The 113,853-nt window shown below is 64.9% G+C and carries 101 protein-coding genes and 1 riboswitch; of the genes, 44 read left to right on the plus strand and 57 right to left on the minus strand.

Annotation, left to right across the window (positions count from 1 at the left end):
* From ABS769_RS05235 to rlmM, 4 genes are all read left to right on the plus strand, one after another.
* Positions 1–287, plus strand: a 287-nt coding sequence (locus tag ABS769_RS05235; RefSeq protein WP_317062259.1) for a transposase, incomplete at its 5' end; no start/stop codon positions are given.
* A 106-nt stretch (positions 288–393) separates the two neighbouring features.
* Positions 394–810, plus strand: coding sequence for a hypothetical protein (locus tag ABS769_RS05240; protein ID WP_317063401.1), 417 nt, complete (start codon positions 394–396; stop codon positions 808–810).
* Positions 810–1,370 (plus strand): nucleoside deaminase, encoded by a 561-nt coding sequence (locus ABS769_RS05245; RefSeq protein WP_023902961.1) that lies wholly within the window; start codon positions 810–812, stop codon positions 1,368–1,370. The genes ABS769_RS05240 and ABS769_RS05245 overlap by 1 nt, the downstream gene beginning before the upstream one ends.
* A 36-nt stretch (positions 1,371–1,406) precedes the next feature.
* Complete coding sequence (gene rlmM, locus ABS769_RS05250; protein ID WP_317063404.1) at positions 1,407–2,450, plus strand: 23S rRNA (cytidine(2498)-2'-O)-methyltransferase RlmM; 1,044 nt, start codon at positions 1,407–1,409, stop codon at positions 2,448–2,450.
* Between the two features lie 281 nt (positions 2,451–2,731).
* On the opposite strand, the gene ABS769_RS05255 is transcribed toward rlmM, so the two are convergent.
* Entirely contained in the window at positions 2,732–3,841 is a 1,110-nt protein-coding gene (locus tag ABS769_RS05255; protein WP_317060695.1) for a Gfo/Idh/MocA family protein, read from the minus strand.
* Between the two features lie 263 nt (positions 3,842–4,104).
* Here ABS769_RS05255 and ABS769_RS05260 point away from each other — a divergent pair, with 263 nt between their 5' ends.
* The 7 genes from ABS769_RS05260 to ABS769_RS05290 all read left to right on the plus strand — a co-directional run bounded on the left by ABS769_RS05260 (position 4,105) and on the right by ABS769_RS05290 (position 11,412).
* A complete protein-coding gene (locus ABS769_RS05260) occupies positions 4,105–5,007 on the plus strand; it encodes an SMP-30/gluconolactonase/LRE family protein (RefSeq protein WP_350498118.1) in 903 nt (300 codons plus the stop codon).
* Between the two features lie 82 nt (positions 5,008–5,089).
* Entirely contained in the window at positions 5,090–5,812 is a 723-nt protein-coding gene (locus tag ABS769_RS05265; protein ID WP_317060692.1) for a hypothetical protein, read from the plus strand.
* 85 nt (positions 5,813–5,897) lie between these two features.
* The gene (locus ABS769_RS05270) at positions 5,898–6,290 is read left to right on the plus strand and encodes an EF-hand domain-containing protein (RefSeq protein ID WP_317060691.1); all 393 of its coding nucleotides are present in this window, start codon (positions 5,898–5,900) and stop codon (positions 6,288–6,290) included.
* Between the two features lie 608 nt (positions 6,291–6,898).
* Positions 6,899–7,372: a MarR family winged helix-turn-helix transcriptional regulator gene (locus ABS769_RS05275; RefSeq protein ID WP_006449019.1), complete on the plus strand. Its 474-nt coding sequence runs from the start codon at positions 6,899–6,901 to the stop codon at positions 7,370–7,372.
* Positions 7,373–7,406: 34 nt separating this feature from the next.
* Positions 7,407–8,234 (plus strand): p-hydroxycinnamoyl CoA hydratase/lyase, encoded by an 828-nt coding sequence (locus ABS769_RS05280; RefSeq protein WP_006449020.1) that lies wholly within the window; start codon positions 7,407–7,409, stop codon positions 8,232–8,234.
* 82 nt (positions 8,235–8,316) lie between these two features.
* Entirely contained in the window at positions 8,317–9,786 is a 1,470-nt protein-coding gene (locus tag ABS769_RS05285) for an aldehyde dehydrogenase (protein WP_317060690.1), read from the plus strand.
* Between the two features lie 147 nt (positions 9,787–9,933).
* Positions 9,934–11,412, plus strand: a complete 1,479-nt coding sequence (locus ABS769_RS05290; RefSeq protein ID WP_317060689.1) for an AMP-binding protein — start codon at positions 9,934–9,936, stop codon at positions 11,410–11,412.
* Positions 11,413–11,619: 207 nt separating this feature from the next.
* On the opposite strand, the gene ABS769_RS05295 is transcribed toward ABS769_RS05290, so the two are convergent.
* From ABS769_RS05295 to ABS769_RS05305, 3 genes are all read right to left on the minus strand, one after another.
* Complete coding sequence (locus tag ABS769_RS05295) at positions 11,620–12,621, minus strand: LysR substrate-binding domain-containing protein (protein ID WP_043888995.1); 1,002 nt, start codon at positions 12,619–12,621, stop codon at positions 11,620–11,622.
* 66 nt (positions 12,622–12,687) lie between these two features.
* On the minus strand, positions 12,688–13,047 hold the full coding sequence (locus ABS769_RS05300) for a protocatechuate 4,5-dioxygenase alpha chain (protein ID WP_023902950.1): 360 nt from the start codon (positions 13,045–13,047) through the stop codon (positions 12,688–12,690).
* Positions 13,048–13,057: 10 nt separating this feature from the next.
* On the minus strand, positions 13,058–13,954 hold the full coding sequence (locus tag ABS769_RS05305; RefSeq protein ID WP_317060687.1) for a gallate dioxygenase: 897 nt from the start codon (positions 13,952–13,954) through the stop codon (positions 13,058–13,060).
* Positions 13,955–14,187: 233 nt separating this feature from the next.
* On the opposite strand from ABS769_RS05305, the gene ABS769_RS05310 reads away from it, so the two are divergent.
* A complete protein-coding gene (locus ABS769_RS05310; RefSeq protein WP_023902948.1) occupies positions 14,188–14,862 on the plus strand; it encodes a GntR family transcriptional regulator in 675 nt (224 codons plus the stop codon).
* A gap of 175 nt (positions 14,863–15,037) precedes the next feature.
* Here ABS769_RS05310 and ABS769_RS05315 read toward each other — a convergent pair whose 3' ends face one another.
* The 5 genes from ABS769_RS05315 to ubiH all read right to left on the minus strand — a co-directional run bounded on the left by ABS769_RS05315 (position 15,038) and on the right by ubiH (position 19,940).
* Positions 15,038–16,066 (minus strand): SphA family protein, encoded by a 1,029-nt coding sequence (locus tag ABS769_RS05315; RefSeq protein WP_350498119.1) that lies wholly within the window; start codon positions 16,064–16,066, stop codon positions 15,038–15,040.
* A 119-nt stretch (positions 16,067–16,185) separates the two neighbouring features.
* Entirely contained in the window at positions 16,186–16,617 is a 432-nt protein-coding gene (locus ABS769_RS05320) for a nuclear transport factor 2 family protein (protein WP_317060685.1), read from the minus strand.
* 114 nt (positions 16,618–16,731) lie between these two features.
* Entirely contained in the window at positions 16,732–17,451 is a 720-nt protein-coding gene (locus ABS769_RS05325) for an alpha/beta fold hydrolase (protein ID WP_317060684.1), read from the minus strand.
* 102 nt (positions 17,452–17,553) lie between these two features.
* Entirely contained in the window at positions 17,554–18,735 is a 1,182-nt protein-coding gene (locus ABS769_RS05330; RefSeq protein WP_317060682.1) for a UbiH/UbiF family hydroxylase, read from the minus strand.
* Complete coding sequence (gene ubiH, locus ABS769_RS05335; RefSeq protein WP_317060681.1) at positions 18,732–19,940, minus strand: 2-octaprenyl-6-methoxyphenyl hydroxylase; 1,209 nt, start codon at positions 19,938–19,940, stop codon at positions 18,732–18,734. Before ubiH ends, ABS769_RS05330 begins: the two co-directional genes overlap by 4 nt.
* Before the next feature lie 129 nt (positions 19,941–20,069).
* Between ubiH and ABS769_RS05340 the strand changes: the two genes are divergently transcribed.
* The 9 genes from ABS769_RS05340 (at position 20,070) to ABS769_RS05380 (ending at position 30,469) form a co-directional block, all read left to right on the plus strand.
* Complete coding sequence (locus tag ABS769_RS05340) at positions 20,070–20,648, plus strand: hypothetical protein (protein ID WP_317060680.1); 579 nt, start codon at positions 20,070–20,072, stop codon at positions 20,646–20,648.
* A gap of 1 nt (position 20,649) precedes the next feature.
* Positions 20,650–21,207, plus strand: coding sequence for a cob(I)yrinic acid a,c-diamide adenosyltransferase (locus ABS769_RS05345; protein WP_317060679.1), 558 nt, complete (start codon positions 20,650–20,652; stop codon positions 21,205–21,207).
* A 37-nt stretch (positions 21,208–21,244) separates the two neighbouring features.
* The gene (locus ABS769_RS05350; protein WP_039515448.1) at positions 21,245–22,153 is read left to right on the plus strand and encodes a histone deacetylase family protein; all 909 of its coding nucleotides are present in this window, start codon (positions 21,245–21,247) and stop codon (positions 22,151–22,153) included.
* A 1,192-nt stretch (positions 22,154–23,345) separates the two neighbouring features.
* Complete coding sequence (lptD, locus tag ABS769_RS05355; protein WP_350498120.1) at positions 23,346–25,787, plus strand: LPS-assembly protein LptD; 2,442 nt, start codon at positions 23,346–23,348, stop codon at positions 25,785–25,787.
* A complete protein-coding gene (locus ABS769_RS05360) occupies positions 25,784–27,184 on the plus strand; it encodes a peptidylprolyl isomerase (protein WP_047124651.1) in 1,401 nt (466 codons plus the stop codon). The genes lptD and ABS769_RS05360 overlap by 4 nt, the downstream gene beginning before the upstream one ends.
* Before the next feature lie 4 nt (positions 27,185–27,188).
* Complete coding sequence (gene pdxA / locus ABS769_RS05365) at positions 27,189–28,157, plus strand: 4-hydroxythreonine-4-phosphate dehydrogenase PdxA (RefSeq protein WP_317060676.1); 969 nt, start codon at positions 27,189–27,191, stop codon at positions 28,155–28,157.
* A 115-nt stretch (positions 28,158–28,272) separates the two neighbouring features.
* Positions 28,273–29,061 (plus strand): 16S rRNA (adenine(1518)-N(6)/adenine(1519)-N(6))-dimethyltransferase RsmA, encoded by a 789-nt coding sequence (gene rsmA / locus ABS769_RS05370; protein ID WP_047125971.1) that lies wholly within the window; start codon positions 28,273–28,275, stop codon positions 29,059–29,061.
* A 36-nt stretch (positions 29,062–29,097) separates the two neighbouring features.
* Entirely contained in the window at positions 29,098–29,481 is a 384-nt protein-coding gene (gene apaG, locus ABS769_RS05375; protein ID WP_039523655.1) for a Co2+/Mg2+ efflux protein ApaG, read from the plus strand.
* A 28-nt stretch (positions 29,482–29,509) separates the two neighbouring features.
* The gene (locus tag ABS769_RS05380) at positions 29,510–30,469 is read left to right on the plus strand and encodes a symmetrical bis(5'-nucleosyl)-tetraphosphatase (protein WP_317060675.1); all 960 of its coding nucleotides are present in this window, start codon (positions 29,510–29,512) and stop codon (positions 30,467–30,469) included.
* Between the two features lie 352 nt (positions 30,470–30,821).
* Here ABS769_RS05380 and ABS769_RS05385 read toward each other — a convergent pair whose 3' ends face one another.
* The 7 genes from ABS769_RS05385 to ABS769_RS05415 all read right to left on the minus strand — a co-directional run bounded on the left by ABS769_RS05385 (position 30,822) and on the right by ABS769_RS05415 (position 36,192).
* A complete protein-coding gene (locus tag ABS769_RS05385) occupies positions 30,822–31,316 on the minus strand; it encodes a dihydrofolate reductase (protein ID WP_317060674.1) in 495 nt (164 codons plus the stop codon).
* 65 nt (positions 31,317–31,381) lie between these two features.
* The gene (locus ABS769_RS05390; protein ID WP_317060673.1) at positions 31,382–32,176 is read right to left on the minus strand and encodes a thymidylate synthase; all 795 of its coding nucleotides are present in this window, start codon (positions 32,174–32,176) and stop codon (positions 31,382–31,384) included.
* Entirely contained in the window at positions 32,173–33,063 is an 891-nt protein-coding gene (gene lgt, locus ABS769_RS05395; protein WP_317060672.1) for a prolipoprotein diacylglyceryl transferase, read from the minus strand. Before lgt ends, ABS769_RS05390 begins: the two co-directional genes overlap by 4 nt.
* 54 nt (positions 33,064–33,117) lie before the next feature.
* Positions 33,118–33,609 carry a TPM domain-containing protein gene (locus ABS769_RS05400; protein ID WP_317060671.1) on the minus strand — a complete coding sequence of 164 codons (492 nt, stop codon included), beginning with the start codon at positions 33,607–33,609 and terminating at the stop codon, positions 33,118–33,120.
* Complete coding sequence (locus ABS769_RS05405) at positions 33,609–34,508, minus strand: TPM domain-containing protein (RefSeq protein ID WP_317060670.1); 900 nt, start codon at positions 34,506–34,508, stop codon at positions 33,609–33,611. The genes ABS769_RS05400 and ABS769_RS05405 overlap by 1 nt, the downstream gene beginning before the upstream one ends.
* Before the next feature lie 300 nt (positions 34,509–34,808).
* Complete coding sequence (locus ABS769_RS05410; protein ID WP_350498121.1) at positions 34,809–35,477, minus strand: LemA family protein; 669 nt, start codon at positions 35,475–35,477, stop codon at positions 34,809–34,811.
* 334 nt (positions 35,478–35,811) lie between these two features.
* On the minus strand, positions 35,812–36,192 hold the full coding sequence (locus ABS769_RS05415) for a diacylglycerol kinase (RefSeq protein WP_317060668.1): 381 nt from the start codon (positions 36,190–36,192) through the stop codon (positions 35,812–35,814).
* A 319-nt stretch (positions 36,193–36,511) separates the two neighbouring features.
* Here ABS769_RS05415 and ABS769_RS05420 point away from each other — a divergent pair, with 319 nt between their 5' ends.
* A complete protein-coding gene (locus ABS769_RS05420; RefSeq protein WP_317060667.1) occupies positions 36,512–37,213 on the plus strand; it encodes an SGNH/GDSL hydrolase family protein in 702 nt (233 codons plus the stop codon).
* A 31-nt stretch (positions 37,214–37,244) separates the two neighbouring features.
* Here the strand turns inward: ABS769_RS05420 and ABS769_RS05425 are convergent, their stop codons facing one another.
* From ABS769_RS05425 to ABS769_RS05435, 3 genes are all read right to left on the minus strand, one after another.
* Positions 37,245–38,516, minus strand: coding sequence for a sensor histidine kinase (locus tag ABS769_RS05425; protein WP_176339600.1), 1,272 nt, complete (start codon positions 38,514–38,516; stop codon positions 37,245–37,247).
* Positions 38,517–38,657: 141 nt separating this feature from the next.
* A complete protein-coding gene (locus ABS769_RS05430) occupies positions 38,658–39,371 on the minus strand; it encodes a response regulator transcription factor (protein ID WP_002811889.1) in 714 nt (237 codons plus the stop codon).
* Between the two features lie 91 nt (positions 39,372–39,462).
* Positions 39,463–40,131, minus strand: coding sequence for an arylesterase (locus ABS769_RS05435; protein WP_023902759.1), 669 nt, complete (start codon positions 40,129–40,131; stop codon positions 39,463–39,465).
* A gap of 103 nt (positions 40,132–40,234) precedes the next feature.
* Here ABS769_RS05435 and ABS769_RS05440 point away from each other — a divergent pair, with 103 nt between their 5' ends.
* The 7 genes from ABS769_RS05440 (at position 40,235) to ABS769_RS05470 (ending at position 47,778) form a co-directional block, all read left to right on the plus strand.
* On the plus strand, positions 40,235–40,840 hold the full coding sequence (locus ABS769_RS05440) for an ABC transporter ATP-binding protein (protein ID WP_317060699.1): 606 nt from the start codon (positions 40,235–40,237) through the stop codon (positions 40,838–40,840).
* Positions 40,837–43,320 (plus strand): ABC transporter permease, encoded by a 2,484-nt coding sequence (locus ABS769_RS05445; RefSeq protein ID WP_317060666.1) that lies wholly within the window; start codon positions 40,837–40,839, stop codon positions 43,318–43,320. The genes ABS769_RS05440 and ABS769_RS05445 overlap by 4 nt, the downstream gene beginning before the upstream one ends.
* Positions 43,321–43,567: 247 nt before the next feature.
* Complete coding sequence (locus tag ABS769_RS05450) at positions 43,568–44,485, plus strand: TauD/TfdA dioxygenase family protein (protein ID WP_317060665.1); 918 nt, start codon at positions 43,568–43,570, stop codon at positions 44,483–44,485.
* Between the two features lie 84 nt (positions 44,486–44,569).
* Entirely contained in the window at positions 44,570–45,616 is a 1,047-nt protein-coding gene (locus ABS769_RS05455) for an ABC transporter substrate-binding protein (RefSeq protein WP_317060664.1), read from the plus strand.
* Positions 45,617–45,619: 3 nt separating this feature from the next.
* Complete coding sequence (locus ABS769_RS05460; protein ID WP_317060663.1) at positions 45,620–46,459, plus strand: ABC transporter ATP-binding protein; 840 nt, start codon at positions 45,620–45,622, stop codon at positions 46,457–46,459.
* Positions 46,456–47,340 (plus strand): ABC transporter permease, encoded by an 885-nt coding sequence (locus ABS769_RS05465; RefSeq protein ID WP_317060662.1) that lies wholly within the window; start codon positions 46,456–46,458, stop codon positions 47,338–47,340. The genes ABS769_RS05460 and ABS769_RS05465 overlap by 4 nt, the downstream gene beginning before the upstream one ends.
* An 84-nt stretch (positions 47,341–47,424) precedes the next feature.
* Positions 47,425–47,778 carry a DMT family protein gene (locus ABS769_RS05470; protein ID WP_023902752.1) on the plus strand — a complete coding sequence of 118 codons (354 nt, stop codon included), beginning with the start codon at positions 47,425–47,427 and terminating at the stop codon, positions 47,776–47,778.
* Positions 47,779–47,914: 136 nt separating this feature from the next.
* Here ABS769_RS05470 and ABS769_RS05475 read toward each other — a convergent pair whose 3' ends face one another.
* The 5 genes from ABS769_RS05475 to ABS769_RS05495 form a co-directional block, all read right to left on the minus strand.
* Positions 47,915–48,838, minus strand: coding sequence for a DUF6607 family protein (locus ABS769_RS05475; protein WP_317060661.1), 924 nt, complete (start codon positions 48,836–48,838; stop codon positions 47,915–47,917).
* A 29-nt stretch (positions 48,839–48,867) separates the two neighbouring features.
* Positions 48,868–49,500, minus strand: coding sequence for a Hemin transport protein (locus tag ABS769_RS05480; RefSeq protein WP_317060660.1), 633 nt, complete (start codon positions 49,498–49,500; stop codon positions 48,868–48,870).
* Between the two features lie 5 nt (positions 49,501–49,505).
* Positions 49,506–51,737 (minus strand): TonB-dependent hemoglobin/transferrin/lactoferrin family receptor, encoded by a 2,232-nt coding sequence (locus tag ABS769_RS05485; RefSeq protein ID WP_317060659.1) that lies wholly within the window; start codon positions 51,735–51,737, stop codon positions 49,506–49,508.
* Between the two features lie 279 nt (positions 51,738–52,016).
* Positions 52,017–52,256 carry a hemin uptake protein HemP gene (gene hemP, locus ABS769_RS05490; protein ID WP_023902748.1) on the minus strand — a complete coding sequence of 80 codons (240 nt, stop codon included), beginning with the start codon at positions 52,254–52,256 and terminating at the stop codon, positions 52,017–52,019.
* A gap of 190 nt (positions 52,257–52,446) precedes the next feature.
* Positions 52,447–53,415, minus strand: coding sequence for a potassium channel beta subunit family protein (locus ABS769_RS05495; RefSeq protein ID WP_317060658.1), 969 nt, complete (start codon positions 53,413–53,415; stop codon positions 52,447–52,449).
* A 755-nt stretch (positions 53,416–54,170) separates the two neighbouring features.
* On the opposite strand from ABS769_RS05495, the gene ABS769_RS05500 reads away from it, so the two are divergent.
* The 4 genes from ABS769_RS05500 (at position 54,171) to ABS769_RS05515 (ending at position 58,972) form a co-directional block, all read left to right on the plus strand.
* Positions 54,171–55,469 carry a NupC/NupG family nucleoside CNT transporter gene (locus tag ABS769_RS05500; RefSeq protein WP_317060657.1) on the plus strand — a complete coding sequence of 433 codons (1,299 nt, stop codon included), beginning with the start codon at positions 54,171–54,173 and terminating at the stop codon, positions 55,467–55,469.
* Positions 55,470–55,547: 78 nt separating this feature from the next.
* Positions 55,548–56,504, plus strand: a complete 957-nt coding sequence (locus ABS769_RS05505) for a ribokinase (RefSeq protein ID WP_317060656.1) — start codon at positions 55,548–55,550, stop codon at positions 56,502–56,504.
* A gap of 602 nt (positions 56,505–57,106) precedes the next feature.
* Complete coding sequence (dusB, locus tag ABS769_RS05510) at positions 57,107–58,105, plus strand: tRNA dihydrouridine synthase DusB (RefSeq protein WP_317060655.1); 999 nt, start codon at positions 57,107–57,109, stop codon at positions 58,103–58,105.
* Between the two features lie 39 nt (positions 58,106–58,144).
* Positions 58,145–58,972, plus strand: coding sequence for a methyltransferase domain-containing protein (locus ABS769_RS05515; protein WP_006448524.1), 828 nt, complete (start codon positions 58,145–58,147; stop codon positions 58,970–58,972).
* Positions 58,973–59,002: 30 nt separating this feature from the next.
* On the opposite strand, the gene ABS769_RS05520 is transcribed toward ABS769_RS05515, so the two are convergent.
* Positions 59,003–60,091 carry a metal-dependent hydrolase gene (locus tag ABS769_RS05520; RefSeq protein ID WP_317060654.1) on the minus strand — a complete coding sequence of 363 codons (1,089 nt, stop codon included), beginning with the start codon at positions 60,089–60,091 and terminating at the stop codon, positions 59,003–59,005.
* 234 nt (positions 60,092–60,325) lie between these two features.
* Here ABS769_RS05520 and metK point away from each other — a divergent pair, with 234 nt between their 5' ends.
* Positions 60,326–61,537, plus strand: coding sequence for a methionine adenosyltransferase (gene metK, locus ABS769_RS05525; RefSeq protein ID WP_006449196.1), 1,212 nt, complete (start codon positions 60,326–60,328; stop codon positions 61,535–61,537).
* A 911-nt stretch (positions 61,538–62,448) separates the two neighbouring features.
* Here the strand turns inward: metK and ABS769_RS05530 are convergent.
* The 7 genes from ABS769_RS05530 to ABS769_RS05560 form a co-directional block, all read right to left on the minus strand.
* Positions 62,449–63,828 (minus strand): histidine-type phosphatase, encoded by a 1,380-nt coding sequence (locus ABS769_RS05530; protein ID WP_317060653.1) that lies wholly within the window; start codon positions 63,826–63,828, stop codon positions 62,449–62,451.
* Between the two features lie 406 nt (positions 63,829–64,234).
* Entirely contained in the window at positions 64,235–65,437 is a 1,203-nt protein-coding gene (locus tag ABS769_RS05535; RefSeq protein WP_317060652.1) for an OmpA family protein, read from the minus strand.
* 636 nt (positions 65,438–66,073) lie between these two features.
* The gene (locus tag ABS769_RS05540; RefSeq protein ID WP_317060698.1) at positions 66,074–68,026 is read right to left on the minus strand and encodes an esterase/lipase family protein; all 1,953 of its coding nucleotides are present in this window, start codon (positions 68,024–68,026) and stop codon (positions 66,074–66,076) included.
* A gap of 77 nt (positions 68,027–68,103) precedes the next feature.
* Positions 68,104–69,141 carry a DUF4105 domain-containing protein gene (locus ABS769_RS05545; RefSeq protein WP_317060651.1) on the minus strand — a complete coding sequence of 346 codons (1,038 nt, stop codon included), beginning with the start codon at positions 69,139–69,141 and terminating at the stop codon, positions 68,104–68,106.
* On the minus strand, positions 69,138–69,710 hold the full coding sequence (locus tag ABS769_RS05550; RefSeq protein WP_317060650.1) for a TetR/AcrR family transcriptional regulator: 573 nt from the start codon (positions 69,708–69,710) through the stop codon (positions 69,138–69,140). The genes ABS769_RS05545 and ABS769_RS05550 overlap by 4 nt, the downstream gene beginning before the upstream one ends.
* Positions 69,711–69,855: 145 nt before the next feature.
* Complete coding sequence (ppc, locus tag ABS769_RS05555; RefSeq protein WP_317060649.1) at positions 69,856–72,570, minus strand: phosphoenolpyruvate carboxylase; 2,715 nt, start codon at positions 72,568–72,570, stop codon at positions 69,856–69,858.
* 265 nt (positions 72,571–72,835) lie between these two features.
* On the minus strand, positions 72,836–75,370 hold the full coding sequence (locus ABS769_RS05560) for a S9 family peptidase (protein ID WP_317060648.1): 2,535 nt from the start codon (positions 75,368–75,370) through the stop codon (positions 72,836–72,838).
* 123 nt (positions 75,371–75,493) lie between these two features.
* Positions 75,494–75,607: riboswitch (S-adenosyl-L-homocysteine riboswitch) on the plus strand.
* Between the two features lie 31 nt (positions 75,608–75,638).
* Here ABS769_RS05560 and ahcY point away from each other — a divergent pair.
* A complete protein-coding gene (ahcY, locus tag ABS769_RS05565; protein ID WP_317060647.1) occupies positions 75,639–77,081 on the plus strand; it encodes an adenosylhomocysteinase in 1,443 nt (480 codons plus the stop codon).
* A 117-nt stretch (positions 77,082–77,198) separates the two neighbouring features.
* On the opposite strand, the gene ABS769_RS05570 is transcribed toward ahcY, so the two are convergent.
* Positions 77,199–78,050, minus strand: coding sequence for a tetratricopeptide repeat protein (locus tag ABS769_RS05570; RefSeq protein ID WP_317060646.1), 852 nt, complete (start codon positions 78,048–78,050; stop codon positions 77,199–77,201).
* 358 nt (positions 78,051–78,408) lie between these two features.
* Here ABS769_RS05570 and ABS769_RS05575 point away from each other — a divergent pair, with 358 nt between their 5' ends.
* The 4 genes from ABS769_RS05575 (at position 78,409) to ABS769_RS05590 (ending at position 80,643) form a co-directional block, all read left to right on the plus strand.
* Positions 78,409–78,633, plus strand: coding sequence for a hypothetical protein (locus ABS769_RS05575; protein WP_317060645.1), 225 nt, complete (start codon positions 78,409–78,411; stop codon positions 78,631–78,633).
* On the plus strand, positions 78,633–79,115 hold the full coding sequence (locus tag ABS769_RS05580) for a hypothetical protein (protein ID WP_317060644.1): 483 nt from the start codon (positions 78,633–78,635) through the stop codon (positions 79,113–79,115). The genes ABS769_RS05575 and ABS769_RS05580 overlap by 1 nt, the downstream gene beginning before the upstream one ends.
* Positions 79,116–79,306: 191 nt before the next feature.
* Positions 79,307–79,627 (plus strand): hypothetical protein, encoded by a 321-nt coding sequence (locus ABS769_RS05585; RefSeq protein ID WP_317060643.1) that lies wholly within the window; start codon positions 79,307–79,309, stop codon positions 79,625–79,627.
* A gap of 422 nt (positions 79,628–80,049) precedes the next feature.
* Positions 80,050–80,643: a porin family protein gene (locus ABS769_RS05590; protein ID WP_317060642.1), complete on the plus strand. Its 594-nt coding sequence runs from the start codon at positions 80,050–80,052 to the stop codon at positions 80,641–80,643.
* A gap of 211 nt (positions 80,644–80,854) precedes the next feature.
* Here ABS769_RS05590 and ABS769_RS05595 read toward each other — a convergent pair whose 3' ends face one another.
* Positions 80,855–81,412, minus strand: coding sequence for a DUF3228 family protein (locus tag ABS769_RS05595; RefSeq protein WP_317060641.1), 558 nt, complete (start codon positions 81,410–81,412; stop codon positions 80,855–80,857).
* A 58-nt stretch (positions 81,413–81,470) separates the two neighbouring features.
* Positions 81,471–82,016 (minus strand): DUF2058 domain-containing protein, encoded by a 546-nt coding sequence (locus ABS769_RS05600; RefSeq protein WP_317060640.1) that lies wholly within the window; start codon positions 82,014–82,016, stop codon positions 81,471–81,473.
* 631 nt (positions 82,017–82,647) lie between these two features.
* Between ABS769_RS05600 and ABS769_RS05605 the strand changes: the two genes are divergently transcribed.
* Positions 82,648–84,318, plus strand: a complete 1,671-nt coding sequence (locus tag ABS769_RS05605) for a histidine phosphatase family protein (RefSeq protein WP_317060639.1) — start codon at positions 82,648–82,650, stop codon at positions 84,316–84,318.
* A 149-nt stretch (positions 84,319–84,467) separates the two neighbouring features.
* Here ABS769_RS05605 and ABS769_RS05610 read toward each other — a convergent pair whose 3' ends face one another.
* On the minus strand, positions 84,468–85,403 hold the full coding sequence (locus tag ABS769_RS05610; RefSeq protein WP_317060638.1) for a Gfo/Idh/MocA family protein: 936 nt from the start codon (positions 85,401–85,403) through the stop codon (positions 84,468–84,470).
* A gap of 410 nt (positions 85,404–85,813) precedes the next feature.
* Here ABS769_RS05610 and ABS769_RS05615 point away from each other — a divergent pair, with 410 nt between their 5' ends.
* Positions 85,814–86,212: a VOC family protein gene (locus ABS769_RS05615; protein ID WP_317060637.1), complete on the plus strand. Its 399-nt coding sequence runs from the start codon at positions 85,814–85,816 to the stop codon at positions 86,210–86,212.
* 172 nt (positions 86,213–86,384) lie between these two features.
* Here ABS769_RS05615 and ABS769_RS05620 read toward each other — a convergent pair whose 3' ends face one another.
* Together ABS769_RS05620 and ABS769_RS05625 are read right to left on the minus strand one after the other, a co-directional pair.
* Entirely contained in the window at positions 86,385–87,362 is a 978-nt protein-coding gene (locus ABS769_RS05620; RefSeq protein ID WP_317060636.1) for an NAD(P)H-quinone oxidoreductase, read from the minus strand.
* Between the two features lie 139 nt (positions 87,363–87,501).
* On the minus strand, positions 87,502–87,738 hold the full coding sequence (locus ABS769_RS05625) for a hypothetical protein (protein ID WP_023903043.1): 237 nt from the start codon (positions 87,736–87,738) through the stop codon (positions 87,502–87,504).
* Between the two features lie 213 nt (positions 87,739–87,951).
* On the opposite strand from ABS769_RS05625, the gene metF reads away from it, so the two are divergent.
* Together metF and ABS769_RS05635 are read left to right on the plus strand one after the other, a co-directional pair.
* Positions 87,952–88,779, plus strand: a complete 828-nt coding sequence (gene metF / locus ABS769_RS05630; protein ID WP_317060635.1) for a methylenetetrahydrofolate reductase [NAD(P)H] — start codon at positions 87,952–87,954, stop codon at positions 88,777–88,779.
* A gap of 201 nt (positions 88,780–88,980) precedes the next feature.
* A complete protein-coding gene (locus ABS769_RS05635) occupies positions 88,981–89,580 on the plus strand; it encodes a hypothetical protein (protein ID WP_316693733.1) in 600 nt (199 codons plus the stop codon).
* Positions 89,581–89,827: 247 nt separating this feature from the next.
* Here ABS769_RS05635 and ABS769_RS05640 read toward each other — a convergent pair whose 3' ends face one another.
* The 5 genes from ABS769_RS05640 to ABS769_RS05660 all read right to left on the minus strand — a co-directional run bounded on the left by ABS769_RS05640 (position 89,828) and on the right by ABS769_RS05660 (position 95,931).
* Positions 89,828–90,346, minus strand: a complete 519-nt coding sequence (locus tag ABS769_RS05640) for an AAA family ATPase (protein WP_317060634.1) — start codon at positions 90,344–90,346, stop codon at positions 89,828–89,830.
* Entirely contained in the window at positions 90,343–91,290 is a 948-nt protein-coding gene (locus ABS769_RS05645) for a Nudix family hydrolase (protein WP_317060633.1), read from the minus strand. The genes ABS769_RS05640 and ABS769_RS05645 overlap by 4 nt, the downstream gene beginning before the upstream one ends.
* Positions 91,291–91,420: 130 nt before the next feature.
* Positions 91,421–91,786: a VOC family protein gene (locus ABS769_RS05650; protein WP_023902735.1), complete on the minus strand. Its 366-nt coding sequence runs from the start codon at positions 91,784–91,786 to the stop codon at positions 91,421–91,423.
* Between the two features lie 306 nt (positions 91,787–92,092).
* Positions 92,093–94,831 (minus strand): preprotein translocase subunit SecA, encoded by a 2,739-nt coding sequence (secA, locus tag ABS769_RS05655; protein ID WP_317060632.1) that lies wholly within the window; start codon positions 94,829–94,831, stop codon positions 92,093–92,095.
* Between the two features lie 155 nt (positions 94,832–94,986).
* A complete protein-coding gene (locus tag ABS769_RS05660) occupies positions 94,987–95,931 on the minus strand; it encodes a peptidoglycan DD-metalloendopeptidase family protein (RefSeq protein ID WP_317060631.1) in 945 nt (314 codons plus the stop codon).
* On the opposite strand from ABS769_RS05660, the gene ABS769_RS05665 reads away from it, so the two are divergent.
* The gene (locus ABS769_RS05665) at positions 95,932–96,378 is read left to right on the plus strand and encodes a DUF721 domain-containing protein (protein WP_006448957.1); all 447 of its coding nucleotides are present in this window, start codon (positions 95,932–95,934) and stop codon (positions 96,376–96,378) included.
* Between the two features lie 186 nt (positions 96,379–96,564).
* Here ABS769_RS05665 and lpxC read toward each other — a convergent pair whose 3' ends face one another.
* The 14 genes from lpxC to rsmH form a co-directional block, all read right to left on the minus strand.
* Positions 96,565–97,476, minus strand: coding sequence for a UDP-3-O-acyl-N-acetylglucosamine deacetylase (lpxC, locus tag ABS769_RS05670; RefSeq protein WP_006448956.1), 912 nt, complete (start codon positions 97,474–97,476; stop codon positions 96,565–96,567).
* Positions 97,477–97,711: 235 nt separating this feature from the next.
* Entirely contained in the window at positions 97,712–98,950 is a 1,239-nt protein-coding gene (gene ftsZ / locus ABS769_RS05675; protein ID WP_317060629.1) for a cell division protein FtsZ, read from the minus strand.
* Positions 98,951–99,241: 291 nt separating this feature from the next.
* Positions 99,242–100,477 carry a cell division protein FtsA gene (gene ftsA / locus ABS769_RS05680; RefSeq protein ID WP_003485272.1) on the minus strand — a complete coding sequence of 412 codons (1,236 nt, stop codon included), beginning with the start codon at positions 100,475–100,477 and terminating at the stop codon, positions 99,242–99,244.
* Positions 100,474–101,310 carry a cell division protein FtsQ/DivIB gene (locus ABS769_RS05685; protein WP_268212737.1) on the minus strand — a complete coding sequence of 279 codons (837 nt, stop codon included), beginning with the start codon at positions 101,308–101,310 and terminating at the stop codon, positions 100,474–100,476. Before ABS769_RS05685 ends, ftsA begins: the two co-directional genes overlap by 4 nt.
* A 124-nt stretch (positions 101,311–101,434) precedes the next feature.
* Positions 101,435–102,391 carry a D-alanine--D-alanine ligase gene (locus tag ABS769_RS05690; protein ID WP_317060628.1) on the minus strand — a complete coding sequence of 319 codons (957 nt, stop codon included), beginning with the start codon at positions 102,389–102,391 and terminating at the stop codon, positions 101,435–101,437.
* A complete protein-coding gene (murC, locus tag ABS769_RS05695; protein WP_023902728.1) occupies positions 102,388–103,821 on the minus strand; it encodes a UDP-N-acetylmuramate--L-alanine ligase in 1,434 nt (477 codons plus the stop codon). The genes ABS769_RS05690 and murC overlap by 4 nt, the downstream gene beginning before the upstream one ends.
* A complete protein-coding gene (gene murG / locus ABS769_RS05700; RefSeq protein WP_317060627.1) occupies positions 103,818–105,089 on the minus strand; it encodes an undecaprenyldiphospho-muramoylpentapeptide beta-N-acetylglucosaminyltransferase in 1,272 nt (423 codons plus the stop codon). The genes murC and murG overlap by 4 nt, the downstream gene beginning before the upstream one ends.
* A complete protein-coding gene (ftsW, locus tag ABS769_RS05705) occupies positions 105,086–106,474 on the minus strand; it encodes a putative lipid II flippase FtsW (protein ID WP_317060626.1) in 1,389 nt (462 codons plus the stop codon). The genes murG and ftsW overlap by 4 nt, the downstream gene beginning before the upstream one ends.
* Positions 106,474–107,559 (minus strand): phospho-N-acetylmuramoyl-pentapeptide-transferase, encoded by a 1,086-nt coding sequence (gene mraY, locus ABS769_RS05710; RefSeq protein WP_023902725.1) that lies wholly within the window; start codon positions 107,557–107,559, stop codon positions 106,474–106,476. Before mraY ends, ftsW begins: the two co-directional genes overlap by 1 nt.
* Positions 107,549–109,042, minus strand: a complete 1,494-nt coding sequence (locus tag ABS769_RS05715) for a UDP-N-acetylmuramoyl-tripeptide--D-alanyl-D-alanine ligase (protein ID WP_317060625.1) — start codon at positions 109,040–109,042, stop codon at positions 107,549–107,551. Before ABS769_RS05715 ends, mraY begins: the two co-directional genes overlap by 11 nt.
* A complete protein-coding gene (locus ABS769_RS05720) occupies positions 109,039–110,514 on the minus strand; it encodes a UDP-N-acetylmuramoyl-L-alanyl-D-glutamate--2,6-diaminopimelate ligase (protein ID WP_317060697.1) in 1,476 nt (491 codons plus the stop codon). The genes ABS769_RS05715 and ABS769_RS05720 overlap by 4 nt, the downstream gene beginning before the upstream one ends.
* An 8-nt stretch (positions 110,515–110,522) precedes the next feature.
* Positions 110,523–112,391 (minus strand): peptidoglycan D,D-transpeptidase FtsI family protein, encoded by a 1,869-nt coding sequence (locus ABS769_RS05725; RefSeq protein WP_317060624.1) that lies wholly within the window; start codon positions 112,389–112,391, stop codon positions 110,523–110,525.
* Positions 112,392–112,530: 139 nt separating this feature from the next.
* Positions 112,531–112,794, minus strand: a complete 264-nt coding sequence (gene ftsL / locus ABS769_RS05730; RefSeq protein ID WP_005991913.1) for a cell division protein FtsL — start codon at positions 112,792–112,794, stop codon at positions 112,531–112,533.
* The gene (gene rsmH / locus ABS769_RS05735) at positions 112,791–113,849 is read right to left on the minus strand and encodes a 16S rRNA (cytosine(1402)-N(4))-methyltransferase RsmH (RefSeq protein WP_317060696.1); all 1,059 of its coding nucleotides are present in this window, start codon (positions 113,847–113,849) and stop codon (positions 112,791–112,793) included. Before rsmH ends, ftsL begins: the two co-directional genes overlap by 4 nt.
* Between the last annotated feature and the right edge of the window lie 4 nt (positions 113,850–113,853).

A 113,853-nucleotide genomic window follows, 5' to 3' on the forward strand; every position in this document is an offset into this window, starting at 1 on the left:
CAGTGGAGCGGCCGATTCATTTGTTGATGGACCGTGCTTACGAAGGCAACGAAACCCGCCAGTTAGCGCTCGATCTTGGCTTCGTGCCGGTGGTCCCGCCGAAATCCAATCGGGTCGAGCCTTGGGAGTACAACCGGGAGATGTACAAGCGGCGCAACGAAGTGGAGAGACTGTTCCGTCGCTTGAAAGGCTACCGCCGGATTTTCTCGCGCTTCGACAAGCTGGATGTCATGTTCCTTGGATTCCTCAGCTTCGTCCTAGTCGTTGATGGGCTTCGGATGTGTTAACAGGCCCTAGACCAGGCAAAGCAGCCGTCACTGACCCAAGTCTCGCCACGCTCCGCACATCAGGGGCTTACCATGGCAGCTCACATGTCCTGATCGGAGCGGCCGCATGTCCCGTCCTTTGTCCTGGTGCCTGAGCAGCCTGGTGTTGCTGGCCTGTCTTGTCTCGATCGGCTGCGTCGCCGCGCCACCAACCGATACAACCACGCCGCCTCCGGCCACCGGCTCGGCAAGCGGGCCGGCAGGCGGCAAACCAATCGTCGTCACCACCACCTGCCGCACCGATGCCGATTGCACGGTAAAGAACGTCGGCAACTGCTGTGGCGCATTTCCCGCCTGCGTCAACGTCGACAGCGCCACCGACCCCAAAGGCGTGATGGCGCAGTGCCAGGCCAGCGGCATGATGAGCGTGTGCGGATTCCGCGAGATCAGCGCCTGCCAGTGCGTGGCCGGGCAATGTGCCGCAAAGGACGCCCAGGCCGATACACTCCGCCCCGCTCCCCCCTCTACCGAAACGGTCCACTGATGCTTTACGCGCAAGTCCACCTCACGCTGCCCGACTGGATCCACGCGCATGTCGATGACAGCCGCGCCTATCCCAGCGACGCCGACAAGGTGGCGCTGGCGATCGAGCTGTCGCGGATGAACGTGCAGGAACGCAGCGGCGGCCCATTCGGTGCGGTCGTGTTCGGCCCGGATCACCGCATCATCGCTGCGGCAGTGAACCGCGTGGTGCCGCAGACCACCTCGCTGGCGCATGCCGAAAACATGGCTTACATGCTCGCGCAGCAGCGCCTGCAGACGCCGCGCCTGAACGATGTGCTGTCGCCGGTGACGCTGGCCACCTCTGCGCAGCCGTGCTGCCAGTGCTACGGCGCCACGGTGTGGGCCGGCATCGACCGTCTGCTGATCGGCGCACGCGCCGAAGACGTGATGGCATTGACCGAATTCGACGAAGGCCCGCTGCCCGCCGATTGGGTGGGCGAACTCACCCGCCGCGGCATCGAGGTGGTGCGCGACGTGCATCGCGACCAGGCCTGCGCCGTGCTGCGTAACTACGGCGAGGGCGGCGGTGACCATTATTGATCTGCCACGCCTCGATCAAGCACGCCAGGCACTGCGATGAGCGGCCTGCTGTGTTATTGCCGCCAAGGCTTCGAGCCGGAGCTGGCCGCCGAGTTGAGCGCGCGCGCCGCGTTTGTCGGCATCGCCGGCTATGCGCGCACGCAACGCAACGATGGCTATGTGCTGTTCGTCTGCGATGAAGCCGCACAGCTGGCAGCCAAGCTGCACTGGCGCGAGCTGATCTTCGCGCGGCAGAAGCTGGTGGTGATTGTCGAGCTGAAAGGCATCGACCCCAAGGACCGCATCACACCGATTCTTGCCGCACTGGAAGGGCAGCAGCGCTTCGGCGATCTATGGGTGGAACACCCGGATTCGGACGCCGGCAAGCCGCTGGCAGGGCTGGCACGCAGCTTCGGCAATGCGCTGCGTCCGGCCTTGCGCAAGGCCGGCCTGCTCACCGACAAACCGCAGCCGCGCCAGGCACGCCTGCACATCTGCTTTCTCGATGGCGACCATGCCTTGCTGGCAGTGGCCGACAGCGCAGACAGCGCACCGTGGCCTCTGGGCATTCCACGTTTGAAACTACTGCCAGAGGCGCCATCGCGCTCGGCGCTCAAACTCGACGAAGCACTGCTCACCCTGCTCACACCCGAAGAACGCGAAGCGCTGGTCAAGCCAGGCATGCGCGCGGCCGATCTCGGCGCGGCGCCTGGCGGCTGGACCTGGGTGCTCACGCGTCAGCATGTGCACGTCACCAGCGTCGACAACGGACCGTTACGCGAGCATGTCCTGGAAACCGGTCTGGTCGAGCATCTGCGCGCCGACGGGTTTCATTGGAAGCCTGCGCAGCCGCTGGACTGGATGGTCTGCGACATGGTCGAGCAACCGCGTCGCGTCGCCGAACGCATGGCCACCTGGATCCGCGAAGGCTGGTGCCGCAACACTATCTTCAACCTCAAGCTGCCGATGAAAAAGCGCTGGGACGAAACTCGCCTGTGCCTGGACCTGTTCGAGCAACAGGCCGAGAAATCGCTGATCGTGCGCGCCAAGCAGCTGTATCACGATCGTGAGGAGATCACGGTGCTGGCGATGCGGGATTAAGGAGCGGGGATTCGGGATTGGGGAATAGTTAGAGCTGGGATTCGGGATTCGTAGAAGCGGGAGATTGGCGACGGAATTGCTGTGGGCGCTGGCGCGCATTAACGTGCCTTGGTTGGCTTTCCACCCGCGCGTAGTTGGTATTTAGTCCGGCACGGTTGTAATGCAACGCTCGCTGGGGTCTGCAAGACCTGTTCGCATAGCATCGCTGCAGGCTTGTTTGCGCCAGCCTGCTCGCTTGCCTTAGGCCAAACCGCTGCGTCGATCGACGCAGCGGGACAAGCTCACAGCACGATCCGCTTGCTGCCCTCGCGTGCGGAGCGGTAGATCGCATCGACGATGCGGATGTCGCGCAGGCCTTCTTCGCCGGGCGCACGCAGCGGTGTGCCGTTGATGATCGCCAGCGCGTCTTCGTCCATCTGCAGCGCCTGCTGGTGCGGCACCTTGGCGTCGAACACGCGTCCATCGCTAGCCTTGCCGGTCACGCCCTGATAGCTCTGGAACGGCGACAGCTCGTACCAACCGTGCTCGCACTCGGCGCGCAGCACATTCATATTTTTCCCGAAGCTGGTCTTGCACTCGGCGCGCACTGAATTGGGAAATTCAAGCGTGAAGTCCATATGCTCGTCGACTTCGTCGAACAGGTCGGGACGATCGGTCCAGCGCTTGGCCGTCACTGCCAGGGGCTCGGTACCCACCGTGTAGCGCGCGGCATTGAGCGGATACACGCCCATGTCGTACATCGCACCGCCGCCGAATTGCGAACGCAACCGCCACGGACGGTCGGCCTTGGTCGCATCGCGATAACCGTTGTAACCGGCCTCGGCACGCACACGCTGCATCGCGCCGAACGGCTTTTCGCTGGCCATCGCAATCAGGCGACGCGTATTGGGCTCGTGCTGCATGCGGTAGCCGATCGTCAGCGCCACCTTGTTGCGTTTGCAGGCCTTGATCATGGCCTCGCATTCGCCGGCATGCATCGCCATCGGCTTTTCGCACCACACATGCTTGCCGGCCGCCGCGGCGCGCAGGGTGAGCGGCGCATGCAGATGGGTTGGCGTGACGATGTACACCACGTCGATGTCGTCGTTGTCGGCGATGCGATCGAAGTTCTCGTAGTTGTAGACGTTGCGATCGGCGATGCCGTACTTGGCCTGCCACTGCGGAATCTTCGATGGAGTGCCGGTGACGATGCCGGCCAGCTTGCAATGTTTGGTCAATGCCAGACCCGGCGCGAGTTGTTCGCTGGCATAACTGCCCAGGCCTGCCAACGCCACATTGAGCGGCTTGCCAGGCTTTTTCTTCGGCAGTGCCCAGCCAGGCGCGGCGAGCAGAATGCCTGCACCGCCGAAGGCAGCGAGCAAGCGGCGACGTGTGATCGATTCCACGGACATGCAAACCTCCTTCGCAAGATGAGAGCGGCTGACACAGCCAGCGCGCGCAATCGTCATCTGACGACGACGCACCCAAACCGGAGTGCCAGTGGTACATGCCGCACCGCGTCCCAAACGCGCCACCCGAAGGTGGGCGCCATCTCGAAACTGGTCGCTCGTCGGCCAATGCTGCCCGGGCACCTTACTTGATCGTGCGTGATCACCGCCATGGTCGCTGCGCACGTTCTGGCACACTGCCAACGATCCCATCTGGAGCATGCCGCATGATCGCTGTCGCACGCCGTCGTTTCCTGCCATTGGCGTTGCTATTGTCCAGCTCGCTGGCGGTTGCCGCCGATGCGCCCTTCGTTGCGCGCGACCTGATCGGCGATGGCGCCTTCACGCATAACGCCGAGGGTCCAGCAGCCGGGCCAGATGGCGCGCTCTATGCGGTGAATCTTGGCAAGGACGGCACCATCGCACGCATCGTCTTGCACGCCGATGGCAGCGCAAAAGCGGAGGTCTTTGTGACCTTGCCCGAAGGCAGTACCGGCAACGGCATCCGCTTCCGCGACGGCGCGATGTATGTGGCCGATTACACCGGCCACAAGATTCTGCGCGTGAACATGCAAACGCGCGCAGTGAGCACCTTCGCCGCGCTGCCCGATGCCGATGGCCCCAACGATCTGGCACTCGCACCCGATGGCAGTTTCTATGCAAGCGACCCGAACTGGAAGGACAACAGCGGGCGCCTGTGGCAGATCAGTCGCGAGGGCGTCGTGCAATTACTGGAAGCCGGCATGACCACGCCCAACGGGCTGGATGTCAGCCCCGACGGCAAGCATCTCTACGTCAACGAAAGCATGTCGCGCAAAGTGTGGGTGTACGACCGCGTCGACGGCACATTGCGCAACAAACGCCTGCTGATTCAATTCCCCGACTTCGGCATGGACGGCATGCGCTGCGATGCCGACGGCAATCTCTACATCGGCCGCTACGATGCCGGGCAGATTGCAGTGGTCTCGCCACAGGGCAAGTTGCTGCATACCGTCGCACTGAAAGGCCGCAAGGCCAGCAATGTCGCGTTCGGCGGCAAAGATGGCAAACAGGTGTTCGTCACCTTGCAGGATCGCGGCGCAGTTGAAACGTTCAGATCCGATCGTCCGGGGCGCGAAACCGGACGCTGAAACTGCTGCCCGCGTCGCATTGGTTCTCAGGTCGCGCAACAGCGTCCTGGCATCCTGCAGATCACATGTAGAGGACTCCCCCATGCAACTGATCGAACTCAAGGACGCAGCCGCCTTCGGCAACGAATTCCTGCGCCTGACCCTGCTGCAGGGTTTCCAGTCGCTGACCAAGCGCGATCTGGAATTGCTGATCTTCGTGCTGCTCGAACGCGACGGCGCCATCTCGCGCAACAGCTCCAACGCGATGGTCGCGCTGCACCTGCGGCTGACCTCGGCCAAGGTCAAGGCCTTGCGCCGCGACGGCTATGCGCGCTGGCGCTCGCTGGTGCCCGAAGAAGGCGACGCGGCGATGCAGCGCATCGTCGCCAACGTGCTCACCGAAGACAATCTGCGCTCTGGTGCCAAGCACGTCAGCGAACGCAGCCGCAAGGAAGGATTTCTGGCCGTGCGCATCGAACACCCGGATGATGCGCAGCAATTCGAGCAGGCCATTCTCGATGTCGGCGCCCTGCCGGTGTACGAACGTAATCGCGAAGTGGTTGCGGTGCGTTTCGACACGCTGCTGAAGATCGCCGAACGCTGGGGCTATCTGCAGCCGGATCCGCAGGCCACCGTGCGTGAACTGCAAAAGCTCACGCCCACCGCTGAAGAAGTGGGGGATCTGCTGAAGAAGGACATCGCGCAACTGCGGTGGGAAGACGTGCGGCGCGCACTCAACAGCCTAGGTGCCAAGGCCGTGGCCAGCACCGCCGAGGGCGGCTTGAAGGGATTGTTGAAGATCGTGTTTCCGTTCATTCCCGGCTGATCATTGCAGGCCGGGCTGTGGAACAGCTCGCAGCAAACACGCTTCGGCGCTAGGCTTGCGTGCTGTTCCACATCAGGGGGATCTGATGACACTCCGCACGACCGCCTTCAGCGCGCTACTGCTCATCGGCAGCACTGCATCCGCGCAACAAACGCCCACACCCGCCAGCAGCATGCCGCTGGTCGACGTTCCCAACGTCATTCGCACCCAGCCGCTATCCAGCGGCGACGTCACCCACCAGACTCAGTTGGAGCGCCCACGCGGCGAATCCAGCGTGATCGTGCGTTCGATTCAACCCAGCAGCGTGGTCGGCAGCTACCGCATCGACTTTCAGGCGATGGATACCGATGGCGACGGCAGCATCAGCCGCGCCGAAGCGCAGGCCAACCCCGCGCTGGCCGACGAATTCGATGCGCTAGACACGCGCCATAGCGGCCACCTGACCCGTGAACAGCTCGCTGGCTGGTTGATCCAGTAACCAAGAGAGATCAACAAAACCTGCCAAACGCCGTAGCGATAGCGGCAAGTGTTTGCGACACGCGCCTTCGTTGACGACTGGTGTGATGTCGAAAATGGAAGTGACATTCTTCGGATCGAAAGGAGCCGATCAGACCGCACCTCATCGAACGGCCGCAAAACGCACACTGCTCGCAACCACGCCCACCGACCATCTCCACTGGTCCTTGCCCGCCCACCGTCGCGGGACCTTACGCGGCATGGATGCCGCGTAAGAGCCTACACGGACGTACTTGCGGCGTGTCCCGCGATGGTGGGCGGGCAAGGACCCCGCAGCCAGCCTGCAGATCGACTGCTCTACACTTAACCAACACACCCGGAGCTACGCGAGCGCGCACCACGCTTCGTTTGTCATCGCATTTGCCTAGATGGACGTACCTGCAGCATGTCCCGCGATGCTGGGCGGGCAAGGACCCTGCAGCCAGCCTGCAGATCAGTCGCTCTACACGTGCCCAACACACCGGCGCTACGCCATCACGCACCGCGCTTCGTTTGTCGTCGCCTCTGCCTCTTGCAGCGCCCGCTTTGGTCGGCTAGATTGTATTTAACGGATACAATTTGGATGGATCGATGACCGCTCGCCTGGCACTTGCCGCAGACCTTGGCTACCAACTGCAACTGGCCGCATTGGCGTCCAGCCATGCCGCGCGCCAGGAGCTGGCCGAGCTGCAGCTCACTCCGGCGCGCGTCACCGCGTTGATCCATATCCGCGACCAGCCCGGCTGCGACCAGACCGAACTCGGTAACCGCCTGCTGGTCAATCGCGCCGCCGGTATGAAGATCGCCAACCTCCTGGCCGAGCAAGGCCTGATCGAACGCCTGGCCGGTCGCGATCGGCGCAGCAAGGGCCTGTATCTCACGCCATCGGGCGAACGCACGCTTGCCATGGCGCAGGCCTGCCTGGCGCGCGCGGTCGAGCGCACCTGCAGCGATCTGCAGGCCTCCGAGCGACAAACACTGCTGCGCCTGCTGTGCAAATTGAACGCCAGCGCCGCACTGGAACGGGCCGGCGTGGCAGACACCGCGCTGACCGAAGAACTCTGATCCCCGCACCATTACGACTCCAAGGAGACGCCGCTTGAACGAGCATGACGTGGTATCGGTCCGCATCGAAAACCGCATTGCCTGGGTGAAGTTTGCACGCCCCGACAAGCGCAATGCGATGAGCCCGGCGCTCAATCGCCGCATGATGGATGTGCTGGACGAGCTGGAATTCGACGACAACGTCGGCGTACTCGTGCTCGGTGGCGAAGGCACCGCCTGGTCGGCCGGCATGGATCTGAAGGAGTATTTCCGCGAAACCGAAGCCCAGGGCCTGCGTGGCGTACGCCGCTCGCAGCGCGAATCCTACGGCTGGTTCCGCCGCCTGCGCTGGTACCAGAAGCCGACCATCGCCATGGTCAACGGTTGGTGTTTCGGTGGTGGCTTTGGCCCGCTGTTCGCCTGCGATCTGGCGATTGCCGCCGATGAAGCGCAGTTTGGCCTCTCGGAAATCAACTGGGGCATCCTGCCCGGCGGCGGCGTCACCAAGGTCGCGGTGGAATTGCTGTCCATGCGCGATGCGATGTGGATGACGCTGACCGGCGAAATGGTGGACGGCAAGAAAGCTGCCGAATGGCGCCTGGTCAACGAAAGCGTACCGCTGGAACGGCTGGAAACGCGCACCCGCGAAGTGGCCGAGTTGCTGCTCAAGAAAAACCCCGTCGCACTGAAATACGCAAAAGATGCGGTGCGCCGCGTCGGCACCATGACCTACGACGAAGCCGAAGATTATCTGGTGCGCATGCAGGAAGCAGCCAATTCGTTCGACAACAACGCCCGCAAGGAAGGCATCCGTCAGTTCATCGACGAGAAGAGCTACAAGCCCGGCCTGGGCGAATACGACCTCACTAAAAACAGCGCCTGAGTAACGCCTACGGCGCCTGACGCGATGCGTGCACAACACGCATCGCTGGCGCTGCCAGTGGTTTTCGCACCGAGGAGGCAGTATGGAAGCCTTGTCCGCAACCCTGCGCGGGATCGCCGCGCGTGGGCCGTTGGGTCTGTTCATCGATGGTCAGTGGCGCGCCAGCACCGGCGATCGCAATGTCGATGTGATCGCGCCGCACACCGAAGAGCGCTTGCTGCGTTACACCGAACCCTCGGCCGTGGATACCGATGCGGCAGTCGCTGCTGCGCGTGCCGCGTTCGACAGCGGCCCCTGGCCACAGCTGTCGCCGCCCGAACGTGGCGTGGTGCTCAAGCGCATTGCCGAACACCTGCGTGCACGCATGCCGGAACTGGCCGAGGCCTGGACCGGCCAGGTCGGCGCCACCATCGGCTTCAGCCGCCGCGCCTCGCAGCAGGCGCCCGGCCTGTTCGATTACTACGGCGATCTGATCGCCACCCATCCGTTTGTAGAGCCGCGTACACGCGCCAACGGTGGCCGCGTGCACGTCGTGCAGGAACCGGTCGGCGTGGTCGCAGCGATCACGCCATGGAACGCCCCATTGGTGCTGCTCTGCTACAAGGTCGCCGCCGCATTGGCCGCCGGTTGCACGGTGGTGGCCAAGCCCTCGCCGGAAACGCCGATCGATGCCTACATTTTGGCCGAATGCATCAGCGCCGCCGGTGTCCCCGATGGCGTGTTCAATCTGTTGCCGGCCGGTCGCGAGGTCGGCGAACAACTGATCCGTCACCCGCAGGTGGACAAGGTGAGCTTTACCGGTTCCACCCAGGCGGGCCGAGCGATAGGCATTGCCTGTGCGCAGCGGTTGGCGCGGTGCGGACTGGAACTGGGCGGCAAATCCGCCGCGATCGTGCTTGATGACGCCGAGCTCTCCAAGGTGCTGCCCAGCCTGGTGCCCTACTCCATGCCGATCACCGGCCAGGTGTGCTTCGCGCTCACCCGCGTGCTGGTGCCGGCGCAGCGGCGCGAAGAGATCCTGCAAGCCTATTGCGCGGCATTGAGTGCGCTCAAGCTCGGCGACCCGTTCGCCGCCGATACCGGCATGGGCCCGTTGGCGCTTGGCCGCCAGCTCGAGCGCGTGCAGTCCTACATCGCGCAAGGCAGCGCCGAGGGTGCGCGCCTGGTCATGGGTGGCGGTCGTCCGGCGCACTTGCCGCGCGGTTTCTTTATCGAGCCAACGGTATTTGCCGAGGTGACACCGGACATGACCATCGCTCGCGAAGAGATCTTCGGCCCGGTGGTCAGCTTTATCGATTATCACGACGACGCCGACCTGATCGCCAAGGTCAATGCCAGTGACTTCGGTCTGCACGGCACGGTCTACAGCGAAGATCCCGAGCGCGCGTATCGCATCGCACGCCGTGTGCGCAGCGGCAGCCATTGCATCAATGGCATGTGGGTGGATATCGAGATGCCATTCGGTGGGTTCAAGAATTCCGGTATCGGCCGCGAAGGCGGTATCGAAGGCCTGCACGCATTTCTTGAAACCAGGACCATTTATCTCAGTTAGAGCGTCCATCGACACAGCGACGCGTCCGCTACATAAACGCTCGCTACGTTCTGTTGGCCACCTTTGTCAGCCACGTTCAACCTTCAGCTCTCAGCAGTCGCACTCACGCCAGTCACTCCCCAACTCCGCACTCCGGAAGACCGCGCCATGACCATGCCGACCGACTCGATCGCTTTCCACGCCCGTCTTGCGCCAAACACGCTCGCCGCACGCGACCTGTTGCTCGGCGCGCAATGGACCTACGCCGAACTCGATGCGTTGATCGGCCGCTTCGCCGCATTACTGCAAGCGCGCGGCTGTGTGGATGGCGAACGCGTGGCGGTGCTTGCACGCAATTCGGTCTGGCAGGTAGCGCTGCATTTTGCCTGCGGACGGGTCGGCGCGATCTATGTGCCGCTCAACTGGCGATTGAGTGCGGGCGAGCTGGATGCCTTGTTACAGCGTGCCGAGCCGAGGCTTTTTTTAGGCGATGACGTCGCCGCCGGGCGCGCCGATGTCGTGCCGCTGATCGACTTTATCGAAGAGGCCAACGCACGCGAACCCGCCGACACCGCGCCGATTCCGCCCGATCGCGTCAGCCTGATCCTGTTCACCTCCGGTACCTCGGGCCAGCCCAAAGGCGTGATGCTGAGCGAGCAGAATCTGCAGCAGGTGGCGCACAACTTCGGCGTCACCACCCGCGTGGATGCGACCAGCAGCTTTCTCTGCGAGGCGCCGATGTTCCATATCATCGGTCTGGTCACCAATGTGCGCCCCGTATTGGCCGTCGGCGGCTCGATCCAGGTGTCCAGCGGCTTCGAACCGAAACGCACCCTGGGCTGGTTGAGCGATCAATCACTGGGAATCACCCATTACGTCGGCGTCCCGCAGATGATGCAGGCCTTCCGCAGCCAGCCCGGTTTCGATGCCGCAGCACTGCGCCACCTGACCGCGCTGGTCAGCGGCGGCGCGCCACATGCCAGCGAGGATCTGCTCGGCTGGTTGGACGATGGCATCCCGATGGTGTGCGGTTTCGGCATGAGCGAGGCCGGCACGGTGTTCGGCATGTCGGTGGACTGCGCGGTGATCCGCAACAAGCTCGGCGCGGTCGGCATTTCGACACCGGCGGTGCAAACGCGCGTGGTCGATGGCGATGGCAACGACTGCCCGGCCGGCGTCCCCGGCGAGCTGTTGCTGCGCGGGCCCAATCTCAGCCCCGGCTATTGGCGCGACCCGCAGGCAAGCGCCGAAGCGCTCGATGAGCAGGGCTGGTTCCGCAGCGGCGACATCGTGCAACGCGATGCGGATGGTTTTTTCTGGGTCGTCGACCGCAAGAAAGACATGTTCATTTCCGGCGGCGAGAACGTCTATCCGGCAGAAATCGAAGCCGTGCTCGCCGAGCATCCGCAAGTGCGCGAATGCGCGGTGGTGGGCATCGCCGACCAGCAGTGGGGCGAAGTTGGTTACCTGGCAATCGTGCCCACCGATGAGGCACCGGATCTGGACCAGATCCGCGCCTATCTGGTCGAACGCCTGGCCAAGTACAAGGTGCCCAAACACCTGCGCGTCGTCGAGACGCTGCCACGCACCGCGACCGGCAAGTTGCAGAAGGCACGTTTGAAAGAGGCATTGGCGAATGAGGCGTGACGCACGTTGTGTAGGTTGGGCGCGCGCTGCGCCCAGCCATCTTCAAGCCATCAATTCAGCGGCCGGATGCGGACGACTTGGCCGCACACGACCTGGCCGCACACAACAAAACGGGCAGCCTGGGCTACCCGTTGTTCGCTTGCATCAGACCCACAGCGCAGTAATGGACAGCACGCATCAAGCCCTTACCACGGCACTTTCAGTCGATTACGCAGACGCGTCCAGCAGCATGTCGTCTTCGCCGATCTGCTCATCCACCCACACCGCACCCTGCTCGGCCATCACCCCCAACTGATGCTCCAGCTCGCGCATCAGCAAGCGCACGCCGGGCTTATGGATCGCTGCGCCATCGCGATAGATCACTCCGCCTGCGCGCGCCTGCGAGGGCTGCTGTAGCTGGAACGCGCGCAGCTCGCCGCGTGCGATATCGCCGGCCACCATCATGCTCGGCATCACCGCAATGCTGTCGGTGCCGAGCAAAATCTCGCGGGTGAAACTGGCCGAGCTGGAACGCAACTGATCGCGCGTGGCCAGGCCGTGTTCGCGCATCACCTGGGCCACGTCGCGCTCCACATGCTGGCTCAACGTTGGCAGCACCTGCCGGTAGGCCGCGGCTTCGGCAATGCGCACCGGGCCGTTGGCAAACAAGGGGTGATCGCTGCGCGCGACCAAGGCGATCGGATCCTGGTACAGCACCTTGCGGATCAGCGCATCGTAACGGGCCAGCGGATACAGCCGACCCACGACCAGGTCGATCTCGTTGCCGGCCAGCTTGGGCAGCAACTCGTCGGTACGGCCGTGCAGCAGGCGCACCCGCAACGTTGGCTCGGCGCGGTACAACGCGGCCAGCACGGCCGGCAACAATCCGCTTGCCGCCACCGGCAATGCGCCCACGGTGATGGTGAGCGCGTCGTCCTGCAGCAGACCCTCGAAGGTATCTTGCGCACGCCGTAGCTGACCAAGAACGACATGCGCGGTCTGTACCAGCACCTCGCCCATCGCATTGGGGCGCACGCCGCGCGAATGGCGCTCGAACAACGGCGCGCCGACGATCTCTTCGATCTCCTGCAGGGCGCGCGTCAATGCGGGCTGGGTGACGTTCAATACGCGTGAGGCGCGCAACAGGCTTTTTTGCCGGTCCAGCGCCTCGATGACACGTAGATGCCGGACCTTGATGCGGTGTTCGAAGAACACAGAGGACATGGTCATGGGGAGGACCTTACGTTTGGGAAGTCGGGTGAAGCCGCGCTGCGGCACAGGGCCGACGCGTGCAGATCAGCGTGCATCGGGCACACGCCGCGTCTGCATGAAGTCTTCGAAAGATTCGCCGCGCATGATGGCGTAAACCTGCAGATTGGTCATGCGTACCACGCGTGCAAATTTCTCGATCACAAAAAAATTGGCGCCATACTGCACCAGGCCGAGCCAGTCGCGCGCACGGATCAGCGCTTTTTCCTGTTCGGTGAGCTCGGCTTCCTGCATCAGCGTTTCGGCATCCTGCAAAAAACGATCGCGCCAAGGGGCGCGGATCATGTGCCAGAAAAAACGATTGATGCGCAGCGCGCGGTTGCTGGTGCGCAGATCGAACACATAGGTGCCGCCAATCTGCTCCATGCCCTGTACTTGCGGATTCATCGTCAGGTCCTCATGCCGCGTTCGCGATGTGTGCGAGCAACTCTGCCGAGCGCAGCGCGCCGGCGGCTTCTTCGCCAGGCTCATACAGCACCACGGTCATCGCAGTGGTGGTCATCAGGTAGTAGTTCTGATGCAGCTTGCGGATCGGCCCGTCCAGAGCACCACGCATCGCCAGCCACATGATCTGCTCCACGCTCTCGGCACCGCCCAGGCGCACGTAATCGGTGTGGGTCAACTCGGTCAGCGTTTCCGGCGCATGCTGGAAGCGATCAAGAAATTCCATGTCCCACTCGGTGTTGTTGAAGCCGGTGCGCTCGCCATGGATCTGGTGCGAGAGCCCGCCGGTGCCCACCACCACCACCTTGAGATCTTCCGGATAGGATTCGATCGCGCGGCGCACGGCCTGACCCAGGCGGTAGCAGCGGCGCGCGGTCGGCAGCGGGTACTGCAGCACGTTGATGGCGATCGGCACCACCGTGCCCGGCCAGTCCGGCACGTGCGGCCACAGCAGCGGCAATGGCGCCGCGCAGCCGTGGTCGATCGGCTTGTCCTGGAACACGGTCAGGTCGAATTCGTCGTTGACCAGGCATTCGGCGATATGCGCCTGCAGCTGCACATCACCGCGGATCGGCGGCAGATTGCGTAGCCCCGCACCTTCGTCGGCGACCGGAAAGCGCTCGCCGATGCCCAGTGCGAAGGTCGGGTACAGGTCGAAGAAGAAGGTCGTGCAATGGTCGTTGTAGAAGAACACCAGCACGTCAGCCTGTTGTTCGGCCAACCAGGCAGCCACCGGTGTGTAACCGTCGAACAGCGGCTTCCAGAGCGGATCCTGCTGTTTGCCCTTGTCGTAGGCCACCCCGATGGTGGGAACGTGCGAGGTTCCGATGCCGCCGATGATGCTTGCCATGTTGCACTCCTGCGACGCGGGCCGGCCGCTTTTGGGGCCAAACGCGCGTCATTGGTTGAGTCGGGATCAGCGACGCAATGGATCCCAAAGAAGGAAGGACACGACTCGGACCTCCAAAACGGTATCCTTGGGATCCAAATTGCCATCAAGCGTTCTCATCCGCAAGGTTTTTATACAAGTAATTGCAAGTTTCCCCGCTTGAAGGAACGTGCGCTGCGGTACGGCGCGAGAGAATGGAGCCAATGGCGAACAACCACCGATTGCAAGCGGTTCAGCAACTACGCGAATTGATCCTGTGCGGCACCTTTGCCCCGGGCGAACGCATCACCGAAGCGGCCTTGGCCGAGCGTCTGGCCATTTCCCGCACCCCCATCCGGCAGGCACTGCCGGCGCTGTGCCAGGAAGGCCTGCTGGTACAGACGGGCAACCGCGGTTATGCGGTGCGGCGTTTCAGCCAGCAGGAGAGCCTGGACGCGCTGGCGGTCCGGGCGTTGATGGAAGGTATGGCCGCACGCGCCGTGGCCGAACAAGGCGCCTCTGCCGACCTGCTCGCCGCCCTGCATGCCTGCCTGGACGAGGGTGACCGCATCCTGGCCAAGCGCACCCTGGATGCCAGCGACGAGCTGGCCTACGGCGACATGAACGCGCGGTTCCACCGCATGATCGTGATGGCGGCCGACAAACCGATCCTGATTGAAACGGTGGACCGCTGCACGCTGGTACCGTTTGTCAGCCCCACCAACGTGGTGTTCGGGCAACGCTCGCCGACGCTGGCCTACGACGATCTGTTCTACGGCCACCGCCAACATGGCGCGATTGTCACCGCCATCGAGCAACGCGACGGCGCGCGCGCCGAACTGTTGTTCCGCGAGCATGCCAACACGCAGCGGCACAGCATGGGAATGTAACTCTGCGGCTTGGTTGCGTTTTCAGCGCTGCAAAACCGCGAAGGCAGCAGACGTCAACACTCACGCGTGCCAGCTCCCTTGCGTTGCGCAAGCGCGCAGTGCGAGTCACGTCACTCCCGCGCTCCACGTCACGTGCATGCCGGCTTTGCGCCCGCATGCACGGCGTTGGGCCGCACTACAACGAATGCACGTACATCAGGTTCACGCTGTTACCGGCGACCGAATTCTCCACGTCCAGCGGGATGTAAAGATTGAGGTTGAACAGGTTCTTTGCATCCACGCGCCATGACAGCCCGGGCCCCAGATACAGCTGCATGCGCTTGCTGTCCGCCACGCGCGCGCCATTGGTCCGGTTGTCTTTGAGCTGCTGCAGGAAATAGCCGTTCACACCCACGCGCAGTTGCTCGCTCACTTTCACCGAGCTGGCAAAGTTGACCCAGACCGCGTCGCCGGCCTGGCCATTGCGAAACCGAAAGCCCGGGATCGGCGGCACGCCACCGGCACGGTCGGTGCGGAAATTGTAGAGATAGTTGATGCGCGCACTGATTTCCCAGTTGTCGGTGGGCTGCACCGTGAACGCCCAGTGCGGTGCGATCGACCAAAAGCCGGTGCCCTGGTTGATGGCAATGTCGCGATCGAACTTGCCGACCGGTGCGAACAGATCCAGCGCAAAGCGCTGAAAGAAGAACACACGCCCGTCCCGCATGACCGGCGGCATCTGCAGCGCCGGACCGAACGAAATATCGCCCATGCCAAACCCATTGCTGCTCAATCGCACCGGGCTGTCGGCTGCGAACGAGGTGTCGTAGTTCACCAGCGGGATGATGGTGTTGAAACTCAGCGAACCGCGCCCCAGCGAATACGGCGTCACGTAGATCAACTGGGTCAGTAAGGCGCTGATCCCGACCTGCGGGTCGCGAAACGCAGGCGAGTTATCCCCGCGCGCATTCTTGATTGTGTTCAAGTCGTAGTAACGCAGGTATTCCAGCACCGTCCAGCCCGGCGTGGTGGAGCCGAAGCCATCCATGAAACTGGTGCCGCCCAGGTTGATGCCCTGCGGCATGGCCACTGTGTCGGGCGCTGCCTGCGCGAGGACGACCGCCGGTGCCAGCGTGCCAAGCAAGAGGGCCAGCCTGCCTGCATGCTGGCGGCGCGACCGGGACGATGAAGGACGACGACCAACAGACAAGCGTGCGCGTTCCACTAGGCGATTCTCCGATAAGGATGGGCGATTGAGGCAACGCGACGGGGGGGGGGGAGGAGCAGTGGTGCGATGCCACCCGGGTTCGCCGGGAGGCACCGTTGAACAGCGGTGGTGGGTGTCTAGTGCGCTTCCACGCGCACCAGCAATGCGCCGAGGCGTTGTTTGAACAGCCAGTGGTCGTCCTGGCGCACCAGCACATCGTCGAACGTGCCAATCAATGCCGGCGCCTGTGCGGTCCACGGCGGCGGCGCGGTGGCCTGTGGTGCGCTGTACAGCACCACGTAGCTGTGTGCATGAGCCAATGCGTCTGAGTGCACGCTGACCAGGGTATTGAGCATGAGATGGCAGGTACTGCGCGGCGCCCGTGCACGGAATGCCTCGCGGATCGCCTCGCGCCCATGCACGGGCGCATCTGGTGCGCTAGGCCTTGCAAAGATGCCATCTGCGGTGAACAGCGCAGCCAGTGCGTCATGTTCATGGCGATCGTTGTGCAAGGCGAACCGGCGGATCAGCTGTTCGCAAGCAACGATGATCGAAGCGTCTGGGGACACGCGGTGGCCTCACTGGCAATGGGTGATACGAGAAAAAAAGTGGCGGGCGACGCTGACGTCAGCGAACGTGCATTCGCGAGCCGATGGGTGTGACGCCGCACGGGAAGACGGTGGTCATGCAGCCAGCCAATCGCGCAGCGCGGCACTGACCGCAGCAGGCGCTTCCACCGGCGTCATATGCCCGCTGTGCTCGAACACCACCAACTGCGCGTGCGGGATCTGCCGCGCCATGTCCTGATGACGTTCCAGCGGACTCCAGCTGTCTTGCCGGCCAACGCCAAGCAGCGTCGGGCAATGCACCTGCGCCAGCACGGGCGCGGCATCGGGCCGATGCAGTAGCGCGGTCACCTGGGCGGCATAGCTCTGCGGGGTCTGCCGCATGACCATGGCGACCAGTGCCTGCATCAGTTCGGCGTCGTCGTGGCGGTCGGGGTGCAGCATCGGCGGCAACCACCGGCGGGCCAGCGCCTGCATGCCGTCACGGCGCGCAAGCTCCACGAGCGCACCGCGCTGCGCATGCTCCTGCGCGTGCGCCGGATGCACGCCGGTGTCCAGCAGCGCCAGACGCTGCACGCGCTCCGGCGCCTGCCGCACGATCTCCAGCGCCACCCGGCCGCCCATCGAATGACCGGCCAGCGCAAACTGGTCAGGCGCCGCGGCCAATGCCTGTGCAGCCATCTGCTGCACGCTGTCGATGCCCGGGAAATCGAGAACGCGCACCTCGGCGATGTCTGCCAGCGCCGCACGTTGCGCGTCCCAGATGCTGGCGTCACACAGCAGCCCGCTCAGCAGGAGCAGCGGCGGGGTGAGTCGTGTGGAAACGGCGGAGGTCATGGCCCGACTGTAGCCAGCCCGGGCGCGTCCGTCGTATGGAAACTGCGGCCTTCGCTATTAACGCTGGAACATAGCGGCCAGCAGACCGTCAGCGCGGTGCGCTCACACGTTGCCGGACGCGCGCTTCCACAGCAGGTCCACCAACGGCGGGAGCTTGCCCGCCGCCCCCAGCACCGCGCCACGCAGCAGGGTCAGATGCATCTCGTCGTTGGAGAACACCGTGTTGATCGCGTCGAAGCCGTGCGCGGCAACGGTGTTTTCGCTGCGCCGCGTGCGTGCCCAACGCTGCAGGCGATGTGGGGCGGCCCAGTCGGCGCGCTTTGCGAGCGCGTTGCGCACCTCATCGCGCAACGCCGCCACATCGCGCAGGCCCAGGTTGACGCCCTGCCCGGCCAGCGGATGCACCACGTGTGCGGCGTCGCCCAAGGTCAACACGCGGCCGCTGACGTACTGCTCCACCAACTGCCGCTGCAGCGGAAATGCCGCGCGCGCAGACACCACGCGCACGTCGCCCAGTCGCGCGGCAAAGGCCTGGGTCAACTCGCGCGAGAAGTCGGCATCGTCGAGTGCCAATACGCGCTCGGCTTCGGCATCCGGCAAGGTCCACACGATCGAACTGCGGCCATCGGCGAACGGCAGAAATGCCAGCGGGCCGGTGGGCAAAAAGCGCTGCCAGGCGGTGGATTGATGCGGCTGATCGGTCTCCACGAACGCCACCACGCCGCGCTGTGCATAGGCATGCCGCGCCACCGGCAGGCCGGTCAACTCGCGCAACGTGGATGCCGCGCCATCGGCGGCAATCGCAATCGCCGCCTCCAGCCGGCTGCCGTCATCCAGGCGCAGGCGCACGCTGCTTGCGTCCTGCTCCAGCTCGGTCACGCGCGCCGGGCAATGCACTGCGATGCCTGCGGCATGCACGGCGGCCCACAGGCGATCGACCAGCAACGCGTGTTCGACGATCCAGCCAAGTTGTTCGCGGCCCAGCGTGTCGGCATCGAAACTCAATTCGCCGCCACCGCCTGCGTCCCAGACCCGCATGCGCCGGTACGGCTGCACGCGTGCGGCGCGCACGGCCTTCCACACGCCCAGGCTCTCCAGCAGCGCGGCATTGTCAGCGGCAAAGGCGTACACGCGCAGATCGGGTTGGTCCGCATGCCAACGCGCAGGCTCGCGACCTTCGACCAACGCGACGTTCAAACCGGCATCGGCCAGGGCCAGCGCGCAGGCGGCACCGACCACGCCACCGCCGACGATCAATGCATCGCGGGTGCCACGGCGGCTCATGCGATCCCCCGGCACAACTGCGGCACATCGCCACGGAAGCCCATCGCCCCGCCGACCAGCATCGATTGCAGCGGCGCCGCCTGCGAGGTGGCCAGCAGACCGAGGCTGCGCAACGGCCGCAGCAACGGCGCCGGATTGCCGGTGAGTCGTGCCAATCCGCTGGAAAACCCGATGGTCTGTTCGCGGTCCACGCGCCGACGCGCCAGATACTCGCTCAGAAGCGCGCCCGCACCAACATCGCTGCGATCGTGTTCGATCAATTCGGCCAGCGTCAGCGCATCGCGCAAGCCGAGGTTGAAGCCTTGCGCGCCGATCGGGTGCAGCGTCTGCGCCGCGTTGCCGATCAGCACCACCCGCTCGGCGACCAGGTTGGTCGCCAGCACCTGCACTAGCGGATACGCGCTGCGCTCACCACTGGCGATAAAGCGCCCGGCGCGCCAGCCGGCCGCACGCTGCAGACGGGCCAGCCAGCCGGCCTCGTCGAGCGCGGCCACCGCCTCGGCATCGGCACGCGCCACGCAATGGATTGCGCCGTAATGCCGGTCGCCGCGCGGCAGCAGTGCCGTCGGCCCGTGCTCGCCGAAGCGCTCCCACGCGGTGCCATCTGGCGGCTTGGATGCGCGCACCCGCGCGACGAACAGGGTCTGGAAAAAGTCGTGCGCGTCGCTTCCGATATGCAGCAGTTCGCGCACTGCGCTGTCGCGGCCATCGGCGCCGACCACCAGCCTGGCCCGCACAAGCTGCTCGCCTTCATCGGTGGACAGGCGCAGCGCGCGCAGGCCGTCCTGCACCGGTTCGACCCCGATGCAACGCGCCGGGCGATAACGGCGTAGATGGGTCAATTCGTCCAGGCGTGCCTGCAAGGCGTCACCGAAGTCGCGCGCCACCACCACCTGGCCGAAGCTGTCGCGCCCGTAGTCGGCGGCGTCCAGCTGCACCCGGCCAAAGTCGCCGGCGCGGCTGACATGGATGCGCCGGATCGGCCCCGGCGGGCTGCGCAGCTTGGCCATCACACCAAGTACGCCGAGCGCGTTGACGGTGGCGGCGGCAAAACTGAGGTTACGTTGGTCGAACACCGCTGGCGGAGTGCCGGCCGGGGTGGCTTCCACCAGCCCGACATCCAGGCCGATGCGGTCCAGCGCGATCGCCAGGCTGGAGCCGACCAGGCCGCCGCCAACGATCAGAACGTCATGTAGGTGTGTCATCCCCACATGATAAGCCTTCGCCCATGGCCTGTTGGCGTGATCGGGTGGGACAGCTTGACGCGCCAGGCGCGCGTGGCGCGGCGGGTTCCACGCTACACTCCCGAGCCTGTGATCCGGCTCCTTTCGCGCATGACTCCTCGCTCGCACGACACCCTGATTTTGAGCCTGCTCGCCGTCCTGATGGCGGCCACGCGGATCAACCACTTCGCGCCGGTCCCGGACGCCTCGTGGGCGGTGTTTTTTATTGGCGGATTCCATCTGGCCGCGCGCAGCAAACTGGCGTTCCCGCTGCTGATGCTGCTGGCGGTGGCGGTGGACTGGCTGGTGATCACCAACCAGGGCCTGAGCTTCTGGCAGCACTACTGCGTGTCGCCCGCTTACTGGTGCCTGATCCCGGCGTATTTCGCGCTGTGGGCCGGTGGTGTCTGGCTGCGCCGGCATTACCGCGGCGCCGAGTGGAGCGCGCTGGCCAGGCTGGTGCCTGCACTGCTGATCGCCGTGGCGCTGTGCCAGCTGATCGCCCAGGGCAGCTTCTACTGGATCAGCGCCAGCGTGGCCGAGCCGACCGCCGCCGGCTGGTTCAAGAACTACACCGACTGGCTGGGTCCTTACCTGCGCGGCGCCACGCTCTACGTTGCGGCGGCCGCGGTGATCCAGGTTGCCGCCGAGCGCCTGACCAGCGCGCACGGCCAGACCCAGGCCGGCTGAGATGGGCAACCGGCTCTCACGCATCTATACGCGTACCGGCGACGACGGCAGCACCGGTCTGGGCGACGGCAGCCGCACCGGCAAGGACGCGCTGCGCGTCACTGCCTACGGCACCGTGGACGAAGCCAATTCGGCCATCGGCGTATTGCTGGCCGCCCCGGGCGTGCCGGAGCCGATCGCCGCGCTGCTGACGACCATCCAGCACCAGATGTTCGATCTGGGCGGCGAGCTGTGCATCCCCGGGCATGCAACGATCGACGCCGCCGATATCGAGGCCCTGGAGCGTCAGCTCGACCACTTCAACGACACGCTTCCCCCGCTTCAGGAATTCATCCTGCCGGCCGGTGGCGAAGCGGCCGCACGCTGCCATCTGGCCCGCACCATCGTGCGCCGGGCCGAGCGCGAGACCGTTGCGCTATCGCGCCAGGAGACCGTGCGCAGCGAGGCGATCGGCTACCTGAACCGGCTGTCCGACCTGCTGTTCGTGCTGGCGCGCGTGCTGGCGCGCGCCGATGGCCAGCAGGAAGTGCTGTGGCGGCACGACCGCCGGCGCGGCTGACCTGCACATGGCACGGCGGACAGGCTAGATTTGCCCCATGTTGGTCTTTACCCACCCCGCCTGCCTCGGTCACGACGCCGGCCCCGAGCATCCCGAGAGCCCCGCCCGCCTGGAAGCAGTGGTGGGGGCCCTGCGCGACGCGTTCCCGGACCTGGACTGGCGCGAGGCACCGCTGGCCAAGCTGGGCGACCTGTGCCGGGTGCATGAGCGCGAACAGGTCGACGCGGTGCTGGAAACCGCCTTCGAAGGCCACCATCGGCTCGACGTGGACACCGTGATGTCTCCCGGCTCGCGCGCGGCAGCATTGCGCGCGGCAGGTGCCGGCATCGCCGCGGTGGACGCGGTGATGCAGGACGCCACCCGCACCGCCTTTTGCGCAGTGCGCCCACCCGGGCACCACGCCACCGCGCAGGTGTCGATGGGCTTTTGCCTGTTCAACAACATTGCCGTGGCCGCCGCGCACGCGCGCGACCGGCATGGGCTGGAACGCATCAGCATCGTGGATTTCGACGTCCACCACGGCAACGGCACGCAGGCGATCTTCGAACGCGACCCGAGCGTGCAGTATCTCAGCACCCACCAGTCCGGGCTCTATCCGCACTCGGGCAGCGTTTACGAGCGCGGCATCGGCAACATCCACAACCTGCTGCTGCAACCAGGCAGCGACGGGTTGCGCTTCCGCAACGTGTGGGAAGACGAGATGCTGCCGCTGGTGGATGCCTTCCGCCCGCAGCTGATCCTGATCTCGGCCGGCTTCGATGCGCATCTGCGCGATCCGCTGGCCGACCTGATGCTCGATGCCGACGATTTCGCCTGGCTGACCGGCGCGCTGCGCACCCTGGCCGAGCGGCATGCCCGTGGCCGGGTGGTATCCATGCTGGAAGGCGGCTACGACCTGCAGGCCTTGCGCGAAAGCAGCGTGGCGCACGTGGCCGCGCTGCGTTGAACCCCCGCCGGCGCGTTACTCGCGCCGTCCCCCCCCCCAAACCGCGATTAACCTCGCCCTCTCCGCGCCGGCCCTCTCCATTGCCCCTATGCAGGATATGGGGGCAAGCTAATGACCATTTTATTGGTTGAACCATGCGTTCGCCGAGCGGCCTTCATTCTAGAAGACAGCCCGATCTGCAGGCCCTAGCCAGCGCCTTATCGCTTCTGTTAAGGTCTGATGCAGTAAAAAAACTGCGCAATCATTGTTTATGGATTAACATGAAAACATTAAAGTTTTTACTTTGCATTTCGGCTTTATTGGCATTCACCCAAGCGGCTGCTGAAACCTTACGCCCTAAACTCCCAGGGCAACTTAACCAAGGGGACAGATTGGTACCCGAGGAAACCCTGACCTCCCCCGGAGGCGCGTATTCATTAAGATTTCTCGCAGATGGGTCATTGAGACTTTACAGAAATTCAGACAATTCAGAGACGTGGGTCGCCAAAAGCGGCGGGCGGATATCACAAGGAGATACATTTAGCTTTTTACCTGCAACGCCCTTACAACTTTCAAGATGTGCCGCCATGCAAAAAAACGGCGCATCCGGTCCGCCCCTATTTTGGACTTGCGCACCGTCGTCGGTAAGAGGCATGGTTCAAGATGGCTACCTCGCAGTTCAAGATGATGGAAATATAGTGATTTACGGCATAGCCTTGGCATGGAGGGCCACCGGAGACTTCCCTAACGGGCTAGACGGATTAGCATTTCCTGCAGGCACCGTATTTACAAAAGGGAGTAGCTTTCAAACCTCCGGCGGCAACGTAAGACTCACATTTACCGCAAGCGGAAACTTGGAGCTATACTCCGGAGGCTCTCTTAAATGGCAATCCGGGACATCTGGCGCCGGAGAAACGGCGACCATGCAGACTGATGGTAACTTTGTGATTTATAGCTCTGCGGGCAATCCGGTGTGGGCTTCAAACACCCAGGGAACAGATGCCTTCCTATCTTTAAGCGCAAACGGAGCCCTCGCGGTTTTAGCGAGGGCTGGAGGTAGAAGCGGGGTTTATTGGTCACTGAGATAAGAGAATTCGGCGCCCTCTATTGTTGGGGGGCGCCGAGCTAAAAAGATGAAGAATGTAGAATTATTCATTGCTCATGCACGAGTAATGGGGCAAGCTAGATCGTGTTTTTCTACAATGATCGTCGCGTGCACCTAGCTCTCCGCCTGCTGCCCCTGCCTTTGAGCATTGCCATCTGCCTTCCGGCCATGGCTGCCGACAAGCCGTTGAACTGGGGACTGTGCCCGGCCGTGGATCCCCTGCCAGGCTTTGACGGCGCGCCCGCCGCAGATGCCAAGGCCGCCGAAATGCGCCAGCAGTTGCCGACCGACATCGAAGGCGACCAGCTGTCCGGCACCAGCACCACCCCGCAGTACCAGGGCAATGTGGCGCTCAAGCGCGGCGACCAGTTCCTGGGCGCCGACAATCTGCGCATGGACACCGAGACCGGCAACTACATCGCCGAAGGCCATGTCCGCTACCAGGACACCTCCTTCCGCATGGTTGCCGACCGCGCCGAAGGCAACCAGGACACCGACGCCCATAAGGTCACCAACATCCAGTACCAGCTGGTGGACCGGCGTGGCAACGGCGCGGCCGAATCGGTGGACCTGCAGGGCCAGGTCGGGCAGATGCACCGCTCGACCTATACCACCTGTGATCCCTCGCAGCCGATCTGGCGCGTGCGCGCGCCGGAGATTGACGTCGACAACGAAGAAGGCTTCGGCACCGCCCGCAACGCGGTGCTGCAGATCGGCAAGGTGCCGGTGCTGTATTTCCCCTGGTTCAAGTTCCCGATCGATGACCGTCGCCAGACCGGCCTGCTGTTCCCGCAGTTCGGTCTGTCCGGCCGCAATGGCTTCGACTACCTGCAACCGATCTACCTGAACCTGGCGCCGAACTACGACGCGACCCTGTTGCCGCGCTACATGAGCAAGCGCGGTTTCATGTTCGGCACCGAGTTTCGCTACCTGTACGAAAACGGACGCGGCGAGATCACCGGTAACTATCTGCCCAACGATAAGTTGCGCGACAAAGACCGCGGCAGCGTCTTCTACAGCGGCTACCATGACATCAATAAATACTGGCAGGCGCGTAGCAGCATCTCCTGGGTCAGCGACACCCGCTATGTGGAAGACTTCACCAGCCGCCTGAACGGCATGGGTTCGGCCTCCAGCTTGCAGAGCACCGTGGGCATCTACGGCACCGGCGAGACCTGGACCGCAGGCCTGATGGCGGACCGCTGGCAGCTCACCGACTACACGCTGGACGAGCGGTCGCTGCCCTACAACCGGCAACCGCGCGCGTATTTCACTTGGGAAAAGCCGTTTGGCATTTTCGAGGCGGGCGTCTACGCCGAAGCCGTGCGTTTCACCCATGACGACTCCTACTTCGTCCAGCCTCCGAGCCCCAGCGCTCCAGGCGAAACAAACAACCGCGACGATAACGACGAGTACGTCCGCACCAACATCCGTAACCAGGAATATGGCAGCGGGTCGCGCCTTGACATCAAGCCCTACATCTCGATGCCGTTGTCCGGCGCCGCTTGGTTCTTCACTCCGACCGTGGCGTGGCGCTACACCACGTATCAGCTGGATTCGACGTTGGCCAACACCGCGCCGCTGACCGGTGATCGCTCCCCTTCGCGCAGCCTGCCGATCGCCTCGCTGGATGCCGGCCTGTACTTCGACCGCGAGACTTCGGTATTCGGCACCAACTATCTCAATACGTTGGAGCCGCGCCTGTACTATTTGTACGTGCCGTACCGCGACCAGGATGATCTGCCGGTCTTCGACACCCGCCCGTTCACCTTCAGCTATGGCCAATTGTTCCGCGACACGCGTTATACCGGTGCGGACCGCCAGAACGATGCCAACCAGCTGACCCTGGCGGTGACCTCGCGCTGGCTGCGCCAGGACGACGGCCGCGAGAAGCTGTCATTGAGTGCAGGCCAGATCCTGTATTTCAACGACTCGCTGGTCACCATCAACAACAGCACCAATTCGGCCGCCGGCAGCGAACAACCCATCGAACAGGGCAAGTCCGCCTGGGTGGCAGATGCCAACTACATGATCAACGACCGCTGGTCGATGGGCGCCACCTATCAATGGAACCCGAACTCGCGCAAGGAAGATCTGGCCAGCCTGCGTACGCGTTATCTGCTCAACGACGACGGCATCATCAATCTTGCGTATCGCTACCGCCGTAACCCGACCAACAATAGCGACCAGCTCGAGCAGGCAGATTTCTCCTTCCTGTACCCGATCAACCCCAGCTGGAGTGCGGTCGGCCGTTACTACTACTCGCTCCTGGATCGCAAACCACTGGAGATGATCGGTGGCGTGCAGTGGGACAGCTGCTGCCTGGCGGTGCGCGCGCTGGTGCGCCGGTTCGTGCGCAACCGCGATGGCGAAATGGACAACTCCATCCAGGTGGAGTTCGTGCTGAAGGGCCTGAGCTCGTTCGGGCAGAACACGGACCGCACTTTGCGCCGTGCTATTCTCGGCTATTACCGCGACGACCTGTACCTGGTCCCGCCCAGCAATACCACGACTAATCCGGACGATTACGATCCGAACTTGATTCCATGACCAAGCCTTTCTCTGTTGTTCTTGCCTCGCTGCTGGTACTCACCAGTACGCTCTCGCCGTTGGCCTCGGCACAGCAATCCCAGCCGCTGGATCGCATCGCCGCCATCGTCGACGAAGACGTGGTGCTGCAGAGCGAGCTCGATCGCGCCGTACGCAACGTCAAGTCGCAGTACGCCGGCCGGGAAAACCAGCTGCCGCCGGACGATGTCCTGCAGCGCCAGGTGCTGGAGCGTCTGGTCCTGGTCAAATTGCAGGTCGGTCGTGCCGATGGCAGCGGTATCCGCGTCAGCGACGAGGAACTCAACCGGGCCATTGCCAGCATCGCCCAGCAGAACGGCACCACTGTCGATGGCTTGCGCCAGAAGCTGGCCGCCGATGGCATGGGCTATGGCGACTTCCGTGCCTCGGTGCGCGACGAAATCATCGTGCAGCGCCTGCGCCAGAGCTTTGCGCAGAGCCGCATCAGCGTGAGCGAAGGTGAAGTGGACACTGCGCTGGCGCAGCAGGCCACCACCGGCAGCCAATACCACCTGGCGCACATTTTGGTTGGCCTACCGGAAGGTGCGACGGCCGACCAGATCGCCACTGGCCAGAAAAAGGTCGATGGCGTGAAGGCATTGATCGACAAAGGCGAGCTGGACTTCTCGGCAGCGGCAGTGCGGTATTCCGACAGCCCGAACGCGCTGGAAGGCGGCGATCTGGGCTGGCGCAGCCTGGACGAAATCCCCAACGCATTCGCTCAGCTGATCCGTGACATGCAGCCTGGCCAGGTCGCCGGTCCGCTGCGTGGTCCCAGCGGTTTCCAGTTGCTCAAGCTGGTGGAAATGCGCGACGCCAATGCCGGCGGCGAAAAGAAGCTGGTCACCGAATACAACGCACGCCACATCCTGGTGCGCATCAACGACAGCCAGACCGAGGCGCAGGCCAAGGCCAAGATCGACACACTGCGTGCCCGCATCACCGGCGGCGCCGACTTCCAGGCTACCGCGAAGGAGTCTTCCGAAGACACCAACAGCCGTGGCCAGGGTGGCGATCTGGGCTGGTTCCCGGCCGATGCGTTCGGCCCGGACTTCGGCAAGCAGGTCGAAGGCCTGGCCGATGGCGCGGTGTCCGAGCCGTTCCGCACCCAGGCGGGTTGGCACATCGTGCAGCGCGTGGGCAGCCGTCAGACCGACGTCAGTGCCGAAAGCCAGCGTGCGCAGATCCGTGAAACGATCGGCCGCCGCAAGCTGGAAGAAGAGTACAACCGCTATCTGCAGGAGCTGCGTGGCGAAGCGTATGTGAGCTTCCGCACCGGCGATCGCGCCGATGGCGATGCCACTGCCGCTCCAGCCAAGCCGGCCGACCCTGCGGCGCCTGCCGCACCGACGCCGCCGCCGGCGCAGCCGACGCGCTGATTCGATGCTCCCGTCGCTCGCGCTGGTGCCAGGCGAGCCGGCCGGGATCGGGCCGGAACTGTGCGTCCGGCTCGCCCAGCGGCCGCGCTCGGATGCCCACCTGATCGCCTACGCCGATCCGGACACCCTGCACAGCGCCGCAAAGGCGCTGTCTTTGTCTGTCCGGCTGCTCGATCCGGACCAGCGCGCCCGCGCGCCCGGCGACCTGCCGCTGCATCCGATCCGTCAGGCTGTGCCGACCCGTTTCGGCACCGCGGACCCCGCCAATGCGGCGGCGGTCATTGCCGGCCTGCGTGGCGCTGCCGGCGACTGCCTGTCCGGCAAGCTGCAGGGCATCGTGACCGGCCCGGTGCACAAGGCGGTGATCAATGCCGGCGGCATTCCCTACACCGGCACTACCGAGCTGCTGGCCGAGCAGGCGGGCTGCCCGGTAGTGATGATGCTGGCCAATGCCATTGTGCGCGTCGCCCTGGTGACTACCCATCTGCCGCTGCGCGCAGTGGCCGATGCAATCACTGCCGATGCGGTGGCGCGCTGCCTGCGCATCACCGACGCCGCAATGCGACGCGACTTCGGCCTGGAGCGCCCGCGCATCGCGGTGCTGGGCCTCAATCCGCATGCCGGCGAAGACGGGCACCTGGGCCGGGAGGAACTGGACGTCATCATCCCGGTACTGGAGCAGCTGCGCGGCGACGGCATGCAATTGATCGGCCCGCTGCCGGCCGATACCGCATTTTTGCCGCAGAAGCTCACCGGCTTCGATGCGGTGGTGGCGATGTATCACGACCAGGGCCTGCCGGTGCTCAAGTACAGCGGCTTCGAGCAGGCGGTCAATATCACGCTCGGCCTGCCCTATCCGCGCGTGGCGGTCGATCACGGCACCGCGCTGGAGCTGGCCGGGCGCGGTATCGCCGATCCGTCCAGCCTGATGGCGGCGACCGAGCTGTGCGCGCGCCTGGCCGCACGCGGCTAAGCGAGGGGCGATTGCCGGCCTTGGACGGGGCGCAGCGTGCACGCAGCCCGTCTGGCATGCCGGCGATGCGCAGAACCGGCACCGCGTGCAGGCGCTGCCACGTTAAACTGCGCACATGAATCATTCTTTCAGCGCACCGGCCAAGAAGTCGCTTGGCCAGCACTTTCTTGCCGACCGGTATTACATCGACCGCATCGTGCAGGCAGTGGACCCGCGCGCCGGCCAGCACCTGGTCGAAATCGGCCCTGGTCAGGGCGCGATCACCTTTCCGCTGCTGCGCAAGCACGGCGCACTGACCGTCATCGAATTCGACCGCGACCTGATCGCACCACTGACCGACGCGGCCGCACCGATCGGCGCGCTGAGCATCATCCATCGCGATGTGCTCAGTGTGGATTTCACTGCACTGGCTGATGGCACGCCGATCCGGCTGGTTGGCAACCTGCCCTACAACATCTCCTCGCCAATCCTGTTCCATGCGCTGGACCATGCCGCAGCGGTGGCCGACATGCACTTCATGCTGCAAAAGGAAGTGGTCGACCGCATGGCTGCCGGCCCAGGCAGCAAGGTGTACGGGCGCTTGAGCGTGATGCTGCAGGCGTATTGCGAGGTCACCGCACTGTTCGTGGTGCCGCCGGGCGCGTTCCGGCCGCCGCCGAAGGTGGACTCGGCGGTGGTACGGCTGGTGCCGCGCGATCCGGCCACAGTACAGATCAGGGATCGGCGTCGCTTTGCCGACGTGGTGCGCGCCGGCTTCGGCCAGCGTCGCAAGACCCTGCGCAATGCCTTGTCCAACGTCTGCGAGCCTGCCCATTTCGAGGCCGCGCAGGTGCGCCCGGATGCACGCGCCGAACAGCTCGAGGTCGCGGATTTCATCCGCCTGGCCAATGTCGAGCCGGCTTGAGCGCCGCTCCCACACGGTTTTATTTAGACTTTCCGCATGCACGATGATCCGCGCTACCGGGTCGAGGTCGAGGTGTCGCCCCGCTTCCTCGCCCACCAATCGACCCCCGACGAAGGGCGCTATGCCTTCGCCTACAGCATCCGCATCCAGAACGCGGGGGCCGTGCCTGCGCGCCTGATCGCGCGTCATTGGCAGATCACCGACGCCAACGGACGCACCGAACGGGTGGATGGCGAAGGCGTGGTCGGCGAACAGCCCTGGCTGCGTCCCGGCGAGGCGTTCAGTTACACCTCCGGCGTCCTGCTGGAGACCGAGCAGGGACAGATGCAAGGTCATTACGACATGGTGGCCGACGATGGCACCGAATTCACCGCCCCGATCGCCGCCTTCGTGCTGAGCGTACCCAGGACGCTGCACTGATGGATGCTGGACTGATGGAGCGCATGCGATGAGCGTCTGGGCAATTGGCGACCTGCAGGGGTGTTACGACATCACCCAGCGCCTGCTGGAAAAAATCAACTTCGACCCCGCGCAGGACACGCTGTGGTTCTGTGGCGACCTGGTCAACCGCGGCGGTCAATCGCTGGAAACGCTGCGCCTGGTGCATTCGCTGCGCGCGCATAGCGTGGTGGTGCTGGGCAACCATGACCTGTCGCTGCTGGCGATCGGCGCGCGTTCGGAAGAGGAACAACGCAAGGTCAACCCGGATCTGCTGCGCATCGTGCTGGCCGAAGACCGCGACGTGCTGCTCGACTGGCTGCGGATGCAGAAGCTGGCCCATGTGGACCGCGAACTGGGCTGGATGATGATCCATGCCGGGCTGGCGCCGAAGTGGACCACGCAGATGGCCGAGAAACATGCACGCGAGGTCGAGCAGCAACTGCAGGGCGGCGGCTATCGCAAACTGCTGCGCAATATGTACGGCGATCAGCCGGGCTGGTCGCCGGGCCTGAGCGGATATGACCGCAGCCGCGCAATCATCAACCTGTTCACGCGCATGCGCTATTGCACCCCGCGCGGGCGCATCGCCACCGACGACAAGGGCACGCCGGGTACCCAGGCGCAGGGCCTGTATCCGTGGTTCGAAGTGCCGGGCCGGGTCGAGCGCGATCTCAAGATCGTCTGTGGGCATTGGTCCGCACTCGGGCTGACCATCACCCAGGGCGTGCACGCCATCGATACCGGTGCGGTATGGGGCGGCAAACTTACCGCCTTGCAGCTGGATACCGACGAACTGCGCGTGGTGCAGGTGCCGGGAATCCCGATCACGCAGCCGCCGAAGACCGCACAGCGCAGCCGGCCACCGCGCCGCCGGCAACGCCAGCGTGGCGGTGGCGGAGACAATGCGAACGGGAGCGCCGGCTCGACCGCTCCCAGTGCTGCTCCGCCCGCTCCCGCTGCGGACTAGTTAACGGGCGTGATCGGCGCACTGGCTGCAGCACGCCGGGGGTAGTACCTCGCCGATTGCAAATTAGCCAGAGCATGCATCCGCTACGCGACTTGCACGTTTGCAGGTTCGACCTCCGGCGCGCGGACACGCGGGTCGCATTCACCGCCCTGGAACAGAGAGCTGCGTGCGCTAGACACGCACCATCGTGCACGCGCGGCGGGTCGCGTCAGGCGAGCTGCTGGTGAACAAGCGCATCGGATGATCGCGCGGCAGCTGCTTGAACGTGATCTACGCACCGTGCCAAACAGCGCGTGACCTGCGCGGGTTGCCGCACCGCTGAGCCAATGCCTCTTCAGCCGAAACGCAAGCCTCAGCGCCGCTGATAGTCCACGTAATCGAATGCAAAGGCATGTCGCGCATCGGGCGCATGCGACTCGCGCTGCACCGGCTCCCACACGGCCGGGTCGATCGGCGGAAAGTAGGTGTCGGCCCGTTCCACGGTGGTGTCCACTTCGGTGACGGCCAGCAGGTCCGCACGCTCCATGCTCAGGCGATAGACCTCACCGCCACCGATCACGCACAGCTCCTGTGCACCGGCCGCCTCGGCCTGCGCAATCGCCTCATCGAGCGACGCCACCGCCTGCATGTCCGCGAACGGCACCTGCCCCGAACGCGTCAGCACCAGGTTCACTCGCCCCGGCAAGGCACGCCCCAGCGACTGCGCGGTCTTGCGCCCCATCAGGATCGGCTTGCCCACGGTCAGCGCCTTGAAGCGCTTGAGATCGTCGGGCAACTTCCACGGCAATTCGTTGTCGCGGCCGATGGCATTGTTGCGGTCGAAGGCGACGATCAGGATAAGTTTCATGCAGCGGACGATATCCCTTCGAACATCAAATCAATGTGTGGCATCACTCGCCAGCCAAGCGATGCTCACACCGCCACCGGCGCCTTGATCGCCGGATGCGGGTCGTACCCCTCGATGGCGATGTCCTCGAAGCGGAACGCGAACAGGTCGGTCACCGCCGAGTTCAGGCGCAGGCGCGGCAGCGCGCGCGGTGTGCGGGTCAGTTGCTCGCGCGCCTGCGCGAAGTGATTCGAATACAGGTGCGCATCGCCAAGCGTATGCACGAAATCGCCCACGCCCAGGCCGGTGGCCTGCGCCACCATATGCGTCAGCAGTGCATAACTTGCGATATTGAATGGCACGCCGAGAAAGATGTCGCCGCTGCGCTGATAGAGCTGGCAGCTGAGCTTGCCGTTCACCACATAGAACTGAAACAGGCTGTGGCAGGGCATCAGCGCCATCTGCGGCAGCTCGCCCACGTTCCAGGCGCTGATCACCAGCCGGCGCGAATCCGGGTTGCGCTTGATCTCGTCCACCAGCCATTGCATCTGGTCGATCTCCACGCCGTCCGGGCCGGTCCAGCGTCGCCACTGCTTGCCGTAAACCGGGCCGAGATTGCCATCGGCGTCGGCCCATTCGTCCCAGATGCGGACCTGGTTGTCCTTGAGATAGCCGATGTTGGTGTCGCCCTGCAGAAACCACAGCAGCTCGTGGATGATCGAGCGCAGGTGCAGCTTCTTGGTGGTGACCAGCGGAAAGCCGTCGTTGAGGTCGAAGCGCATCTGCCAACCGAACACGCTGCGCGTGCCGGTGCCGGTGCGATCGGACTTCTCCGCGCCGTGTTCCAGCACATGCTGCAGCAGGTCCAGATATGGCTTCACTTGGCAGCTCCCGCCACGGCGGTGTCCACCACCACCGGCTGCAACACCGGCGCGCGGCGCGACATCGCCAGCAACACCAGGCCGCCGATGATCAACGGCAGGCTCAGGATCTGTCCCATCGTCAGCCAGTTGAAGGCCAGGTAGCCGAGCGGCGCATCCGGCACGCGCACGAATTCCACGATGAAGCGGAACACGCCATACAACAGCGCAAACATCCCCGACACCGCGTAACGCGCACGCGGCTTCAACGAGAACGCCCACAACACCACGAACATCACCACGCCTTCCAGCGCGGCTTCGTACAGCTGCGAGGGATGGCGCGCGAACTGATTCAACGCGCCGGTGGCGTACTGCGCCTGGATCTGGGCAGGCAACTGGCCGGCCAATTCCGGCGCAAGCGGGAAGATCACGCCCCATCCGGCCTGGGTGAACTTGCCCCACAACTCGCCGCCGACGAAATTGCCGAGCCTCCCGAAGCCCAGACCCAACGGCACCAGCGGCGCCACGAAGTCCATCACGTCGAAGAAGTGCAGCCGGTGCTTGCGCGCCCATAGCCCGCAGGCGATCAACACCCCCAGCAGGCCGCCGTGGAAGCTCATGCCGCCTTGCCACACCTTGAACAAAATCAGCGGGTTGGCCAGCAAGCTGTCGAACGCATAGAACAGCATGTAGCCGATGCGCCCGCCCAGCACCACACCGAGCATGCCGTAGAACAACAGGTCGGAAAATCCGTCCATGTCCACACCGGGCAGGCGGCCGCGCAGGATGCGCGAGCGGCCCAACGCCCAGGCGGAGAAGAACGCGGCCAGGTACATCAACCCGTACCAGTGCACCTGCACCGGGCCAAGCGAGAAGGCGATGGGGTCGATGGCGTGCAGATAGATCATGCGGACCGCGGATCACAAAAAAGCGAGGCGTCTATTCTGACATCTCGCACGCGCTCAGCCTAAGAGCTGGGGACGATCGGGCAGCTCGTCTTCATGCTGCGCGTTCGCAGCAGCCGGGAAATGCTCGCTCAACAGCTCGGTCACCGCCTCGATCCCGGCCAGCACCGCCGCCTCATGCTCGCCGTCGCGCAGGAATTCCTGCATGCGCCGACACACCTCCGCCCACTGCGCATCCGGCACCCGGCTGCGCAGGCCGCGGTCGGCGACCACTTCGATGGCGTGGTCGGCCAGCAGCAGATAGAGCAGCACCCCGTTGTTGGCGTCGGTGTCCCAGGTGCGCAATTGCGCGAAGGCCTGTTCGGCACGCTGGCGGGCGGTGTGCCCACGCCATAGCGCGCTCAGCGGCAGATCGGCTTCCACCGCCACCATGATCTGGCCGGTGTGGGTGCGCTCACTGGCTGCAACGGCTGCGGCAATCGCGTCCATGCAACTGGCCGGGAAACTACGCTGCGCCGAGGGCGCGAAGACATGCCTGAGCCAACGCATTACCAGCTCCCCGAGGCGCCACCGCCTCCCGATGACCCGCCACCACCACCCCAACCGCCGCCGCCGAACCCGCCACGGCCGCCGCCCCCAAATCCGCCGAACCCGCCGCCGCCCCAGCCACCACCGCCGACAAAGCGCCCCGGCGATCCGGATGCCAGCCCCGCCAGCAGCCCGATGACCGCAGCGCCAACGCTGGCGAACAATAATGAGGTGAAGAGCAGTGCGGCACCGCCCGCTGCGACGCCGGTCAGCAACGCGCGCAGCGGCCGTGGCAACGCGCCGAGAACGCCGCGCGCCACCATTGCGACCACAAAGCCGATGAATAACGCCATGATCCAGCCGCCGCCACCGCCCGAGCCATTGCCCAAGCCGCCATCGGCATGCCCGCTGACCGGAGCGGGCAAAGCCTCGCCCTCGATCAAACCGGCCAGCGTCGCAGTCGCAGCGCTGATGCCGCCGGCGTAGTCACCCTCACGGAAGCGCGGTGCCAGATACTCCTGGATGATGCGGTTGGCGGTGATGTCGGGGATCGCGCCTTCCAGGCCGTAACCGGGCTGGATGCGCACGCGGCGGTCGTCCTTGGCCACCAGCAGCAACACACCGTCGTCCACGCCCTTGCGGCCGATCTTCCACTGGTCGAACACACGTTGGGTGTATTGCTCGATCGCCTCCGGCTGGGTGGTCGGCACGATCAGGATCTGCAACTGCGCGCCCTTGCGCTGCTGCAAAGCCAGCGCCTGCTGCTCCAGCTGCTGGATCTGGGTGGCGTCCAATGTGCCGGTGACATCGACCACTGGCGAACGTAGCGGCGGAATGGGAGCAAGGTCCTGGGCCAGCAGCGAAGCCGGCAGCAGCAGTAGCGCCATCATCCACAACACCCACCTGTGCGTTTGCCGCATTAGCTAACTCCTACCTGATGAGCACTGAAACTCAGCTATTCCCTTCTCCCATCGGGAGAAGGTGTCCCGAAGGGGCGGATGAGGGTACGAGCGAAGCCTCGTGCAATTAGATGACACAGAGGCTTCGCCCCGTACCCTCACCCCAACCCCTCTCCCGCTGGAGAGGGGCTTGATGCCCAGCTTCTGAAAGTTGGTTGAGCAAGCGGACGATAGATAGATCGACATGGCTAACCTAACAATTGCCTCAACATGCCGTGCGGCCAACCCCGCAGTATTTGATGCTGCGCAAATCGCAATTACTTACTGCGCAGGCTGCGGCTGCTGCACAGGCTGCTGCTGCGGCACGGGCTGCTGCTGCGGCACGGGCTGCTGCTGCGGCGCCTGTTGGTTACCGAAGTCCACCTGCGGCGCACGCGAGATCTGCGCTTCGTTTTCCACAGTGAAATTCGGCTTGGGCTGGTAGCCGAAGATCTTGGCGGTGATCACCTGCGGGAACGAACGGATATAGGTGTTGTACTCCTGCACCGTCTGGATATAACGACCGCGCGCCACGGTGATGCGGTTTTCGGTGCCTTCCAGCTGTACCTGCAGATCGCGGAACGACTGGTCGGATTTCAGCTGCGGATAATTCTCGCTGACCACCAACAAGCGCGACAGCGCGCTGCCGAGTTCGCCCTGTGCTTGCTGGAAATTCTTGAGCGACGCTGCGTCGTCGGCATTGACCTGAATCTGCCCGACACGCGAGCGCGCATTGGTCACCTCGGTCAGCACCTGGCGCTCCTGCTGGGCGTAGCCCTGCACCGTGCGCACCAGATTGGGAATCAGATCGGCGCGGCGCTGATATTGATTCAGCACTTCCGACCAACCTGCCTTGACGCCTTCTTCCTTCTGCTGGATCGCGTTGTAACCGCAACCGGACAGCGAGACGGTCAGCATCAGCAACACCAGGGCGCGAATCAGGACAGGCATGCAGGCGAGTTCCGTTTAAGAAGAGCTGCAGCATGCCATGTAGCAAGTCAAGCCGGCATGCACAAGCGTACGACTGGCGGGTTGTTCCACTGGGCGATCAGTTCTCGAATTAAGAACAATGTCAGTTCGAACGCATCGGTGCGCGCACGGTCGCTAGGCGCGACAGAGGCTGACAACCGGTAGAAAGAGTCACTACGCGCAACACGAACGCCGGGCTCTTCCGCCGACACACCCACGCTCTGATGCGTCGCATCGCCATGTACGTCTCCACGCTTTCGCTAAGCAATCGCCTACAAGGGCCTGGCTGCCACGGCGCGCGCGTGACCAATCGCTCTCAGAACACCCGCGGCCACAAGATCAGCCCCCAACACAGCAGCACATTGATCAGCAGCAAGAACACCGCAGCCGAGCCCATATCCTTTGCGCGGCCGGCCAGCACATGGTGTTCCGGGCCGTAGCGCTCGATCACTGCCTCGATCGCCGAATTCAACAATTCGGCGGCCAGCACGATCAGCAATGGCGCAATCAGCGCGATGCGCTCCAGACCGGACTGACCGAGCCACAGCCCAAGCGGCGCCAGCACCACGGCCAGGCAGACCTCGAGCCGAAACGAAGATTCATGCAGCCATGCCGCGCGCAATCCCTGCCACGACCAGATTGCCGCCTTGAGCATGCGGCGCGGGCCGCGCGGCACGTGTCCCAGTTGATCGGCCACGCGTCAGCGCTTCCGGCCGCAAGGGCGTATCAGGGGACGGATCGAACGCATGGTGTGGTCGCTACTCAGGAAAGGCCGAATTTTGCACCGTGCCGCTGCGCACCGCCAGGGCGTGCCCACCCGTCCGAACAGCTGCCGTTGAGCCTACAAGGCAGTCGGATGCTGCCGCAAGGCGCACCATCTGCCGCATGGTCGGGTCAAGCCCGGCGAAGCGATCTGCGCGCAATGCGATGCCACGCCCTGAAAGCCAACGGGTTTGCCCTCCGCTTCCAGCCTGTCGCACCATGGCGGTCCGCTTCACTGCCGCAGGCTCTCTCGCATGATCAAGCATCCCTTGCGCACACTGCTGTGCGCCCTGGCGTTGTTGTCCGGCCACGTCCACGCGGACACCCCACACACCGCGCCGCAAGTCCCGGCGCAGGTCTCCAATGCCGCGTGGGAAAACGACATGCAGCGCTTTGCCGACAGCGACGCGCAGCAGCCGCCACCCAAGCACGGCATCGTATTCGTGGGCAGCTCGTCGATCCGTTTCTGGGACACCTTGGCGCAGGACTTTCCCGGCAAGCCGGTGATCAATCGCGGCTTCGGCGGCTCGGAAGTGCGCGACAGCACCTGGTACGCAGACCGCATCGTGCTCCCCTACGCGCCGCGCCAGATGGTGCTGTATGCCGGCGACAACGATCTCAACAGTGGCCGTACGCCGGAGCAGGTGCGCGACGATGTGCTGGCATTCGTAACGCGCATTCGGCGCGATCTGCCGAAGGCGCGCATCAGCTATCTGTCGATCAAACCCAGCCCGTCGCGCGCGCATTTGCTGCCGGCAATCGTGACTGCCAATCGCCTGATCAAGGACGCACTCGCGCCGCTGCCGCGCGTGGATTACGTGGACATCTACACGCCAATGCTGGATGCCAGCGGCAAGCCGCGCCCGGAGTTGTTTCGCGAGGACATGCTGCACATGACCGCCGACGGTTACGCGATCTGGCGCAAAGCGGTGGCACCGGTGTTGGAGCAGAAGTAAGACCAGGCAGATCAGCCAACAAAAGACGCCCTCAGGCCACCACCACCGCCACCGACGTCCCCACATCGGCCTCGCTGTGCAATTCGATCCGCCAACCAAAGCGGTCGCACAGCCGGCGCACGATCGACAGACCCAGGCCGGTGCCCTGCGGGCGTGTGGGATCGGCGCGGAAGAATGGCTCGAATGCACGTGCACGTGCTTCTTCGCTCATGCCGATGCCGGTGTCGCGCACGATGATGCGGTCCTGGGTCACTTCGACTTCGATACTGCCGGTGTCGGTGTAGGCACAGGCATTGCGCAACAGATTGCTCAGCACCACGCGCATCACCCGCGGCGGGGCGAACATCTGCAGGCTGCGGTCGCCGACCATCTGCAACGACACCGGCTTGTCGCCAAGCAGCTCACGCGCGCTGTCGACTTCTTCGCTGGCCAGTTCGGCGGCATCGAAGGTTTCGCTTTGCGGGTCGATTTCGGCCTCGCGCGCCAGGATCAGAAACGCATCGATCACCGCTTCCATATCGTGGCCGGCGCGCTGGATACGGCGCAGGCTGCGTTGCGTGCGCGGCGACAATTCGTCGTCGGCCAGGGCCATGTCGCTGGCCACGCGGATCACCGTCAGCGGAGTGCGCAATTCATGACTGGCATCGCGGGTGAAATTGCGTTCGCGCGCAACATGGTCGCTGACCCGTTGCCCCAGCGCATGTAACGCTGCGGCCAGCTGCCGTGTTTCGCCCTGCAGTTCGGCGGGCAATCGCTCCGGTGCCAACTCATCCACATCCGGATTGCGCGGGTCCCACTGCGAAACGCGCCGTGCGAGCCAGCTGATCGGCGACACCAGGCGTTTGGAGATGCGATAGGTAAACCACGACACGCCGTAGATCGACAGCAACACCACGATCGCCGGCACCACGCCGTACCACAAGGTCAGATGGGCAGCGCGCGAGCGCGAAAACACCAGATACAAGCGTCCTTCCGGACGTTGATCGACATACACCAGCGCGTCGGCAGCGGCCACTTCGCTGAAGCCTCGCGGCAACCGTTGCAATACCGGCGGTGCGCTGTCGCCGAGCTTGCCGGCAGGCGAGAAATAGCCCTGGATATTGCGTGTATTCGGCGGCGGGTTGTTCGGCGCACTCTTGTGCAGGCGCCAGAAATGCACCGCCTCGTCAGCGAGCACCGTGCGCACCAGGCTGTACTTGATCACGAAGGAGATCAGATAGCCGCCGAGCACGATCGCCAGACTCGCCAGTGCGACCTGCAACAAAAAGGCGAGACGTATTTTACGTGGGAGCCCGTGCGGCATTGCGGCATCCAGGGGAGAGCGCCGGATCATAGGCAACGCTTCCGTGAGCCCGTCGTGCAGCCAGCCGGCAGCACGCGGAAGCGAGCGGCGCGTGAGCGCCTGCAGGAAAGCCGGCCGCCATGCGGCGACCGGCCAGTGACATCAGGCCATCGGTTGGGCGATGTCGGCGATGCGATAGCCGGCGCTCTGCACTGTGTGCAGCAGCGGACGGTCGAACGGCTTGTCGATGATCTTGCGCAGGTTATACAGATGGCTGCGCAGGGTGTCCGAATCCGGCAACCCGTTGCCCCAGATCTCGCGCTCGATTTCCTGGCGGGTGACCACCCGCGGCGACTCGCGCATCAGGATGGTGAGCAGGCGCAGGCCGATCGGCGAGAGCTGCAGCTCGGTGCCGGCACGGGTGGCGCGCATGCTCACCGGATCGAGCACCAGATCGGCGACCTTGAGCACTTCCGAACCCACCTGGCGGCGCTCGCGGCGGATCAGGGCACGCAGGCGCGCTTCCAGTTCCTGAATCGCGAACGGCTTGGTCAGGTAGTCGTCGGCACCGAAACCCAGGCCAGTGAGCTTGTCGTCCAGCGTGTCGCGGGCGGTCAGCATCAGCACCGGGGTGGACTTGCGTGCATCGTTACGCAGGCGGCGACACACTTCGATGCCGTCCAGACGTGGCAGCATGAGATCCAGCACGACCACGTCGTAGCTGTTCTCGGCGGCCAGACGGTAGCCGTCCAGTCCGTCCTGCGCATAGTCGACCTCGAAGCCACGGCCTTCCAGGTACTCGCCGATCATTTCGGAGATATTGCGATTGTCTTCGACGACCAGCACGAGGCCGGACGTTTCCTTGGTCTGACGCATGGACTTTCCTCGGTCTTCAGCTTTGTGAAACATGCCGGATCGACGGTGGAAAGGGCGTGAAGGACCGGAGACGTTCTGTGACAGACGACGCCTAGCGACCGAGCAGTGGACGCAGCGCCGGCCAGACCGTTTCCAGCACCTTCGGCTGAGCTGCGGCGGTGGGATGCAAGCCGTCAGCCTGCATCAGCCCCGGCTGTAGCGCGACCTTTTCCAGGAAGAACGGCACCAGCGCGGTTTTGTACTGTCTGGACAGGTCGGCATAGGTCGCCTTCAGGCGTTCGCGGTAGGCAGGGCCGTAGTTCGGCGGCACATCGATACCGAGCAGCAGTACCTTTGCGCCGGCCTGCTGGCTGAGCTGGATCATCTTTTCCAGATTGCCCTTGAGCTGGGCCGGGGTCAGGCCACGCAACGCATCATTGCCGCCAAGTTCGATCACCACCACGCCGGGGTGGTGCTTTTCCAGCAGGCCGGGCAGTCGCGTCAATGCGCCGGAAGTGGTCTCGCCACTGATGCTGGCATTGACGACTGCCGGTGGCGTCGCCATGTCACGCTTCAGGCGTTGGTCCAGCAGAGTGACCCAGCCGGACTGCACCGGGATGTTGTGCGCAGCGCTCAAGCTGTCGCCCACGACCAGGATCGGTGCGGTTGCCACCGGACTTTTGGCAGAGGCAATTCCCGGCGCAAGCAGGGACAGTGTCAGCAGCCACAGGACCAGCGCGCCATATCGCAGTGTTCTTTCACGCATTCGGAGATTCCTCATCGACAGTCTGGCCCCCCGCTCCAGCACCCGCACCGCCATCGACGTCCGCGAGGTCGGCAAGTCCGTCAGCGGACCGGAGGGAACACTCCACATCCTCGACAACATCAGCTTGACGGTCAGTGAAGGCGACAGTATCGCCATCGTCGGCGCGTCCGGCTCGGGCAAGACCACCCTGCTCGGCCTGCTAGCCGGGCTGGACCTGCCCAGCCGCGGCAGCATCGCGCTCTCCGGCCAGCAGCTGGGCCAGTTGGACGAGGAGGCGCGCGCCGCCTTGCGCGCGCGCGAGGTCGGCTTCGTGTTCCAGAGCTTCCACCTGCTGCCGGCACTCACCGCCGAAGAAAACATCGCGCTGCCGCTGGAACTGGCGGGGCGCGAGGATCCGGCGCGGGTGCGCGAGGTGCTGGAGGCGGTGGGGCTGAGCGCGCGCGCGCGCCACTACCCGCGCCAGCTGTCCGGCGGCGAGCAGCAACGTGTGGCGCTGGCGCGCGCCTTCGTGGCCAAACCGCGCATCCTGTTTGCCGACGAGCCCACCGGCAGCCTGGACCAGGCCACCGGCGCGCAGATCAGTGACCTGCTGTTTGCGCTCAATGCCACCAGCGACACCACCCTGGTGCTGGTGACCCACGACATGACGCTGGCGCAGCGCTGCAACCACATCTACCGCATCGACAGCGGCCGCCTGCACGCCCAGCCCGGTTCGGGCGCATGAACGTGCTGCGCCAAGCCGCGCGCGCGGTACGCCGCGAATTCCTGGCCGGCGACCTGCTGACCGTGTTCGCCGCGCTGGTGCTGGGCGTGGCGGTGATGACGGCCGTGGGCACGCTGGTCGATCGGGTGACGTTGGCGCTGACCTCCAGCGCTGCGGAAGTGCTCGGCGGCGATCTGGGCGTGACCGGCCGCCAGGAGATTCCATCCGAGTTCGCTGCTGAAGCGCAGCGGCGCGGGCTGCAGAGCACGCGCATGGTCAGCTTCCCCAGCGTGTTGTTCCATGGCGAGTCCAGCCAGATGGCCAACATCCGCGGCGTCGGCGTTGGCTACCCGCTGCGGGGTCAGTTGCTGGTCTCCAAGGACAGCACTGGCACGGAAGGCAACGTCGCCAGCGCACCGCCGCCGGGGCAGGCCTATGCAGACCCGCGTCTGCTGGAGGCGCTGGGCCTGCGGGTGGGCGAGCAGCTGGAATTCGGCGCCGGCCATCTCACCATCGCCGGCGTGCTGCGTGCCGAACCGGATGCCTCCGGCGAGCTGATGCAGCTCTCGCCGCCGTTGTTGGTCAATCGCGCCGATATCGACGGCGCCGGATTGCTCGGCCCGGGCAGTCGCGCTTCGTACCGGCTGATGTTCTCCGGTGCGCCGGAGGCCATCGCCGAGCTGCGTGCCTGGTTGAAGCCACGCGCCAGCGAATATCGTCTGGTCGGCATCGAAGACACCCAGCGCGGCATGCGCGCGGCCTTCGATCGCGCCGGCCGCTTCCTGGCCTTGTCGGCGCTGCTGGCGGTGCTGTTGTCCGGCGTGGCCACCGCATTGGCGGCCAACCGGTTTGCGATGCGCCGCATCGACACCGTCGCCGTGTTGCGCTGCCTGGGCGCACGCCAGCGCGACATTCTGGCGATGCTGTCGCTGCAATTGCTGTTGACCGCGATTCCGGCCTGCCTGGTCGGGATCGGCCTGGGCATGCTGGCGCAGGAAGGCCTGGTGCAGGCGCTGGGCAGCCTGATTCCGAACCGGCTGCCGCTGCCGCAGGCTACCCCTGCCCTGGCGGGCGCAGGCATCGGCCTGGTGCTGTTGCTAGGCTTCGGCCTGCCGCCGCTGCTGCGGCTGCGCAACGTGCCGCCGATGCGCGTGCTCAACCGCAGCTTTGCCGCGGTGCCGCCGAGCTCGTTGCTTGTCTACGCCGCTGCGTTGGCGGCCACGCTGGCGCTGACCGTGTACGCGACCGGCAATCTGGTGCTCGCCGGTTGGGTGCTGGGCGGGCTGGCTGCGCTGGCGCTGGTGGCGATGGCCCTGGGGCTCGGGCTGCTCACGTTGTTGCGTCCGATCCAGCATCGCCTGCGTGGCGCCTGGAAGTTGGGTCTGGCCTCGCTGACGCGGCGGCGTGGGCTGAGCGTGGTGCAGTTGGTCGGGCTGTCGCTGTCGCTATGCGCGCTGTTGCTGCTGGCCGTGGTCGGCCCCGGATTGCTGGGGCAATGGCGCGACCGCCTGCCGGTGGATACGCCCAACTACTTCCTGATGAACATCCAGCCCGAACAGACCGCGCCGGTGCTGCAGACGCTGCGCGGCTTGGGCGTCAACGATGCGGCCGTGGAGCCGTTTTCGACCGGGCGCCTGGTGGCGATCAACGACAAACCGCCGGCGCGCGGCGACCGCGATCCACAGGACAATGGCGACGGCGACAACCGCCCGGTCAATTTCTCCTGGCGGCATGCCTTCCCCCCCGCAAATACGTTGCTGGAAGGCAAATTCTGGGCAGCCGACAGCACGGCACCGGAGGCATCGGTGGAAGAAGGCTGGGCGCAGCGGTATCAGCTCAAACTCGGCGACCGCATCACCTTGCTGCTGGGCGAGCAGCAGCGCAGCTTCACCGTTACCAGCATCCGCAAGGCCGACTGGGATTCGTTCCGGGTCAATTTCTTCTTGCTGCTCAATCAAGGTTCCGTCGGCGATGCGCCATACAACCTGATTTCCAGCTTCCACCTGCCACCTGGCAATGCGCCCAAGCTGGCGTCGTTGAGCCGCGACTATCCCAACATCTCGGTGCTGGATATCGACGCCATCCTCGGCCGCGTGCGCGAGGTGATCGACCAGGTGGCGCAGGCGGTGCAACTGGTGATGGGCTTCAGCCTGCTGGCCGGCGTGCTGGTGCTGCTGGCGGCCTTGCAGGCCACCGCAGGCGAGCGTCGCTACGACAGCGCGGTACTGCGCACGCTGGGAGCGCGGCGCGGGCAGCTGCGTGGCGCGGTGCTGGTGGAATTCGGCGCGCTCGGCTTGCTGGCGGCAACGCTGGCGGTGACCGCAGCGGCGGTGATCGGCGCGGTGGTTGGGCGCCAGGCGTTCGAAATTGCGTTGACGCCGGATTGGCCGCGTCTGCTGATCGGCGGCGCCTTCGGCCTGGCACTGAGTCTGTTGGCCGGTTGGTCGGGCACCCGGCGCATCCTGTCGACGCCGCCAGCGTTGGCGTTGCGGGCGGAGTAAGAGCGCATCACAAAGCGACTGCGCTGCCCCAGGCGGCGCTGCGTCGATATCTACTCATCGACGTAAAGACAGTTGAGCTCGAATCGGGCGTCGCCAAGCTGCGTCGCCCGTCATGCCGGGTCGCATATACCTGCAGCGCATAAGCACGTTGCCAATCGTACGTTCGCAGCGGCGGCACGACTGCCTAGAGTGGTCTGTCCGGTCGCCGGCCCAGGCGGCCTTTCGTTGCCGTCGAGGTGCCACCGTCATGGCCAGCGTCACTTCCGCCGCGCGTGCGCAGACCCAGCGCGATGCGGTTTCCACAGTGCAAGCTTCCGGTGTGCAGATCGTGCCGTTCGATGCCCCGCTGGGCGCCGAAGTGATCGGCCTGGATCTGTCGCAGCCGCTGGATGCGGACACCTTCGCGCGTATCCATCAAGCGCATCTGGACCACCACGTGCTGGTGTTCCGCGACCAACGCATCACCCCGGCGCAGCAGGTCGATTTCAGCCGGCGCTTCGGCCCGCTGCAGATCCATGTGCTGCGCAATTTCCAGTTGCGTGGGCATCCGGAAGTGCTGGTGGTGTCCAACATCAAGGAGAACGGCGAACCGATCGGTCTGGGCGATGCCGGGCATTACTGGCACTCCGACCTGTCGTACAAGGAAACGCCCAGTCTGGGCTCGCTGCTGCACGCGCAAGAGCTGCCCAGCGAGGGCGGCGACACCTTGTTCGCCAATCAGCATCTGGCCTGGCACACCTTGCCCGATGCGCTCAAGCGCACCGTGCAGGACCTGCGCGCCGAGCACAGCTACCTGGCCAAGTACGAAGAGCTGCGTGCGCGCAATCCGTGGCGCCCGGCGCTGACGGCAGAACAGATCGCCGAAGTGACACCGGTGCAGCATCCGATCGTGCGCACGCACCCGGAGACAGGCCAGAAAGCGCTGTTTGTCAGCGAACATTTCACCACTCGCATCGTCGGCTTGCCCGACGACGAAAGTGATGCGCTGCTGCAGGCCCTGTTCGAACACAGCACCCGCGAGGCATTGGTGTATCGGCACCGTTGGCAGCCGCACGACATGGTGTTCTGGGACAACCGCTCGGTGATGCATCTGGCCGCCGGCACGCCGGACCACCTGCGCCGTCGGCTCAACCGCACCACCATCGAAGGCGATGCGCCGTTCTAGAAACGCGCTGCCTCAAGCGCGTCTCACGGCACGTAACGCGTGGTGAGACACGCATCTTCCCTCCCCTCTCGACTGGAGCGCCGCATGCGTTTGACCGTCACTTCTCACGCACCTTCGCAGCGCCGTCGTTTCTCCCGGCGTGTCGCGGTGCTTCTTCTGGCAGCACTAGCGATGTTGCAAAGCGCGCACGCGCAGGCCGAAGGAAAACTGCGCGTCGCCAAACAGTTCGGCATCGTCTATCTGCTGCTGGACGTGGCGCAGGATCAAAAACTCATCGAACAGCAAGGCAAGGCCGCTGGCGTGGACATCGACGTGCAGTTCCTGCAGTTGTCCGGCGGCGCTGCGGTCAACGATGCCTTGCTGACCGGTTCGATCGATATCGCCGGTGCCGGTGTCGGGCCGTTGTTCACCATCTGGGACCGCACGCATGGCCGCCAGAACGTGCGCGGCGTGGCATCGCTGGGAAATTTTCCGTATTACCTGATCAGCAACAATCCGCGCATCAAGTCCATTGGCGATTTCACCCCGCAGGACCGGATTGCGGTGCCGGCCACCGGCGTGTCGGTGCAGTCGCGTTTTCTGCAGCACGCTTCGCAGCAACGCTGGGGCGACAAGGGCACCCATCAGCTGGATCCGCTGCAGGTCGCATTGCCGCATCCGGATGCGGCCGCCGCGATCATCCGCGGCCGCACCGAGATCACCGCGCACTTTGCCAGCCCGCCGTTCCAAGAGCAGGAACTGGCGCGTAACCCGGCCGCGCATATCGTGACCAGCTCCTACGAGATCGAAGGCGGCCCCTCGTCGGCGACGGTGCTGTATGCCACCGAAAAATTCCGCCGCGACAATCCCAAGACCTATCGTGCCTTCGTCGCTGCGCTGGATCAGGCGGCACGTTTTGTCACCGCGCATCCGGAACAGGCGGCGGATATCTTTCTGCGTCGCAATGGCTCGAGCATCGATCGCGCGCTGGTGTTGCAGATCCTCAAGGACCCGAAAGTGCAATTCACCGTGGCGCCGCAGAACACGCTGGGGCTGGGCAAGTTCATGCAGCACAGCGGCGCGATCAAGCAGGCGCCGAGCAAGCTGAGCGACTACTTCTTCGACGACCCGCTGATTGCGGGCGGGAGCTGAGCGATGCCCACGCCGACGCCATTGCTGCAAGTCGACCACGTCAGCCTGGAATACGCTTCCGCGCAGCGCGTGGTGCGTGCCACCCACCGCGTGCGTTTCGACGTGCATGAAGCCGATCGCTTCGTGCTGCTGGGGCCATCGGGGTGCGGTAAATCCACCTTGCTCAAGGCGGTGGCCGGCTTTGTGACCCCGCGCGAGGGGCAGATCCGTCTGGATGGCAACGCGGTCACCGGGCCGGGGCCGGACCGGGTGGTCGTCTTCCAGGAATTCGACCAGCTGGCGCCCTGGAAGACCGTGCGCGAGAACGTTGTGTTCGGCCTGCGCGCAGCCCGCAAGCTGTCGCGTGCCGAGGCGCGCGAACGTGCCGACGACAGCCTGGCGCAGGTCGGGCTGAGCGCGTTTGCCCAGGCCTACCCGCACACCTTGTCCGGCGGCATGAAGCAACGCGTGGCGATTGCGCGCGCGCTGGCGATGCGCCCACGCGTGTTGCTGATGGACGAGCCGTTCGCCGCACTCGATGCGCTGACGCGTTCGCGCATGCAGGAACAGGTGCTGGAGTTGTGGGAGCAATCGCGCTTCACCTTGTTGTTCGTCACCCATTCGATCGAGGAGGCGTTAGTGGTCGGCAATCGCGTGCTGCTGTTGTCGCCGCATCCGGGCCAGGTGCGCGCCGAGCTCAACGCGCATGCGTTCGGCCCGCACAGCGCCGGTAGCGTGGCGTTCCAGCAGACTGCGCAGCGCATTCATCGGCTGCTGTTCGACCTGCCCGACGATGCCCTGGATGATGCCAAGGTGGCGCCGCTGCGTCGCCCGGCCGAACGCCAACGCGAGGCGCTGCCATGAGCCGCAGTACCGCCATCGCGCTGCCGCCGCTTCCGCCGGTGCGGGCCGAGTACGAAGTCGCCCTGCAGCCGCTGGACCCGGCATTGGTTGCAGCCGCCGCGCCAACGCGCTGGCAGGCACCGCCGTGGCTGCGCAAGGCGCTGGTGCTGGTGGTGCTGGTCGCGGTGTGGGAGATCGCCGCACGCGTGGTTGGCGACGATCTGATGCTGCCCAGCGCGCTGCAGACCGCACGCGCGTTCTATGACGGGCTGCTGTCCGGCGAGTTGCTGCGCCGCGTGGGCGCTTCGCTGCGCGTGCTGGCGCAGGGCTATGCGCTCGGCGTGGTGCTGGCCTTCGTGCTGACCGCGCTGGCCGCTTCCACGCGCTGGGGCCGCGACGTGCTCGGCACGCTGACCGCCATGTTCAATCCGCTGCCGGCGATCGCGCTGCTGCCGCTGGCCTTGCTGTGGTTCGGCCTGGGTACCGGCAGCCTGGTGTTCGTGCTGGTGCATTCGGTGCTGTGGCCGCTGGCGCTGACCACCTACGCCGGTTTCCAGGCTGTGCCGGAGACCCTGCGCATGGCCGGGCGCAATTACGGACTGCGTGGGCCACGCTACGTGGCGCAGCTGCTGATTCCCGCCGCGCTGCCGGCGATCCTGTCCGGGCTGAAGATCGGCTGGGCCTTCGCCTGGCGCACCCTGATCGCCGCCGAGCTGGTGTTCGGCGCCACCTCCGGCCAAGGCGGCCTGGGCTGGTACATCTTCCAGAACCGCAACGAGCTGTATACGGATCGGGTGTTCGCCGGCCTGGCGATGGTGATCGTGCTGGGCCTGCTGGTGGAAGGGGTGGTATTCCAGGCGATCGAGCGGCTGACCGTGCGCCGCTGGGGCATGCAGCGCTAGGCGGCACCGGGCTCATCGGCACGGTCGCGTGCGCTTAACGGGGCTGGATTATGCTGCCGGCCCGCTCACACCCCGACCGCCGTCATGCCCACCGCGCCCTTCACTGCTTACGTCTACCCGATCCTGCTGTTGCTCGCCAGCAACGTGTTCATGACCTTCGCCTGGTACGGGCATCTGAAGTACAAGAGCACGCCGTTGATGATCGCGATCCTGGTCAGCTGGGGCATCGCGTTTTTTGAATACTGCCTGCAGGTGCCGGGCAACCGGCTCGGGAGCGCGGTTTATTCGGCCCCGCAGCTCAAGGGCATGCAGGAAGTGATCACGCTGCTGGTGTTCGCCGGCTTCTCCACGTTCTACCTGGGCCAGTCGTTGAAGTGGAATCACTGGGCCGCGTTCGGCCTGATTCTGGTGGCCGCGTTTTTGATGTTCAAGGAATAACGGCTCTTGAACGGCTAACCGCCATCTTGCTCGTAGGAGCGCACCAGGGCGCGACCTCGCAGGAGCTCCCGGGGCGCGATGGGCGTTCTCGGGAATGCCAAGTCGCGCCCTGGTGCGCTCCTACCGCATAGGGTGCCTAGTTCGCCGGTTCCACCCACTGCGCGAACACCGCATCGAGTTGCGCGTCCTTGACCCGCTTGCCCTTCTGCACGGTCTCGGCCTGCTGGAACATCGGCATGATCATCGCCATGCCGTCCGGCTTGGTCTTCAGATGCAGGCCGGGCGGCGTGTCCAGGAACTTGGCCCAGCGCGTGCGCACCTTGGTCCAATAACCCTGGGTGCCTTTCCAGTACGCATAGGCCGGGGCGAAATCGACCTCGGTGGTCTTGCGATAATCGTTGAAGCCGAACTCGCGCGCGATCGCTTCCTGGCTGCCATCCGGCTTGCGCAGCACCTTGGTGTTGAACTGTTCGTGGGTCCAGCCGTTGGGCGTGAGCGTGTGGCGATTGATCACCGACAGCGCGTTGTAGTCGCTGCGCTTGGTGTATTCGCGGCGCGGCAACGGGCGCCAGCTCAGATCGCTGGTCCAGGTGGGATGACCCTCGGCATAGTCCCAGCGACCGGTGCCGCAGTAGCGCGGTGCGTCGCTGACTTCATACACGCATTGCGTCCATGCGCCGGACGTGATGGCTGCCGGCAATGCATGCACCGTCCAGGTCTGCTCGGCAGTGAATTCGAAACGCTGTGGCGCCTCATAGATCCAGTCCTGCCGCCAGTGCTTGGTCACATGCTTGCTCTTTTCATCGACCAGCAAGTGCTGCAGCACCACTTTGCGCGGTGAATCTTCGACCACGATGACCACTTCGCTGGCGCCGCTGCGCATCGCAGAGGCACGTTCGTAACCGGGCTTGAGCAGCACGGTTTCGTCGAAGGCGAAGTCCACGGCGTATTCGCCCTGCATCGCCAGGATGCTCTGGCGATCGCGCTGGGCGTCGGCGGCGGCAATCAACGGCAACAGGCTCAGCGTCAGTGCGATACAGCGGGGAAACAGTGGGCTCATCGGAACTCTCGTTGGTGGTCTCAGGAACGTCAGCGGCGCAGGCGCACCAGCGACGTCGTCATGTCGGATGGGTTGTTGTTGCTGGATGTGGTGGAGGCCATGCGCAAGGCGGCAGCGCGCGCGCAGCAGCAATCATCCACCGCCACGCGTCCGTCGATGCCCTCCTCGCGCGCCAGGCGTGCGGCGACCTCCGCGCCCAGCGCCGACACGGTCGCCAGGCTGGCGACAAACGGCTGCTCGCGACTGGCCGCAGTCTGCAGCCGCAGCGCGCTCAATCGCCAAGCCTCACCACGCATGCGCCCGGCCAGACGACGCCACAGCCGTTCGCCGACGCCCAGCTCATGGGTTTCCATCGGTAACGGCGGCAGGCGCGAAATCAGGCGATCCCAGATCAAAAAATCGCTGTCGGGCAACAGGCAGATCCGCCAGCAGCAGTGTCCTTCGGCATCGAAGAACCAGATGCTTTCGCGCACGCCGTCGCTGTCGACCTGCCGGCACGCCGCCGCATCCACCGCGTGCTGCCAGCCATCCAGCTCATTGCCCAGCGCGGGCCGATACAGACATAGCACCGTGCCCAGAGCCGCCAGCTGCTGCGGACGCGGCAGCGCGGCGCGGATGGCACGTGCATGCGACAACTGCGGCAGTGGGCGGGCGCTGGTCATGGCCGCTACCAGCTCACGGCCAGGCTGACCGAGGCGGTGCGCCCGGCGCCGGTGAAGCGGTCGAGCACCGTGCTGCTGGCCAGTGTGCCGTTGGGCAGCGCGTTCCAGTCCACATAGCGGCGGTCGGCCAGATTGAAGATGCCGGCGGTGACCTTGGCACCGGGCGCGAACTCCCAATGTCCCATCAGATCCAGCGTGGCGTAGCCGGCCGGTGTGTAATAGCTATCCAGCTGCGGGCGGCGTTTACGCGCAACGACCGTGCCGATCAACTCTGCGCCCCAGGCATCGCTGTCGAAGGCCACCCCGAAGGTGCCGCGCAGCGGGTCGACCGAATTGAGCGGCGTGTCGTCGGTGAGATTGTCGCCTTCCGAATAGGCGACGGCGCTGTTGAGCGACCAGCCCTGCCAGCCCGCCAGCGCGCCCAGATCGACACCGGCACGTGCTTCGGCGCCCTTGATCACCACATCGTCCACGTTGCGCGACTGGAACAGCATCAGCCCTTCGGCATTGAAGCCGGCCGGCGCATACGATTCGATGAAGTTGCGGTAGTCGGTGTAGTACACGGCGACACCCAGATACCCGATCGCGTCGTTGAAACGCAGCCCCAATTCGCCACCGCGACTGGTCTCCGATTTCAGGTCCGGATTGGCGATGGCGGTGTAGCGCGCCTGCAGATTGGTGAAGCCGATATTGACGTCGTTGTACGGCGGGGCGCGGAAGCCGTGCGCGTAATTGGCATACGCCGACCACGCATCCGAAAACCGCCACACCGCACCGAACTTGGGCGAGACCTGGGTTTCGTCGATGGTCGCAGCGGCTACGCCGGGATTGTCCTCGCGGAAGATATCGTCCACCTGTGGCGAGAGGCGGAAATAATCCACGCGCACGCCGGGTGTCAGCGACAGCTTGCCGTCGAACAGGCGGATCTCGTCCTGCGCATATAACCCGAGCTTGGTGGTTTCGCTGTTGGGGAAATCGCGCACCGGGAACACGTCCTGACCGACCCGGTTGGTCACCACGCCATTGACCAAATTCACCGAATACCCGTCGCGCTTGGCGCGGGTGTCGGTCCAGGTGCCGTCCAGACCATAAGTGATGTCGTGGCTGAGCGTGCCGGTGTCGATGGACTTGTGCGCATTGACCAGCAGCCCGTACACGCGCTGATCGAAATTGTGTTCGTTGTGGCGGCGCGTGTTGTTACCGCGCAACTCATCGGTACGCTGCAGGCTTTCACTGTCCTGGCGATACAACTGCCACTGCAGATCGTCGGCGAGCGCCCAATCCAGTGCATCCAGCTCGTGCCGCAGCGAGACGCGCGCACGGGTCTGATGGTCGCGCCCTTCCTGCGACAGAATGCGCAGCGAAGCCATCGCGTTACGCGGGTCGATACCGGTGAGCGCATCGATGCTGCCGTAGTCTTCGTTGCCTTCCACGGTGAGCTTGAAGCGCTGCTGCGCGTTTGGCGCGTAGACGAGTTTGGCGAGCACGCTGCGGCCGTCGATGCGCTGCGGATTGGCTGCGGTGCGGGTGAAATCGCGGCTACGGTTGTCGCCCTGGTTCTGCGCTTCCTGACCCTGGCGGTGACTCACCGCCACCATGCCGCTCCAGCGCTCGCCGCCGAACGCGCCGGTGGCACCGGCGAACAGGCCATTCCAGTCGCCCTCGTAGCCGAACTTCAGGCCGACGTAGCTGTGCTTGTCGGCGCTGAGATAATCGGCCGGGTCCTTGGTGACGAAGGCCACCACGCCGCCCAGCGCATCGGAACCGTACAAGGAGCTGGCCGGCCCGCGCACCACTTCGACGCGCTTGAGCGTTTCCAGATCGACGAAGTTGCGGTTGGCGTTGAGGTAGCTGCCGAAACTGAAGGTGTCCGACACCGGCACGTTATCAACCAGGATCGCCACGCGGTTGCCGTCCAGCCCGCGGATGCGGATGCCGTTGGCGCCGGTGAAGCGGCCGCTGGTGCTGGTCACCGACACGCCGGGCGTGTAACGGAACAGATCCTTGAGCTCGCGCACCAGTTGGTTGTCGAGTTGTTCGCGGTCGATCACATCCACCGTGCTCGGCACATCGACCAGGGCGCGCTGGGTGCGCGTGGCAGTGACCTGCAGCCGGTTGAAGTCGTGCACCTCACGCGCGGCATCCCCGCTGCCGTCGAGTTCAGCAGCATGGGCACACAACGGAACAGCAGGCAGCGCCAGCGACAGCGCGACCACCAGCGGATGCAGGCGGATCATCGGAAACCTTCGAGAAGAACCCCCGACAGCGCGCGCTGTGGCAGACGCCGCGAGCGGCAGCCGAGGGGAGAGAATGAAGTGGCGGGCGGCGGCGGCAACGCCCGCGGCAGACAGCTCCAATACCTGCGCGAGCGGGCATCGGCGGAGGGTGAAGCGACTTACAACATCGTGCGCGGCAATCAGGCTGCGGGAGCGAACGAGTGCGGCTGATGCTGGGCACCTGCCGATCTCGACACCGACCGCGCCCGCTTGGCGGTGCGCAGTGGCTTATCGGCAGTGTTACTTGGTCAGGATGAGCTTGTCGTTGCTGGTATGGCGCAGGCGATAGACGCGATCGCCATGCTGAATCAGCACTTCGCGACGGCCCTTGAGCAGCGCCTCGCTGCTGATGACGTCTTCTGCGGGGACAGCGCGCGGGACGGCGCGGTCGCGCAGGTTGACCGGTTCGGAGCGAAGCAGCACGGGGTGAGCGGTCATGATCTGGATCTCCAGTCGGTTGGCCAGACAAATAATAACCATTCTCATTTAATGATCAAGAGCCATTCTCATTTGAATGCCTGGATCTTTAGATGAATCCACCCACTTCGATTGCATTTATCAATCGATATGCGCAGCGGTCGTGACGCAGCTCCATCGTCCGTCATGAAAAGCCTGCCTTCTCACATTCCAGCTGGGGCCGACCTGGCCCAGCTGGATCAACAACCCCACCTCAGCGCGTGACCTCTTCCACCCGCGCCCAGTCAGCTGCATCGACCTGAGTCAGCGTCTCCAGCGCGCCGAGGTTTTCTTCCAGCTGCGCTACGCGGCTGGCGCCGAGAATCACCGTAGACACATGCGGGTTGCGCAGGCACCAGGCGATGGCCAGGCGTGCGGGCGACTGGCCCAACTCGGCGGCCAGCGCGCAGAACGCGCGGGCACGTTCCAGGCGGCGGGCCTCCGGTGCACCCAGCACTTCGTCCTGCAACCAGTGATTGCCCGGCTGGCCCAGGCGGCTGTCGGCGTCCACGCCGGCGTTGTACTTGCCGGTAAGCAGGCCCGAGGCCAGCGGCGACCAGATCGTGGTACCCAGCCCGGCTTCGCATAGCGGCGCGTACTCGCGCTCCAGCCGGTCGCGATGCAGCAGGTTGTACTGCGGCTGTTCCATCGACGGGGCATGCAGATGCTCCTGCTCGGCGATGGCGATGGCGGCGCGCAACTGTTCGGCGCTCCATTCGGAGGTGCCCCAGTACAGCACCTTGCCCTGGCGGATCAGTGCGTCCATGCCGCGCACGGTTTCCTGGATGGGCGTCTCCGGGTCGGGCCGGTGGCAGAAATACAGATCCAGATACTCCACGCGCAGGCGCTTGAGCGCGGCATGGCAGGCGTCGGTGATGTGCTTGCGCGAGAGCCCGCGCTGGGTCGGGCGCGGGCTGTCCACCGCGCCGAAGAACACTTTGCTCGAGACGCAATAGCCATCGCGCGGCAGGCGCAGGTCGGCGATGACATCGCCCATCACTTCTTCGGCGCGGCCGCGTGCGTAGACCTCGGCGTTGTCGAAGAAATTGACGCCATTGTCCCAGGCGGCGGCAATCAGGTTGCGCGCTTCGCTGCGCCCGATCTGCTTGCCGAAGGTGACCCAGGCCCCGAACGACAAAGCCGACAGCTGCAGCCCGGTGGAACCCAGACGACGGTAATGCATTGGCAGACTCCAACAACCTCCGCGGCGCCCTGCCCCGGATCGGCGTGCGCAGTGTAGGACGTGAGGTTGCCGGGGCGACAGGGCGTGGCATGTTGGTCACATGATCGATCGCGGAATCTCCAGATATTCCGCCTGCATGCAGCCATTGCTTGTGGATCAGCCGCTGCGAAAAGTGGGAGCGTGGTGTCGCGTCCGGGGGCGGGACCGTGTGGCGGCATGGATGCCGCCACCGAGCCTCCAGGGACGGATTCACGGCGTGTCCCGCTCCCGGATGCGGCGCCGCGCATCGATTGCTCCCGCCCGCGACATCTGACGGGTTTTTGAGAAAGCCTCGGTCACTGAGGGGCGCTTGCGCGCGTACCGGCGTGGGACACGCCGCAAGTACGTCCTTGTAGGCTCTTCTGCGGCATCCATGCCGCATAAGGTCCCACGTCGGTACGCGCGCAAGCACCACCGATTGTGGTCGGTGGCTGGAAGAAAAACGTATTTGTGGCCGACGGCTACCAGAAGGCGGCGTCTGGCTGGCTGATCGTGCTTGGGAACGTGCCCTTGCTGGCGGCATACGGCCGGCGAGTCAACTCGGCACATCCCCTACTTTGCGCAAGCGTGGCTCACCCGCTTGCCAACTCCACACCTACCCGCGCCCGCTGCATCTCGGTTGCGGGCTGACGGGGAACGTCTGAACACCGCTCGCCTTGCCCACCGTCACCCCCTGCTCTAGGCTTCTCGGTTTGCCGTCTGCGCCGGGGAATGGAATGGTCGAAGGTTTGGGAAGGATCGGCTTTGGCCTGTTCGGTCTGGCGGTGCTCATCGGCATCACCTGGCTGTTTTCGAACAATCGCCGCGCGATCGACTGGAAGCTGGTCGCCACCGGTCTGGCGCTGCAGATTTCGTTCGCCGCACTGGTGCTGCTGGTGCCGGGCGGGCGCGACGTGTTCAACTGGCTGGGCCAGGGCTTCGTAAGGGTGCTGAGCTTCGTCAATGAGGGCTCCAGCTTCATTTTCGGCAGCCTGATGGACATCAACAGCAACGGCTTCATTTTTGCGTTCCAGGTGCTGCCCACCATCATCTTCTTCTCCGCGCTGATGGGCGTGCTCTACCACCTGGGCGTGATGCAGGTGATCGTGCGTGCGATGGCCTGGGCGATCACCAAGGTGATGCGCGTGTCGGGGGCGGAAACCACCAGCGTGTGCGCCAGCGTGTTCATCGGCCAGACCGAGGCGCCGCTGACGGTGCGCCCGTACATCCCCAAGATGACCCAGTCCGAGCTGCTGACGATGATGATCGGCGGCATGGCGCATATCGCCGGTGGCGTGCTGGCAGCGTACGTCGGCATGCTCGGCGGCAGCGACCCTGCGCAGCAGGCGTTCTACGCCAAGCATCTACTCGCCGCCAGCATCATGGCCGCGCCCGCCACCCTGGTGGTGGCCAAGCTGCTGGTGCCGGAAACCGGCACCCCGCTGACCCGCGGCACGGTCAAGATGGAAGTGGAAAAGACCACCAGCAATGTCATCGATGCGGCTGCGGCCGGCGCCGGCGATGGCTTGCGGCTGGCGCTGAATATCGGCGCGATGCTGCTGGCTTTCATTGCGCTGATCGCGTTGATCAACGCGCCGCTGACCTGGTTGGGCGATGTCACCGGCGCTGCCGCAGCGCTGGGCCGTCCGACCAACCTGTCGACCATCTTCGGCTACGTGCTGGCGCCGATCGCCTGGGTGATCGGCACCCCGTGGGTGGACGCGACCACGGTCGGCTCGCTGATCGGCCAGAAAGTGGTGATCAACGAGTTCGTCGCCTATAGCGAGCTGTCGCGGATCGTGAAGGGCGAAGTGCCGGGCGTGGGCCTGAGCGCCGAAGGCCGGCTGATTGCCACGTATGCGCTGTGCGGCTTTGCCAACTTCAGCTCGATCGCGATCCAGATCGGCGGCATCGGCGGTCTGGCACCGGAACGCCGTCACGATCTGGCCAAGTTCGGGCTGCGCGCCGTGCTTGGCGGTTCGATCGCAACGTTCATGACCGCTACCATTGCCGGCGTGCTCTCGCATTTCGGTTGAGGTGGCGCGGGTTCATCGGTGTGTCGGTCTAATCGCCGCACGCCACGTTTTATTCAGTCATTCAAGTCAAGGGTATTTATGAGTTCGGTCGTCGTTGTCGGGTCCTTCAATGTCGATCACGTGTGGCGCTGTGATGTCCTGCCCGCGCCGGGTGCCACCATCGCCGGTCGCTACAGCACCGGCCCGGGGGGCAAGGGGTTCAATCAGGCGGTCGCGGCCGCGCGTGCCGGCGCCCAGACGCATTTTTTGTGCGCGCTGGGCGACGATGCCGGCGGTGCGCTGGCGCGCTCGCTGGCCGCGCACGATGGGTTCGCGCTGATCGCCGAGCCCAGCAATGAGCCGACCGGCACCGGCGGTATCTATGTCGATGCGCATGGCCGCAACACCATCGTGATCGGTGCCGGCGCCAACTCGGTGCTGAGCGCCGCGTTCGTCGACAACCAGCGCGCGCTGGTCGCCTCGTCCCGGGTGTTGCTGGCACAGCTGGAATCGCCGGCAGAAACCATCGAATCTGCGCTGGCATTGGCGCGTGAGTGCGGCGTACTGACCGTGCTCAACGCCGCGCCGGCCAATGCGCCGACCTCAATCGGTCTGCTCAAGTTGTCGGATGTGCTGACGCCCAACGAAACCGAGTTTGCCGCCCTGCTCGGCCGCCATGTCGGCGAACGCATCAACGCCGACGATGTGGCGGCGCTGGACGGCAACACGCTGCATTCGCTATGCCGAAAGTTGCTGCCGGGCGGCACCGTGGTGGTGACGTTGGGTTCGGTGGGCGCGTTCATTTCGCACGCAGAAGAACAGCTGCGTGGCGATACGGCCGCGCATTACCGTGTGGGCGCGGAAAGCGCGCAGACGGTGGACACCACCGGTGCCGGCGATGCGTTCAACGGCGCACTGGTGGCCTCGCTGGCGCAGTCACCCGGCGCCAGCTTCAACACCCACGTGCGCTTTGCCACCCGCTATGCCGCACGCTCCACCGAAGTGGAAGGCGCTGCTACCTCGATGCCGCGAATGGTGCCCGAACCGGCCGTGTGATCCGCACGCTTCACGCGATCAACGAAGGCGACCGCAGCGATGCGGTCGCCTTTTGCGTTCAGGGCGTTGGCATGCACATTAGAGACTGTTTTTGATTGGCGAACGGCCTGTTGAGACCTGTCTGCCGACGGATGCTGCGAACCGCGCTCCCAGCGGAACTTCGGTCTTATTACTCGGACAGTCGTTCGGGTAAGGAGGCGAGGCATGATGCAGCGTCGGGCGCCCGTACCCTCATCCGGCGCTGACGCGCCACCTTCTCCCGATGGGAGAAGGATGGAGAAGCCCCTCTCCCCGCGGGGCGAGAAGGCGCTGCTTACGCGCCAGTGGCGCGTGTGCCTTGGAGCGCCCGCGCCGCAAGCGCGGGCAGGGGCGCGAAGCGGGGGTTGGGGTGAGGGTACGACGGAAGACAGTCAACTCACCGGAGAGGTGGGGGTGAGAGTCCGGCCCGCCAACATCTCCGCCGTAGCCGTCCTTTCCCAGAGCGCTGACATTGCTCAACTGACTCGCATAGCAGTCGCGCAGGACTGAAGCCCGCAAGCGCTCCTACGATTCCCCAATCCCCATTCCCGACTCCCCATTCCCCTCCCAGCTACAATGCCGCCATGCATATCGGCCCCTACACCATCGACCCCAAGGTGATCCTGGCCCCGATGGCCGGCGTCACCGACAAGCCGTTCCGGCTGTTGTGCAAGCGGTTGGGCGCCGGGCTGGCGGTGTCGGAGATGACCATCTCCGATCCGCGTTTCTGGGGCACGCGCAAATCGCTGCACCGCATGGACCATGCCGGCGAGCCGGATCCGATCAGCGTGCAGATTGCCGGCACCGAGCCGCAGCAGTTGGCCGAGGCCGCGCGCTACAACGTGGACCACGGCGCGCAGCTGATCGACATCAACATGGGCTGCCCGGCAAAGAAAGTCTGCAATGCCTGGGCCGGCTCGGCGCTGATGCGCGACGAAGACCTGGTGGCGCGCATCCTGCGCGCAGTGGTGCAGGCAGTGAATGTGCCGGTGACCTTGAAAATCCGCACCGGGTGGGATTGCGATCATCGCAACGGCCCCACCATCGCGCGCATTGCACAGGACTGCGGCATCGCCGCGCTGGCCGTGCACGGGCGCACCCGCGATCAGCATTACACCGGCAGTGCGGAGTACGCGACGATTGCGCAGATCAAGGCCGCACTGCAGATTCCGGTGATCGCCAATGGCGATATCGACTCGCCGCAGAAGGCTGCGCAGGTGCTGCGCGACACCGGCGTGGATGCGGTGATGATCGGCCGCGCCGCGCAGGGGCGGCCGTGGATCTTCGGCGAGGTGGCGCATTACCTGGCCACCGGCGAGCTGTTGCCGCCGCCGTCGTTGGCGTTCGTGCGCGACACCTTGCTTGGCCATCTGGAAGCGCTGCATGCGTTCTACGGGCAGCCGCAAGGTGTGCGCATCGCGCGCAAGCATCTGGGCTGGTACGCCAAGGATCACCCGCAAAGCGCGAACTTCCGCGCGGTGGTCAATCGCGCCGAAACACCAGAGGCGCAGCTGGCGCTGACCCGCGATTATTTCGATGCGTTGATCGCCGGCGTGTCGCCGGCGCTGTCGGCCGCAGCCTGAACCTGATTTTTCTAGCTTCAATTTTTGAGAGCTGCACGCATGAGCGCACCTGGCGATACACCCACCTATCTGCATGGTTTTTCGCCCACCGAACAGGCGCGCCTGCTCAAACAGGCGCGCTTGCTCGAAGCCACCTTGTTCAATCAGATCGACTACAGCGGCGCGCGACGTCTGCTGGAAGTGGGCAGCGGCGTGGGCGCGCAGACCGAGATCCTGTTGCGCCGCTTTCCCGATCTGCACGTGACCGGCGTGGACTTGAGCGAAGCGCAATTGGGCGCGGCACGCGCGAATCTCGAGCGGCTGGCGTGGTGCCGCGAGCGCTACACCTTGCAACAAGCCGATGCGACCGACCTGCCGTTCGAGGCGCGTCAATTCGATGCGGCATTCCTGTGTTGGGTACTCGAACATGTGCCCTCGCCCGCACGCGTGCTCAACGAAGTGCGCCGCGTGCTGTTGCCGGGTTCGCCGGTGTACGTCACCGAGGTCATGAATGCCTCGTTCCTGCTGCATCCGTACTCGCCGAATCTGTGGCGCTACTGGATGGCGTTCAACGATTTTCAGCACGACCAGGGCGGCGATCCGTTCGTCGGCGCCAAGCTGGGCAACCTGCTGCTGGCCGGCGGCTTTCGCGATGTGCAGACCGAGATCAAGACGCTGCACCTGGACAACCGCGAGCCGGGCCGGCGCAAGACCATGATCGGGTTCTGGGAAGAAGTGCTGCTGTCGGCGGCCGAGCAATTGCTGCAGGCCGGCGCGGTCAACGCAGACACCGTGGACGGCATGCGCCGCGAACTGGCGCAGGTGCACAGCGACCCGAATGCGGTGTTCTTCTATTCGTTTGTGCAGGCGCGCGCCACGGTGTATTGAGCGGGCGCCGAGAGGGTCTACTGCTCGGTTCTACTGAGTCACCGGCGCAGGCGCGGCGGCATGTTCCAGATCGCCGGTCAGCACCGTGCCGGCCGGCTCGTGCCAGATGCGGTGCCACATCTGCGCCAGCACTTCGCCGATCTGATCGCGTGCCACCGGCGCCCGGTAGGCCGCCTGGACCTGCCGCGGCGCAATCGGCTGCCACTGCCCGTCTTCGCGATGGGCGACCACGAAGTTGAAGTTGTAGTCCGGCTCCAGGCCCATGCGCAGATCGCTGAGCATCAACTCGTCGTCGACCAGGCGCGCGCGCATGAAGCCACGATTGAACCAGGTCAGCCGGCGCACCGAATCGAACCTGGCCACTTCGCCCAAGGCCTGGGTGTTGCTGGAATAGCCGCGGAACTGCATCGGGCCCTTGTCGGCCACCAGCGAGCGCTCGCCGATCACATAGCCGTTGGGTGTCATCGCCACCACCCGCCACAACAAGGTATTGAGCGGCATCGGCACCGAGAAGCGCGGCGCGTCCTTCAAGCCGAGTGCGGCCAGCGCGCGGTCGGCTTCGCGGTCGACCAGGTGCTTGGCCAGCAGCGACCAACCCAGATACGCAGAACTCAACGCAAGCCCGATCACCAAGGCGTGCTGGGCAAGCGGCCGCGCACGTGCAAACCACGCCACCGCACAGGCCAGCAACAGCCATAGCGTGTAGCCCGGATCGATGATGAACACACTCGACCACATCGCCGGATGCGGCTGCAACGGCCACCACAGCTGGGTGCCGTAGACGGTGAAGGCATCCAGCAGGGGATGCGTGATCAAGGCCAGCTGGATCGCCCAGAACCAGCGCTTGGGCGCACTGGCCACGCGCCGGTTGCCGTAGCGGCGGTACAGCCACCAGATCAGCCAACCGACGAATGGCAGCACCAACAACGAATGGCTGGCGCTGCGATGCACGGTCATCTGCGTGACCGGGTCGCTGGTAAAGGGCAGCAGCGCCAGTGCGTCGAGATCGGGCAAGGTGCCCAGTGCCGCGCCGGCCAACAAGGCGGCACGGCGCTGTCCGGCCGGGGCGATGACGGCAGCGACGGCGCCGCCGAGAACGATCTGGGTCAATGAATCCATCGCCCGATGCTAGCAGGCCCAACATGCATTGGCAGGCATGTTTGTACGCGTTTTCAGTCGAATGCAGGGCGATCAGTGGCGAGGCTTGGCTGGTCGTCCTGCACGGCAGCGCCTTGCTGTCACCGACGTCTGCTTAACTCCATTGCCACCTGTTCAGGCGCACAATGCAACGGACATGCGGGGCGTGTATCATCCGCAGCCATCTTTTCATCCGAATCAAGGGATATAAGCCAGATGTCCAGCTACCTGTTCACCTCCGAATCGGTCTCCGAAGGCCATCCGGACAAGATCGCCGACCAGATCTCCGACGCCGTGCTGGATGCCATCCTGGCCCAGGACAAGCGTGCCCGCGTGGCGTGCGAGACGATGGTCAAGACCGGTGTTGCGATCGTTGCCGGCGAAGTGACCACCAGCGCCTGGATCGACCTGGAAGCGCTCACCCGCAAGGTGATCCTGGACATCGGCTACAACAGCTCCGACGTCGGCTTCGACGGCGAGACCTGTGGTGTGCTCAACCTGATCGGCAAGCAGTCGCCGGACATCAACCAGGGCGTTGACCGCAAGAACCCGGAACAGCAGGGCGCCGGCGACCAGGGCCTGATGTTCGGCTATGCGACCAACGAGACCGACAGCCACATGCCGGCGGCGATCCACCTGGCACACCGCCTGGTCGAGCAGCAGGCCAAGATCCGCAAGAAGAAGAACTCGGCGCTGTCCTGGCTGCGTCCGGACGCCAAGTCGCAGGTCACCTTGCGCTATGAAGACGGCGTTGCGACTGCGATCGATGCGGTGGTGCTGTCCACCCAGCACGATCCGGGCGTCAAGCAGAAAGACCTGATCGAAGCGGTGCGCGAGGAAATCCTCAAGCCGGTGCTGCCGGCCAAGTGGCTGCACAAGGGCACCAAGTTCCACATCAACCCGACCGGCAAGTTCGTGATCGGCGGCCCGGTGGGCGATTGCGGCCTGACCGGCCGCAAGATCATCGTCGACACCTACGGCGGCTGGGCCCGTCACGGCGGCGGTGCGTTCTCGGGCAAGGATCCGTCCAAGGTCGATCGTTCGGCTGCCTACGCTGCGCGCTATGTGGCCAAGAACGTAGTGGCTGCAGGCCTGGCCGACCGTTGCGAAGTGCAGGTTTCCTACGCCATCGGCGTGGCCGAGCCGACCTCGATCTCGGTCACCACCTTCGGCACCGGCAAGATCGCCGACGAGCAGATCGAAAAGCTGATCCGCAAGCATTTCGACCTGCGTCCGTTCGGCATCATCCAGATGCTCGACCTGATCCACCCGATGTACCAGCAGACCGCCTCTTACGGTCACTTCGGCCGCAAGCCGAAGGACTTCAGCTACACCGACGCAACCGGTGCGCAGCACAACGCCACCGCGTTCTCGTGGGAAAAGACCGACCGTGCCGATGCGCTGCGCGCCGACGCCAAGCTGAAGTAAGTCAGTTGCTCCTGCGGGAGTGGATGTAGTGAGTTGCACATGGGCCGCTGATGCGGCCCATGTGCGTTTTGGCCGAACGCGTATCGTGATCAAGGCTTGTGTGGGGAGCATCGCCTGCCGATCAGCGGTAGGAATACTGGGAGCGCGGTGTCGCGTCCGGGGGCGGGACCGTGTGGCGGCATGGATGCCGCCACCGAGCCTCCAGGGATGGATGTACGGCGTGTCCCGACACCGGATGTGGCACCGCGCCGCTGACCGACTCCGCACACCGATCGGTCTTGCGCACGACATCTGGCGTTTTCATGCCAATGCTTCGGTTTGCTGCGGGCGCTTGCACGCGTACCGACGTGGGACACGCCGCAAGTACGTCCGTGTAGGCTCTTACGCGGCATCCATGCCGCGTAAGGTCCCACGCCGGCACGCGCGCAAGCACCACCGGTTGTTGTCGCTGGTTGACGGAAAAGCGGGGTCTGGTTGAACTGATCGAGCTTCGGAGCGTGGACTTCGCTGGCGAAGTGATAGTTCCAACGACTGGCACTATGGCAGCAGCGTCGAATGACAACGTGTTGAATCGATACCGACAACATCGCCTGCGGAATCCGCAAGCATTAGGCCGCTTGAAAGCCTTTAGTTTTGCTTAGCGACAGCGACGATTAGGAACGTGGTGTCATTTCCGGGCAAAACCGTGTTTCTCGCCCCTCTCCCTTCGTGGCGAGCGAGAAGGCACTTCTTGCGCGCCACTGGCGCGCATGCCTTGGTTGGGGTGAGGGTACGGGGCGAAGCCTCCTTGAGTAATCGATGACGCCAGGCTTCGCAAGTACCCTCATCCGCCCCTGCGGGGCACCTTCTCCCGGTGGGAGAAGGAACGGCCACTGATCGCCTTTTTCGAGATAAAGATCGCTGCTGCACGGTTACCGATCGAGCTGCAGCTGTTTCTCGAGCGCCTGCGTAAATTTAGGCAACGGGCATGCCTTGCGTTGCTCTGCTGTGCAAACGCCAAGCGCTAACTCCTGTTGCAACGGCGGATGCGCCAGATCCAACGGCGCCAGCGTGCGCAGTTGATCCAGCGATTGCGCCAGATACTGCGCACGCACCACCTGCTTCCCACTCGGCTCGCGCCATAGGCTAAGCATCAACGCACCGCCCGGCGGCGGATCATCCGCACCGTAGCCGGGCAAGTGAAAGTGCACGCCCAGCAAACTGCTCAACGCGGCGATATGCGTGTCGCTGCCGACGAACAGCGATACCTTCGCCGCCTGCGCGTCACCGAAGCGTTGCAGCACTTCGCGCGCCAGCGGTGCGCCCGAGCGCGCGGCCATGTAGTGCGGCCGTGCGTAGATGTCGAACAGCAGCGCATGCAGCCGCGAGACCTGAGCCAGCCGCTCGGGCGTGGCGCGGCCCCAGCCGACCTGCGACAGCGGCAGGCCTTCGGCGTATTGCAGCAGCAGGACCTCGCCGGTGCCGGAGGTCAGATCGATCGGCCCACCCAAGGCCAGGCCGCGGCCATTGGCAGACGGCGTCAGCGTGGATGGCATCTGCGCAAAGTCGCAGGGCGTGCGGGTGCAGCCCAGAATCTGCTGCATTGCCTGCAGTTCGGCCGCATGCCCTTGCAGCAACGCGGCAGGACCACCGGTCTGCTTTTCGATCGAGGCGACCGCTGCAACGGCATCGAATGCAACCGCGCCGGCTTCGATCGGTCGAAACAACGGGTCGTTGCTGCCGGCCTCGCGGTGCCCGGCCACGATGCCGCAACCGGGTGCCAGCGCCTCGGCAAGCAAGGCGCCGCTGTCGATGGTGCGCTGATCGGTGTTGGCCCAGATCGACACGCTGCCTGGCGCCGGGCAACCGCTGCTCGGCAACACCTTGTGCTGCGCCAGCCATTGGCGCAGATAGTCGCCGCTCAATTGCACGCCGATGCGCCCATGCGCAGTGAGCAGGCTGGCCGGGGTGGACCACTGCGGCCACGGTGCGTCTGCGTAGTGCGCGGCGGCGGCTTCGCCCTGCAGTGGCGCGCGTACACCATGTCGGAACACCACAACCACGCGCTCCAATTGCGCGGTCTGCACGACTGCAGGCGGCGCAGGAGGCCGCTGCGTGCAAGCGATCAGCAGCAACATGCCAAGTGCAAGTGCCGGCATCAGCCATCTTGGCCGAGGCAATGTCTTCGACCGTTGCCTTACATTTGCGTGCAACGGTGCAACGATCCCGCGCGACGGCAACAACGCGATCCCCATCGCGTCGCTGCCGTCATCGCCTGCGGGTGTCTGTTCACCACCCCGCCCCGTTTTCATCGCTTGCTCAGAACACATATTTAGCGTGTCACCCAACTGGTCATGCTGGAATTTACGGTGTCAATGTGCAAGGCAGACGACACCAGGCCGGAACTGTCGAAAAACATGCAAGCAGCAGCAATGCGGAAATACAGATGTTCGAAATCGGCAGCATGCTTGCAACACTGCACGCGTTATCCACTCTTAATCTGACGACAGCTCGCTCTGTGGTGATCTGTCCTGAGTCATGACCCCGGCGCACGGCTCGTCGGTGCGCACGCGCAAGGCAGCGGCGCGAATGAGGTGCGAATGGGCGATATCGGCCCATCCGTGCAGATGCCTGCGTCGTGTGATTGGTCCACGACAACTGACAGATCGTCTTAGCACTGGTGATCTGTGCGACTGATTTAGTGTCGCTCGGCCAAGCTTAGGTGCGCAGGAAGATTTCCACACGTCGATTGAGTTGTCGCCCGCCGGGATTGTCCTGTCCATTGAGCGTATTCGGCGCTACCGGCTGCGATTCGCCGTAGCCCTTTGCGCCGGCCGACTGCGCGGCACCGCGTGTGCGTAATGCGGCCAGCACCGCATCGGCGCGGCGCTCGGACAGCGCCTGGTTATAGGCGTCGCTGCCCTTGGCGTCGGTATGCCCGCGCACTTGCATATCCTTGGTGCTGACCTTGCCGAGTGCGGCGGCCAGCACGTCAAGTACGCGCGCGGCATCGGGGCGGATCTCGGCCTTGTCGAAGTCGAACAGGATGCGTTCGTTCAAGGTGATCAGATAGCCGCACGGCGCACCGGGAGGTGCGAATTTCTGCAGCAGCGGAAAGCGCCCGGCAGGCGGCACCTTCGGCAGCGGCGGCATGCGTACCTCGCGCGGCGGGGTGCCGACCGTGCCGGTGCCATCGCCGCGGTTCTGCACCAGCCCGTCCGGGCCGTTCCAGGTTCCCGAACCGTCGGCGTTGATGGTGATCAGGCCGCGTGGACCGTTCCAGGTGCCGCTGCCATCGCCGTGATTGTTGACCAAGCCGCTCTTGTCGCTGTTCCAGGTACCCGCACCCTTGGCGTCCAGGCTGATCAGACCGGCCGGGCCGTTGTAGGTGCCGGCACCATTGGCCTGCACCTGGATGATCGCATCGTCGCCACCGGCGCCGCTGGCATTGATGGTGCCGCTACCGTCGGCGTTGACGCTGATCAGGCCGCCGTCGAAGTTGGCGGTACCGCTGCCGTCGGCCTTGAGGTCGAACAGCCCGCCGTCGCCGTTGCGCAGCAGATTGCCGTTGGCATCGACGCTGGTGATTCCGGCATCGTTGATCAGGGTGCCGCCATCGCCGCAACGTGCCGGCGCCACGCTGACACCTTCGATCGGGTCGAGAATGTCCTGCAGCGAGGCTTCTAGCGCGCGTTGCGCCGGGGTCACGCCGGCGATGTCCGGCACCACGATCAACGGGATGGCCGGGAACTCGGGCACCGCCTCATCGATGGCCGGCGGCGCATCGGATGGACGCGCTGCAGTCTGCGCTGCCGGCGGCGTTGCGCCCGCAGCGTCTGCCGCGCTCTTCTGACCTTCGCCGCGGCCGCAACCGGCCAGCAGCAAGGGCACCCAGATCACTGCCGACAGCGTCTTGCGCATCGCGTCTTCCTTGTTGGAGCGTATTCGAGAGAACCGCCTGATAGCATGAGGCTGGTAAACAATGCGCTAAGAACGGCGACCAAAGCCGCTGCGCAGCCGCTAGGTCGAGTGCAGTCGGCCACTTCTTGGTGAATGCAGTCAGAAGCCTAGTTAGTCGAGCGCGCGGTGCCCTCGCCGCTCGCGGGACACGCCGTGAACCCATCCCTGGAGGCTCGGTGGCGGCATCCATGCCGCCACACGGTCCCGCAATCGGCGAGGACACCGCACCAGACAGTTATAGGTTGCCTTGTTGAAAGCCTGCCTATTTCTCGGCTTGTCTTGGAAGCTGATCGGGCGCGCCGTTACTCAAACAACGCAAGTCATGCACTGCTTGCAGCATGCACACCCGCCATCTTGACTGGTCCTTGCCCGCCCACCGTCGCGGGACCTTACGCGGCATGGATGCCGCGTAAGAGCCTACACGGACGTACTTGCGGCGTGTCCCGCGACGGTGGGCGGGGCAAGGGCCCTGCAACCAACTCGCAGCGTCAAGGGAGCGGTGCCCTCACCAGAGAGTTGGCCGGCTGTTTTATTGAACGCAACGCCATGCGCACCGACCATTCGCTGACCACAACGGCGTCTCGATTCTGTTTGCTTTCAGAACGTTGCCGAGGGTGAAGCCGGTATCTCGCTTTGCGCGCCGTGCGCACTCGTGTTTCCTGCCTCCTCGGCCTGCAGCTGCGCATGCAGGATGCGGCGAATCTCAAGAATCGCCTGCGGCGTTTCCTGCACGCTATGCCAGGAGGTCACTACCAATTCCGACTCGGCGCCCTGCAGATGTGCGCTGCGATAAGGCACCAGACCATCGTCGGAATCGGCCAGCGGCACCTGCGGTTTTTCGCGTCCGACGATGGTGTGGTAATGCACCAGTGGGGAGATCGGCAGGTCCATGCTGGCGCGTACGAACGGGTCGGTATCGCGCAGGTTGTCGATGCTGGTCGGCGGCAACAGCCGGCCTTTGCGTCGCGGGTCGCCGCCCTGCCCGTCACGCTCGCTGTTGGCCAGGTCCTGCAGCACATCGCCGAAGCGATCCAGCAAGGCGATCGGCAAACGCACCAAGCGGCCGACGAAGCGCCCCAGCCCACCTTCGGCCAACGGCGTACCGCGATGCGGCGCGGCAATGAAGATGGCGCGGTCGACCTGCGGCAGTGGCGAAAAATGCAGCAGCGGCGACAACTTCGCGCGCACGCGTGCGCCGCGCTCGCCTTCCAGCCGGTAGTTTTCCAGCAATGAATTCCACAAGGTGTCGCCGGAAGACGACACCAGCAAGCGCCCGATCACCCCGCCCATGCTGTGGCCGATCAACACCATGTCGTGCGATGCGATAGCCGTGCCGGCCGGGTCGAAGTGCTGCAGGCTGCGCTCCACCAATGCCTGGATTTCCGCGCGGTTGACCGCCACCGGCGCGTTGGTCGGGTAGTACACCTGCCAGATCTGGTAGCGCTGACGCAGCGTTTCATCGCCCATCACCTCGTTGGCGACATTGACCCAGGCTTCCGGGCTGCTGGCCAGCCCGTGCAGCATCAGCAGCACGCGTCGGTCCGGATCGTAGGGCTGCATCAGATACAGATGCGGGCGATCGATCCCGCGCGCACTGCCTAGCATCGAGCGCAACGACTGCGCGGCGAAACCGGATTTGGCCAGCCATAGCCCATAGGCGGCAGTGAAGTTGGCCGCCAGCGGCACGCGCTGACCGTGCAACACCACTTCGTTCTGGCGATACGGGTCGTACGGCACCACGGTGACGATGTTGCCGCGTAGCACGGCATCCAGCGTCTCGCCTTCGAAACGCAGCAGCACCGTGGCCGGTGCGTACGGCATCTCGCTGAAAGTAGGCAACGGCCGCTCTGGCGATGCGACTGCAGTGGCGGCTTGTTGCAAGGCCAGCCCGGCAGGATCGCCAACCACTTGCGGGTCCACCTCGGCCACCAGCTCGGCACCGAAGCCATCGCGCCGATAGGTGCTGCGCAGCCCATTGAAGCGCAACGCCGAGGCGGCGAAGATCGCGCGTGGCGTGTTGCCACCGCCCGGCAACCGATACGCAGACATGTCGATCGCCACCTGCCAGCGGCCCAAGGTGGTCGGTTCGCGCTCGTTTTGGCCGGTCTGCTGCGCGCGTGCGAACAGGCGTTCGATCACCTGCTGCACGGCATAGTTGTAGTAATCGCGCACCTGCGTCTGGCGATTTTCGAACGCACGTGCACTAGGCGGGCGTGCGCTGAAAAACAGGTACGCGTACGCATGCCGCGCGGCTTCCAGCCAGGCGTCGACTGCCGCGTCGCTCATCGTTGTCGGGTCGCGCCCGCCCAAGGCAATCGCATGCGCGGTCCATAGCTCGGCTTGCGTTGCCAGACGGCGCTCCTCGCCGATGCCCGCCACGCTGGTGAGTTGCTGCAGGCACGGCAGTGGGTCGCTGCGGCAGGCCTTGGGTTGCAGCCCGGCCACCTGCAGGGTCTCGCTACTGGCCTGGCTCAACTCGCCGGTGCTGAGCACATCCCCGCGCGTACGCGCGATGTAGTCGCCGCTGCTGTGCGATTGCACCGTGACCATGGCACAGCCGCTCAGCAACAGGCTGCCCAGCACACCCGCCAACACTGCAGCGGTGCGGCGCCCACGCAGGCGCGACGTCACCGGGGTGCGCTCGTGGTGGCGGCTGGCGCCGGGGCCTGCGGCATGCCGACACGGATGCGCTCGGAGAAATCCGCCGCCGTATCGGCTGCGATCGCACGTGCGGTGAAATGCCCGCGCTGCTTCAAGGTGGCAAAATCGTAGCCGGGCAGCAGGCCCTGATGATCGTAGGCGTATGCGTCCACGTAGCCGGACAGCAGCAGGCGATGATCCAGCGGCAGCGTCGGCTGCAATTGCCGCGCCAGCGCAAACACAATCGTGGTGCAGTTGCTGGTGAGCGTGTTGTAGAACGCCGGGGCGCGATTCAAGTCGTTGGCCATGCGCACATAACCCATGAACATGCGGCGCAGACCGGCCTTGGGAATCGCCAGCCGATACAGATACATGTCCTCGCCGCGCACGTTGGTGCGCACGCGCAGAATGTCGCGTTCGTCGGCGGCCACCAGGGTTTCTTCGAAGCTGCGGAAAAACCCGCCCAATGCCGAAAACGACTCGCCGCGTTCCTTGCGGATTTCCAGCGAGAACACCACGTGCGAGCCGTCGTCGAAACCGAACGACACCAGCGTGTGCGCAATGGCAGGCCCCATCCAGTACGACAGCGCCAGATCGGCGCTGACCAGACGATCCAGATCGTACTGGCGGGTTTCCCAACGCGGCTGGTAGTCGGTTTCGCTCTGCCAATCGAAATTGCGCACGTTATGCAATGTGACGATGTTGCCGTGCACTTCGGGCTGCAGCCGCTGGGCAACATCATCGGCCCAGTCGCGGTCCTGGCTGGGCTGCATCATCCACCACGACACCGCCAGCACCGCAAACGCCGCACTGAAGATGCCCACCAACGCCCAGTTCTCGCGGCCACGGCGCAGGCCCCACAACGCCGCCAGCGCCATCGCGCACCATGAGCCCACCCAGGCCGCGCGCACGAACGCATTGCCAGTGATCGCGAAGTAGATCGCAAGTCCACCCCATAGCGCGGCCAGCACCAGCGCCACGCGCAGCGCCCAGCGACCGAGGCGGGACCGCGTGGCCGGTGTCATCGGGTGCCGCCTTCCGGCACCTGCATGCCCAAGGCGTGCATCAGCAGATCGGCCGAGCGATGGGCAAGCCGTTTGCGTTCGGATTCATCATTGCCACGCAGGCAACTGCCCAGCATGTCGATCACCAGCAGCAACTGCTCGTCGTCGACATCGGCGCGGCACAGGCCGGCGTCGCGCGCACGATGCACGAACGGCAGGAAGATGCGCACCACACGCCGGTCGGCCGCTTCCACGGCCGGGTGTGCGCGTTCGATCGAACGCCAGAAATCCACCAGCGGTGCGGATTGGGCGATGTGCTCGGCTACATCGTGCAGCAGCACGGCCAGCCCGTCCGGGCGCTCGCCCAGATCGGCGGCCAGCCGCTCCAGCCCGTCCATGCCTCGGGTCATCAACGCGGTCATCAGCGCGAGCCGATCGGGAAAATTGCGATACAGCGTGGCGCGGCCAAGGCCGGCACGTTCCACTACCAGTTCCAGCGGGGCATTGACGCCGTGTTCGCTGAACACTTCGTCGGCAGCATCGAGTATCTGCCGGCGGCGCAGCGCGGCATCAGGGCGGGGAGTCGTCATAGCGGCATTATCGGACAGATTTGTCCGGTAATGCCAGAGTCCGCTTGACGAATCCGCACCCTCTCCGACTAACGGTCTGATCAGACGGTCTGACCAGGCCGCCCGATTCGACCGTCGGATCCGACGGTCGGGCCAGCAGACCGGATCAGCCGGTGTTCTGCACGCCTTGCGAGACGCCGTTGACGCAGGCCACCAGCGCGCGCAGCAGCTCGTCGTCTTCGCCATCGGTGGCACGCCAGCGTTGCAGCAGATCCACCTGCAACACGCTGATCGGGTCGATGTAGGGGTTGCGCAGGCGGATCGACAAGGCCAGCCGCGGGTCGTGCTGCAGCAGCGATTGCTGCCCCGTCAACGCCTTCACCCAGCCCTTGGTCAGCGCCAGTTCGTCGCGAATGCCCGGGAAAAAGCGCTCATGCAGGTCACCCGACAGCCGCGAAAACAGCTCGGCAATATTGAGATCGCCCTTGGACAGCACCATTGCCACGTCGTCCAGGAAGGTGCGGAAGAACGGCCAGTCCTGCGCCATCTCGCGCAAGGTCTCTTCATGCCCGGCATCCACTGCCGCCTGCAGGCCGCTGCCCACGCCGTACCAGCCCGGGATCACCGCACGCGCCTGGCTCCACGCGAACACCCAGGGAATCGCGCGCAGGTTGGACAACGCCGCGTCCTGGCCGAGCCTGCGCGACGGGCGCGAGCCCAGGGTCATGCGTTCGATCACGTCGATCGGCGTGGCGCGGCGGAAATACTGCATGAAATCCGGCGCGCCGACGAAGGCACGGTACGCGACAGTGCTTTGTTCTGCGACCAGATCCATCACCGGCCGCCAGCGATCCTCGCGCGGCTCGGGCGCACGCGGGCGCAGGCTGGAGAGCAGCACCGCGCCGGTCATCTGTTCCAGCGAGCGCAATGCCAGCGCGCGAATGCCGTACTTGCGATGGATCACCTCGCCCTGTTCGGTGACGCGCAGCCGTCCATCGACACTACCGCGCGGTGCGGCATCCAGCGCGCGGCTGGTCTTGCCGCCGCCACGCGCGATCGAGCCGCCGCGGCCGTGGAAGAAGGTCAGCCGCACGCCCAGTTCGGCAGCGGCTTCAAGCAATTCCACCTGCGCGCGCTGCAGGCCCCAGCGCGAGGCAGTGATGCCGCCGTCCTTGCCACTGTCCGAATAACCGAGCATCACCATCTGCGTATCGCCGCGCGCGGCCAGATGCTGGCGGTAGACCGGATCGGCGAGCAGATCCTGCACGGTGCCGGTGCCGCCGCGCAGATCGTCCACGGTTTCGAACAGCGGCACGATATCCAGCGGCACTGCGCCAGCGTCGTCGACCAGGCCGCCGCGTCGCGCCAGCGCGAGCACGGTGAGTACGTCGGCGCGGTTATGCGCCATCGAGATGATGTAGCTGCCCAACGCATCGGCGCCGTGGCGGCTGCGCGCATCGGCGAGCGCGGCAAACACCGCATCCAGCCGTGCATTGCCTTCGTCGGCCACGCGCGGCAGCACCTGTTCGCCGGATGCATACGGGCCGAGCAAGGCAGCGCGCTGCTTGGCGTCCTGGTCGTCCCAATCGGCCTGGCCCAATGCATCGGCCACCGCACGCGCATGCACGCTCGATTCCTGGCGCACATCCAGACGTGCCAGATGAAAGCCGAACGTGCGCACGCGCCACAACAGACGGCGCACCGCGAACCAACCGGCGTGCAGCCCCTTGTTGGCCTGCAGGCTGTCCAGAATCAGCTGCAGATCGTGTTCCAGCTCGGACGGTGCGGTGTAGGCGCCCTCGGCATCGTCCAGCGTGGCCTGCAGACGCGCGCGCATCAGATCGTTGAGCAGCCGGTACGGCATGTCGCCATGGCGCGGGCGCGAGCGTGCGGCGTCCTCCGGCAGCAGTGCGCGGTAGCGCTCCAGTTGCTCGCTCAATTCCGCACTGACTGCCACCAGCGTGGTCGACTGGCTGAGCAGGCTGGCCAGTTGCCACAGCTCGTTTCGATAGCGATCCAGCACCGCGCGTCGCTGCGCATCCAGCGTGCCGGCAATGGTGGTGGCATCCACATTGGGATTGCCGTCCATATCGCCGCCCACCCAGGTGCCGAAGCGCAACAGCCGCGGTAGGGTCGGCACGCTGCCGTAGGTTTCTTCGATGGCGTGTTCGAGGGTTTCGTACATCACCGGCACCACACGATACAGCACCTGGGTGAGATAGAACCCCACATGCTCGCGCTCGTCTTCCACGGTGGGACGCACCGGCGAGGAATCGGCGGTCTGCCAGGACGCGGTCAAGGCCATACGGAAGCGCGCCGCATCGGTGGCGCGCTCGTTGGGCGTGCGCATGCCATCCAGGTTGTCGACCAGGCTGGCGACCATCAGCTGTTCTTTTTCCAGCAGCGCGCGCCGCACCGCTTCGGTGGGGTGCGCGGTGAACACCGGCTCCACGTCGATGCGCGGCAACCACGCGCTGAGCTCGTCCAGCGTCACGCCCTGCGCCTTGAGCCGGCGCAGTGCATCGTGCAGGCCATCCGGCTGCGGCGTGTCGGTGCCGCTGCGCTGGTACTCGCGGCGGCGGCGGATGCGATGCACGCGCTCGGCGATGTTGACCACCTGGAAATAGGTGCTGAAGGCGCGCACCAGCGACTCGGCTTCACGCGGCTCGCGGCCGGTCAGTTGCTCGCTCAGCGTGGACGGCGGTGCATCGCCCTCGCGCCGCGCAATCGCCGTGGTGCGGACATGTTCGATCTCTTCGAGGAATTCCGCAGAGACCTGCTCGGCGAGCAGGTCACCGACCAGTGCACCGAGCCGACGCACATCGTCGCGCAAGGCAAGATCGGGGGTAGCGAACACAAGACTGCTGCGGTACTCGTTCATCGGAAACGCACACCCTCTTCAAGCGCAAAGTCGTCGAAGACTAACCCAAAAGGATTAGATGGTTGCGACAGCCGCGACGGTTTCAACGCCAACCATCGCGTGCCAGTGCCCCCTACCGATGGCTCTCGTAGGAGCGCGCTCGCGCGCGACGTGGCTTTCCCGGTAATGCCCCATCGCGGGCAAGCCCGCTCCTTCGCGGTGTGGCTGTCCTGGTCATGCCCCGTCGCGCCCAGGTGCGCTCCTACGGGTGCCAGCGCACTCTCGATCAACGCGTGCGCGTCGCGCCGGTCTCCTTCACTGGCTTGCCGAGATTGGTCTTCAACCACTGCTCGCTCTCGGCCAGCATCTGCAGGATCGACTGCCGCGCGCGATACGCATGCGATTCGTTGGGCAGCATCACCAGGCGCGCGTTGCCACCCAGGCCCTTGATCGCAGCGAACATGCGCTCGCTCTGAATCGGGAAGGTACCGGTGTTGTTGTCGTCCTGGCCGTGGATCAGCAGCAGCGGGTCCTTGATCTTGTCGGCGTAGTTGAACGGCGACATCGCCTGGTACACCGATTGCGCCTGCCAGTAATTGCGTTCTTCGGCCTGAAAACCGAATGGCGTGAGCGTGCGGTTGTAGGCACCACTGCGCGCGATGCCGGCCTTGAACAACCGCGTATGCGCGAGCAGATTGGCGGTCATGAAGGCTCCGTAGGAATGCCCGCCGATGGCGATGTGCTCGCGGTCGGTGACACCGCGCCGCACCACTTCGTCCACGGCGGCCTGCGCATCGGCGATCAACTGCGGCACATAGGTATCGTTGGGTTCGGCATCGCCTTCGCCGACGATGGGCATGGTCGGGTTGTTGAGCACCACATAACCGATCGCCAGAAACGCCTGCGGCCCCCAGTAGCTGATCGCATTGAAGCGGTACGGCGAGTCGGTGACCTGGCTGGCGGTGTCGGCACTCTTGAACTCACCCGGGTAGGCCCACATCAGCAGCGGCCGCGGGCCGTCACGTTTGGGGTCGTAACCCGGCGGCAGCAACAGCGTGGCGGTGAGGTCCAACCCATCGGCGCGTTTGTAACGGATCTGCTCCTTCTGCACGCCGCGCAACTGCGGCAGGGGATGCGCGAAATGCGTCAACGCACGCGGCGCAGGCGCTGCATCGCCCAGTGCCTGCACGAAGTAATTGGCCGGCTCCTCGGGCGATTCGCGGCTGAGCAGCAACTGCGTGCCTTGCGCATCCAGCAATGCCAGCGGCGCGGAATAGGTCGGTGCCTGCGAATGGAACAGACGCGTGGCGCGTTTGCTCTGCAGATCGAAGCGGTCCACGAACGGGCGATCGCCTTCCGGCGAGGCGCCCTTGCCGAGCAGGAACAGGCTGTTGCCATCGGCACCGGTCTGCAGCAGCGCGTGGCCCTTGCCGTCGGCCACCGTCGCCGGCGTGCCGGGGTCGTTGTAGCGGTCCTGCGAGGAACGGTCCCACAGCAGTTCGGGTGCGCGCTGCGGCTGATCCGGTGCGATGCGCCACTGTTTGGTGCGGCGGGTCTTCCACCAGCTCTCGCTGAGAATGGCCAGATCGCCCCGGCCCCATTGGATGCCGTCAAAACGGCTGCCCAACTGCGCCAGCGTCACCGGTGCACGCGCGAACGGCGCGGCCTGCATCAGCACCGCATCGCGGATCGTGCTGGCGCGTGCCGGGTCGCCGCCGTCCTGCGCCTCGGCCCAGACCAATGTGGCCGGTGCATCATGCCGCCAGCTGATGTCGCGCACGCCGGTGGCCACGGCGTCGTTGCCGGTCGGCAGGCCTTCCACCAGCGGCAGCTTGGCGATCTGCCGCACCAGCTTGCCCTGCAGGTCCAGCACTTCGATGCGACGCGCGAAATTGTCCACCGGCACCACATACGAGAACGGCCGCTCGCTACGTTCGCTCAGGATGTAACGGCCATCCGGCGACACCGACAGGTTGAGGTAGATACCGGGCGCGGCGATCGGGCGCACCTGCCCGGTGACGCTGACGATGATCGGCTGGCCGGTGGCGTAGTACTCGAACACGCGCGCATCGGCCTCGTTGCGCAGCAGGTCCTGATAGGTCGGCAGCGAGCGCACGCCGGCGGCAGCGCTGGTCTGCTGCGTCGCAGGACCGTCCGGCACCGCATCGCGCGTGGGCGGCGTGCCCTGCCCTGCCACTTGTTGCTGCACCAGCAGCCCACTGCCATCGGGCAACCAGCCCAACTCGTCGTTGACGCTGGTGTTCAAACCGGTAACCAGACGCCGCGCCTGCCCGGCCGCCACATCCACCAGCCACAGCTCGTTTGCACCGCTGGTCGCATCCTCGCGGCGGAACGCCAGGTAGCGTTGATCGGGCGACCAGCTCAACTTGGCCAGCGACAGTGGCGACGGCAGCCCGGCGATCTGCCGCTCGCTGCCGTCGGCCACCGACAGCAGCCACAGCTTGCCGGCGAAGGCAAACCGGCTGCTGGCGAAGGTCTTGGGATGGATGCGCAGACCGGCCAGCTTGAGCTCGGGTTGGGCGACCTCGGCGATATCCGGCAATGCCGGCATTTGCAGCATCGCAGCCAGATCGCGTTTGGGCGAGATGTGCAGCAGCGGCGCGCGCGGTGCGTCGACCACTGCCTGCAGCGCCTTGGAGGGCAGTTGATACCCGCTGCTTGCTGCCGCGGCGGTGGGTGTCGCTGGTGAGCTAGCTGCCGATGCCAGCAACGGCGCGCTCAACGCCAGCGCTCCTGCGCCTGCCCATGCCAACGCCCATGTGTGCTGCCGCCAGCCTTGCGCATTCCGTTTCGCCTGCATTGTCCGCTCCCGGTCTTATTCGTCCCTGGACCATAGCAGCCGCTCGTCGGCGACTCCCCTGTCGTTGGTTGGGGTGCATGCCAATTCATGCCGGAGGGGGGTGCTGCCGATATAATCAACGCTCTCGTCGAGGGGCGCTGCGACCGGTATGGCGGACTGATCCGCCAACTGCACGAAAAGTGCAGGAAATACGGCCAGGCTCGACAAGCATTCATCGTTCAACGGCGCCCGGAATTGCAGACATTGATCTGCCTACCGGAGCTATTGCATGAACGCTGTCACGAAAATCGCCCCACATACTGACTACAAGGTCGCCGACCTCTCCCTGGCCGATTGGGGCCGCAAGGAGCTGGACATCGCCGAGCACGAGATGCCGGGCCTGATGTCGATCCGCCGCAAGCATGCGCAGAGCAAACCGCTGAAGGACGTACGCATCACCGGCTCGCTGCACATGACCATCCAGACCGCCGTGCTGATCGAAACGCTCAAGGACATCGGTGCCAACGTGCGCTGGGCCTCGTGCAACATCTTCTCCACCCAGGACCATGCCGCCGCCGCGATCGCGGTCACCGGCACCCCCGTGTTCGCCTGGAAGGGCGAGACGCTGGAAGAGTATTGGGACTGCACCCTCGACGCGCTGACCTTCACCCTGCCCGACGGCACCCAGACCGGTCCGGAACTGGTGGTGGACGACGGTGGCGATGTCACCCTGCTGATCCACAAGGGCTATGAACTCGAAAACGGCAGCACCTGGGTCGACGAGCCGGCGGCTTCGCACGAAGAAGGCGTGATCAAGGCGTTGCTCAAGCGCGTTGCCGTCGAGCGCCCGGGATACTGGACCCGCGTGGTCAAGGACTGGAAGGGCGTCTCCGAAGAGACCACCACCGGCGTGCACCGCCTGTACCAGATCGCCGAGGCCGGCAAGCTGCTGATCCCGGCCATCAACGTCAACGACTCGGTCACCAAGAGCAAGTTCGACAACCTCTACGGCTGCCGCGAGTCGCTGGCCGATGGCCTCAAGCGCGCGATGGACGTGATGCTGGCCGGCAAGGTTGCCGTGGTCTGCGGTTACGGCGACGTCGGCAAGGGCAGCGCCGCTTCGTTGCGTAACTATGGCGCCCGCGTCATCGTCACCGAGATCGACCCGATCTGCGCACTGCAGGCATCGATGGAAGGCTTCGAGGTCAACACCATCGAATCCACCCTGGGCCGCGGCGACATCTATGTCACCACCACCGGCAACAAGGACATCATCACCGTCGAGCACCTGCAGGCGATGAAGGACCAGGCCATCGTGTGCAACATCGGCCACTTCGACAACGAGATCCAGGTCGATGCGCTGAACGCACTCAAGGGCGTGGAAAAGATCAACATCAAGCCGCAGGTCGACAAGTACGTGTTCGGCAACGGCAATGCGATCTTCCTGCTGGCCGACGGCCGCCTGGTGAACCTGGGCTGCGCCACCGGCCACCCGAGCTTCGTGATGTCCAACTCGTTCGCCAACCAGACCCTGGCCCAGATCGACCTGTGGGAAAAGCGCGACAGCTACGAGAAGAAGGTCTACATCCTGCCCAAGCACCTGGATGAAGAAGTTGCGCGTCTGCATCTGGAAAAGATCGGCGTCAAGCTGACCACCCTGACCAAGGACCAGGCCGACTACCTCGGCGTGGACGTGGCCGGCCCGTACAAGCCGGATCATTACCGCTACTGATCATGGAGGCTGACGGCCAGCGGCCGTCAGTGCTGATCATTTGCAGAACGGGCACCGAAAGGCGCCCGTTCTGCGTTTACGCCGCATGCCATGCGGAGATGCGGGCCCGATACGTCGTTACATGCCCTGCCGGTCGTCGCGCAGCGCGCTGCGGCACTGCGCGACGAAGTCACGCTGCCAGGACGCTAAGTCAAACCCTTCACGCTGCTGGAACGACACGGTTTCGCCACGCAATGCGTAGCAGCGATTCTGCGTCAAACGCAATGCAGCCAAGTGATCGCCCACCTCCCAGCAACGGTCGATGCAGACCTGCATCGCTGCATAGTCCGGGTTGGTCTTGGCCCCGCCGAACGCAAACTCCATCTGCTGGACCATCGCCAGCACCGGATCATTGCCTGCTTCGGCCGCACGTAGCAGACGCAACACGCTTGGATCGGGAATACCGAACGTCCAGTTGGCCAGGATCGCCGCACGTGCCGCAGCCACCGCAGCCTCGTGCTGCCCCAGACGCCTGTGCTGCACTGCCAGCATCGTCCACGCCCGCTGCAGCTCGGGGAAGCGACGGCATGCCGCCTGCAGCAATTCGATCGCTTCGGACGGCTCTCCTGCCTGCACATGCAGCTGCGCGCGCTCGATCAATGGCAACGGCGAATCCACATCTGGAACATCATGCGCGCGTGGGTCCCAACTCTCGTCGTCCCAGGCCTGCTCGTCCAGCACATGGTTGATGTCCAGCCACTGCGCGAATACATCCAGCGACGAATGGCTGAACACCATGCGCCCTTCATCATGAAACATCTCGCACACCACTGGCGTTTCGCCTTCGCAGCCCAACGGCCAATACAGACCGAAACAATCGCCGTTGCCGAGCGCGCCTTCGGCAATCGTCCAAAAGCCCTGTGGCGGATAGGGACCTGCGCAGACGGCGGTGTCCAGCGTCAAACCATGAAGACGTTGAGGAGCGCGCATGCTCGGGTTCCAGGCAGGATCTGGCGGCCATTATCGCAGTGGCGCGGCGACCGCGATGCGGAAGCGCCATCGGTGGCCAGACAGGAGGCCCGTTGCCAGCCCCCCGGCAGGGACCCGACCTGGACGCCCAAGACGTTGCGTTAAAATGCGCACATGCTCCCGAAATTACACTGGTCCAGCGCGAAAAGATCGCCCACACCGTGCGCAGCTACGTGCACAACGCCCACACCGAACCCTACGCGAGGCAAAGCCGTGGAAAACCGTAGCCTGGAACCGACGCAAGTGTTCAAGCCCTGCTGGGCAACAGCGAAGCCCATGAACTGCCGGCAGCGATCATGACGTCGGCCGCGCGGCGGACATGAAGGCACTGGCAGACGCGACAGGGTTCAATAAGTCCGCGATGGATGCAATTGCTGCCGCACAGCGCGCCATCGGTTATCTGCTCGACAGCGTCGGTCCACCGCGGCAGACGAAGCACCGGCAGTTCGGTGCCGTGCGGCGCCGCCTGGGAGTGGACTGGGCGTCGTCCGACCTGCTGCGCGCAACCGTCGGCCGTTGCGTGCAAATCGGCAAACCGCGCTGATGCGCTGGCCGTGGTCCGCCCCTGCTCCCCGCCTGGCCGATACGCAGGCCGATACCCTGCTGCAGGCCCTGCTGTCACGTGACGGTTCGCGCATCACCGATGCCGCGCACGAGGTCGCGCAGATGTTCGACACAACGGTGCTCGATGCACTGGCAGCGCATGCGGAGCGGATAGAGCGAAGCAGCCAGGGCCTGCAGTTCGGCGGCCTGCTGCTCAGCAACAGCGTGCACCTCATCGCCGCCGTGCGGCGCCTGCGCTTCCGGCACGCCCGGGCGGGCTGCCTGTGTGCGCTCAATCCCGGTTACCTGTTCTTCGACCCCCGCCGCCTGATCGACCAAAGGCAGATGCAGCTGCTCGGGCTGGAAGTAGCCGACGATGGCTGGGGCGAGTGCCACCACGTCGCCTGCACCCGCTGCGGCCGCCCCTGGCGCGCCACCGACCGCGAATACCATTACCCCTGGTGGGAATGGACCGCCGATTGACAGATGGGCGTCGGTCCATCGATTCATAGTGCACCGGCACATACACGCTGCGTCACGATCGGTGCTTGCAGACGTTGCATCTCCAGCAATCGGACTCCCCGGAGGCAGCACGGGTTCGAGTCAGTCATGGGGGCGACGCCACGTCAGGGGAGGTAGGATTGGCATCACATAACGCAGCAGTGGACTTACCGTTGAAAGCCCGTCTGGAGCACGTAGAAGCCGTCCTCGACGACTGCATCCGTGTCGTGTGTTCGACCGGCCCTGTGCGCGAGCGGCTTCTTGCGGTGGGGACAGCAACGGATGATGGGGTTGCCATTGCCTACACGTCAAAGCAGGCCCTTGCGGCGGCGCTAAGCCATCTGCAATCGCTGCAGCTGCCATTCGGCGATGCGCCGGGAGGCTGGCCACCAGCGGCGGTTTTTTCCCAGCTGCGTGACGCAGGCTTGGTCCACGGACCGATACGCACCATCACCTGGAGCCGACCCGACCAACCAGCGCTTGGCATTGGCTAGCGACTGGGCAACCTGGCATCGGCATCACGAACCGGCAGCGTCACCCCATCCAATCAACTCATCAACACCGGTGCTTATTGTTCGGTGATAGGCAGCGCCGCTGGAGGAGTTGCTGCGCACCGCAGTGATCGCTGATCGGCGTCGCCAGGCAGCGGGCCGAGCCTTCCCCCGCACTCACCCTTGCAATGATCAGAGCCGCGCCGCCGACGATTGCGTGCAGACGCGCAGCGTTGGACGAGCGACTGCACGGTATGGATCCCCGGACGACATTGCGACAACCCGGCAGCACGCAGCTGCAGCTGCAGCTGCAGCCAATAACTTTCCAAACTCTGAGGGATAACGTCGCGCTGCCACGCTGATGCCGTTTCACAGGATGACTGCGTGCATCACTCCTTGTCATCGCACTCTGAAGAGACATGCTCATGAAAAACACCCTCGTCGCACTGGCCCTTTCGGGGCTGGCATTGACGGCCGCATCCGATGTCTTTGCGCAGTCCGCATCCGGCGACGGTGCGGGTTGGTTCGTCAATGGCGGCGTCGGCCGCACCTCGCTCAAGAGCGGGCCATACGATGGTAGCGATACCGGCTACAACGTCTCCGCCGGGTACCGCTGGAACGTGCTGTTTCCATGGCTATCGATTGGTCTGGAAGCTGGCTACAACGATCTTGGCAACATCCAGGCAAAAAATCTCTTCAACGGAGACGCGGTCGTCGAAGACGAGAGCCAGCTGCGTGGATGGACGGTCGGCGTGAATCAGCGCTTCGCACTCGGCGACAAGTGGTATGCCAGCATGCGTGGTGGGCTGTATGGCTGGAAGGGTCAAGGCCTGCGCAATGACACCGTGTCGGACCGCGCCGACCTGGACAAGCTGTCTTGGTATGCAGGCGCCGGCGTGGGCTACAACCTGGGCGAACACTTCAGCATCGGCGCCAACTACGACCATTACAACGCCAAGAAATTCGAAGTGGACTTGAGCACCGACATGGCGTCGGTGAATGCCGAATATCGGTTCTGACAGTCATCAGAATGTCGAGCTGCGGCGAGTCCGAAAACAGCACACGCAGCTCGGCTCTGCAGTCGTAAGTGCAACCACATCTCACGCTCAGGGAAAGGATACGCGCGCGGCGGCGAGGCAGCACCGCGCCGCCGACAGGCCTGAGTTCGAGAGCAGTGCTCTTTTGTCTGCCGCGCGAAAATCGCACGATACGACACGAGCGATCTGCCTGCTAAGGCCGCCAATTCGCATTGCGTTCCCAGAACGCAACGCTGCGCCGATACGCGTCGCGATCCAGTGGTGTGCCGGAGCCGCCCTCTTCCACGCCGAGTGCGTTGCGCAACATCGTGATCGGCGCCATCGGGATTTCCTCCGGCTCGGCGGTATAGAGGCAACCGACTACGCCACAGTCAGCGTCGATGGGCGAGCCTTCTTTCGCCAGCTGATCGCGGCTATACAAAATCGGCAAGAGATACGTGGCCACCGGCGGTTCGACACCTTCGAACCAACGCACCAGCACCGGCAATTCCTGCGTACTGCGCGCCTCGTAGCCGGAACGCAGCAAGTGACGATTGTCGCCGGTGATCGGCGCGGTAAGGCAGCGGGTCGAGGTCCAGTTGCGGTGTACATGCAGCCGGCAGAACGGCGCATAGCCTTCGATCACGCGTACCGGCGCTTCGTCATTGAGCCGCTGGATGAACTGCTCAGGTGTGCAGTCCTGGATGGCGTTGCCGCGACCACCGCGCGGGAACAGGCGGGTACGGGCGAACGGCGTTAGAACGATCGACATGGCAGTGTTGGAGGCGACAAAGACCGCCAGGGTAGCGTGCAGCCTTGCACGCGGCCACTCACCAGATCAGATCGTCCGGCACTTTGAACTGGCTGTAGTAGTCATCGTCGCTGTCTGTCGCTGCGGGGGCGCTGCTGCGGCCATGGTCCAGCACCACGGTGTCCGCATCGCGACTGTAGACCTTGTCGGCGGCTACGCGTGGAATCAGCTCGAAGCCGTCGCCGTGGCGTGCGATCACCAGTGCGCCACTGGCCAGCTGGCTGCGCAGCGTGGGATTGACCAGCACGCTGCGGATGACGCTGCCGTCGTTGAAACGGTAGTCGATCTCGCCCTCGCGCTTGACCTTGCTGGTCTCCACGATCTGCCGGACCTGGGCCAGCACCTCCTGCCGCCGAAGTTGCACCTTGCGCTCCTCGGCCAGCGCGCGATCGCGTTCGGCGCGCTCGGCCTGCAGACGCGCGGTGTCCACCTTGTCCACCTCTGTCGGCGCCACCGCTGCGCCCTTGGCGTGGCGCTGCTTGAGCTGCTCGCGTGCGACCTTATCCACCTGGGCCTTCTTGACCAGGCCAGCCTTGAGCAGTTGTTCTTGCAGTGGATTGCGCATGGGAATGGGTCGGCAGGTGGGTATGGGCATAGTTTAGCGGCCAGCGCGTGGTCCTGGTGTTCGGCGCGCTTACCGGGGGCATCTGCTTCATCGGCCGGCCATGCCTGGACAGCACGCGTCATCCCCATCCCCCTGCCGGCGCGCGGGGCACGTCTTTGGCGTCGTTGAGTTGCGAGGCAATCCAGGCGAATACGCCACACGCCACTGTTCTCATCGCACGACAAGGTGAGTTGTAGCGCACCTGTGAACTTGAAAATACGCCTTCATGGTGCGATCGACACAGTGCCTCTGCCGCGTCATCGCGTGCGGAGGATTTTATCTCCCGAATAATTTGCGCAGTTTTCCTATGTTTCGAGTAACTCTTGCACGCGTGATGCAGTAACGCAGAAGGAGCGAAAATATCGCAGCACCATCAACGCGCGCTCGCGTTCAACTCGCATTGATTGAAAAAATAAATCTCGCGACTGCAACGAAGCCGCTTGTTCGCCGGACCTACGGGGGCAACTCGACGCATGCAGTGTGATCAGCACATCGCATGCGCCGCAGCTATCCCCCGATGAGGCGACGCCGCCTTGCTTCAGGCAGCGACGCCTCAGTCTCGATGAACCGTGCAGCAGACCGGAGCAATGCGATGCCTCTCTATTTCGTGCGCCATGGTGAGTCGCTCGCCAACGAACAGAACTATTTTGCCGGTGCGCAGAACTCACCGCTCACGCCGCTCGGCCGCCGCCAGGCACAGCAGGCAGCACGCTACGTGCGCCAACGCGCATTACGTTTCAACGAAGTGCATGTGTCCACATTGGAGCGTGCACAGGCCACAGCGGCCATCATTCTGGAGGGTGCGCAAGGCAACCCGCAGGTGCGCTTGAGCGCCGCCTTGGTGGAGCGCGATTTCGGCATTTTTGCCGGCAAGAACAAGACCTTGATCAAGAAGTCGATCGGCCACCGTCTCTACGACGCCTGCTTTCACGACGCCGATGGAGCGCCACCCGATGGCGAACACTGGATGGACATGTATGCGCGTTGCAAGCACTACTACGACACCGTGCTGGCCCCGCTGGATCGACAAGGCAAGCAGGTCCTGGTGGTGGCGCACAAGTACATCGTCGAAGTGTTCGCGCTGATTGCCTCTGGCCTGCCGCCTGCCGAGTACATCGACTTCCGCCTGCCCAATTCGCGCCCGCTGTCGTGGGACGAACTCAAGCAGATGACCGCGCGCAGCTCCTCGCGCATGAATTATCTGGGCGAGCAGACCGAGATCCACCTATTGCAATGGATGTTGCTCGCGGCAATCAGCGGCTTCGCACTGTCGTGCCTGGGCGTCAGTCTTCCGCATGTCGTCACCACCACCGCCATCGTCGCGCTGCTGGCAGCGAATGCCTTCTTCCTGTCGGTGCGTATCGAACCGGGCGCTCTGCGCCTGACCCAAGGTCCTGAAAACATCGCGCTCAGCATCATCAGCGTGGCACGTGCGCTGTGTGCCATGTTCCTGCTCACACAGTTCCAGAACGAATGGATCCATGTGATCGGCTTGCTGCTGATCGTGCCGCCCGCCTTGTCGGTACCGACCTTCTCGCTGGCGCGCGGTGGCGATTACTTTTTTGCGGCACGCTACACATTGGTGCTGTCGATCCTGCTGCCGGTGCTGTTATTGGTGTTGTATGTGGACCACCGTGAAGTACTGGGCAACGCGCATGCGCTGGAGCGCTTCTTCGTGGTGCTGTTGCTTGCCTTGGCGCTACCCTCCTTGCTCGCACAGGGCTGGCGGCGTGCGCGCCCGATCGCAGCCGGCAAGCTCGCAACCAACTGGGGCTGGGCTGGCTCATTGACGATGGTGCCGATGGCCTTGCTGGTCTCGCTGCGCGCCGACGGAGCGGCGCTGGCCGATGCATTGCTGCATGGCGGCTGGCAGGCATGGGCTGCATTGCTGCTGCCGTTTACGCTATTGATGGCATGCCGCGTGGGCAGCGCGTTGTATCTGCACGCGCACCAGGCGATGAACGGCAAGCGCATCAGTGCGGCCATCGCCTCGGACATCCATCTACTGCAGACCTCGCCCAATATCTTTCTGTGGCTGAGCCTGTTGCTGCCCGGCACGTTTGCGCACGCGCCCACGCTGGTAGCCGGTACCTTGCTGGGCTTCTTTGCGTTTGCGCTGCTGGACGAGGCATGGGTGGTCAGGCGTTTCCGCGCGCAGATCGCACCTGCGATGCGCAAGCTTGCGAGTCGTTCCACTTCAGCCAATGGCGTGACCACTACCGCCACGATCGGGCAGGACGAGGCGGTGCTGGACAGTCGCTGAGACATGCCGGCAGCAGAAGTGTCGACCCGAGGCGTTTGCTGCCGATTCGCTGGGATACGCTCGTGGAAAAGCGCGGTCTCTGACGCAAAAAAAACACCGGCCAATGGCCGGTGTTTGCAATGCTGCAGCACCCTGGAGAGCGCGGCCGACTACCAGGCAAACGGCGCGGTAACCTTACGGGCAGCCAGCAGAAACGCGTCGGCCACGTGCACGAATGGCGTGACATCCACTTCCGATTCACCTGCGCGCACCAACTGCACAAAACGCCGATACAACCCGTCGTACTCGCCGGCCGCATCCACTGGCTGCGCCTGGCCATCGATACTCAGTTTGGCGCCGCCTTCGCTGAGCATGAGCAGGCCGTCAGTGGTTTCCACCTCGATATCCCAGCGCTGATGACCGGTCTGCAGGAAGTCGAATTCGGCTGTCACCGGCACACCCGCGGTGTCGACAAAGGCGAGCTTGGCGTACAGCGGTGCCTGGCGGTTTTCCGGCGTATGCAACTCGGCCTCGCGCAGCGCGAAGGGGCGTGGCAACAGATGCGTGACGATGGACAACGCATTGATGCCGGGATCGAACACGCCCATGCCGCCCGGCTCCAGAATCCAGTCCTGCCCCGGATGCCAATGGCGAATGTCTTCTTTCCAGGTGATGTGCGCGCGCAGGATCTGCTTGTCGGCCAACCACGCCCGCGCAGGCTCCACAGCGGCGGCACACCGCGAATGCCAGCTGGTGAACAGGCTGCGTTGCGCACGCTGCGCCACTGCACGTAGATCATCGATTTCTGCGAGCGTGGCGGCGGGGGGTTTTTCCAGGAACACATGGCGGCCAGCGCTCAGCGCGGCTTGGGCAAGCGCATGACGCCCGACCGGTGGCGTGCACAACGCCACTGCCTCGATCTGCGGATGCGCAGCAAACGCCTCTTCCAACGTGTGATAGGCCGGCACGCCATCGACCGTGCCGTGACGGCTCACGGTGGCGACCAGCTGCACATCCTCGCGCGCGGCGATGGTGGGCACATGCTGGTCGCGGGCGATCTTGCCGATACCGACAAGGGCAATGCGCAATGCGTCTGGATGCTTCATCGAAACCTTCGTGCTGATGTGGAAGTGACCGCACCGCTTCGATCGCATGAGGCAAGCGATTGCGCGGGGCCAACGCGGCAATGGCGCAATGCAGCTCCGCAGCCCTGCACGCGAGCACGCAGTGTACGGTCAGGGTGCGGCTCGCCGCGAGACATCGCTCCTGCTTGTTTTGCTATACCTGCGGCGCGTAGTGGCCGCGCAAGAGCGGCCATTGCTGCGCGGCTGCATCATTGCGAAGGTGCAGCATGGCCGGCTGGTCGCGGCCTCCAGCTGACGATGGCCCATCTCCGGATCAGGCAACGCATGCGATTTTGCGAACCCTCCCGACACGCCAATTGACGCCAGTACCGGCACAGACCACGATCGCCGCCGGCACGCGGATGTGCCGCCACCCTTGAGGGATGACACCGATGTTGCATCACGTTTCGCTGGGCGTTCGCACGATCGAGGCATCGGCCGCCTTTTACGACGCCGTACTCGGCGCGCTCGGCTATGTGCGGGTGTGGTCCGATCTGGAGCCGGGCACGCTCGATCAGGCGGTCGGCTACGGCCGGCCCGGCGGCGAAGACAGCCTGGCGTTGAAGCAGCGCGACGCCAGGCTCTGTGCACCCGGGGCCGGCTTCCATCTGGCATTTGCCGCCTCCGCTGCCGGCGCGGTAGACGCCTTCCATCTGGCAGCGCTGCAGCACGGCGGCAGCTGCAACGGCGCACCCGGCTTGCGGCCGGATTACGGCGACGATTACTACGCCGCCTTCGTCATCGACCCGGACGGTCACCACCTCGAAGCGGTCGTCGACACGACGATGTGATCTGCAGTGCAACGACGCCGGCTGTAACTGCATCCCATGCCCGAATCGTTTCGCGATTCATCAAAAAGTACGAGCGGACGGATGCCCTGCCGAAGATACCCGAGGCCGATCTGCCCGCAACAGGAGTCGGCTGCCTGACACGCGCGCATGCCAGGCAGCTGACCGCAGGCAGTCACATCTCCAGCACCACCTTGCCCAGGTGGCTGCCCTGTTCCAGATAGCGGTGCGCCGCAGCGGCCTCGCTCAGCGGGAAGCGCTTGTCGAGCAGCACGCGCAGCTTGCCCTGCGCGATCCACGGCCACACCACGCGCTCCACTTCCGCCGCCAGACGCGCCTTTTCGTCGGCGCTGCGCGGGCGCAGCGTCGAGCCGGTGAGGATCGCCTGCTTGCGCATCAGCAGCGGAATCGGTACCTCGATGGTCGAACCGGCCTGCGAGGCGATGTAGACGATGCGCCCGCGCGGATTGAGCGCCTCCAGGGTATCGGCGAACACCGCCGCGCCCACCATGTCGAGCGACACATCCACACCGCCGTGCGCCTTGGCCACGGCGACAAACGATTCGGCAGTGGAGTCGATCGCCACATCGGCACCCAGTTCGCGCGCCTGTGCCGCCTTGCCCGCCGAACGCGCGGTAGCCAATACACGCGCGCCGGCGGCCTTGGCCATCTGGATCGCGGTGACGCCGATCCCGGAGGTGGCACCATGCAGCAACAGCCACTCGCCGGCCGCGAGCCGGCCGTGCTCGAACAGGTTGGCGTAGGCGGTAAAGATGGTTTCCGGTAATGCGGCGGCGTGCACCAGATCCATGCCGGCCGGAATCGGCAGCACATGGCGCGCGTCGACCGCTGCGTACTGCGCGTAGCCCCCACCGCCCAGCAATGCACACACGCGATCGCCCACTTTCCAGCGACCGGCCGGCTCCACGATTTCACCTGCGATTTCCAGCCCAAGGGTCTCCGGCGCGCCGGGCGGCGGCGGATAGTGGCCGGCACGTTGCAGCAGATCGGGACGATTGATGCCGGCGGCGTGCACGCGGATCAACACGTGCCCCGGCGCGGGACGCGGGCGCGGTTGCTCGCTGACGTACAGCGCATCCGCATCGCCCTTGCCATCGCGGATGGCGATGGCGGTCATCGTGGTGTCGCTCATGCAAGGCGCTCCGTAGAAAGTGCGCCCAGTGTAGGCATGCAGGCGTCAACGTTTGGCGTAGGTGGGCAGCGATGCTGCGCAGCAAGACCACATGAATCGCCACGTGCGCCTGCACCGACGCAGACGCGCGTGGCACGGATCACTCCTCGCTGGGAGCGACGCCCTGGTCGATGTACTGGCGAATCGCCTCGAACACCTTCGAGGTGCCGTCGTCCTGCCCGGACGGCAGGCGCGCAGCGAAGTCGCTCAGCAACTTGTCGCCATCCACACCGGGTTGCTCGGCCAGGGCGAGCGCCAGGTCGCCGACGCTGCGCGCCAGCGCGACCCAGATGCGGCCCAACGATTCGGCGATGACATCCATTTCCTCTTCTTGCATGTTGCGCTCCGATCAAGTGGCGTGGGTCTGGAGGCTTACCGCGTGCGCTAGATAGTGATGCCCTCGCGCAAGCAGCCGCAACCATGCGGATATCACGCCTGCACCCCGATGCCCACATGATGGCGAACGAGAAATTCGAGACACCCGCAACCAAATATGCATTCATCGCGATGAAGCGATATTATGCCCGCACGCTCTGCCGGACCCGCCGCGATGACGCATCTCAGTTTCGAGTTCTACCCGCCCAAGACCGACGACCAGCGCGCGCAGCTGGACCGCACCGCGGCCAGGTTGAAGGGCTACACGCCGGAGTACGTGTCGTGCACCTTCGGTGCCGGCGGCTCCACGCTCAGCTATACCTCCGAGACAGTGCGCCACCTCAAGCAGAAGCATGGCTTCGAAGCCGCCCCGCATCTGTCCTGCGTCGGCGGCAGCCGCGAGGAAATCCGCGAACTGCTCAAACTCTATCGCGCGATCGGCTGCACCCGCATCGTCGCGCTGCGCGGCGATCTACCTTCGGGCATGGGCCATCCGGGCGACCTGCGCTATGCCTCCGACCTGATTGCCTTCATCCGCGCCGAACACGGCGATGCGTTCCGCATCGAAGTCGGCGCGTATCCGGAAACCCATCCGCAGGCGACCGATGCGCTGAGCGATCTGCGTTACTTCAAGGCCAAGGTGGATGCCGGCGCCGATGCGGCGATCACCCAGTATTTCTACAACGCCGATGCGTACTTTCATTTCCGCGACACGGTGCAGCGCATGGGCGTGGAGATCCCGATCATCCCCGGCATCATGCCGATCTCCAATTTCTCGCAGCTGCGGCGTTTTTCCGAGCAATGCGGTGCGGAGATTCCGCGCTGGATCGGCAAGAAGATGCAGTCCTACGGCGACGATGCCGATGCGGTGCGCGCCTTCGGTGCGGAAGTGGTGGCCACGGTGTGCGAACGCCTGATCGCCGGCGGCGCGCCGGCCCTGCACTTCTACACGCTCAACCTGGCCAAGCCGACCACCCAGGTATTGCAGCTGCTCGGGCGCTGAGTGCGGGCTTTGCGCGCGCGTGCGCTGCTGGCGCGCGTTTGGCCGGCCTTGCATCACAACCACAGCACGTCGCACACCGACGCGCAGGCCCTGATGCGCACGCGTGCTGCCGAGGTTGAACGCGTGACCTGCCGGTATCGCACGCACACCTGCGCGCGCACGTATCTCGCCAGCTCACACGCCCCCCGCTACGCTGCGCCGATGCCTCGCCTCCTGCTGCCTTTGTTGCTGTTGTTCTGCCTTGGCTCCGCCACGCGTGTGCAGGCGCAGGAGATCCGCCGCTGCGTCACGCCGGATGGGCAGACCATGTTCACCGACCGCCGCTGCGAAGACGTCGGCGCCGCTTCGCGTCCGCCACCGGCCACGCGCACGCAGGGCAACACCGGCCTGTATCGCTACGGCTGCCCGCGTCGGCTAAGCGAACTGGTGTCATTGCTGCAACTGGCGGTGGACAGCCGCGACGTCAACCGGCTCTCCAGCCTCTACCTCTGGAGCGGGCAGTCCGACGCCGCTGCCAACCAGGTCTTGAGCCGCCTGGAAGCGATCGTGCAACGCCCGTTGCTGGATATCGTCCCGATGTACCCGCAAAGCGAGACACCAACCTGGGAAGCCGAAGCCGGCAGCACAGCCACAGCCGCTCCATCGTTGGACGGCAGCGCCATCGACGCCCCGCTTCCCGCAACTCCAAGCCGCCCACGACCGTGGGGCCTCCGCCTGGAACAGAACCTCCCCAGCGGCACCCCCGCACGCAGCGTGCTGCGCCTGCGCCGGCAGTACAACTGCTTCTGGGTGACGTTTTAAAGCCGCCCATAAACGACTCATCGCCGGGCGGTCCCGCCAGCGCTCGGAATCGGCATCTACCACGCTGTGATGCGCTCCACACCTGCCTGACGACTGCTCGCTAAGCACTGTCAGCAGTTCTCAAAATGGCAGCGAGATTGCATCGGTCTATCGCACGCGTGGGCTGCCATGACCGTCTCTGCTTCGAGCAGCCCTCTCAAATGACGTTGCCCGCACGTAGGCACACAGCTGGCCAAACGCTTTCAGACTAAGTAGCAAACCGACGCATGATCTCTGCAACCGCTTGCTCCGGACTCAGCACCGCGCTGTCGATCACCCAATGCGGCTCGGTCCAGGCCACATAGTCATGCGCAAGTAAGGAAGACCACTCCGGCGCGCGCAGTCCGGGGATTTCGCTGTGCCGCGATTCCACGCGCTGCCGATGAATGTCGCGATCGCTGCACACCACTTCGATCTCCAGCAGCCGGCTTTCTGTGCGACGCGCCACGTCACGCCATGCCTCGCGGGTGACCGGCAAGGGATTGACGCTATCGGCAACCACCACCTGGCGTTGGCGCAGATTCGCCTCTGCAATGGCGTACGCAATCAGATAGCCAGCCGGCCCGACGTCGTCAGCGAGTGCACCGCTGTCGCGCAGCGCTTGCTCGATGGTGTCGATGCGTAGATACAGCGCATTGCAGTGCGTGAGCAGCCGCTGTGCAATGGCACTCTTGCCGACGCCCGGCAATCCGCCGAATACCACCAAGGTCGCCGACGGTGCAATCACTGCGGCCAGAGCGAGCGAATCGCCGCAATGCCTTGCGCGCCATGCGAGCGTGCTTCACGCAGGTCGTCGATCTGCATGCCGCCGAGTGCGTAGATCGGTAGCGAGACCTGCTCGCGCAAGGTTTCGAAACCGTCCCATCCCAACGGTGTCGCACCCGGATGCGAGGTCGTCGTCTGCACCGGACCCAGTACCGCAAAATCGCAGCCGAGCCGCTGTGCGTGACGCAGATCTTCCAGTCCGTGGCACGAGGCGGCAACCAGCTGTTCGGCCGGCAGCGGGCGCTGTTGCAGCGCGGCCAATTGCTCCGATCCCAGATGCACGCCGATGCCGAGTTCGCCGGCCAGCGCGATGTCGCGGTTGAGCAGCAACTGCGCGCGCGCACGACCACGCAGGCGCATCACCTGTTGCAGCAATGCCTGCCAGCGCGCGGGCTCGGTCTGCCGCGCACGCAACTGGATACGCGTAACGCCCTCTTGCAGCGCACGCTCCAGACCTTCCAGCCACAGCATCTCGTCGTCGGGTTCGGGCGTGATCAGATAGCGGTCGGGCTGGCGCAACGCACCGACCACCGGCACGTCGGCCGGCGGCATCGAATAGCGGGTCAACTTGTCTGCGGCCACCCAGGTCATCGCCTGGCCTTCGCGCCCGCGCGGGCTGCCTTTCCATGCGGTGATGTGGCGCACTTCCAGGCGCAGCCGCTTGTCCGGATACAACTGCGGCACGTCCATCAGCCACTCGCCCACCTGCGCCTCGATGCCGAGTTCTTCGTTGAGCTCGCGCACCAGCGCCTGTTCGGAGGTTTCGCCGGGTTCGCGCTTGCCGCCGGGAAACTCCCACAGGCCGGGCATGTCACGGGTTTCGGTGCGGCGGGTCAGCAGGATGCGGCCGCGGGGGTCGGTGATCACGCCGGCAACGACGTGGATGGATCTTAGAGAATCGGGCATGGGCACAAGAGTGCCGCGAGTGAGCGGTTCAGTGCAATCGCTTGAGGGCGGGGATTCGGGATTAGGGATTCGGGATTGGTCAAAGCGCAGCATATGTGCTTCTGCCAATCCCCAATCTCCAATCCCGGCCCTACAGCGGATGCCCGATCCGCCAGAGCACTCCGCTGGGATCATGCAAGGTGAAATCGCGTGCGCCCCATGGTCGATCTTCCGGCGCACTGCAGGTCACCCCGAACTGCTCGCCCAGCCCGGTGTCATGCACGTGCTGCCACCAGCCATCGGCGTCGTCCACCCACAGGTGCAGCATCAGATTCTCGGCCAGCTCGCGCAGATAGAAATCCTGCAACAAAAACGCGCAGTGCGTGCCATGCCGGAAGCAGGTCACGTTGCCCACCTCGTCTTCCTGCACGAAGCCCAGTGCGCGATAGAACCGCTGCGACAACGCGTAGTCGCGCGCAGGCACGAACACCTTCAGTTGCTGGCTGGACAGCGACATGACCGCACTCCACGCAGGATGTGGATCGAGCATACGCCCCGCAGTGGCGCAGACGGAGACGCCTGCGTGCGGCGGGGCAGTTGGCGCCGCGAGAGATTGGACGAGCGTGTGGCGGACCTGCTGTTCCGAGGCCCACCGAGAGAGCACACCACAAGAACCTGAGGGTCCCATCCGTAAGCAGAGCCCCCTTGGTAAGGGGGCGCGCCAAAGGCGCGGGGATCGGAGGAATACCGTGCACCCAGCGTCCGCTACGCGGACACTGGGTGTGCAGCCCGCAACGCGGGCTGCACCACGGTCAACTCAGCATCAGCTGAGTTGGCCGTGGCAGTGCTTGTACTTCTTGCCGCTACCGCACGGGCATGGATCGTTACGGCCCACCTTGGGCTCGTCGCGGGTCACCTGCGACACCGGCACCGGTGAATTGCCGGCCTGCATCTGTTCCACTTCCTCGTCGGCACCGTAACCGCCCACATCCTGATGCTGGAACTGCGAAGCCATCAAGCGCGCTTGCGCCTGCAGACGCTCCTGCTCTTCCAGCTCGGCCACTTCCTCTTCGCTGCGGATGCGCACGCGCGCCAGCAGGTTGATCACTTCGCGCTTGACGTTCTCCAGCATCTCGGAGAACAGCTCGAAGGCTTCCTTCTTGTATTCCTGCTTGGGCTGCTTCTGCGCATACCCGCGCAGATAGATGCCCTGGCGCAGGTAATCCATCTTGGCCAGATGTTCCTTCCAGCCCTGGTCGAGCACGGTCAGCATCACGTGCTTCTCCAAGGCGCGCATGGTGTCGTTGCCCACCGCCGCTTCCTTCTCGGCAAAGTGCGCATCCACCGCTGCCTGCACCTTGGCCGCAATCTGCTCGGCGTCCAGCTCTTCCTGGGTACGCGCCATCTCGCTCAGCGCCAGCGGCATGCCCAGTTCCGATTCCAGCGTGGCTTCCAGACCCTTGAGGTCCCACTGCTCGTCGACCGAATTGGGCGGCACGAAGCGGGCGACCAGGTCATAGATCACATCGCCACGGATGCCGTCGACGTTGTCCTTGACCGATTCGGCATCCAGCAATTCGTCGCGCTGTGCGTAGATCACCTTGCGCTGATCGTTGTTGACGTCGTCGAAGTCCAGCAGGTTCTTGCGGATGTCGAAGTTGTGCGCTTCCACCTTGCGCTGCGCCTTTTCGATCTGCCGGCTGACCAGGCGATCTTCGATGACGTCGTCTTCCTTCATGCCCATCATGCGCATCGCCTTCTGGACCCAGTCCGAGGCGAAGATGCGCATCAGGTTGTCTTCCAGCGACAGATAGAATCGCGAGGAACCCGGGTCGCCCTGACGACCGGCACGGCCGCGCAGCTGGTTGTCGATACGGCGCGACTCGTGCCGCTCGGTACCGATGATGTGCAAGCCGCCGGCCGCCTTGACCGCGTCATGCCGACGCTGCCATTCGGTCTTGGCCTGCAGCCGCTGTTCGTCGCTGATGTCCTCGCCCAGACCGTGCAGCTCGGTTTCCAGCGAACCGCCCAGCACGATGTCGGTACCGCGACCGGCCATGTTGGTGGCGATGGTCACCGCACCCGGCTGGCCGGCGTTGGCCACGATGGTGGCTTCGCGCTCGTGCTGCTTGGCGTTGAGCACTTCGTGCTTCACACCTGCATTGCGCAGATGCTCAGACAGCATCTCCGAGGTTTCGATCGAGGTGGTGCCCACCAGCACCGGCTGACCGCGCTTGGCGCAGTCTTCGATATCGGCCAGCACCGCATTGAACTTGCCCTTGCGGTTGAGGAACACCTGGTCCGGATGGTCCTTGCGCACGGTCGGGCGGTTGGTCGGAATCACCACCACTTCCAGGCCGTAGATGCTCTGGAATTCGTAGGCTTCGGTGTCGGCCGTACCGGTCATGCCGGACAGCTTCTTGTACATGCGGAACAGGTTCTGGAAAGTGATGCTCGCCAGCGTCTGGTTCTCGCGCTGCACCGGCACGCCTTCCTTCGCCTCGACCGCCTGATGCAGGCCATCGGACCAGCGACGCCCGGACAGCGTACGGCCGGTGAATTCGTCGACGATCACCACTTCGCCATCGCGCACGATGTAATCCACATCGCGCTGGTAGATCGCATGCGCACGCAGTGCGGCGTTGAGGTGATGCACCACGCTCAGGTTCTGCGCGGCATACAGGCCGTCTTCGGCATTTTCCAGGATGCCGGCCTGCATCAGCAGTTCTTCGGCGTGGCCCATGCCCGCCTCGGACAGGTGCACCTGCTTGCCCTTCTCGTCGATCCAGTAATCGCCCTCGCCCTCTTCGCTTTCCTGCTTGGTCAGCTGCGGCACGATGCGGTTGACGCGGATATACAGCTCCGGCGATTCGTCGGCCGGGCCGGAAATGATCAGCGGGGTGCGCGCTTCGTCGATCAGGATCGAGTCGACTTCGTCGACGATCGCGTAGTGCAGATTGCGCTGATAGCGGTCTGCACGCGACAGCGCCATGTTGTCGCGCAGGTAATCGAAACCGAATTCGTTGTTGGTGCCGTAGGTGATGTCGCTGCCGTAGGCCTCGCGCTTGTCGCTATGCGGCATGCCCGGATACACCACGCCCACGCTCAGGCCCAGCCAGTTGTACAGCTTGCCCATCTGCGCGGCATCGCGGCGCGCCAGGTAGTCGTTGACCGTGACCACATGCACGCCCTCGCCCTGCAGCGCGTTGAGGTACACCGGCAGCGTGGCCACCAAGGTCTTGCCTTCACCGGTGCGCATCTCGGCGATCTTGCCCAGGTGCAACACCATGCCGCCGATCAGCTGCACATCGTAATGACGCATGCCGAGCACGCGGCGGCTGGCCTCGCGGCAGACCGCAAAGGCTTCGGGAAGAATCTTGTCCAGGGACTCGCCGGCGGCAAGTCGCTGCTTGAACTCCGGGGTCTTGGCTTGCAGCTCGGCGTCGGAGAGCTTCTCGATCGTCGGCTCCAGCGCATTGATCTGGGTGACGAGGCGGGTGAGCTGGCGCAGCTGGCGTTCGTTACGACTGCCAAAGACACGGGTAAGCAGACTGTTGATCATTGAAGAAACCGGTTGAAAAGGAACGGTTTGACCGACGCCGGTCCCCAAGACCCGGCCGCCGTAAACGAAACAGGGCGCACTGCGCCCTGTCGATGGCAACACCCTATTGTAGCTTGGGGCGGGCCTTCACGAATCAAGCGCTGAGCGCGCCTTCGTCAACCGCGCCCGCGGCGCCCTACCGGCGTGTTGGTGTCGCCCAGGAACTTGCGCGGATTGACCACCCGCCCGTCCGCCCACACTTCGAAATGCACGTGCGCGCCAGTGGAACGGCCGCTGGAACCGGCCCTGGCTACCTGCTGGCCGGCGCGCACCAGATCGCCCACCTTCACCACCAGCCGCGAGTTATGCGCGTAGCGGGTCACGTAGCCATTGCCGTGGTCCACTTCGACCACGTTGCCATAGCCGCCGCGCACGCCGGCGTAGCTGACCACGCCATCGGCGACCGACATCACCGGGTCGCCCACGTTGGCGTGGAAGTCCACACCCTTGTGGAAGGCCGAACCGCCGTCGAACGGATCGGCGCGGCCGCCGAAGCCCGAGGTGATGTAGGTGTTGCGGATCGGCATCCGCGAGGGCACCGAATTCTGCTCGAGCTGATGATCGAACATCAGCGCGGCCAGCACGTTCAGTTGCTGGCCGGAGGCGGAGAACTGCTGTTCCACTTGCCCTAGCGTCTCCTTGAGCGATTCGACCGGCATGTCGCTGACCGGCTCATCGCCGCCACCGACGCCGACCGGCGCATCGAAGTCGAACTCGCCGTCCTTCAACTTGCCCATTTCGGTCAGCCGCTCGCCCAATGCATTGAGACGGGTGGCCTGCGCCTGCAGCTCACCCATGCGCGCGGCCAGTGCATTGACCTGCGCCTGCGAAGCGCGCTGCGTCTGGGCCAGCTCGACCTGCTGCTGCGCGACCTTGGCCTGCAGCGCGGAATTGGTCACCATGCCGGTGGCGGTGCTGGCACCGATGCCGATCAACATGCCCAGCCCAAGCACGGCGCCGAGGACTACCATCGGTCGATCCGCGGCAAAGCCCTGGAACTGGCGGGCCAACCGCTGCGCCCGGGTTTCGCGAGATTTGATTACAACTTTCTTCAACGCCATATGAGTGTCATGTCCAAGCCCAAGTCCAACGCACGCAACCCTTCCGCTCCACAACCGGCCATCGAGGCCGCGTTGGGTGAAAAGGCTGGCGACCCCTTGCGCCGAGCGTTGTGGCTCGATGCGCTGGACCGGCAGTTGCGCCCCCTGTTACCGCCTCATCTGGCCACCCGTTGCCGGTTGGCCAATGTCCGAGGCGAACAGCTCGTTTTTCTGGTTGATTCACCTGTCTGGCATGCCAAGTTGCGGCTTGCCGAGACCCAATTATTGGATGCCGCCCGATCCATCGGACTGAAGGCCACCGCAGTGACCATCAAGACCATCACGACCCCGCTGCATTCCCCAATGCCGCAGAACCGTGAACGTCCACGCCCTGTCTCCGAGGCGACGCACAAAGGACTGCGCGACGCCTTGGCCTCCTTGCAGGACGTTCCACCGACCAAGCGGTGATGTCCGTGCCGCCTGTACGAAACGGCCGCCGGTGCGTGAAAGAATTGCGAAGACCGCACACGACCCGACGCATCCTAGCGGGCATAGGCCACGCAGGAGTTAGAGAAGTCTTAAATAAACGTTAAAAACGGGCCGGAAATCCGACGGAGTTCACACTTCGAACGCCAACTAAGGCATTCCCTGACATCAGGCGTAGACGGGGCTGGCGTAAGTGACAGGCGGCTGCACGCTGCCTTCGGGAAAGCTGACCCATTCCCAGGCGGCTTGATCGGCCAGCAGCGCACGCACCAGCTTGTTGTTGAGCGCGTGGCCGGATTTGAAGCCTTCGTAGGCGCCCAAGATGGCACCGCCGGCCAGATACAGATCGCCGATGGCGTCCAGGATCTTGTGGCGTACGAATTCGTTGGTGTAACGCAGGCCGTCCTCGTTGAGCACGCGGAACTCGTCCAGCACGATGGCGTTGTCCATCGAACCGCCCAGGCCCAGATTGCGCTCGCGCATGTACTCAAGGTCGCGCATGAAGCCGAAGGTGCGGGCGCGCGAGATTTCCTTGACGTAGGCCGAGGTGGAGAACTCGATTTCCTGGCGCGACTGCTTGGCCGGGATCATCGGGTGATTGAATTCGATGGTGAAACCGAGCTTGTAGCCCTCGTATGGCTCGAAGCGCGCGACCTTGTCGCCCTCGCGTACTTCCACCGTGTGCTTGATGCGGATGAAGCGCTTGGCCTTGTTCTGCTCGACGATGCCAGCCGACTGCAGCAGGAACACGAACGGGCCGGACGAGCCATCCATGATCGGCAACTCGGCCGAAGACAGTTCGACGATGACGTTGTCCACACCCAGGCCGGCCAGTGCCGACATCAGATGCTCCACGGTCTGGATCTTGGCGCCATTGCAGGTCAAACCGGTGCACAGCGTGGTCTCGGTGACCAGCTCGGCATCGGCGGGGACTTCGACGACAGGTTCCAGGTCCACACGCCGGAACACCACGCCATGATCGACAGGAGCCGGTCGTAGCGTCATGTACACCTTGTCGCCGCTATGCAGGCCGACGCCGGTGGCACGAATGGTGTTTTTGAGAGTGCGTTGCTGGGTCATATGCGAAGTCTGGATGAACAATGCAGACAGGCGCTGAACCGGCTGTCCAATCGTTGAGATTATCCGAATTTTAACAAGTCACGCGTGACGGCAACTGTAATCGACCGGTCACGCCACTGCAAAAGCTGCCGGATCAACGCGTCGATCCGGCAGAAAGAGGACATGGCATTGCAACCCCGAAGCGAACCTCGGGGCATTGCGGGCGGCGCCACCAAGGTGGCATCGCAGTGAAGCGTCAGTCTGCCTGGCGGCGCAGGAACGCCGGGATATCCAGGTAGTCGTTGGGCAGGTCTGCCGCCGGCGCAGAGGAACCGCCGCCGTTGGTGCTGCTGCTGCCGACCGAGTCGCTGCTGGGACGACGCAGGCCAAGGCCCATGCTGCCGCCAACGGCCTTGGATACCGCATCGCCACCGCTGGTTTCGAAATCGCCGAATTCCGGCTGGCCAGTGGTGGCGTTGCGCACCAGCTTGATCGGCGCGCGCTGGTCCGGACGCTGGGTCTGACGTGCAACCGCACGGTTCAAGCCAGTGGCCACCACGGTGACGCGCACTTCGTCCTGCATGTCCGGGTCGAGCACGGTACCGACGACCACGGTGGCATCTTCCGAAGCGAACGCTTCGATGGTGCGGCCGATCTCGTCGAACTCGGCCATGGTGAAGTCCGGACCGGCAGTGATGTTGACCAGGATGCCGTTGGCGCCGGCCAGGTTGACGTCGTCCAGCAGCGGGTTCTGGATGGCGGCTTCGGCGGCGGCCTGCGCGCGATCGTCGCCGCGTGCCGACCCGGTGCCCATCATGGCCAGGCCCATTTCCGACATCACGGTGCGCACGTCGGCGAAGTCGACGTTGATCAGGCCCGGACGCACGATCAGATCGGCGATGCCCTGCACGGCGCCCTGCAGCACGTCGTTGGCAGCGCGGAAAGCCTGAATCATGGTCGCATTGCGGCCGAGCACGGTGATCAGCTTTTCATTGGGAATGGTGATCAGCGAGTCGCAATGCTGGCTCAGTTCCTCGATGCCCTTCAGCGCAACCTGCATGCGGCGACGGCCTTCGAACGGGAACGGCTTGGTGACCACGGCCACGGTCAGGATGCCCATTTCCTTGGCCAGCTGTGCAACCACCGGCGCTGCACCGGTGCCGGTGCCACCGCCCATGCCGGCGGTGATGAACACCATGTCCGCGCCCTGCAGCGCGTCCATGATGCGCTCGCGGTCTTCCAGCGCGGCCTGACGGCCGACTTCCGGATTGGCGCCTGCGCCCAGGCCCTTGGTGACGTTGGTGCCGAGCTGCAGCTGCAACTTGGCGCCGCAGTTCTTGATGGCCTGCGAGTCGGTGTTGGCGGTGATGAATTCCACGCCATCGACGTTGGTGTTGACCATGTGTGCAACCGCGTTACCGCCGCCGCCGCCCACGCCAACGACCTTGATTACCGCGTTGGGAGCCATCTTTTCGATCAGTTCAAAATGTGCCATGTCAGTGTCCTCTTGAGCCGGGATTGGGGAGTGGGGATTGGGATTCGCAAAAGCGTTGGTCCCTGTCCACTCCGCACCACGGCGAGTGTTGTTGTTTGAAAGTCGGGATTCGTGTGCGGGACCTTAGATGCGCTGTTGCGCTCTACGACTCACCGCACCTACTCCTCGACGCAATGCCTGCAAAAAAGTTTACCGCCTACCCGCTCGCCGCTCTCTACTTAATCTTTGCTGCCACTCCGCTTTTCTTTCGCTCTTACCAATCCCAAATCCCGAATTCCCAATCCCGGCCCCTCAGAATTCGCCGCGATACCAGTTCTTCAATTTCTTGAACAAACTCCCGGCACGTCCGGTCGGGATCGACGGACGACGCGGGTGTTCGATCTGGCTGCCCATCAGCAACAGGCCCACGCCGGAGGCGTGTACCGGGTTGCCGACGACTTCGCCCAGGCCGGTGACGTGCTGGGGAATGCCCACGCGCACCGGCATCTGCAGCATTTCTTCGGCCAGTTCGACCACGCCTTCCATCTTCGACGCGCCACCGGTGAGCACCATGCCGGCGCGCACCATCTCCTCGAAACCGGAGCGGCGCAATTCGGCCTGCACCATTTCGAAAATCTCTTCGTAACGGCCCTGCACTGCCTGTGCGAGCGCATGCCGTGGCATGCGGCGCGGCGGGCGATCGCCGACCGAGGGCACCTGGATGCTTTCTTCGGCGGTGGCCAGCTGCGCGAGCGCGCACGCATAACGCACCTTGATCTGCTCGGCCTCCGGCGTGGGCGTACGCAGCATGTGCGCGATGTCGTTGGTGACATGGTCACCGGCGATCGGCAGCGATGCGGTGTGGCAGATCGCTCCCTGCACGTAGACGGCGAGGTCCGTGGTGCCGGCGCCGATATCCACCAGCACCACGCCCAGTTCGCGCTCGTCGGCAGTCAATACCGCCACCGACGATGCGAGCGAGGACAGCACCAGATCGTCCACCTGCAGGCCGCATTTCTGCACGCACTTGGTGATGTTGGCCGCCGCCGACTGCGCGCACACCACCAGATGCGCATGCACCTCCAGGCGCACGCCGGTCATGCCGACCGGATTGCGGATACCTTCCTGCGAATCATCCAGCACGTATTCGCGCGGGATCGCATGCAGGATGCGCTGGTCGGCAGGAATGGCCACGGCCTTGGCCGCATCCAGCACGCGCTCCAGATCGCTCCAGGTCACTTCGCCGTCGCGGATCGGCACGATGCCGGGCGAATTCTTGCACTGCACGTGGTTGCCGGAAATCGAGGCGTACACCGAGCGGATTTCGCAGCCGGCCATCAGCTCGGCCTCTTCCACCGCGCGCTGGATCGACTGCACGGTGGATTCGATATCCACCACCACGCCGCGCTTGAGACCGCGCGACTCATGCGAACCGATGCCGATCACTTCGATCGGATTGCCGGGCGAGTACTCGCCGACCAGCGCGACGACCTTGGAGGTGCCGATGTCCAGTCCAACGATGAGGGATTTGTCGCCTTTGCGGTTCATGTCTTAAAGCCGGGATTCGAGATTCGGGATTCGGGATTGGAGAAGAGCGGTCTACGGTTACGGGGCAATTCCAGAACAACCGTGTGGTGTGCGGCAGGCGCAGCCGGCGGAACCTTTTTCTTGGTTTCCGGCACGCCCTCTTCCATTTTTCGTTCGACCGTAAAACCGTTGGTGTAGCGCAGGTCGGCGCGGGCGATCGGGCGTTGCGGGTCGGCCAGCTGCGGCAATACGCGGGCGAAGCGTTGCAGGCGTGCGCGCGCATCGTCGCGGCCGATCACGATCTGCACGCCGTTGCTCAGGCCCAGCGACCAGCTGCCACGTGCGTCCATTTCCAGCCGCTCTACATCCAGCCCGGTCGGGGCGAACAGCGCGCGCGATTCGTTGTAGAGCGCCACCACGTCTTGCGTCTTGCTGTCCGGGCCACCGAGTTGCGGCAACTTGAAATCCTTCAACAACGGCGGGGTACGGAACAACCGGCCCTGCTCGGACAACATGCGGTCGGTGCCCCAGCGCGCGAACGGCTTGTGCTCGGTGACGCGCACTTCCAGCACATCCGGCCAACGCTTGCGCACCTGCGCACTTTCCACCCACGGCAAACGTGCGATGGCGTCTTGCGCGTTCTGCAATTTCACTGCGAAAAAACCCGAGCGCGCATACGGCAGCACCACCGCACGCAGCTCTTCGGCAGGCACCCGCTTGAAGTCGCCGGACACCCGCAACCGCGCCAACGGCCAACGCTCGGCGCCGACCCAGCCATTGAGCACGGCCACCACAGGCAACGCGACCAGCGTCACCGCGATCAACCAGGCCAGGATGCGCAGGGTGGCGTTCATGCGCGCGCTCCGCGCGCGTGATTGGGGATTCGGAATTGGGGATTCGCAACGGCAGCAGCAACAGCAACGGCGCACGCGGCGTCGCTGTTCACCAATCCCGAATACCGAATCCCCAATCCCGCCGTCATAGCGTCTGCTCCAGCACGCGCCAGACCAGTTCTTCGAAATCGATACCGAGCTGGCGCGCGGCCTTGGGCACCAGCGAGTGGCTGGTCATGCCGGGGGCGGTGTTGACCTCCAGCAGATACAGCTGGCCGCTGGCGCGGTCGCGCATTACGTCCACGCGGCCCCAGCCACGTGCGCCGGCAGCGCGGAAGGCGTCGAGTGCGAGCTGGCGGATCTGCGTTTCGGCATCGCCTTCCAGGCCCGGGCACAGGTACTGGGTGTCGTCGGCCACGTACTTGGCGTTGTAGTCGTACCACTGGCCCTTGGGCACGATGCGGATCGACGGCAGCGCGACCTCGCCGAGCACGGCCACGGTGAGTTCGTCGCCTTCGATCAGCTGTTCCATCAGCAGCGCGCCGTCGTATCGCGCCGCTAGCACCACGGCTTCTTCGAGCTGGGCCTGGTCGAACACGCGGCTGATGCCGACGCTGGAGCCTTCGTTGGCCGGCTTGACGATGACCGGCAGGCCAATCTGCTGTGCGGCAGCCTGAATTTGATCGGCGCTGGCGCCGGCGGCCAGACGCGCATAGCGCGGTGTGGACAGGCCCAGCGACAGCCACACCTGCTTGGTGCGGATCTTGTCCATGCTCAGCGCCGAGCCGAGCACGTTGGAGCCGGTGTACGGCACCTTGAACGCTTCCATCAGGCCTTGCACGATGCCGTCTTCGCCGCCGCCGTTATGGCCGTGCAGCACGTTGAAGACGCGGTCGAAACGTTTTTCGACCAGTGCCTGCGCCAATGCCGGAATGCCGTCCACCGGCTGTGCATCGACGCCGCGCGCGCGCAATGCATCGAGCACGTTGCTGCCGGAGTTCAACGACACTTCGCGCTCGGACGAGGTACCGCCGAGCAGCACGGCAACGCGACCGAACGCAGCCGGATCGGTGCCGCGCACGTTGGCGACCGTCGCGCTCATGCAGCCGCTCCGGTGAAGCCGTTATTGATGATGTGCTGGGCCACGTAACCGATATCGCCGGCCCCCATCATCAGCAACAGATCGCCGTCCTGCAGCACGTCCGGCAACACTTCGGCCAGGCCCGAAATCTGGCCGACCACCACCGGCTCGCTGCGGCCGCGCGCACGGATGGCACGCGCCAACGCACGCGAATCGGCGCCGGGAATCGGCGCTTCGCCGGCCGGGTAGACTTCGCTCAACACCAGCGCATCGACGGTACTCAACACCGCAGCAAAGGCGTCGAACTGATCGCGGGTACGGCTGTAACGATGCGGCTGGAATGCGACCACCAGACGCTTGTCCGGCCAGCCACCGCGGGCTGCGGCGAACACCGCTTCCAGCTCGCGCGGATGGTGGCCGTAATCGTCGACCACGCGCACGCGTGCACCGGTGCTGGTGGTGACTTCGCCCAGATCGTTGAAGCGACGGCCGATGCCGGCGAAGTTTTCCAGCGCACGCGCGATGGTCTCCGGCGCCACGCCCAATTGCCAACCGATCGCCGCTGCTGCCAGTGCATTAAGTACGTTGTGACGGCCCGGCAGTGCGAGCGTCACCGGTGTGGTGGTGCCCTCGGGCAGGCGCAGCGTGAAGCGCATGCGCGGGCCGTCCTGCACCACATCTTCGGCGCGCACGTCGGCGTTTTCGCTCATGCCGTAGCTCATCACGTGGCGCGGCGTCTTGCTGGCCAGCGCGGCCACTTCCGGGTCGTCGATGCACAGCAGCGCTAGACCGTAGAACGGCAGGCGCTGCAGGAATTCGGCGAATGCCGCCTGGATACGCGAGAAATCGTTACCGTAGTTTTCCAGGTGATCCGAATCGATATTGGTGATCACCGCCATCAACGGGTTCAGACGCAGGAAGCTGCCATCGCTCTCGTCGGCTTCGGCCACCAACCACTGGCCGCCACCGAGTTTGGCGTTGGCACCGGCGGCCAGCAACTGCCCGCCGATGACAAAGGTCGGGTCCAGCCCGCCTTCGCTCAGGACGGCCGCCGCCAGGCTGGTGGTGGTGGTCTTGCCATGCGTGCCGGCCACCGCGATACCACGACGGAAGCGCATCAGCTCGGCCAGCATCGCCGCACGCGGCATGATCGGAATGCGCTGGCTGCGCGCTTCCATCAGCTCGGGGTTGTCTTCGCGGATCGCGCTGGACACCACCACGCAATCGGTGCCGAGCACGTTGGCGGCCGAATGCCCGCGCATTACCCGCGCACCCAGCTTGGCCAGCCGACGTGTGGCCGCGTTATCGGAGTTGTCGGAGCCGGAGACTTCATAGCCCAGCGTCAGCATCACTTCGGCAATGCCGCTCATGCCGGTGCCGCCGATACCGACGAAATGCACGCGCGGAAACGCACGCACCAGATCGCCGCTGTCTTGCAGACGGCGGATCACGCGGCACCTCCGGTGGAGGTGCCGGGATTGGAGATTAGGGATTGGAGATTGGCAACGGCGGCGATCGATCGCGCCGAAAATTGACCATTAACGGATTTCTGCATGCTTTCCTGCTTGTGCTGTTGCTCTTTACGAATCCCCAATCCCGAATCCCCACTCCCGGCTTCCTGAAGAATGATGTCGGCGATGCGTTCGGCGGCGTCCGGCTTGGCCAGGGTGCGGGCGGCCTGTGCCATCGACAGGCGGCGGGCGGGGTCGGCGAGCAAGGTCTGCAAGACCTGCTGCAGACGCACTGCCAGGGTGTCGTCCTGCTTGAGCAGCACGGCGGCATCGGCGCCGACCAGGTACTCGGCATTGCGGGTCTGGTGGTCGTCCACCGCGGCGGCGAAGGGCACCAGCACGCTGCCGATACCGGCGGCGCACAGTTCGGCCAGCGTGGAGGCACCGGCACGGCACACGACCAGATCGGCCCAGGCGTAAGCAGCCGCCATGTCGGCGATAAAGGGCTCGACACTGGCGTTGACGCCGGCCTGCGCGTACGCCGCTTCGGCTTCGGCGCGCAGCTTTTCGCCGCACTGGTGGCGCACGTCGACATCCGGGTGACCGAGTGCCGCCAGCGCCGCCGGCACGGCTTGATTCAATGCGCGTGCACCCTGGCTGCCGCCGAGGACCAGCATGCGTACCGGGCCACCACGACCGACCAGGCGCAGAGCCGGCACGGGGAGCGCTGCGATTTCCGCGCGCACCGGATTGCCCACCGCTTCTTCGCCAGCGAAGCTGCCCGGGAAACCGGTCAACACGCGACGCGCGAAACGCGACAACACCTTGTTGGTCATGCCGGGTGCGCGATTTTGTTCGTGCACCAGCAATGGCACACCGAGCAGACGTGCAGCCAGGCCGCCCGGGCCGGCCGCAAAGCCGCCGAAACTGATCACCGCACGCGGCTGGCGCTTGCGCAGCACGAAGCCGGCCGCACGCACTGCGCGCATCACCCGCACCGGTGCACCGAGCAATTTCACCAGGCCCTTGCCGCGCAGGCCGGTGATGGCCAGCGTGTCGAGCTGGATATCGTGCTGCGGCACCAGGCGGGTTTCCATCGCGCCATCGGCGCCGAGCCAGGTCACCGGCACGCCACGCGCGCGCAGCACCTTGGCCACGGCCAGGCCCGGGAAGATATGCCCGCCGGTGCCGCCAGCAAGAATCATGACCGGACGAATCACAGCAGACTGCGCTGGCGCTTGCGCGGGGCTCGCATAATTACTACTCATGCAATCCTCCCGAACGTCGGTTCCACGCGCGGCTGCATGCGGCTGGTGCCGCGCAGGATGGCCGATGCCGGCGCCACCGATGCTGCAGCGACCGGTGCGGGTACGGGTGCGGGTGCGGGCGCAGCGGCAGCCACGGTATCGCGCTGCGGTTTGCGCGCTGGCGCATACGCCGGCGGCACCGAGTCGACCACCGGCTCGGCCGGCTCAGCTGACGGCGCGCCTGCACTCTGCGGCGACAACTTGCTGCGCAGGCGCTCGGCGCGATCCATTTCGTAGGACACGCGCAGCAGCAAGCCCATCGCCACGCAGGTCATCAGCACCGACGAACCGCCGGAGGAAATCAGCGGCAAGGTCAGGCCCTTGGTCGGCAGGATGCCCAGATTCACGCCCACCGAGACGAAGCTCTGCAAGCTGATCCACAGACCGATGCCGAAGGCGATGTAGCCGGAGAAATGACGCTTCATTTCCACGCAGCGCATGCCCAGCCAGAACGCGCGGCCAACCAGTAGCGCGTACAGCGAGATCACCCCGCACACACCGACAAACCCGAGCTCTTCGGCAATCACCGAAAAGATGAAGTCGGTATGCGCTTCGGGCAGGTAGTTGAGCTTTTGCACCGAGGCGCCCAGGCCCACGCCGGTCCACTGGCCGCGACCGACCGCCATCAAGGCGTTCGACAACTGGTAGCCGGAGCCGAGCTGATCGGCCCACGGATCCAGGAACGAGGTGATGCGACGCAGGCGGTACGGTTCCAGGATCGCGATGAAGGCGAACACCGGCAGACCGAACACGATCGGCATCGACATGCGCGGCAGGTTCACCCCGCCCAGCACCAGCATGCCGGCGGTGATCGCCAGCAACAGCGTGGAAGAGCCGAAGTCCGGCTGCATCAGCAGCAGGCCGACCAGTGCGATCGCCACGCCCAGCGGCTTGAGCATCGCCGGCCAGGTCGCGTTGACCTCGTCGCGAAAGCGCACCAGGTAGCTGGACAGCCACACGATGTAGAGCACCTTGACCGCTTCCACGGTCTGGAATTTCGACACGCCCAGATTGATCCAGCGCTTGGCGCCGTTGACGCTGCTGCCCAGGCCGGGCACGAACACCACCATCAGCAGGCCGAAACAGGCCAGCAGCAGCACCTGGTTGTACTGCTCGATGGTCTTGAGCTCGGTCCGCATCGCCCAGAACGCCAGGCCAATGCCGATGCCCAGAAACAGCAGATGGCGGGTGAGGTAATAGAACGGGTTGTCGGACAGTTCGATCGAGCTGGATGCCACCATCACCACGCCCAGCGAGGCGAGCGTGGCCGCGGCGCCGAGCAGCCATGGGTCGTAGCGGCCGCCGATGGCCTCGAGTCGAGTGGCTTGACGCGCGTTGTCGTTCATCAGCGCACCTTCAACGTGGCAAGACCGATCAGCACCAGCACCACCGAAATGATCCAGAAACGCACGATCACGCGCGGCTCGGGCCAGCCCTTGAGCTCAAAATGGTGATGAATCGGCGCCATGCGGAACACGCGCTTGCCGGTCAGCTTGAAGCTGGCCACCTGGATGATCACCGACAGCGTTTCGATCACGAACACGCCGCCCATGATCACCAACACCAGTTCCTGACGCACGATCACCGCGATGGTGCCGAGCACCGCGCCCAGCGACAGCGCACCGATATCGCCCATGAACACCATGGCCGGATAGGTGTTGAACCACAGAAACCCTAACCCTGCCCCGGCAATCGCCGAGCAGATGATGATCAGCTCGCCGGCCCCGGGAATCAGCGGGATTTTCAGATATTCGGCGAACACCACGTTGCCCGAGGCATACGCGAACACACCCAGCGCGCAGGCCACCAGCACGGTGGGCATGATCGCCAGACCATCCAGACCGTCGGTCAGGTTCACCGCATTGGAGAAGCCGACGATCCAGAAGTAGGCAATGACCACAAAGCTCACGCCGGCCAACGGCAGCGCCACCGCCTTGAACATCGGAATATAGAAGGTGATCGCGGCCGGCACATCGGCGGTGTAGTACAGGAACAGGCCGGCAGCCAGGCCGAAGATCGACTGCAGCAGATACTTCCAGCGCGACTTCAGGCCGTTGGGGTCGCGGCGCACGATCTTGATCCAGTCGTCGTACCAGCCGATCGCGCCAAAACAAAGCATCACTGCCAGCACCAACCACACATAACGGTTGCGCAGGTCGCCCCACAACAGCACCGACAAGGTCACCGTCAGCAGGATCAGCGAGCCGCCCATGGTAGGCGTACCGGCCTTGGAAAAATGCGTCTGCGGGCCATCCTGACGGATTGGCTGGCCACCCTTGAACTGGCCCAGCTTGCGGATCACCGCCGGGCCCATCCACAACGACAGGAACAACGCGGTCAGCGCCGCCAGGATGCCGCGGAAGGTCAGATAGTTGAACAGCCCGAACAGGCTCTCCAGTTGCTGTAGCCAACGGGCCAACTCAAGCAGCATGGGAGGTGTCCTCCGCCGGTGCGAGCAACGCGGCGACGATGCGATCCATCGCACTGCCACGCGAGCCTTTCACCAACAACGTGGGCGGGACCTGCGCCGTGGTGGCGGCAGTCTGCGCCGCCGCACCGGTGTGTTCGTGCATCGAAGAAGATTCCTGCGTTTGAGTCGGCGAAACGGCGACCTGCGCCAGATCCGCCTGCAACGCCGCGACCAGCGCGGCATGAGTGGCGAACACGCGGCCGCCATCGCCGAACGCCTGCGCGGCGGCGGCACTGAGCTCGCCCAACGCGTACAGCCGCTGCAACTTGGCCGCGCGCGCGCGACGCCCGGCGGCGGCATGCAGCGCCTTGCCTTCCGGGCCGAGTTCGCGCATGTCGCCGAGCACCAGCCAACCAGCGCCCGGCGCGGCAGCCAGCGTGTCGATGGCCGCATCCAGCGAACCGGGATTGGCGTTGTAGCTGTCGTCGATCAGCACCGCGCCGCTGAGCAGCGTGTGTGCGATCTGACGACCGGCCACCGGGCGCGCCTGCGCCAGACCGACCACGATGATCGGCAGTGCAATGCCCGCGCCCAACGCCAGCCCGGCCGCAGCCAGCGCGTTGAGCACGTTGTGGCGGCCCGGCAACGGCAGCGCGATCTGCGCCTCGCCTTGCGGCGTCACCAGCGTGAACTGCGCACCACCTTCCTGCAGCCGTAGCCCACGTGCAGTGAGGTCGGCGCTGGCCTGCAAGCCATAACGCAACACGCGGCGACCGTGCACCGGCTGCGCATGCAATTGCTGCTCGAACCAGGCGCCGAAGGCATCGTCTGCATTGATCACCGCCACGCCATCGGCTGGCAATGCGGCGTAGATGGCGCCCTTGGTGCGCGCGACGCCGAGCAGGCTGCCCAGGCGCTCCAGATGGGCGGGTGCGATGTTGTTGACCAGGGCTACGTGCGGCTGCGCGATGTCGGTGAGATAGGCGATATCGCCCGGCTTGCCGGCGCCCATTTCGTAGATCGCAACATCCGCATCGTCCGGCGCCGCGATCACCGCCAGCGGCAGGCCGATCTCGTTATTGCGGTTGCCCGGATTGGCGTACACGGTGGTGCCATCGACACGCCCAGCCTCTTCCAGGATCGACAGCAGCAAGGCCTTGACGCTGGTCTTGCCGTTGGAGCCGGTCAACGCGATTACGCGCGTGGCGCGGTCGCGCTGCATGCCGGCGGCGATACGCGCCAGCGCGAGTTCGGTGTTTTCCACCAGCACCTGCGGCACGCTCAGCGTCGGCAGCAAGCGCTCCACCAGCAAACCGCTGGCACCCTGCGCCACTGCGTCTGCGGCAAAGTCGTGTCCATCGAAACGCTCGCCGCGCAGCGCCACATACAGGCTGCCGTTGGCGAGCGTGCGGGTGTCGTTGCCGACCGCGTCGATCATGGCGTCGTCGCCATGCAGCTCGCCGCCGGCCCAGTGGGCGATCAACGACAACGGAGTGAGCTTCATGCGCGCACTCCCAGCACGGTGCGCGGCAGCAAGGCCTGCGCCGCCACGATGGCGTCGTCGAAGGCATGCCGCACGCCGGCGACTTCCTGATACGGCTCGTGGCCCTTGCCGGCGATCAGCACGATGTCGGAGGCACCGGCCATGCTGATGGCCTGATGGATCGCCGCGGCGCGGTCGCGCTGCACGATCGCCGCATCCGGGCGTGCGAAGCCGCGCAGGATATCGGCCACGATCACATCGCCATCTTCGCCACGCGGGTTGTCGTCGGTGACGATCGCTACATCCGCATTGACCTCGGCGATCGCCGCCATCTGCGGGCGCTTGCCGGTATCGCGCTCGCCACCGCAGCCGAACACGCAGATCAGCCGGTCCTGCGCATGCGAACGCAGGCTGGCCAATGCCTGTTCCAGCGCGTCGGGCGTGTGTGCATAGTCCACCACCACCAGCGGGGCGCCATGCGCGCCGCCGAGACGATTCATGCGGCCGTGGATCGGCTGCAGCTGACCAAGCACTTCAGCGATCTGTGTCGGCGCGATGTCCAACGCATACAACGCGCCGGCGACCGCGAGCAGGTTATCGACGTTGAAGCGGCCCAGCAGCGGCGAGTGCACCGGATGCACGTCGCCATGGATGTTGAGCGCGAAATTGATGCCGTTGTGGTCCAGCTGCAGCGCCTGCGCACGCACCACTGCCTGGGCTTGCGCGCGCGAACTCACACCGATCGCGCGCAGCGCCGGGTCGAGCGCGGCTAGCAACGTGCGGCCGAAGTCATCGTCCAGATTCACCACAGCTGCTTTCAATCCAGCGCGCGTGAACAGCTTGGCCTTGGCCGCGCCGTACTGCTCCATGTCGCCGTGGTAATCGAGATGGTCGCGGGTGAGATTGGTGAACACCGCCACGTCGAAGTGCACTGCGTCGACGCGGCCCTGGTCGAGCGCGTGCGAGCTGACTTCCATCGCCACGACCTGCGCACCTTCATCGCGCAATTGCGCCAGCAGCGCGTGCGTAGGCAACACCAGCGGCGTGGTGAAACCGGTCGGCACGGCACTGCCATACAGGCCAACACCCAAGGTGCCGAGCGTACCGGTGGGCATGCCGAGCAGCGTCAGCGCCTGCGCCAGCAACTGCACGGTGGAGGTCTTGCCGTTGGTGCCGGTGACGCCGACCATGCGCAGCGCCTGCGAGGGCTGGCCATGAAACTGATCGGCCATCGCGCCCAGGCGCGCACGCAAGCCCGGCACCGCGATCGCGTCGGCCGGGGCCGGCAACTCGGCAGGCGCTGGCGGCTCGAACAACACCGCCGCCGCGCCATTGGCACGCGCCTGTTCGACGAAGCCCAGACCATGCGCGCCGAAGCCGGCGATCGCCACGAAGGCATCGCCCGCACGCACTGCACGGCTGTCCATCACTAGACCGGAGACCTGCACGTCGTGCGCAAGCGCAACGTCCGGCAACAGCTGTGACAGCGGCATGGAGCGGCTCACTGGCGGCTCTCCTGCAGCGGTGCGGGCTGGGCCGGCGCGGGTAACGCCGCAGGTGCAAGTGCGGTGGGAATACCGGCAGACACTTCATCCACCGGATCCGGCATCAACGCCGGGTCCAGCTCGGGCGACTGCGGCTTGGCGATCGGCTGCCCGGTTTTGCCGGCGGCCTGCGCGGCCAGCCACGACTGGATGTCGTCGGGCGGCACGTCCATCAGGCGCAGCGCGCCTTCCATCACCTTGTGGAACACCGGTGCCGACACCAGGCCGCCGTAATACACCTTGCCCTGCGGATCGTTGATCACGATGACCGTGGCAAAGCGCGGCCGCGTGGCCGGCACCAGGCCGGCGAACAGCGCGTTGTAATGCCCGCGCTCGTAGCCGTTGGCGCCGTTCTTGCGCGCGGTACCGGTCTTGCCGGCCACGTGATAGCCCAGGATGGCCGCGCCCTTGGCGCCGCCCTGGGTGACCACGGTTTCCATCATGTCGATGACCTGGCGCGCCACTTCAGGCGTGACCACCTGGCGGGTTTCGTTGTGCTGGCCGCGTACGAAGGTCGGCGGGGTCAGCTTGCCGCCGTTGCCCAGCGTGGCGTACGCCTGCGCGATCTGCAGCGGCGTCACCGACAGGCCATAGCCGTACGACATCGTGGTCTTGGACGGGCCGCTCCAGCGCGCCGGCTGCAGCACCACGCCCGACGATTCGCCGGGAAAACCGCTATGCGGCGCGCTGCCGTAACCGAAATTGCGGATCGACTGATAGAAGGTCTGATCCGGCACCTTGGCCGCGATCTTGGCCGCACCGATGTTGGAGCTGCGCGTGATCACGCCGGTGACGTTGAGCACGCCGTTGTTGCGCGGCACATCGCGGATGGTGAAGCGCCCCACGGCCATGTAGCCGGGGTTGGTGTCGATGATGGTGTCCTTGGTCACCACGCCGGCAGTCAATGCGGTGGCCACGGTGAGCGGCTTCATCGTCGAACCCGGCTCGACCAGATCGGTGACCGCGCGGTTGCGGCGCGCCGACGGATTGATGCCAGTGACCGAATTGGGGTTGTAGGTGGGCAGGTTAACCATCGCCAGCACTTCGCCGGTGGCCACGTCCATCACCACCATCGAACCGCCGGCAGCATTGTTTTCGACCAACGCGTTGCGCAGCTCCTTATAGGCCAGGAACTGGATGCGGCGGTCGATGCTCAGCGTCAGGTCCTTGCCCGGCTGCGCCGGACGCACCAGATCCACGCTCTCCACGATCGCGCCGCGCGCATCGCGCACCACTTTCTTGGAGCCCGGCTTGCCGCGCAGCCATTCGTCGAAGGCCAGCTCAAGGCCTTCCTGGCCGCGGTCGTCGATATTGGTAAAGCCCAGCACATGGGCCATCGCTTCGCCTTGCGGATAGAAGCGACGGAACTCGCGCTGCGAGAACACACCGGGAATCTTCAGCTCCACGATGGCATGCGCCTTGTCCGGATTGATCCGGCGCTGCAGGTACATGAATTCCTTGCCGGCCTTCTGCGCCAGCTTGGCGTTCAACTCGTCCAGCGGCTGGCCGAGCGCCTTGGCCAGCTCGGGAATGCGGTCCGGGTTGCGCAGCAGTTCCTGCGGATTGACCCAGATCGATTCCACCGGCGTGGACACCGCCAGCGGCTCGCCGTTGCGGTCGGTGATCATGCCGCGCGAGGTGGCGATCGGCAGCTCGCGCAGGTAGCGCGCTTCGCCCTGGCGCTGATAGAAATCGCGATTGACCAGTTGCACGAACGCCGCGCGGCCGATCAGCGTCACCGAGCACAGGCCCAGCGCGATGCCGACCAGCGTCAGGCGGCCACGCAGGTTGAAGTTGCTGCGCGCGCGGTTGCGGCCGGCTTTCATGGCGCACCTCCGTGTGCGCCACCCTGCGGGCGGCTACGCCGTGCAAAACGGCTGTCCTGCCGTTTTGTCATGGGCGTACCTGTGTGTGCGCCACCCTGCGGGCGGCTACGCCGTGCAAAACGGCTGTCCTGCCGTTGTGTCATGGGCGCACCACCACGATGTCGTTGGTCTCCGGGAACTTCATCCCGATGCGCGCACGCGCGACCTGATCGACGCGGTTGCTTTCCGCCCAGGTGGCCTGCTCCAGCTGCAGCCGGCCGAATTCGATATTCAATTCGTCACGCGTGTGTTCGAGCTTGGACAACTGCACGAACAACTTGCGATGCATGTGGCGCATGTACACCACACCGATCGCCGAGGCGATGCTGCAGGCGAGCAGCACGATGAGCAGCAGGCGGCTCATGCGGCGTCTCCGTTCGGAGACGCCGGGAATCGGGAATCGGGATTCGGGAATCGGAAAGCAGCGGCACTGTTGCCTTTGCCCATTCCCGATTCCCCATTCCCCAATCCCAGCTTCTCGGCCACCCGCAACACCGCACTACGCGCGCGCGGGTTGACGCTCAACTCGTCGAAGTCGGCTTTGACTGCGCCGGTGATCAACTGCAGCGTCGGTACGAACGGCTGCGCTTCGGGCAGGCGGCGGTTGCTCGGCGGGGCCTTGGCGTAGCGGGCCATGAACTGCTTGACGATGCGGTCTTCCAGCGAATGGAAGCTGATCACCGCCAGGCGGCCGCCGGGCTTGAGCGCGCCCAGGGCGGCGTCCAGGCCGGCTTCCAGATCGTCCAGCTCGCGGTTGATGTAGATGCGGATCGCCTGAAAGCTGCGCGTGGCCGGATGGGTCTTGCTGTCGCCGCGCGGCATCACCGAGGCGATCAGCTCGGCCAGTTGCGCGGTGCGCAGCAGCGGCTGTTCGACCCGGCGGGCCACGATGGCGCGCGCGATGCGGCGGCTCTGGCGCTCTTCGCCATAGGTCCACAACACATCGGCGATCTCGCGGTCGCTGGCATGCGCCAGCCACTCGGCCGCGCTCTGTCCGGCGTCAGGATCCATGCGCATGTCCAGCGGGCCGTCCTTGCCGAAACTGAAACCGCGCCCGGCCACGTCCAGCTGCGGCGAGGACACGCCCAAATCCAGCAGGATGCCGTCGACGGTTGCCGCAGCGACCACCTGGCCGAGGCCGGCGAAGCTGCCGCGATGGATGGACACGCGCGCATCGTCACCGAACGACTGTTCGGCCACGGCGATCGCGTCGGGGTCCTTGTCCATCACCAGCAGTCGACCTCCCGGGCCAAGATGTTGCAGCACGCCACGGGCGTGTCCGCCACGTCCGAACGTGCCATCGAGATAGGTTCCGTTTTCGATCACCTGCAGGCCGTCCAGAACCTGCGTGTACAGCACCGGCACATGGGCTGCCGGCGGCTGCGACACCGGGTGACCGGGCTGCGCTTCACCGCGCATCCGG

It is taken from the genome of Xanthomonas hortorum (assembly GCF_040279205.1).
Lineage (GTDB): Bacteria > Pseudomonadota > Gammaproteobacteria > Xanthomonadales > Xanthomonadaceae > Xanthomonas > Xanthomonas hortorum_F.

What these genes read in the sequence shown, in the direction of transcription:
- ABS769_RS05450 (WP_317060665.1), top strand. Translation starts at nt 43,568, where the DNA reads ATGGCCAGCGTCACTTCCGCCGCGCGTGCGCAGACCCAGCGCGATGCG.
- ABS769_RS05685 (WP_268212737.1), bottom strand. Translation starts at nt 101,310, where the DNA reads ATGAACGCCACCCTGCGCATCCTGGCCTGGTTGATCGCGGTGACGCTG.
- pdxA (WP_317060676.1), top strand. Translation starts at nt 27,189, where the DNA reads ATGCTCCCGTCGCTCGCGCTGGTGCCAGGCGAGCCGGCCGGGATCGGG.
- ABS769_RS05530 (WP_317060653.1), bottom strand. Translation starts at nt 63,828, where the DNA reads ATGAAAACGGGGCGGGGTGGTGAACAGACACCCGCAGGCGATGACGGC.
- secA (WP_317060632.1), bottom strand. Translation starts at nt 94,831, where the DNA reads ATGATCAACAGTCTGCTTACCCGTGTCTTTGGCAGTCGTAACGAACGC.
- rsmA (WP_047125971.1), top strand. Translation starts at nt 28,273, where the DNA reads ATGAATCATTCTTTCAGCGCACCGGCCAAGAAGTCGCTTGGCCAGCAC.
- ABS769_RS05615 (WP_317060637.1), top strand. Translation starts at nt 85,814, where the DNA reads ATGTTGCATCACGTTTCGCTGGGCGTTCGCACGATCGAGGCATCGGCC.
- ftsZ (WP_317060629.1), bottom strand. Translation starts at nt 98,950, where the DNA reads ATGGCACATTTTGAACTGATCGAAAAGATGGCTCCCAACGCGGTAATC.
- ABS769_RS05385 (WP_317060674.1), bottom strand. Translation starts at nt 31,316, where the DNA reads ATGAAACTTATCCTGATCGTCGCCTTCGACCGCAACAATGCCATCGGC.
- ABS769_RS05360 (WP_047124651.1), top strand. Translation starts at nt 25,784, where the DNA reads ATGACCAAGCCTTTCTCTGTTGTTCTTGCCTCGCTGCTGGTACTCACC.
- ABS769_RS05650 (WP_023902735.1), bottom strand. Translation starts at nt 91,786, where the DNA reads ATGTCGCTGTCCAGCCAGCAACTGAAGGTGTTCGTGCCTGCGCGCGAC.
- ABS769_RS05455 (WP_317060664.1), top strand. Translation starts at nt 44,570, where the DNA reads ATGCGTTTGACCGTCACTTCTCACGCACCTTCGCAGCGCCGTCGTTTC.
- ABS769_RS05405 (WP_317060670.1), bottom strand. Translation starts at nt 34,508, where the DNA reads ATGCGGCAAACGCACAGGTGGGTGTTGTGGATGATGGCGCTACTGCTG.
- ABS769_RS05635 (WP_316693733.1), top strand. Translation starts at nt 88,981, where the DNA reads ATGCCTCGCCTCCTGCTGCCTTTGTTGCTGTTGTTCTGCCTTGGCTCC.
- ABS769_RS05425 (WP_176339600.1), bottom strand. Translation starts at nt 38,516, where the DNA reads ATGCCGCACGGGCTCCCACGTAAAATACGTCTCGCCTTTTTGTTGCAG.
- metF (WP_317060635.1), top strand. Translation starts at nt 87,952, where the DNA reads ATGACGCATCTCAGTTTCGAGTTCTACCCGCCCAAGACCGACGACCAG.
- ppc (WP_317060649.1), bottom strand. Translation starts at nt 72,570, where the DNA reads ATGAACGAGTACCGCAGCAGTCTTGTGTTCGCTACCCCCGATCTTGCC.
- ABS769_RS05605 (WP_317060639.1), top strand. Translation starts at nt 82,648, where the DNA reads ATGCCTCTCTATTTCGTGCGCCATGGTGAGTCGCTCGCCAACGAACAG.
- ABS769_RS05515 (WP_006448524.1), top strand. Translation starts at nt 58,145, where the DNA reads ATGAGCGCACCTGGCGATACACCCACCTATCTGCATGGTTTTTCGCCC.
- rlmM (WP_317063404.1), top strand. Translation starts at nt 1,407, where the DNA reads ATGAGCGGCCTGCTGTGTTATTGCCGCCAAGGCTTCGAGCCGGAGCTG.
- ABS769_RS05410 (WP_350498121.1), bottom strand. Translation starts at nt 35,477, where the DNA reads ATGCCTGTCCTGATTCGCGCCCTGGTGTTGCTGATGCTGACCGTCTCG.
- ABS769_RS05665 (WP_006448957.1), top strand. Translation starts at nt 95,932, where the DNA reads ATGAGTGTCATGTCCAAGCCCAAGTCCAACGCACGCAACCCTTCCGCT.
- ABS769_RS05460 (WP_317060663.1), top strand. Translation starts at nt 45,620, where the DNA reads ATGCCCACGCCGACGCCATTGCTGCAAGTCGACCACGTCAGCCTGGAA.
- ABS769_RS05445 (WP_317060666.1), top strand. Translation starts at nt 40,837, where the DNA reads ATGAACGTGCTGCGCCAAGCCGCGCGCGCGGTACGCCGCGAATTCCTG.
- ABS769_RS05290 (WP_317060689.1), top strand. Translation starts at nt 9,934, where the DNA reads ATGACCATGCCGACCGACTCGATCGCTTTCCACGCCCGTCTTGCGCCA.
- ubiH (WP_317060681.1), bottom strand. Translation starts at nt 19,940, where the DNA reads ATGACACACCTACATGACGTTCTGATCGTTGGCGGCGGCCTGGTCGGC.
- ABS769_RS05340 (WP_317060680.1), top strand. Translation starts at nt 20,070, where the DNA reads ATGACTCCTCGCTCGCACGACACCCTGATTTTGAGCCTGCTCGCCGTC.
- ABS769_RS05485 (WP_317060659.1), bottom strand. Translation starts at nt 51,737, where the DNA reads ATGATCCGCCTGCATCCGCTGGTGGTCGCGCTGTCGCTGGCGCTGCCT.
- ABS769_RS05550 (WP_317060650.1), bottom strand. Translation starts at nt 69,710, where the DNA reads ATGACGACTCCCCGCCCTGATGCCGCGCTGCGCCGCCGGCAGATACTC.
- lpxC (WP_006448956.1), bottom strand. Translation starts at nt 97,476, where the DNA reads ATGACCCAGCAACGCACTCTCAAAAACACCATTCGTGCCACCGGCGTC.
- ABS769_RS05245 (WP_023902961.1), top strand. Translation starts at nt 810, where the DNA reads ATGCTTTACGCGCAAGTCCACCTCACGCTGCCCGACTGGATCCACGCG.
- ABS769_RS05275 (WP_006449019.1), top strand. Translation starts at nt 6,899, where the DNA reads ATGACCGCTCGCCTGGCACTTGCCGCAGACCTTGGCTACCAACTGCAA.
- ABS769_RS05260 (WP_350498118.1), top strand. Translation starts at nt 4,105, where the DNA reads ATGATCGCTGTCGCACGCCGTCGTTTCCTGCCATTGGCGTTGCTATTG.
- ftsA (WP_003485272.1), bottom strand. Translation starts at nt 100,477, where the DNA reads ATGAACCGCAAAGGCGACAAATCCCTCATCGTTGGACTGGACATCGGC.
- ABS769_RS05625 (WP_023903043.1), bottom strand. Translation starts at nt 87,738, where the DNA reads ATGCAAGAAGAGGAAATGGATGTCATCGCCGAATCGTTGGGCCGCATC.
- apaG (WP_039523655.1), top strand. Translation starts at nt 29,098, where the DNA reads ATGCACGATGATCCGCGCTACCGGGTCGAGGTCGAGGTGTCGCCCCGC.
- rsmH (WP_317060696.1), bottom strand. Translation starts at nt 113,849, where the DNA reads ATGCGCGGTGAAGCGCAGCCCGGTCACCCGGTGTCGCAGCCGCCGGCA.
- ABS769_RS05430 (WP_002811889.1), bottom strand. Translation starts at nt 39,371, where the DNA reads ATGCGTCAGACCAAGGAAACGTCCGGCCTCGTGCTGGTCGTCGAAGAC.
- ABS769_RS05545 (WP_317060651.1), bottom strand. Translation starts at nt 69,141, where the DNA reads ATGACACCGGCCACGCGGTCCCGCCTCGGTCGCTGGGCGCTGCGCGTG.
- ABS769_RS05600 (WP_317060640.1), bottom strand. Translation starts at nt 82,016, where the DNA reads ATGCGCAATCCACTGCAAGAACAACTGCTCAAGGCTGGCCTGGTCAAG.
- ABS769_RS05520 (WP_317060654.1), bottom strand. Translation starts at nt 60,091, where the DNA reads ATGGATTCATTGACCCAGATCGTTCTCGGCGGCGCCGTCGCTGCCGTC.
- ABS769_RS05240 (WP_317063401.1), top strand. Translation starts at nt 394, where the DNA reads ATGTCCCGTCCTTTGTCCTGGTGCCTGAGCAGCCTGGTGTTGCTGGCC.
- ABS769_RS05265 (WP_317060692.1), top strand. Translation starts at nt 5,090, where the DNA reads ATGCAACTGATCGAACTCAAGGACGCAGCCGCCTTCGGCAACGAATTC.
- metK (WP_006449196.1), top strand. Translation starts at nt 60,326, where the DNA reads ATGTCCAGCTACCTGTTCACCTCCGAATCGGTCTCCGAAGGCCATCCG.
- dusB (WP_317060655.1), top strand. Translation starts at nt 57,107, where the DNA reads ATGCATATCGGCCCCTACACCATCGACCCCAAGGTGATCCTGGCCCCG.
- ABS769_RS05500 (WP_317060657.1), top strand. Translation starts at nt 54,171, where the DNA reads ATGGTCGAAGGTTTGGGAAGGATCGGCTTTGGCCTGTTCGGTCTGGCG.
- ABS769_RS05575 (WP_317060645.1), top strand. Translation starts at nt 78,409, where the DNA reads ATGAAGGCACTGGCAGACGCGACAGGGTTCAATAAGTCCGCGATGGAT.
- ABS769_RS05475 (WP_317060661.1), bottom strand. Translation starts at nt 48,838, where the DNA reads ATGAGCCCACTGTTTCCCCGCTGTATCGCACTGACGCTGAGCCTGTTG.
- ABS769_RS05350 (WP_039515448.1), top strand. Translation starts at nt 21,245, where the DNA reads ATGTTGGTCTTTACCCACCCCGCCTGCCTCGGTCACGACGCCGGCCCC.
- mraY (WP_023902725.1), bottom strand. Translation starts at nt 107,559, where the DNA reads ATGCTGCTTGAGTTGGCCCGTTGGCTACAGCAACTGGAGAGCCTGTTC.
- ABS769_RS05465 (WP_317060662.1), top strand. Translation starts at nt 46,456, where the DNA reads ATGAGCCGCAGTACCGCCATCGCGCTGCCGCCGCTTCCGCCGGTGCGG.
- ABS769_RS05570 (WP_317060646.1), bottom strand. Translation starts at nt 78,050, where the DNA reads ATGCGCGCTCCTCAACGTCTTCATGGTTTGACGCTGGACACCGCCGTC.
- ABS769_RS05345 (WP_317060679.1), top strand. Translation starts at nt 20,650, where the DNA reads ATGGGCAACCGGCTCTCACGCATCTATACGCGTACCGGCGACGACGGC.
- murG (WP_317060627.1), bottom strand. Translation starts at nt 105,089, where the DNA reads ATGAGTAGTAATTATGCGAGCCCCGCGCAAGCGCCAGCGCAGTCTGCT.
- ABS769_RS05480 (WP_317060660.1), bottom strand. Translation starts at nt 49,500, where the DNA reads ATGACCAGCGCCCGCCCACTGCCGCAGTTGTCGCATGCACGTGCCATC.
- ABS769_RS05295 (WP_043888995.1), bottom strand. Translation starts at nt 12,621, where the DNA reads ATGACCATGTCCTCTGTGTTCTTCGAACACCGCATCAAGGTCCGGCAT.
- hemP (WP_023902748.1), bottom strand. Translation starts at nt 52,256, where the DNA reads ATGGTTATTATTTGTCTGGCCAACCGACTGGAGATCCAGATCATGACC.
- ABS769_RS05310 (WP_023902948.1), top strand. Translation starts at nt 14,188, where the DNA reads ATGGAGCCAATGGCGAACAACCACCGATTGCAAGCGGTTCAGCAACTA.
- ABS769_RS05580 (WP_317060644.1), top strand. Translation starts at nt 78,633, where the DNA reads ATGCGCTGGCCGTGGTCCGCCCCTGCTCCCCGCCTGGCCGATACGCAG.
- ABS769_RS05300 (WP_023902950.1), bottom strand. Translation starts at nt 13,047, where the DNA reads ATGAATCCGCAAGTACAGGGCATGGAGCAGATTGGCGGCACCTATGTG.
- ABS769_RS05470 (WP_023902752.1), top strand. Translation starts at nt 47,425, where the DNA reads ATGCCCACCGCGCCCTTCACTGCTTACGTCTACCCGATCCTGCTGTTG.
- ahcY (WP_317060647.1), top strand. Translation starts at nt 75,639, where the DNA reads ATGAACGCTGTCACGAAAATCGCCCCACATACTGACTACAAGGTCGCC.
- ABS769_RS05435 (WP_023902759.1), bottom strand. Translation starts at nt 40,131, where the DNA reads ATGAGGAATCTCCGAATGCGTGAAAGAACACTGCGATATGGCGCGCTG.
- ABS769_RS05505 (WP_317060656.1), top strand. Translation starts at nt 55,548, where the DNA reads ATGAGTTCGGTCGTCGTTGTCGGGTCCTTCAATGTCGATCACGTGTGG.
- ABS769_RS05690 (WP_317060628.1), bottom strand. Translation starts at nt 102,391, where the DNA reads ATGAGCGCGACGGTCGCCAACGTGCGCGGCACCGATCCGGCTGCGTTC.
- ABS769_RS05540 (WP_317060698.1), bottom strand. Translation starts at nt 68,026, where the DNA reads ATGGTCACGGTGCAATCGCACAGCAGCGGCGACTACATCGCGCGTACG.
- ABS769_RS05620 (WP_317060636.1), bottom strand. Translation starts at nt 87,362, where the DNA reads ATGAGCGACACCACGATGACCGCCATCGCCATCCGCGATGGCAAGGGC.
- ABS769_RS05325 (WP_317060684.1), bottom strand. Translation starts at nt 17,451, where the DNA reads ATGACCTCCGCCGTTTCCACACGACTCACCCCGCCGCTGCTCCTGCTG.
- ABS769_RS05495 (WP_317060658.1), bottom strand. Translation starts at nt 53,415, where the DNA reads ATGCATTACCGTCGTCTGGGTTCCACCGGGCTGCAGCTGTCGGCTTTG.
- ABS769_RS05595 (WP_317060641.1), bottom strand. Translation starts at nt 81,412, where the DNA reads ATGTCGATCGTTCTAACGCCGTTCGCCCGTACCCGCCTGTTCCCGCGC.
- ABS769_RS05420 (WP_317060667.1), top strand. Translation starts at nt 36,512, where the DNA reads ATGATCAAGCATCCCTTGCGCACACTGCTGTGCGCCCTGGCGTTGTTG.
- ABS769_RS05330 (WP_317060682.1), bottom strand. Translation starts at nt 18,735, where the DNA reads ATGAGCCGCCGTGGCACCCGCGATGCATTGATCGTCGGCGGTGGCGTG.
- ABS769_RS05720 (WP_317060697.1), bottom strand. Translation starts at nt 110,514, where the DNA reads ATGCCGCTGTCACAGCTGTTGCCGGACGTTGCGCTTGCGCACGACGTG.
- ABS769_RS05535 (WP_317060652.1), bottom strand. Translation starts at nt 65,437, where the DNA reads ATGCGCAAGACGCTGTCGGCAGTGATCTGGGTGCCCTTGCTGCTGGCC.
- ABS769_RS05285 (WP_317060690.1), top strand. Translation starts at nt 8,317, where the DNA reads ATGGAAGCCTTGTCCGCAACCCTGCGCGGGATCGCCGCGCGTGGGCCG.
- ABS769_RS05270 (WP_317060691.1), top strand. Translation starts at nt 5,898, where the DNA reads ATGACACTCCGCACGACCGCCTTCAGCGCGCTACTGCTCATCGGCAGC.
- ABS769_RS05255 (WP_317060695.1), bottom strand. Translation starts at nt 3,841, where the DNA reads ATGTCCGTGGAATCGATCACACGTCGCCGCTTGCTCGCTGCCTTCGGC.
- lgt (WP_317060672.1), bottom strand. Translation starts at nt 33,063, where the DNA reads ATGATCTATCTGCACGCCATCGACCCCATCGCCTTCTCGCTTGGCCCG.
- ABS769_RS05560 (WP_317060648.1), bottom strand. Translation starts at nt 75,370, where the DNA reads ATGCAGGCGAAACGGAATGCGCAAGGCTGGCGGCAGCACACATGGGCG.
- ABS769_RS05610 (WP_317060638.1), bottom strand. Translation starts at nt 85,403, where the DNA reads ATGAAGCATCCAGACGCATTGCGCATTGCCCTTGTCGGTATCGGCAAG.
- ABS769_RS05725 (WP_317060624.1), bottom strand. Translation starts at nt 112,391, where the DNA reads ATGAAAGCCGGCCGCAACCGCGCGCGCAGCAACTTCAACCTGCGTGGC.
- ABS769_RS05305 (WP_317060687.1), bottom strand. Translation starts at nt 13,954, where the DNA reads ATGGCAAGCATCATCGGCGGCATCGGAACCTCGCACGTTCCCACCATC.
- ftsL (WP_005991913.1), bottom strand. Translation starts at nt 112,794, where the DNA reads ATGAGCCGCCTGCTGCTCATCGTGCTGCTCGCCTGCAGCATCGCCTCG.
- ABS769_RS05660 (WP_317060631.1), bottom strand. Translation starts at nt 95,931, where the DNA reads ATGGCGTTGAAGAAAGTTGTAATCAAATCTCGCGAAACCCGGGCGCAG.
- ftsW (WP_317060626.1), bottom strand. Translation starts at nt 106,474, where the DNA reads ATGAACGACAACGCGCGTCAAGCCACTCGACTCGAGGCCATCGGCGGC.
- ABS769_RS05590 (WP_317060642.1), top strand. Translation starts at nt 80,050, where the DNA reads ATGAAAAACACCCTCGTCGCACTGGCCCTTTCGGGGCTGGCATTGACG.
- ABS769_RS05645 (WP_317060633.1), bottom strand. Translation starts at nt 91,290, where the DNA reads ATGCCCGATTCTCTAAGATCCATCCACGTCGTTGCCGGCGTGATCACC.
- ABS769_RS05380 (WP_317060675.1), top strand. Translation starts at nt 29,510, where the DNA reads ATGAGCGTCTGGGCAATTGGCGACCTGCAGGGGTGTTACGACATCACC.
- ABS769_RS05400 (WP_317060671.1), bottom strand. Translation starts at nt 33,609, where the DNA reads ATGCGTTGGCTCAGGCATGTCTTCGCGCCCTCGGCGCAGCGTAGTTTC.
- ABS769_RS05715 (WP_317060625.1), bottom strand. Translation starts at nt 109,042, where the DNA reads ATGAAGCTCACTCCGTTGTCGTTGATCGCCCACTGGGCCGGCGGCGAG.